Annotated in this window: 89 protein-coding genes, 1 tRNA gene and 5 pseudogenes (2 of these 95 cut by a window edge); 54 read left to right on the top strand and 41 right to left on the bottom strand. The window is 37.0% G+C overall.

Features of this window, described 5'->3' with window-relative positions; translation table 11 throughout:
- A protein-coding gene (grxC, locus tag BN202_RS06485) for a glutaredoxin 3 (RefSeq protein ID WP_019219805.1) crosses the window boundary here: on the top strand, positions 1-28 show its 3' portion. The gene continues 236 nt to the left of window position 1, outside the view; the window shows 28 of its 264 coding nt (coding positions 237-264); the start codon falls outside the window, past its left edge; its stop codon occupies positions 26-28.
- Between the two features lie 8 nt (positions 29-36).
- Here grxC and ubiG read toward each other — a convergent pair whose 3' ends face one another.
- Positions 37-783, bottom strand: a complete 747-nt coding sequence (gene ubiG, locus BN202_RS06480; protein ID WP_019219804.1) for a bifunctional 2-polyprenyl-6-hydroxyphenol methylase/3-demethylubiquinol 3-O-methyltransferase UbiG — start codon at positions 781-783, stop codon at positions 37-39.
- 194 nt (positions 784-977) lie between these two features.
- Between ubiG and BN202_RS06475 the strand changes: the two genes are divergently transcribed.
- On the top strand, positions 978-2,234 hold the full coding sequence (locus tag BN202_RS06475; RefSeq protein ID WP_019219803.1) for an aspartate kinase: 1,257 nt from the start codon (positions 978-980) through the stop codon (positions 2,232-2,234).
- Positions 2,235-2,788: 554 nt separating this feature from the next.
- Positions 2,789-3,448, top strand: a complete 660-nt coding sequence (gene tmk / locus BN202_RS09500) for a dTMP kinase (protein ID WP_019219802.1) — start codon at positions 2,789-2,791, stop codon at positions 3,446-3,448.
- A gap of 577 nt (positions 3,449-4,025) precedes the next feature.
- On the opposite strand, the gene nhaA is transcribed toward tmk, so the two are convergent.
- Both nhaA and BN202_RS06455 read right to left on the bottom strand, forming a co-directional pair.
- Positions 4,026-5,384 carry a Na+/H+ antiporter NhaA gene (nhaA, locus tag BN202_RS06460; protein WP_019219801.1) on the bottom strand — a complete coding sequence of 453 codons (1,359 nt, stop codon included), beginning with the start codon at positions 5,382-5,384 and terminating at the stop codon, positions 4,026-4,028.
- A gap of 153 nt (positions 5,385-5,537) precedes the next feature.
- Positions 5,538-7,229, bottom strand: a complete 1,692-nt coding sequence (locus tag BN202_RS06455) for a hypothetical protein (RefSeq protein ID WP_034987695.1) — start codon at positions 7,227-7,229, stop codon at positions 5,538-5,540.
- Positions 7,230-7,583: 354 nt separating this feature from the next.
- Between BN202_RS06455 and BN202_RS06450 the strand changes: the two genes are divergently transcribed.
- The 8 genes and pseudogenes from BN202_RS06450 (at position 7,584) to BN202_RS06415 (ending at position 15,395) form a co-directional block, all read left to right on the top strand.
- Positions 7,584-9,356 (top strand): SLC13 family permease, encoded by a 1,773-nt coding sequence (locus BN202_RS06450; protein WP_034987691.1) that lies wholly within the window; start codon positions 7,584-7,586, stop codon positions 9,354-9,356.
- Positions 9,357-9,837: 481 nt separating this feature from the next.
- Positions 9,838-10,509 carry a DUF2659 family protein gene (locus tag BN202_RS06445; RefSeq protein WP_019219797.1) on the top strand — a complete coding sequence of 224 codons (672 nt, stop codon included), beginning with the start codon at positions 9,838-9,840 and terminating at the stop codon, positions 10,507-10,509.
- Positions 10,510-10,520: 11 nt separating this feature from the next.
- Positions 10,521-11,949: pseudogene (gene der, locus BN202_RS06440) on the top strand (ribosome biogenesis GTPase Der).
- A gap of 760 nt (positions 11,950-12,709) precedes the next feature.
- Positions 12,710-13,138: an AtpZ/AtpI family protein gene (locus BN202_RS06435; protein WP_019219796.1), complete on the top strand. Its 429-nt coding sequence runs from the start codon at positions 12,710-12,712 to the stop codon at positions 13,136-13,138.
- A 7-nt stretch (positions 13,139-13,145) separates the two neighbouring features.
- The gene (locus tag BN202_RS06430; RefSeq protein WP_034987688.1) at positions 13,146-13,904 is read left to right on the top strand and encodes a F0F1 ATP synthase subunit A; all 759 of its coding nucleotides are present in this window, start codon (positions 13,146-13,148) and stop codon (positions 13,902-13,904) included.
- Positions 13,905-13,959: 55 nt separating this feature from the next.
- A complete protein-coding gene (locus BN202_RS06425) occupies positions 13,960-14,190 on the top strand; it encodes a F0F1 ATP synthase subunit C (RefSeq protein WP_006589457.1) in 231 nt (76 codons plus the stop codon).
- A gap of 132 nt (positions 14,191-14,322) precedes the next feature.
- Positions 14,323-14,889, top strand: coding sequence for a F0F1 ATP synthase subunit B (locus BN202_RS06420; protein ID WP_019219794.1), 567 nt, complete (start codon positions 14,323-14,325; stop codon positions 14,887-14,889).
- A gap of 11 nt (positions 14,890-14,900) precedes the next feature.
- Positions 14,901-15,395: a F0F1 ATP synthase subunit B gene (locus BN202_RS06415; RefSeq protein WP_019219793.1), complete on the top strand. Its 495-nt coding sequence runs from the start codon at positions 14,901-14,903 to the stop codon at positions 15,393-15,395.
- A 720-nt stretch (positions 15,396-16,115) separates the two neighbouring features.
- Here the strand turns inward: BN202_RS06415 and glyS are convergent.
- From glyS to BN202_RS06395, 4 genes are all read right to left on the bottom strand, one after another.
- Positions 16,116-18,338, bottom strand: a complete 2,223-nt coding sequence (glyS, locus tag BN202_RS06410) for a glycine--tRNA ligase subunit beta (RefSeq protein WP_019219792.1) — start codon at positions 18,336-18,338, stop codon at positions 16,116-16,118.
- Entirely contained in the window at positions 18,338-19,282 is a 945-nt protein-coding gene (locus BN202_RS06405; protein ID WP_019219791.1) for a glycine--tRNA ligase subunit alpha, read from the bottom strand. Before BN202_RS06405 ends, glyS begins: the two co-directional genes overlap by 1 nt.
- 105 nt (positions 19,283-19,387) lie before the next feature.
- Positions 19,388-21,079: a tetratricopeptide repeat protein gene (locus BN202_RS06400; protein WP_019219790.1), complete on the bottom strand. Its 1,692-nt coding sequence runs from the start codon at positions 21,077-21,079 to the stop codon at positions 19,388-19,390.
- 94 nt (positions 21,080-21,173) lie between these two features.
- On the bottom strand, positions 21,174-22,190 hold the full coding sequence (locus tag BN202_RS06395; protein ID WP_019219789.1) for a polyprenyl synthetase family protein: 1,017 nt from the start codon (positions 22,188-22,190) through the stop codon (positions 21,174-21,176).
- A gap of 258 nt (positions 22,191-22,448) precedes the next feature.
- Here BN202_RS06395 and BN202_RS06390 point away from each other — a divergent pair, with 258 nt between their 5' ends.
- From BN202_RS06390 to BN202_RS06355, 7 genes are all read left to right on the top strand, one after another.
- Complete coding sequence (locus BN202_RS06390; protein ID WP_019219788.1) at positions 22,449-23,240, top strand: tRNA1(Val) (adenine(37)-N6)-methyltransferase; 792 nt, start codon at positions 22,449-22,451, stop codon at positions 23,238-23,240.
- A 190-nt stretch (positions 23,241-23,430) separates the two neighbouring features.
- On the top strand, positions 23,431-24,279 hold the full coding sequence (locus BN202_RS06385; RefSeq protein WP_019219787.1) for a S49 family peptidase: 849 nt from the start codon (positions 23,431-23,433) through the stop codon (positions 24,277-24,279).
- A 255-nt stretch (positions 24,280-24,534) separates the two neighbouring features.
- The gene (locus BN202_RS06375) at positions 24,535-25,443 is read left to right on the top strand and encodes a 4-(cytidine 5'-diphospho)-2-C-methyl-D-erythritol kinase (protein WP_019219785.1); all 909 of its coding nucleotides are present in this window, start codon (positions 24,535-24,537) and stop codon (positions 25,441-25,443) included.
- A 183-nt stretch (positions 25,444-25,626) separates the two neighbouring features.
- Entirely contained in the window at positions 25,627-26,268 is a 642-nt protein-coding gene (locus BN202_RS06370; RefSeq protein WP_019219784.1) for a ribonuclease HII, read from the top strand.
- Positions 26,265-27,227, top strand: a complete 963-nt coding sequence (locus BN202_RS06365) for an L-threonylcarbamoyladenylate synthase (protein ID WP_019219783.1) — start codon at positions 26,265-26,267, stop codon at positions 27,225-27,227. The genes BN202_RS06370 and BN202_RS06365 overlap by 4 nt, the downstream gene beginning before the upstream one ends.
- A gap of 2 nt (positions 27,228-27,229) precedes the next feature.
- Positions 27,230-28,639 (top strand): FAD-binding oxidoreductase, encoded by a 1,410-nt coding sequence (locus tag BN202_RS06360; protein ID WP_034987628.1) that lies wholly within the window; start codon positions 27,230-27,232, stop codon positions 28,637-28,639.
- A 152-nt stretch (positions 28,640-28,791) separates the two neighbouring features.
- A complete protein-coding gene (locus tag BN202_RS06355) occupies positions 28,792-29,319 on the top strand; it encodes a DUF6101 family protein (protein ID WP_019219781.1) in 528 nt (175 codons plus the stop codon).
- Positions 29,320-29,601: 282 nt separating this feature from the next.
- Here BN202_RS06355 and purD read toward each other — a convergent pair whose 3' ends face one another.
- Positions 29,602-30,876: a phosphoribosylamine--glycine ligase gene (gene purD, locus BN202_RS06350; protein WP_019219780.1), complete on the bottom strand. Its 1,275-nt coding sequence runs from the start codon at positions 30,874-30,876 to the stop codon at positions 29,602-29,604.
- Between the two features lie 88 nt (positions 30,877-30,964).
- On the opposite strand from purD, the gene ubiA reads away from it, so the two are divergent.
- Positions 30,965-31,969 (top strand): 4-hydroxybenzoate octaprenyltransferase, encoded by a 1,005-nt coding sequence (gene ubiA, locus BN202_RS06345; RefSeq protein WP_019219779.1) that lies wholly within the window; start codon positions 30,965-30,967, stop codon positions 31,967-31,969.
- Between the two features lie 491 nt (positions 31,970-32,460).
- Here ubiA and pdxH read toward each other — a convergent pair whose 3' ends face one another.
- A complete protein-coding gene (pdxH, locus tag BN202_RS06340; RefSeq protein ID WP_019219778.1) occupies positions 32,461-33,084 on the bottom strand; it encodes a pyridoxamine 5'-phosphate oxidase in 624 nt (207 codons plus the stop codon).
- 320 nt (positions 33,085-33,404) lie between these two features.
- Between pdxH and BN202_RS06335 the strand changes: the two genes are divergently transcribed.
- From BN202_RS06335 to BN202_RS06300, 8 genes are all read left to right on the top strand, one after another.
- Positions 33,405-34,307: a DnaJ C-terminal domain-containing protein gene (locus BN202_RS06335; protein WP_019219777.1), complete on the top strand. Its 903-nt coding sequence runs from the start codon at positions 33,405-33,407 to the stop codon at positions 34,305-34,307.
- A 112-nt stretch (positions 34,308-34,419) separates the two neighbouring features.
- Positions 34,420-35,238 (top strand): enoyl-ACP reductase FabI, encoded by an 819-nt coding sequence (gene fabI / locus BN202_RS06330; protein ID WP_019219776.1) that lies wholly within the window; start codon positions 34,420-34,422, stop codon positions 35,236-35,238.
- A 129-nt stretch (positions 35,239-35,367) separates the two neighbouring features.
- Positions 35,368-36,468 (top strand): chorismate synthase, encoded by a 1,101-nt coding sequence (aroC, locus tag BN202_RS06325; RefSeq protein ID WP_019219775.1) that lies wholly within the window; start codon positions 35,368-35,370, stop codon positions 36,466-36,468.
- 3 nt (positions 36,469-36,471) lie between these two features.
- Positions 36,472-37,578 (top strand): 3,4-dihydroxy-2-butanone-4-phosphate synthase, encoded by a 1,107-nt coding sequence (ribB, locus tag BN202_RS06320; protein WP_019219774.1) that lies wholly within the window; start codon positions 36,472-36,474, stop codon positions 37,576-37,578.
- Positions 37,579-37,585: 7 nt separating this feature from the next.
- Complete coding sequence (locus BN202_RS06315) at positions 37,586-37,846, top strand: exodeoxyribonuclease VII small subunit (RefSeq protein ID WP_019219773.1); 261 nt, start codon at positions 37,586-37,588, stop codon at positions 37,844-37,846.
- Between the two features lie 226 nt (positions 37,847-38,072).
- Positions 38,073-39,989 (top strand): 1-deoxy-D-xylulose-5-phosphate synthase, encoded by a 1,917-nt coding sequence (gene dxs, locus BN202_RS06310; RefSeq protein WP_019219772.1) that lies wholly within the window; start codon positions 38,073-38,075, stop codon positions 39,987-39,989.
- Positions 39,990-39,996: 7 nt separating this feature from the next.
- Entirely contained in the window at positions 39,997-40,743 is a 747-nt protein-coding gene (locus tag BN202_RS06305) for a TlyA family RNA methyltransferase (protein ID WP_019219771.1), read from the top strand.
- Complete coding sequence (locus BN202_RS06300; RefSeq protein ID WP_019219770.1) at positions 40,740-41,993, top strand: class I SAM-dependent RNA methyltransferase; 1,254 nt, start codon at positions 40,740-40,742, stop codon at positions 41,991-41,993. Before BN202_RS06305 ends, BN202_RS06300 begins: the two co-directional genes overlap by 4 nt.
- A gap of 64 nt (positions 41,994-42,057) precedes the next feature.
- On the opposite strand, the gene tldD is transcribed toward BN202_RS06300, so the two are convergent.
- Together tldD and BN202_RS06290 are read right to left on the bottom strand one after the other, a co-directional pair.
- Positions 42,058-43,476 (bottom strand): metalloprotease TldD, encoded by a 1,419-nt coding sequence (gene tldD, locus BN202_RS06295; RefSeq protein WP_034987623.1) that lies wholly within the window; start codon positions 43,474-43,476, stop codon positions 42,058-42,060.
- 102 nt (positions 43,477-43,578) lie between these two features.
- The gene (locus tag BN202_RS06290) at positions 43,579-44,118 is read right to left on the bottom strand and encodes an invasion associated locus B family protein (RefSeq protein ID WP_019219768.1); all 540 of its coding nucleotides are present in this window, start codon (positions 44,116-44,118) and stop codon (positions 43,579-43,581) included.
- 404 nt (positions 44,119-44,522) lie between these two features.
- On the opposite strand from BN202_RS06290, the gene cyoE reads away from it, so the two are divergent.
- The 4 genes from cyoE to rnhA all read left to right on the top strand — a co-directional run bounded on the left by cyoE (position 44,523) and on the right by rnhA (position 48,118).
- Entirely contained in the window at positions 44,523-45,458 is a 936-nt protein-coding gene (gene cyoE / locus BN202_RS06285; protein WP_019219767.1) for a heme o synthase, read from the top strand.
- Between the two features lie 172 nt (positions 45,459-45,630).
- Complete coding sequence (gene ispH, locus BN202_RS06280; RefSeq protein ID WP_019219766.1) at positions 45,631-46,686, top strand: 4-hydroxy-3-methylbut-2-enyl diphosphate reductase; 1,056 nt, start codon at positions 45,631-45,633, stop codon at positions 46,684-46,686.
- Positions 46,686-47,645: a homoserine kinase gene (locus tag BN202_RS06275; RefSeq protein ID WP_019219765.1), complete on the top strand. Its 960-nt coding sequence runs from the start codon at positions 46,686-46,688 to the stop codon at positions 47,643-47,645. Before ispH ends, BN202_RS06275 begins: the two co-directional genes overlap by 1 nt.
- A 5-nt stretch (positions 47,646-47,650) precedes the next feature.
- Complete coding sequence (rnhA, locus tag BN202_RS06270; RefSeq protein WP_019219764.1) at positions 47,651-48,118, top strand: ribonuclease HI; 468 nt, start codon at positions 47,651-47,653, stop codon at positions 48,116-48,118.
- Positions 48,119-48,514: 396 nt separating this feature from the next.
- Here the strand turns inward: rnhA and BN202_RS06265 are convergent, their stop codons facing one another.
- Positions 48,515-49,366, bottom strand: coding sequence for a protein-disulfide reductase DsbD domain-containing protein (locus BN202_RS06265; protein ID WP_019219763.1), 852 nt, complete (start codon positions 49,364-49,366; stop codon positions 48,515-48,517).
- Between the two features lie 71 nt (positions 49,367-49,437).
- Between BN202_RS06265 and BN202_RS06260 the strand changes: the two genes are divergently transcribed.
- Positions 49,438-50,022, top strand: a complete 585-nt coding sequence (locus BN202_RS06260) for a YqgE/AlgH family protein (RefSeq protein ID WP_019219762.1) — start codon at positions 49,438-49,440, stop codon at positions 50,020-50,022.
- A 27-nt stretch (positions 50,023-50,049) separates the two neighbouring features.
- Here the strand turns inward: BN202_RS06260 and BN202_RS06255 are convergent.
- The 9 genes and pseudogenes from BN202_RS06255 to BN202_RS06215 form a co-directional block, all read right to left on the bottom strand.
- Positions 50,050-52,940, bottom strand: a pseudogene (locus tag BN202_RS06255) (EAL domain-containing protein).
- Between the two features lie 352 nt (positions 52,941-53,292).
- On the bottom strand, positions 53,293-54,573 hold the full coding sequence (locus tag BN202_RS06250; protein WP_019219761.1) for a M16 family metallopeptidase: 1,281 nt from the start codon (positions 54,571-54,573) through the stop codon (positions 53,293-53,295).
- Positions 54,574-54,658: 85 nt separating this feature from the next.
- Positions 54,659-56,056: a threonine synthase gene (gene thrC, locus BN202_RS06245; RefSeq protein WP_019219760.1), complete on the bottom strand. Its 1,398-nt coding sequence runs from the start codon at positions 56,054-56,056 to the stop codon at positions 54,659-54,661.
- A 634-nt stretch (positions 56,057-56,690) separates the two neighbouring features.
- On the bottom strand, positions 56,691-57,059 hold the full coding sequence (locus BN202_RS06240; protein ID WP_034987619.1) for a hypothetical protein: 369 nt from the start codon (positions 57,057-57,059) through the stop codon (positions 56,691-56,693).
- 115 nt (positions 57,060-57,174) lie between these two features.
- Complete coding sequence (locus BN202_RS06235; RefSeq protein WP_019219758.1) at positions 57,175-57,525, bottom strand: hypothetical protein; 351 nt, start codon at positions 57,523-57,525, stop codon at positions 57,175-57,177.
- 199 nt (positions 57,526-57,724) lie between these two features.
- Positions 57,725-58,150 (bottom strand): hypothetical protein, encoded by a 426-nt coding sequence (locus BN202_RS06230; RefSeq protein WP_019219757.1) that lies wholly within the window; start codon positions 58,148-58,150, stop codon positions 57,725-57,727.
- Between the two features lie 170 nt (positions 58,151-58,320).
- A complete protein-coding gene (locus BN202_RS06225; protein WP_019219756.1) occupies positions 58,321-58,665 on the bottom strand; it encodes a hypothetical protein in 345 nt (114 codons plus the stop codon).
- Between the two features lie 193 nt (positions 58,666-58,858).
- Entirely contained in the window at positions 58,859-59,221 is a 363-nt protein-coding gene (locus tag BN202_RS06220) for a hypothetical protein (RefSeq protein WP_019219755.1), read from the bottom strand.
- Between the two features lie 1,010 nt (positions 59,222-60,231).
- Positions 60,232-60,927 carry an HAD family hydrolase gene (locus BN202_RS06215; protein WP_019219754.1) on the bottom strand — a complete coding sequence of 232 codons (696 nt, stop codon included), beginning with the start codon at positions 60,925-60,927 and terminating at the stop codon, positions 60,232-60,234.
- Positions 60,928-61,304: 377 nt separating this feature from the next.
- On the opposite strand from BN202_RS06215, the gene BN202_RS06210 reads away from it, so the two are divergent.
- Positions 61,305-62,393 (top strand): site-specific DNA-methyltransferase, encoded by a 1,089-nt coding sequence (locus BN202_RS06210; protein WP_425277563.1) that lies wholly within the window; start codon positions 61,305-61,307, stop codon positions 62,391-62,393.
- A gap of 302 nt (positions 62,394-62,695) precedes the next feature.
- Here the strand turns inward: BN202_RS06210 and mutY are convergent, their stop codons facing one another.
- Positions 62,696-63,754 carry an A/G-specific adenine glycosylase gene (gene mutY / locus BN202_RS06205; protein ID WP_019219752.1) on the bottom strand — a complete coding sequence of 353 codons (1,059 nt, stop codon included), beginning with the start codon at positions 63,752-63,754 and terminating at the stop codon, positions 62,696-62,698.
- A gap of 206 nt (positions 63,755-63,960) precedes the next feature.
- Between mutY and BN202_RS06200 the strand changes: the two genes are divergently transcribed.
- From BN202_RS06200 to ppdK, 3 genes and pseudogenes are all read left to right on the top strand, one after another.
- Positions 63,961-64,461 (top strand): DUF721 domain-containing protein, encoded by a 501-nt coding sequence (locus tag BN202_RS06200; RefSeq protein ID WP_019219751.1) that lies wholly within the window; start codon positions 63,961-63,963, stop codon positions 64,459-64,461.
- Between the two features lie 68 nt (positions 64,462-64,529).
- Positions 64,530-65,187: pseudogene (locus tag BN202_RS06195) on the top strand (DsbA family protein).
- A 170-nt stretch (positions 65,188-65,357) separates the two neighbouring features.
- Positions 65,358-68,024 (top strand): pyruvate, phosphate dikinase, encoded by a 2,667-nt coding sequence (ppdK, locus tag BN202_RS06190; protein ID WP_019219750.1) that lies wholly within the window; start codon positions 65,358-65,360, stop codon positions 68,022-68,024.
- 766 nt (positions 68,025-68,790) lie between these two features.
- On the opposite strand, the gene BN202_RS06185 is transcribed toward ppdK, so the two are convergent.
- Positions 68,791-69,627, bottom strand: coding sequence for a peptidoglycan-binding domain-containing protein (locus BN202_RS06185; protein WP_019219749.1), 837 nt, complete (start codon positions 69,625-69,627; stop codon positions 68,791-68,793).
- A 1,182-nt stretch (positions 69,628-70,809) separates the two neighbouring features.
- Here BN202_RS06185 and BN202_RS06180 point away from each other — a divergent pair.
- A complete protein-coding gene (locus BN202_RS06180; RefSeq protein ID WP_019219748.1) occupies positions 70,810-71,181 on the top strand; it encodes a DUF5330 domain-containing protein in 372 nt (123 codons plus the stop codon).
- 108 nt (positions 71,182-71,289) lie between these two features.
- Positions 71,290-71,700, top strand: a complete 411-nt coding sequence (locus tag BN202_RS06175) for a SufE family protein (protein WP_019219747.1) — start codon at positions 71,290-71,292, stop codon at positions 71,698-71,700.
- A gap of 115 nt (positions 71,701-71,815) precedes the next feature.
- Here the strand turns inward: BN202_RS06175 and BN202_RS06170 are convergent, their stop codons facing one another.
- Positions 71,816-72,253: a Ros/MucR family transcriptional regulator gene (locus BN202_RS06170; protein WP_019219746.1), complete on the bottom strand. Its 438-nt coding sequence runs from the start codon at positions 72,251-72,253 to the stop codon at positions 71,816-71,818.
- Positions 72,254-73,085: 832 nt separating this feature from the next.
- Between BN202_RS06170 and BN202_RS06165 the strand changes: the two genes are divergently transcribed.
- Positions 73,086-75,179, top strand: a complete 2,094-nt coding sequence (locus BN202_RS06165) for a S9 family peptidase (RefSeq protein ID WP_019219745.1) — start codon at positions 73,086-73,088, stop codon at positions 75,177-75,179.
- Positions 75,180-75,257: 78 nt separating this feature from the next.
- On the opposite strand, the gene BN202_RS06160 is transcribed toward BN202_RS06165, so the two are convergent.
- Complete coding sequence (locus BN202_RS06160; RefSeq protein ID WP_019219744.1) at positions 75,258-75,860, bottom strand: superoxide dismutase; 603 nt, start codon at positions 75,858-75,860, stop codon at positions 75,258-75,260.
- Between the two features lie 962 nt (positions 75,861-76,822).
- Here BN202_RS06160 and BN202_RS06155 point away from each other — a divergent pair.
- A tRNA-Gln gene (locus tag BN202_RS06155) sits at positions 76,823-76,897 on the top strand.
- 449 nt (positions 76,898-77,346) lie between these two features.
- Here BN202_RS06155 and BN202_RS06150 read toward each other — a convergent pair.
- The 4 genes from BN202_RS06150 to BN202_RS06135 all read right to left on the bottom strand — a co-directional run bounded on the left by BN202_RS06150 (position 77,347) and on the right by BN202_RS06135 (position 81,822).
- Positions 77,347-78,132, bottom strand: coding sequence for a DUF1499 domain-containing protein (locus BN202_RS06150; protein WP_019219743.1), 786 nt, complete (start codon positions 78,130-78,132; stop codon positions 77,347-77,349).
- Positions 78,133-78,525: 393 nt separating this feature from the next.
- Positions 78,526-79,065, bottom strand: coding sequence for a DUF1254 domain-containing protein (locus BN202_RS06145; RefSeq protein ID WP_019219742.1), 540 nt, complete (start codon positions 79,063-79,065; stop codon positions 78,526-78,528).
- Positions 79,058-79,654 (bottom strand): DUF1214 domain-containing protein, encoded by a 597-nt coding sequence (locus BN202_RS06140; RefSeq protein WP_019219741.1) that lies wholly within the window; start codon positions 79,652-79,654, stop codon positions 79,058-79,060. The genes BN202_RS06145 and BN202_RS06140 overlap by 8 nt, the downstream gene beginning before the upstream one ends.
- Before the next feature lie 17 nt (positions 79,655-79,671).
- Positions 79,672-81,822 (bottom strand): transglycosylase domain-containing protein, encoded by a 2,151-nt coding sequence (locus BN202_RS06135; protein ID WP_019219740.1) that lies wholly within the window; start codon positions 81,820-81,822, stop codon positions 79,672-79,674.
- Positions 81,823-82,162: 340 nt separating this feature from the next.
- Here BN202_RS06135 and BN202_RS06130 point away from each other — a divergent pair, with 340 nt between their 5' ends.
- The 13 genes and pseudogenes from BN202_RS06130 to BN202_RS06070 all read left to right on the top strand — a co-directional run bounded on the left by BN202_RS06130 (position 82,163) and on the right by BN202_RS06070 (position 97,833).
- Positions 82,163-82,399 carry a hypothetical protein gene (locus BN202_RS06130; protein ID WP_034987677.1) on the top strand — a complete coding sequence of 79 codons (237 nt, stop codon included), beginning with the start codon at positions 82,163-82,165 and terminating at the stop codon, positions 82,397-82,399.
- An 18-nt stretch (positions 82,400-82,417) separates the two neighbouring features.
- Positions 82,418-83,086 (top strand): response regulator transcription factor, encoded by a 669-nt coding sequence (locus BN202_RS06125; RefSeq protein WP_034987615.1) that lies wholly within the window; start codon positions 82,418-82,420, stop codon positions 83,084-83,086.
- Positions 83,083-84,498, top strand: coding sequence for an ATP-binding protein (locus BN202_RS06120; RefSeq protein WP_034987612.1), 1,416 nt, complete (start codon positions 83,083-83,085; stop codon positions 84,496-84,498). The genes BN202_RS06125 and BN202_RS06120 overlap by 4 nt, the downstream gene beginning before the upstream one ends.
- A 282-nt stretch (positions 84,499-84,780) precedes the next feature.
- Positions 84,781-85,514, top strand: a pseudogene (locus tag BN202_RS06115) (tetratricopeptide repeat protein).
- A 195-nt stretch (positions 85,515-85,709) separates the two neighbouring features.
- The gene (gene ccmE, locus BN202_RS06110) at positions 85,710-86,189 is read left to right on the top strand and encodes a cytochrome c maturation protein CcmE (RefSeq protein ID WP_034987610.1); all 480 of its coding nucleotides are present in this window, start codon (positions 85,710-85,712) and stop codon (positions 86,187-86,189) included.
- Between the two features lie 7 nt (positions 86,190-86,196).
- The gene (locus BN202_RS06105) at positions 86,197-88,176 is read left to right on the top strand and encodes a heme lyase CcmF/NrfE family subunit (RefSeq protein ID WP_034987673.1); all 1,980 of its coding nucleotides are present in this window, start codon (positions 86,197-86,199) and stop codon (positions 88,174-88,176) included.
- Positions 88,173-88,595 carry a cytochrome c-type biogenesis protein gene (locus tag BN202_RS06100; RefSeq protein WP_019219733.1) on the top strand — a complete coding sequence of 141 codons (423 nt, stop codon included), beginning with the start codon at positions 88,173-88,175 and terminating at the stop codon, positions 88,593-88,595. The genes BN202_RS06105 and BN202_RS06100 overlap by 4 nt, the downstream gene beginning before the upstream one ends.
- Positions 88,596-88,800: 205 nt before the next feature.
- Positions 88,801-90,312 (top strand): Do family serine endopeptidase, encoded by a 1,512-nt coding sequence (locus BN202_RS06095; protein ID WP_019219732.1) that lies wholly within the window; start codon positions 88,801-88,803, stop codon positions 90,310-90,312.
- Between the two features lie 81 nt (positions 90,313-90,393).
- Positions 90,394-91,080, top strand: coding sequence for a response regulator transcription factor (locus tag BN202_RS06090; RefSeq protein ID WP_034987608.1), 687 nt, complete (start codon positions 90,394-90,396; stop codon positions 91,078-91,080).
- Positions 91,077-92,459 (top strand): sensor histidine kinase, encoded by a 1,383-nt coding sequence (locus BN202_RS06085; protein ID WP_019219730.1) that lies wholly within the window; start codon positions 91,077-91,079, stop codon positions 92,457-92,459. Before BN202_RS06090 ends, BN202_RS06085 begins: the two co-directional genes overlap by 4 nt.
- 95 nt (positions 92,460-92,554) lie before the next feature.
- On the top strand, positions 92,555-95,479 hold the full coding sequence (locus BN202_RS06080; protein WP_019219729.1) for a bifunctional [glutamine synthetase] adenylyltransferase/[glutamine synthetase]-adenylyl-L-tyrosine phosphorylase: 2,925 nt from the start codon (positions 92,555-92,557) through the stop codon (positions 95,477-95,479).
- A 594-nt stretch (positions 95,480-96,073) separates the two neighbouring features.
- On the top strand, positions 96,074-96,931 hold the full coding sequence (locus BN202_RS06075) for an outer membrane protein (protein ID WP_019219728.1): 858 nt from the start codon (positions 96,074-96,076) through the stop codon (positions 96,929-96,931).
- A 377-nt stretch (positions 96,932-97,308) separates the two neighbouring features.
- A complete protein-coding gene (locus tag BN202_RS06070) occupies positions 97,309-97,833 on the top strand; it encodes a methylated-DNA--[protein]-cysteine S-methyltransferase (protein WP_019219726.1) in 525 nt (174 codons plus the stop codon).
- 5 nt (positions 97,834-97,838) lie between these two features.
- Here the strand turns inward: BN202_RS06070 and BN202_RS06065 are convergent, their stop codons facing one another.
- The 9 genes and pseudogenes from BN202_RS06065 to thiC form a co-directional block, all read right to left on the bottom strand.
- Entirely contained in the window at positions 97,839-100,160 is a 2,322-nt protein-coding gene (locus BN202_RS06065; protein ID WP_019219725.1) for an ATP-binding protein, read from the bottom strand.
- Between the two features lie 288 nt (positions 100,161-100,448).
- Positions 100,449-103,076 (bottom strand): aminopeptidase N, encoded by a 2,628-nt coding sequence (gene pepN, locus BN202_RS06060; protein WP_019219724.1) that lies wholly within the window; start codon positions 103,074-103,076, stop codon positions 100,449-100,451.
- A 70-nt stretch (positions 103,077-103,146) separates the two neighbouring features.
- Positions 103,147-103,973: pseudogene (locus BN202_RS06055) on the bottom strand (uracil-DNA glycosylase).
- 380 nt (positions 103,974-104,353) lie between these two features.
- Positions 104,354-105,112, bottom strand: a complete 759-nt coding sequence (locus BN202_RS06050) for a hydroxymethylpyrimidine/phosphomethylpyrimidine kinase (RefSeq protein ID WP_019219723.1) — start codon at positions 105,110-105,112, stop codon at positions 104,354-104,356.
- Positions 105,103-105,708 carry a thiamine phosphate synthase gene (locus tag BN202_RS06045; protein ID WP_019219722.1) on the bottom strand — a complete coding sequence of 202 codons (606 nt, stop codon included), beginning with the start codon at positions 105,706-105,708 and terminating at the stop codon, positions 105,103-105,105. Before BN202_RS06045 ends, BN202_RS06050 begins: the two co-directional genes overlap by 10 nt.
- Positions 105,705-106,478 (bottom strand): thiazole synthase, encoded by a 774-nt coding sequence (locus BN202_RS06040; protein WP_019219721.1) that lies wholly within the window; start codon positions 106,476-106,478, stop codon positions 105,705-105,707. Before BN202_RS06040 ends, BN202_RS06045 begins: the two co-directional genes overlap by 4 nt.
- Before the next feature lie 4 nt (positions 106,479-106,482).
- Positions 106,483-106,680, bottom strand: a complete 198-nt coding sequence (thiS, locus tag BN202_RS06035; protein WP_019219720.1) for a sulfur carrier protein ThiS — start codon at positions 106,678-106,680, stop codon at positions 106,483-106,485.
- Between the two features lie 3 nt (positions 106,681-106,683).
- On the bottom strand, positions 106,684-107,634 hold the full coding sequence (locus BN202_RS06030) for an FAD-dependent oxidoreductase (RefSeq protein ID WP_019219719.1): 951 nt from the start codon (positions 107,632-107,634) through the stop codon (positions 106,684-106,686).
- Positions 107,631-109,463, bottom strand: coding sequence for a phosphomethylpyrimidine synthase ThiC (gene thiC / locus BN202_RS06025; protein WP_019219718.1), 1,833 nt, complete (start codon positions 109,461-109,463; stop codon positions 107,631-107,633). The genes BN202_RS06030 and thiC overlap by 4 nt, the downstream gene beginning before the upstream one ends.
- Before the next feature lie 1,854 nt (positions 109,464-111,317).
- Here thiC and BN202_RS06010 point away from each other — a divergent pair.
- Positions 111,318-112,298, top strand: a complete 981-nt coding sequence (locus tag BN202_RS06010) for a phage tail protein (protein WP_019219714.1) — start codon at positions 111,318-111,320, stop codon at positions 112,296-112,298.
- 770 nt (positions 112,299-113,068) lie between these two features.
- On the opposite strand, the gene BN202_RS06005 is transcribed toward BN202_RS06010, so the two are convergent.
- The 3 genes in view from BN202_RS06005 to BN202_RS05995 are tightly spaced (at most 5 nt apart) and all read right to left on the bottom strand, a layout consistent with a single transcriptional unit that may run on beyond the window.
- A complete protein-coding gene (locus tag BN202_RS06005) occupies positions 113,069-113,863 on the bottom strand; it encodes a heme ABC transporter ATP-binding protein (RefSeq protein WP_019219713.1) in 795 nt (264 codons plus the stop codon).
- Positions 113,860-114,957, bottom strand: coding sequence for a FecCD family ABC transporter permease (locus BN202_RS06000; protein WP_019219712.1), 1,098 nt, complete (start codon positions 114,955-114,957; stop codon positions 113,860-113,862). Before BN202_RS06000 ends, BN202_RS06005 begins: the two co-directional genes overlap by 4 nt.
- 5 nt (positions 114,958-114,962) lie before the next feature.
- Positions 114,963-115,343, bottom strand: partial view of a heme/hemin ABC transporter substrate-binding protein gene (locus tag BN202_RS05995; protein WP_019219711.1) — the final stretch only. It continues 522 nt past the right edge of the window; the window shows 381 of its 903 coding nt (coding positions 523-903); its start codon lies off the right edge, out of view; its stop codon occupies positions 114,963-114,965.

Here is a 115,343-nt window from a genome sequence, read left to right as displayed (position 1 = left end):
TTTGTTACAAGATGTACAGAAATTGTAAGAACATGCTCATTGCATGTTTTTTGCCAGAAGAAGATAGTTAACATCCATATCTTTTGAACGATTCCAGCTGTCATTTAATGGATTGTAAGTAATGCCAATCTCATCAATGACAGTGAGAGTATTTTGGAATAATAAATTTTTAAGTTCCTGAGGTTTTAGGAACTTTTTATAATCATGGGTTCCTTTTGGAAGCCAACGAAGGATGTATTCAGCACCTATAATAGCGAGACCCCATGATTTCCATGTGCGGTTGAGGGTCGAGACAAACATTAATCCTTGTGGTTTAAGCATTTTTGCCGTGGCTTCTATAAAGAGATTAACATCAGCTACATGTTCAACAACTTCCATATTAAGGATGATATCAAATTGTTCTTTGTTACTAGCAAGTTCTTCTGCAGTTGTGACGCGATAATCGATTAAAAGGTTACTTTGTACTGCATGGGTTTTTGCGACTTCAATATTTGTGTGTGCCGCATCAGCTCCCACGACCGTAGCACCAAGGCGCGCCATTGGTTCACATAACAAACCACCTCCACAGCCAATATCAAGAATTCTCAAATTGTTAAAAGGCGTAAGTGAAACAAGATCACGATTAAATTCTAAACAGATTTTTTCTCTGATATAAGTAAGACGTGTTGGATTGAATTGATGAAGTGGGCGAAATTTTCCTTGTGAGTCCCACCATTCTGCAGCGATACGTGAAAAATGATCAATTTCATTTTGATCAATAGTGGTATGTTTTTCATGTATCATATCGCTCTCCATTTTTTAAATACTCAAATCAAGAGAATTTTATCTTAAAGTCAAGAGAAATTAATATAAGCATAACTAAACTTGCACAAATGATAGATATTCTGTATGTGGAGAGATGATTTATTGATACGGTGGTATGATCTTATTTTCATTGTGATTTGAGATAAGAAACGTAAAAGTTAAGAGTATTGTTGATGGCGCGTATTGTCATGAAATTTGGTGGAACATCGGTAGCAAATATTGAATGTATTCATAATGTTGCACGGCATGTTAAAAGGGAAGTGGAGGCAGGCAATGAGGTTGCCGTTGTAGTCTCTGCGATGGCCGGTAAAACTAATGAGCTTGTTCAGTGGACCTGTGACGTTTCACCAATATATAAAGATGCTTACGAATATGATGTAATTGTTGCTTCTGGTGAGCAGGTAACGGCGGGGTTATTGGCACTTACACTTCAAGCAATGGGAGTGAATGCACGTTCATGGCTTGGTTGGCAAATTCCTATTCATACGGATAATGCACATAGTCGTGCACGTATTACAAATATTAATGGATCATTTTTAATACAACATTTTCAAGAAGGTCAGGTTGCAGTTATTGCTGGCTTTCAAGGGATAGCTCCAGATAATCGGGTTTCTACCTTAGGGCGTGGTGGGTCAGATACAACAGCTGTTGCAATTGCGGCAGCTGTACAAGCCCATCGCTGTGATATTTATACAGATGTGGATGGTGTTTATACAACTGATCCACGTATAGAGCCTAAGGCACGCCGTTTACCAAAAGTGGCTTTTGAAGAAATGCTAGAAATGGCTTCTCTTGGAGCAAAAGTTTTACAGGTTCGTTCTGTTGAATTGGCTATGGTTCATAAAGTCCGTACCTTTGTACGCTCAAGTTTTGAAGATCCTGATGCATTAGGCATGGATGATCCAATGAACTCTTCTGGAACACTTATTTGCGATGAGGATGAAATCGTGGAACAACAGAATGTTACTGGCATTGCGTTTGCTAAGGATGAAGCACAAATTTCGCTGCGTCGGCTTGCTGATCGCCCTGGGATCTCTGCAGCAATCTTTGGCCCTTTGGCTGAAGAGCGCATTAATGTTGATATGATTGTGCAAAATACTTCTGAAGATGGTTCAAAGACCGATATGACTTTTACTGTCCCATCGGCAGATGTTCATAAAGCTGTTTCGCTTCTTGAGAAAAATCGTAAAGAGATTGGATTTGATGTTATCCAATTTGAAAGCGATCTTGCCAAAATATCTGTTATTGGTATTGGAATGCGCAGCCATGCAGGTGTTGCTGCTACAGCTTTTAAGGCTTTGGCTGAAAAAGGTATTAATATTCAAGCAATCACGACCTCTGAGATTAAGATTTCTGTTTTGATTGATAGTGCTTATACTGAACTTGCGGTGAGAACATTACATGCTGTTTATGGACTTGATAAGAGTTAAATATTTTTAAACTCTCAATTTCAAGAACATAAAGTTTTCATATGTATGAATGCTTTGCTTTATAAGCATAATTTATACATTCCGTTTAAATAAGAATAATGAATACAGTGAAATTTTTTCATTTAAAATTTTCTTATAGTGAAGAAAAAAACTATTTGTTTGTGTGTTAAAAGCAAGATTGGCATAGGAATAAAAACTATTTCAGAGACAACACAAGATGCTTCTTATGAATTGTTTAGATATAAGGTAAAGGGAAAGGAGAATTGCTTACAAGAGGTGATTGGGAGGAAGAAGAATAGCACCATATGTATGTTATAAAAGGGGGATGTATAATTCAAACTCAATATGATAGAATTTACAGAATTTGCTTTTTAGTTGGCTAAAAATTAAAAATGTTATCCTAGCAATCAATAAGTTATAAAAATTTTAAGCTCTCATGCTGAAGGGGAAGATGCTGGTTGATATTATACCTCTGATACCGAGAGGTAAAATATATTCTCTCAACAAGAAAATTTTAGGTGTAAAGTGATGTAAATTATATGAATGGAGAGAAAATGTATCTTAGTAAAGATATTTATAATTCCATGTGGTCTTTGAAGCAATATTCTGGTTCTTTTGTTGCTCTATGCGGATTTGATGGGAGTGGAAAGACAACTCAAACAAAAGAAATTTCTCGCCATTACTCACAAGAAAAACATATAATACAAACTTTTCAACCCAGTCATTGGTATAGAAATAATAAAGAGGTAAGAGATTATTTAGAGAGTGGAAAACCAATTGATTCACTGTTTTTAGCGCTTTTAGCAGCAACAGATAGACGAAAGCATATGCTTGAAATTATCGAACCTTCTTTAACTTTATCGCAAAACTTATTAATCAGCGATCGGTATGTTTATTCTAGTCTTGCTTATTTCTACGCTCGAGGTCTCTCTCTTGAAAGTGTGATTAAATTAAATTCGTCTATTCCAAGACCTCATATCACATTTTACCTTCATGTATCGCCTGCTGCTCTTATAGAACGGTTGCAAAAAAGGGATGGTTTAACCTTAAAATACGAAGAAAAACGCTCGTTTATTAAAAAAGTTTATGAAGTATATCAACTTTTATCAGAAATAGACGAACGATTTATCGTTATTGATGGAACTGCTTCTGTTTCTTTAATCCATAATCAAATCCGACACCATATAGAGACGGCTTGTTTTGACGATAAATAAAATGCCTCCATTTTATGAATATCATTTAAAAAAATTATCTGTGATCTATTCTTCTTTATGACTTAATTTAGATTTTGCATCTGGAGTTTTAAAGGTCTGATCACGATAATTTAAGAGCTCTAAAAAAATATTATGTTGAATAGCGTAATATTTTAATGAAACGACTGATGATCATTAAACTGCAATGCACTTTTTTGAAAAGTTTGGAAGAGGAAAGCTATTTGAAAAGATGGTCAATTTCTGCCGTGAAATGATATTTCCTTTCTCTTAGATACTAATATAGCGATATAAAAACGAGCTGTAGACATATGCAAAGATATATTTTAGTACGGAGAATAAGCTAAGAACAGAGGCGGTAATAAAAGCAACTCTTTTTGAGGTTTAATATTCTTACTCTGATCGATGAAACAACAAAAAGGTTCTTAATGTTTTGTTGAAGATCTTCAGATTATTCATTTAACCGATGATAATATAAGATAAAAACATTCCGGCAAGAAAATACACCCATTTCAAAAATTGTAAGTAAAGCCTTGGCTATGCTAAAAGATCAGTATAGCAAGGCAGATGAGGGGTTGGTTTATTGAGCACTATGAACTTTTTTATTGCGCTTGATGTAAATGACACCATATCCAAGACCGACAAGAGCAGATAAACCAGATCCACAAAGGACACCAATTTTTGCAGAATCAAGAAGGATAATATCCTTAAAAGCAAGCATTGAAACAAAGATAGACATTGTAAAGCCAATTCCTGCTAAAAACCCAATGAGTAAGATGCCTGCCCATGTCATTTGAGGTGGCAGACGACAGAGTCCTGATTTTACTGCTAGATAACTGGCGGCAATAATACCAAAGGGTTTTCCGACAAAAAGACCAATAACAACACCGAGCACAATCAAGAATGATTCATGAGAAGAAAGATCAAAATTTGCAAAACTAACACCAGCATTTGCAAAAGCAAAAATTGGCATAACACCGTACGCAACCCATGGGTGCAACGCCTTTTGAACGCGTGTTACTGGTGCAATCATATCACGTTGCCCTTTACGCATTTTTTTCAATGCGGTTGAGATATGATGCAGATCTGTTTTGCTATTTTTTTCTTGAAGGACTTGCATTGCATTGCTGAGCATGGTGAGTGGTGCAACAAGGGTACGGGTAGGGTAAACAGGAGTCATCATACCTAAAATCACGCCAGCAAGTGATGGATGAATACCTGTTGCCATTAAGCCCCACCAGATGATTGTACTAGGTAGAATGTACAGCCATGCCGATGCGAGTCCAATCCATTGAAAAAACAACACCAAAGCAACACCTGCTGCGGCAATAATAAGACCACTAGGATCAATGTTCGTTGAGTAGAAGAAAGCAATAATGAGAACAGCGATAATATCATCAATAATTGCTAAAGACAAAAGAATGATATGAAGGTTAGAAGGGATTTTTTTCCCAAGAAGAGCCAAAATACCGAGTGCAAAGGCAATATCTGTTGCTGTTGGCACAGCCCAACCATGTGTATGTCCTCCGTTTAAGTTAAAGCTGAGATAAATAATTGCAGGAAGACATACTCCACCTATTGCAGCAACAATCGGCAAAATTGCTTGTTTAAAATCGGCAAGAGCACCTTCATGAATTTCACGTCGAATTTCCATTCCTGCTACGAGAAAAAAGACAGTCATGAGAGCATCGTTAACCCAGAAATGTAAATCCCATGAGAGGGAGAAATGACCAAAGCTAAAGCCAAAAGGTGTATGCCAAAAAGACTCATAGAGAGAGGCATATTGAGAATTGGCAAAAATGAGTGCAGCAGCAGCAGCCAATAAAAGAACGACACCACTAAGAGCTTCAATATGGAGAAAACGCTCGATAGCGGAAAGTGCTTGATTTGTGACACGAGAAGCGCGGTTAGGCAAGCGATTTGAAGATAAATCAGACATGAACAACTCCAACTATCGACAATTTTACGAATATATATTCTTTAATGTAAATGACTTTGTAGGTTGCTCTTCTTTATCATACAAAAGCAAAAAGAGGAATAAAGCCATTAAATTTATAGACAAAATCATCATATTTAGAACGGAATATATTTTTTAAGGCGATGCTTGATTTTTGACTACAAGATGCACTTTGTTCAAAACTGTGGACAAATCATTTTGTAGAGCAGACTGAAGATCAGTTATCGTAAGTCCTTTATCGTCTTTCGCTTCAATTTTAATGCTCAATGTTTGAGGATTGTTAGCAAAATCACCAAAAGATTTTGAAATTTTTTCTGCTTCATCATGGTTTTTCAGCAGCAGTTTTGGGCTTTGTGTCATCATCAGATAAAAATAGCTATAGAGTTCTTTTTTGAGATCATGTTTGTTATCATTAAGATTTTTTGCAAGATAAGAAAAAAGCTTATCAATAAAACCAGCATCTGTATAGCGGATATCAATGTCATTAATACCAATATTTTGAGAGGCAGTGATCATTACATTTTTCTGACCAGAGAAGAGTTTTTCATCAACATCAATAACTTTAGCGGATATTTTTCCAGAACCAATATCTTTTATATTGAAAGACATGGTATTAAGAAAAAGCATACGCTTTTTATCATCATAAGAAATATCCACTTTTCCTGAAATATCAAAGCGTTCAAGATTTATTTTTTTGAGCAAGTCGCGATCTTTTTCTTCTAGTTTTTTCGGTAAAATTGAAAAATTCTCGACAGAAAGAAGCAGTTTTTTCGGTATAGGCTGTTTCCACAAGCTTGGTTCAAACCGGAACGATTCAAGTGTTGCTTTAAACTGTGGTATATCAACGCTAACATGATCAACCTTAGCATCAGCAGAAGTAATAGCGAGCAGTATGTTGAGAAGAATACCATTTCGTGCTGTTTTTTCAGCGACCTGATTATTTTCTTTCCTTGCGTTGAGGTAAGTTTTGATCAATTTTTCAGGTGTTTGTTCAAGCGGTTTCATTTTTAGACCAGATGTTTTAAACTGGGCGAGAGAAAAAGAAGCATTTTTCTCTGTCTTCTCAAAAAGATCAACTCTGATATTTTTGAGAGAAATGGGGCCAGTAACGGTTTTCCCTTGATTGATAGAATTATTGTTTCCAAAAATGATAGAATATGCGTAATTGATATCAAGATCATGTGCTTTTATTGCATCACTTTTAGCAGTAAGATGCGTGTGTTTAGCACCATTTGCAGCAATTGTTGTCAGGTTCATGTTTTTGATACTCATAGAACCAATATGCCCCTTTTTAAAATTAGAAAGCTGAAAATTCTTTATCTCTAATTTTTCGACTTGTTTATCCGCATTTTTTACAGAAAGCTGTATATCCGGAGCAACAATTGAGGCAAGTTCAATACGCATAATTGATTGCAAAAGGCGTGATGTGAGTGTGCTATCTTTTTCTTTTAAAAAGACACTATTGAGAGAAATTTGCGGAATTTTCACATGGATATTTTTATACTGTAAATCGACATTGTAAAATGTAAAAGTGCCAGGAATAAAAGAAATAGGGGGGCGTGCGGAAAGAGCACCAATTTTAAGGGATACACCGGCAGGGACGGGGAGTGTAACATTTGTCAAATTAACTTTGCCTATAATGCTAACATCAGATGTTTCTGCTTTTATAGAACGGCGTGCTATTTCCCGTTTTACAAAACTGTTAAGGTATGGTTTCGCCATATAAAAACCACCGACAAAGACGATGAGCAAAATAGCAAAAAAACCAATAATGCATGTTAACCAGTATTTTAGTTTTCCCTGATGTGCACCATTAAGATTGACCATTTTTTCTTCTTCCGCTTTCACTTGATATGAGAATATAGACAAGTTCTTTTAAGCAACAATAAAGGCTCAGATATGGCATGCACCAATCAGTTATCCATCTCACCCGCTTTGTACATGTAGAATCATTCTCGTCTTTTTGGCAATACGCTTTTATTATCTGTCACCAATTTTCTTTAATTTCAGCATTTTATAAAAATCATTTCATAATAGGGAAGTCTATGTAAATTACAATTATGTTTATCATTCAATTATTTTTAAAGTGTTCTCATGTCAGCTTTTATCTTGCTGCTATTTATAGGAACAGTTAAAAATATATTTTAGTTTATTGTAATCTAATGGGGAGAAATGGGTGTCATGACAGAAGATCAAATAATGGCGTTTTCTATCATTGGTCTCATGATGATTGTTTTTATTTGGGATAGGTTCCGTTATGATCTTGTTGCTATTTGTACGTTATTGATTGCTTGTGCCGTTGGTCTTGTCAGCCCGAAGGAGGCGTTTAGCGGTTTTAGTAATGATATTGTGGTTATTGTGGGAAGTGTATTTGTTGTCAGTACGGCTGTATCACGTTCTGGTATTATGGAATTTATTATCCAACGGCTATGGCCAGATGTGAAATCAGTACGCTTTCAATTGGCTTTTTTGGTTCTTTCTGTAGTATTTCTGTCAATGTTTGTGAAAAATATTGGCGCTTTGGCTATCATGCTGCCGATTGCTTTTCAATTTGCTCGTCGTTCTCAGGTTTCACCTTCTGTTTTTTTGATGCCTATGGCATTTGGTTCTTTGTTAGGTGGTCTTATGACACAGATAGGGACTTCTCCAAACGTTGTTATTTCAGCTATGCAAGAGCGTTTAACGGGAACATCTTTTACTATGTTTGATTTTACACCGGTTGGGGCAGCTGTTGCTACTGCTGGTGTATTATATGTGGTGTTTTTTTCTTGGCTTTTACCTAAGCGGATACGTTCAGGTGTATCGTTTGATGATGCGATTGATATTCGTAACTATGTTTCGGAAGTACATATTCCAACGAATTCACCAATTATAGGAAAAACTATTATTGATTTGGTTAAGCCATCAGGGGGTGATGTTATGGTGCTTCAAATCATCAGAAACAATGTCTCTATTTCACCACTGCCAGATTTTGTTTTATCTGAAAACGATATTGTTTTGCTGGAAGGTTCGCATACAGGACTAGATAGTGTGATGAATTCTGCTCGTTTAGAGTTTTCTACTGGTCGAACGATTCCAGCGGGTGATAAGGACAGCGACATTGATATTATTGAGGCCGTTATCACACATAATTCTCCTCTTATTGGCATCAGTGCGAAAGAGTTCTCACTCTTTGATCGCTATGATGTAAATTTTCTTGCGTTAAGTCGCCAACATGAAAGGATACGGGGAAGGCTTAGTGATATTATTTTCCATCTTGGAGATGTGATTGTTTTGCAAGGGCAGGATATGCTTATTCCTAATTTATTACGGGAATTGAAATGTTTGCCCTTGGCTAAACGTAATATCGTATTTGCTAACTTACGTCATGGTTTCATTTCTTTAGCTATTCTCTTTATAGCGATCATTTTTACGGCTTTTCATATTGTTCCTGTTGCCTTTGCTTTTTTTTCTGCTGCCGCTGCAATGGTTATTTTTCGCGTTTTGCCAGCACGTGATCTATATCAAGCATTAGATGGCCAAATATTAGTCCTATTAGCAACTCTTATTCCTGTTAGTGCGGCACTAGAGAAGACAGGATGTACGGATCTCATAGGTCAATGGCTTAGCCATTTGGCGGTATTTTTCCCACCATCTGGTGCATTAGCAATTATGTTGGTGACAGCCATGTTGGTAACGCCATTTTTAAATAATGCCGCGACAGTGATGATGGTAGCCCCAATCGCATCAAGTTTTGCACATTCTCTTCATTATAAACCTGAAGCTTTTCTGATGGCTGTTGCTATTGGTGCGGGGTGTGAGTTTCTCACCCCTATTGGACATCAAAGTAATATGCTCGTGATGGCACCAGGCGGATATCGTTTTAGTGATTACCCGCGATTTGGTGCACCACTAGCGGTATTGGTGGTCATTGTTGCCGTTCCAATGCTTATGTGGATTTGGCCCTTGCAATAAAATGTTTTTAGAAACTGTCTCGGTTACAAAAGTTTTTTTATCGGATAAAGGTTTAAGTTGAAAAGAGAGAATTTATGAAAAGAGCTTTGCTTGATTTTTGGTTTTTTAATGAACTGCCTCCTTATTATCACTCAACAATTAATAATTATTGCTTTTGAGTTTTTTAAAGTACCCCCTATAGCTACGAGGAGAGAATGAAGAATAACTCTTGAATATTATATATCATTAAGCGTGACATGGTAGACATTAAAGCGATGATAATTTTTCTAAAATTTAAAGAGGTAAAAAACTGTAATGTGAACCAAAAAGCCGTGACATCGTTTGGGGTTGGTATATTTGTAAAACTCCAAGCGATTTGGGTACACATGGATTTAAGACGAAGGAGTTAGAAATTTTAAATTTTTTAGTGAATTAGGGCTACCATCTTTGTCCATTTATGCGTAAAAGCACAGATAAAGTAACTTTTTTCAAGGTATGATATATGTCGTATGATAGTTTTATTGCTGAAGTGAATGCGGAATTTCGTCAAGAAAAGGCTCTTGCTTTTTGGAGACGTTATGGTTTTTCAATTATTGGAGCAGCTGTTCTTTTTATACTCATGATAGTTGCTTATCAAATTTACCATTATCAGCAAATAAAGAAAGCTGGTTATATTGGTGATATATTTGTAAAGAGTCTTGATCTTGCGGACACACGTCATTTTGATGAGGCCGTAAAGCAATTGGAAACTGTTAAAGCCTCTCATTTTGGTGGATATCCTTTTCTTGCTCGTTTACGTGAGGCTTCTTTGTTCATGGAACAAGGTGATGCTGTAAAATCGGTGGAGATTTTTGATTCTGTTGCCGCTGATAAAGGAGCTCCGCAAATTTTACGAAAAGTTGCAAAAATTCGGGCTGCTTATATTTTGGTTGATACAGGGACCTTAGCTGATGTGGAAAAGCGCATCAAAGATATAGCAAATGATATTGATCCTATGCGTCTGTCTGCAAGGGAAGCTTTAGGTTTAGCTGCCTATAAAGCAGGGAAGATTGATGAGGCTGTTGATTATTTTCAGAAAATTTTTGCAGAAGGTGTGTTGAGATCAAAAGCTATAGATCGAGCACGAATAATGCTTGAGCTTATGCAAGCCGAAGGCAAGGCAAATAGCAAATAAGGGATAAATTTATGAGCCTTACCATTGCTATAGTTGGTCGCCCCAATGTTGGGAAATCAACACTCTTTAACCGTTTGGTTGGGCAAAAATTGGCGTTGGTTGATGATCAGCCAGGCGTTACACGTGATCGACGTATTCATGCGGGCAAACTTCAAGATTTGCGTTTTGATGTGATTGATACGGCTGGGTTGGAAGAGGCAGGTGATCATACACTGGAAGGCCGTATGCGTTCTCAGACCAAAGCGGCTATTGATGAAGCAGATCTTGTTTTATTTATGTTTGATGCAAAAAGCGGAATAACGCCGAGTGATTTAAATTTTGCTTCACTTGTGCGCAAGTCAGGCAAACCAATTATACTTGTTGCTAATAAAACTGAGTCAAAAGCAGCCAAAGGGGGAGAGTATGAAGCATGGTCATTAGGTTTAGGAGAGCCTTGTCCAATATCTGCTGAACATGGTTTGGGGCTGAGCGATCTTCGTGATGCAATTGTAGAGGCTGTTGGCAGAGATTACGCTTTTGGAAGCAACAATGAAGAAAAGTATAGTGCTGTTCAGCCTGCTTCTGTTGGTGATGATGTGGAAGATTTGCAGGAGGAAGGGCTTATTTATGATGAACATAAGCCTATTCGGATTGCAATTGCAGGGCGTCCAAATACAGGAAAATCAACGCTCATCAATAGTATGTTAAAACAAGAGCGATTATTAACAGGACCTGAAGCGGGGCTTACACGTGATTCTATTTCCGTAGATTGGGAATGGCATGGTCGTCATATTAAACTTTTTGATACTGCAGGCTTGCGTCGAAAATCAAAAAATTCAAGAAAAATTAGAAAAACTTTCTGTTGCCGATACTTTACGTGCTATTCGTTTTGCAGAAGTGGTAGTGATTGTTCTTGATGCAACTGCACCTTTTGAAAAGCAAGATTTACAAATTGCTGATCTTGTGATTCGTGAAGGGCGCGTTCCACTTATTGCTTTTAATAAGTGGGATCTTATTGAAAATAGTCAGCCAACGTTGATTGATTTGCATGAAAAGTGTAGCCGTCTTCTCCCTCAAGTTCGTGGTTTGAGAGCAGTTCCTTTATCGGGCCAATATGGTCAAGGGATTGATAAATTGATGGAAAATGTCATGACGATGCACCGTGTATGGAATCGTCGCATTTCTACGGCAAAATTAAATCAATGGCTTGAAACTGTTGTAGCACATCATCCACCACCTGCAATTTCGGGACGTCGTCTTAAGGTGAAATATATCACACAGGTTAAAACACGTCCTCCTGGATTTATGCTTTCTTGTTCGCGACCAAAGGTCATGCCTCAATCCTATTTGCGTTATCTGTCCAATGGATTACGTGATACATTTGATATGCTTGGTGTACCCATTCGCATATCGTTACGCACATCTGACAATCCTTTTACAGCACGATCCAAAAAGAAATAATTCTTCCCTCTTTCAACGATAAGAGCCCGTTAAAAAGTAAGTTTATTGCATAAATTATGATACTTGAATAGCAAAAATAAATTAATCATTTCAACAGATTTAAAGCTATGAGCTTTGAATAAAAGCAAAGACATAATTCTTTTAAGAAAGCATTCTTCATGTAGAGCCAGTGTAATAATCAAAGGCAGGAAAAACGCATTATAATGCTGATTTTTGTAAAAACTTTCTGTAGCTAGAATTGTTGAACAAAAAGACGAATTTAAAAATAACCTATTCAAATAAAAGCAAAAATATTTTTAAAAATCCATCAATCTTCACTTATAAAAAGAAGGATTTTAAATTGATTGCATTTATACAAAGTGATGAAGTGTTCGTGTTTAAAGTTTTGATGCAGTCCTGTTTTTGTGCTTTTAAATTGGAAATTTCTCATGGGAACTATTTTTATTCATGAATGATGGATAACATATAACATTCCAGTTATTTCTAAAAAATGTTCTTTCAACATGTTTGAGAGTGATGCTAGTAAGAATAGGGCATCGTTTGTTAAAGGGATGCAACAACGCATTATCTGCAAGTTTAGCGATAATTATTTGCAAGATGTAGAGTGATTGAGGTTTATCAAATTGAAGGCACATTATTTATTGCGATAAATTGTGATAGATTCCTTTTAGCGTCTTGACGAATAAATTCGCGAACAATATGATGCTCATAATTTGATAAAATACATTTTCACTCTAGCTTTTTGACTAAGGAGCTGTTGATGGCAAAGGGCAAAGAACCCATTGTGCCAGAAGATAAGGCTAAAGGAGAAGAGCAGGGAGAGTGTTTTCATTCAGAGGATTTGGAATGCCGTAGTCAGAAATTAGGTTTAGCTTTAATGCGTAAACAGGCATTAAAGAAGCGGGAGTATAATAATACGAGAGGAGAGCAACAAAGTGGAATCGCACGTGCAGTTAAGCTTTCTAGTGAGTTTCTGGCAAGTATCATTGTAGGGGTTGTATTGGGGTTGGGGTTTGACAAGATAGCAGGTTCATTACCATGGGGGTTGGTGTTTTTTCTTTTTCTTGGATTTGCTGCTGGTGTATTGAGTATTCTTCGGTCTGTGGGGTATATTGCTCCCAGTCAATTAGAGAAAAAAGGCGTATTGCGCCAAGATAAAAGGGCCAATGATAAAAGGTCCGATAAATGAGGTTGAAGTGACATCACACGCTCCAGATCCTATTCATCAGTTTGAGATTACAAGACTGATTAAGATTTCCATAGGGAATATGGATTTTTCATTTACAAATGTATCATTTTTTATAGTGGCCACAGTTGTTGTAACTTCAGTTTTTCTTTTCCTTTCATCATCGAGTCGTGGGTTGGTTCCCACACGAATGCAGTCTCTTTCGGAAATAGCGTATGAATTTGTAGCATCAACTTTGCGAGAATCGTCTGGGGTGCAGGGAATGCGATTTTTTCCTTTAGTTTTTTCTCTGTTTAGTTTTATTTTGGTTGCTAATTTTATAGGTCTTTTCCCCTATTTTTATACGGTTACTTCTCAGATTATGATCACCTTTTCACTGGCAATGTTGGTTATTTTAACGGTGATTGGTTATGGTTTCTATAAACATGGAATTGGTTTTTTAAAACTGTTTGTCCCCAGTGGTGTGCCTATTATGATTTTGCCTCTTGTGACGATGATTGAGGTCATTTCTTTTCTCTCTCGTCCCATCAGTCTCTCACTTCGTCTTTTTGCTAATATGCTTGCTGGTCATATTACCCTCAAAGTATTTTCTGGTTTTGTTGTTTCAATGATTGGGGTAGGAATCGTAGGCATTGGCGGTTCAGTTTTACCGCTTATTATGACCGTAGCGATTACTGCTCTTGAATTTTTGGTTGCATTTCTTCAAGCTTATGTCTTTACGGTTTTAACTTGTATGTATCTTAATGATGCAGTTCATCCAGGACATTAATAAAACTGGCGGTTTTCCGTCGAATGGTACAATTTCGCTTTTAAAGGAGAATAATATGGAATTAGTGCTTGCAGCAAAATATATTGGTGCTGGTCTGGCTTGCTTTGGCATGGCAGGAACAGCTTTAGGGCTTGGAAATATTTTTGGTAGCTATCTTTCTGGTGCTTTACGCAATCCATCAGCAGCTGATAGTCAATTTGGTCGCCTAGTTTTTGGTTTTGCTGTGACAGAAGCTTTGGGTATTTTTTCATTGCTCATTGCTTTGTTGCTTCTTTTTGCGGTTTAGCCACTTCTAAGCAAGGGTATGTCGATTTTCTTTGAGAGGTAGACATGCCCTTTTGGCTTTAGCAGCAGGGACGTTAGTAATTTGTCGTCAGTGTAAGGACTTTTCATTAAGTTGTTTGAAGGATAAAAGAGGATGTTTGTTTCCAACGCTTATGCACAGACCACTGAAACATCAATAGGGCATATCAAGAATGCTGCAGGACATGCAGATCGTGTATTTCCGCCGTTTGATTTTGTGCATTTTGGTTCACATCTTTTTTGGTTGATAATTTCTTTTGGGCTTTTTTATCTTTTCATTTCTCGTGTGATTGTACCACGCATTGGTGGTGTTATTGAAACACGTCGGGATCGAATCGCATCTGATTTAGATCAGGCAATGCGTATGAAGCAGGAAGCTGATACTGTGGTTGAAACTTATGAGCGCAAATTAGCAGAAGCGCGTTCTCAAGCATATGTGATAGCGCAAGCTGCTGGTGAGGAAATAAAAGAAAAAGCTGAACTTGAACGAAAGGAAATTGAAGCAAGTTTAGAGAAAAAGCTAACAGATGCTGAAAAAAAGATCGCAAAAATACGCGATAAAGCTATGCAAAATGTTGGTGTAATTGCCGAAGAAGTCGCTCTTGAAATTGTAAAAAAATTGATTGATGTTGATGTGAGTAAAGAAACTGTTCATTCTGTTGTGAAAGCTGCGGATTACTAAAGGATACAAAAATGACGGATACTTTTTGGGCTTTTGTTGGGCTAGTTCTTTTTTTGGTTCTTTTGGTCTATTTTAAAATTCCACAAATGGCGATGAGCCATCTTGATGCGCGAGCAAAACGTATCAAAGATGAACTTGATGAGGCTCTTCGTCTTCGTGAAGAGGCACAGGAGTTGTTGGCTGAATATCAGCGTAAACATGCAGAAGCAGAGAAGGATGCACAAGAAATTATCGCAGCAGCTAAGCATGAAGTTGCATCTGTGATTGCTGAGGCTCGTACAAAAGCAGAAGAATATGTAAAGAATCGCAATAGGTTGGCAGAGCAAAAAATTGCTCAAGCGGAAGCCGATGCGATACGCATGGTTTCTGCATCTGCCATTGATTTAGCAGTTTCTGTTGCTCGTGCGCTTATTGCCAAAGAATTAGATTCTAACAAAGCAAATGAACTTATTAAGGAGTCGCTTTGTGAAGAGACTCTCACAAAAATGAAAACGTATCTTAATTAATCATAGCTTGGGCTATGCTAAAGAGTTTGATTTTTTGCAGCAGATTCCTTTTTTGTGATTGGATTCTTTATTTATTCCAAATTTATCTTGCGGTTATTTAGTTTATACGCTTCATTCAGAAATAAATATTAAGAGAGAAATCTTAAGCTCTTCTGTTTGTCCATAAAGGGAATAAGATAGATTTGCTAGAATGGCTACTCTTTACCTTTATGAAGATACAAGCTTTTCTTTATCATTTTATTGATGAAGGCAAAACATTGCTAACTTTTCTTGTATTGAGTGATTTTATAAGAGACTTATTTTACTCTTTTTTCAAAGAGTTTTTGTCTATATATCAACTTCTTCTGTGAGGTATAGGAAAAGGTTTGTTTACCATGAAGAGAGTTTGAAGTGAGAGCTTCTCATTCAAATACATAAAATAATAAATTATAATTGTAAAATTAATATGTTTTATATTGATAAATTTACAAATGGTTAGATAAGCAGCAACTTCCGAAGAGAAATGGAACTGTTTACAAATTAATACTTATAGGGATCTTATCCCCTTAAGTGAGCAAGGGACCCAAACATACCATTTACATTATAATTCTACAGCAAATTAAAATTCTTTTAAACTTTATGCTGAAATTTTCCCATAATGTTTTTTATATTTAATAACGAGCTGTGCCCCAAAATAAAAGAGTTCTATTTTATTATTTTTTAGTTGAGGGGGGATAAATTTTAAATTACAAGTTTTGAGAAGTCTGCTACTGTTTGTGTCATTGTATGGATACGTCCAAGAAGAGCAAGACGATTAGTACGAATACGAGCATCCTTATCGTTGACCAACACTTTCTCGAAAAATATATCAATAACTTTTCCGAGGGGCGCAAGTGTATTGAGTGTCTGTGATAAGCCTGTTGCAGTAATGTGATTGGCAATTTTGCTTTCTGTCTCAATGATTGCTTGATAGAGTTGTTTCTCTTCTTTTTCCATAAAGAATTCAGGGTTAATACTATTTGTTATTATAGCACCTTTTTGAAATTCATTCTCAAGAATATTTCCAGTACGCTTTACAGCGGTTAAAAAGCTGTTCCCCTCACTTGTATTAATGAAAGCGATGAGTGCTTCAACGTGACGTGCGACAAGCAAAAAATCATCAGCATCTTTATTTAAGACTGCTTCAAGGGCATCATAACGGGCACCTTCCTCTTTGAGATAGATTTTTAAACGTTCATGAAAAAAAACTAACAGATCTGATAAAACATATTCTGTTTTTTCCAGAAGATGAGTTAACGATTGCGTATCTTCTTTTTGAGATATCTTGTATTTATTTGTTTGTTGTAAGAAAAGATTCGCTGCCAAATGAAACAAAGGTATAAGATTAATTTTCCAGTCACGTGAAAGCACAAGCCTAATGATTCCTAATGCTGCTCGTCTTAATGCATAGGGATCTTTTGAGCTGGTAGGTTTTTCATCAATGAGCCAAAAACAGACAATCATGTCGATTTTATCAGCCAGTGCAACTGCTATAGCAAGAGGTTCTTGCGGAATACGATCTGTTGGTCCTACGGGTTTATAGTGATCTTCTATTGCTTCAGCTATACGAGGATCTTCTCCTTGAAGAAGGGCATATTTTCGTCCCATGATTCCTTGCAGTTCAGGAAACTCCCCTACAACTTCTGATTGTAAATCAGCTTTTGCAAGAATTGCAGCACGTTTTGCTAAAAGAGGATCAGTTTGTACCAAAGGTGCAATTTCTTGTGCGAGTGCAGCGATGCGCTCTACTCTTGCACCTTGTGTACCTAATTTGGCATGAAAAGTTACATTTAAATGATCAAGTCGTGCCATTCTTTGATCGAGAGGTTTCTTTAAATCAAGATCAAATTTTCTTACAGAAGATTCCAAGTTTTTAAGATCGGGCAAATCATGCTGATCTGTATGCCAAAAATAGAGTGCATCGGAAAGACGGGCATGAACGACTTTACTATTTCCCTTAGAAATTTCCTTACCTTCATCGCTTGCAAGGATATTAGAAACAAGAACAAAATAAGGAGAAAGTTGAACTTTTTCACCTTGTTTTTTCGTTACAAAACATTTTTGATTGGTCCGAATGGTTAAACGAATAATTTCTGGAGGAATATCAAGGAAAGATTTGTCAAAACTTCCCATAAGAACAACAGGCCACTCAACAAGACCTGCAACTTCCTCTAAGAGAGCATTATCTTGCACCAGCTCTAAACCATTTGCAAAACAAAGATTTTGAGCATCTGCCAAAATAATATTCTTTCGCCTTTCCGCATCAAGGATGACTTTATGGGCTTCAAGTTTGCTGTTATAATCCTCAAAGCGGCGAATTTCGAGTGGTTCTCCGTCACTTAAGAAGCGATGGCCATAGGTCAAATTATTGCTTTTAAGGGAACCAATGGTAAAGGGAATAACGTGTGTTGCGCCAATTTCTGGCCCGAAGACGCAAAGAATATTCTGTAAAGAGCGAATCCATTTTAGCGCTCCGCTTTTTTCTGAATCTTTTCCCCAGCGCATAGATTTTGGCCATGGGAAATTGCGAATAATATTCGGTATAATATCAGCAATAATTTCTTCTGCACACCGCCCTTTTTTAATGATTTTAGCGATATAAAAATCACCCTTTTTACGATCATGTGCAATATGTGCTTCAGAAATATCACGGAGCCCAGTTGAGCGTAGAAATCCATCAATCACATGCTGTGGTGATTTTGTACTGGGTCCTCTCCGTTCTTCATGGATATCTTTTGAATTTAGAGAGAGCCCTCGTATGTCCAATGTTAGTCGACGCGGTGTCCAATATTCACGGGCAGCTTTATAGGTTAAACCTGCATCTACAAGTTGATCCGTCACACATTTCTTGAGATCAGCAGCGGCTTTTCGTTGCATGCGTGCAGGGATTTCTTCACTGAAAAGTTCAAGGAGAAGATCAGACATCAGGCTTTTCCTTTAGTATGTATTTGGCCAGCTTCGGTACGCAAAAAGGCTTCTCCACAGCGACGAGCAAGATCACGAACGCGAAGTATATAACTCTGTCGTTCAGTCACAGAAATAACGCCACGTGCCTGTAAAAGATTAAAGATGTGGCTGGCTTTAATACATTGGTCATAAGCTGGAAAAACACATAGATGTCGATCATTTTCATTATTTGGTTTGCCAGCTTCAAGAAGTGTAATACACTCATGTTCAGCGTCGATAAAATGCTGATGTAGAAGTTTGGTATCAGCAAATTCAAAATTATAGTATGAATATTCCTGTTCTGTTTGTAAAAAAATATCTCTATAACTTATTTTGTCTTCTCCGTCTAAACCATTAAAATTAAGATCATAGACGTTATCAACACCTTGGATATACATTGCCAAACGCTCAAGCCCATAGGTGATTTCTCCTGAAACTGGAGCGCATTCAATGCCACAAATCTGTTGAAAATAGGTGAATTGAGAAATTTCCATTCCATCACACCAGCACTCCCATCCCAGCCCCCAAGCACCTAGTGTTGGGCTTTCCCAATCATCTTCAACAAAACGAATATCATGAAGTTTTGTATCAAGACCAATGGCTTGTAGCGACTTGATATAAAGTTCTTGTAAATTGGGGGGAGAAGGTTTGAGGAGTACTTGAAACTGATAATAATGCTGTAAACGATTTGGATTTTTACCATATCGTCCATCTGTTGGGCGCCGAGAAGGTTGAACATAAGCGACTTTCCAAGGGCGTGGTCCCAAAGAGCGCAGTGTTGTTGCGGGGTGAAAAGTTCCAGCTCCCACTTCCATATCGTAAGGTTGCAAAATTGCACATCCATAATGGGCCCAATAATTTTGCAAAGTTAAGATAAGTCCCTGAAAAGAACGCTTGGGATTGAGATGTTCAGGTGATTTCACGCTTTATACTCTTTAGATTTTTAATTCATAGACAGCGACCAAAGGAAATTTAGTCTTTATACTTGTCTATTGTTTCATATGCTTATGGTCAAGCATCGTTGTTTATTATAAGCCAAATTTCAATTTTTTTCGGATTTTTGCGGAGTCTTTTGCTTCTCCATCAATTGCATGATTCCACTGAAAAATTGCTTCACGTTTGCGCCCAATTTGCCAATAGGCATCACCTAAATGGTCATTTAATGTTGGATCTTCGGGTTGCAATTTGACTGCATTTTCTAATATTTGAACGGCTTTGTCATACTGTTTAAGCTTATAATAGGCCCACCCTAGAGAGTCCAAGATGTAACTGTTTTTTGATTGTAACGTAGAAGCTTTCTGCAGCATGTGGAGCGATTCTTCAAGCTTTTGACTACGCTCAACAAGTGAATAGCCTAAATAATTAAGAACTTGCGGTTGATCTGGGAAAAATTCAAGTGCTTTTCGCAGATCAATCTCTGCTTTCGTCCATTGATCTAAACGTTCGAAAGCAATTCCACGTTGATAAAAAAGCTTCCAGTCATCTCGTTGAAAATTTTGTATCTGTGCAATGGCATAATTCAACGTTTGAGTAGCTTCTAAAAATTTATTATATTGTATATAAAAAGCAGCCAACGTTATCAAAATAGGGCGATCATTTGGGAATTTTTTTCTTAATAAGGTGAGTAATTTAATAGCTTCTTTGTAATTATTATTTTTTGCAAGCAGAAGTGCAAGTTGAAGCTGCCCATCTCTATAATAAGGAGATTTAGGTGATAAAGCACGATAAAGTTTAATTGCTTGATAAGGATTATCTAATTGGGCAGAAATATGTGCGAGCTGGAATAGTGTCGCGTCATTTTGAGGGTATAAGGAAAAAGATAATTGTTTGAAAATACGTGCAATTTGTCCTGAGTTTCTGTGGTTGAGAGCTGTTCCAAAGTTATACAATACTTCACCTGCTCCCTGTTGGGGGGTTTTAACCAACCTTTCTAAGGAAGCACTTTTTTCAATTTTTTCTCGGATATTTTTAAGAACTTCTCGGCCTGACAGCATTTGTTCGCCATGCTTGATAGTTTGAAGAGCTTGATTACGCATATTATGGCGCAATTGGAATGAGGCGTATGCTATCACAATACGTTCATAAGTGTTGGGAGCTATAAGATTTCCTTGTTTGTTAGTGAGCGCTTGTATAAAATATTTTTTTGCCTCTTCTGTACGCTCTGCAAGGTCATTCATAAGCGCGAGATGATAATGTATAAAAAGATTATACCAAATGGGCCCTTTGACTTTTTCGAGAGTAGCAATTGCTTGAGATTCTTGTCCAGATCCAAATGTGATCCATGCACCGATGAGTTCAGGTATTGGATTATTGAGTGCAGGAGGTTCTTTTAATTGCAAAAGAAGTTGGGCATTTTTGTAGTCTTTTTTAATGAGACTTTCTACCGACAACGTCAAGGAAACAAAGGGAGTTATAACACCTTGCTCTTTAAGTTTTTGAGCTTGCTGAACAGCTTCTTTAAAGTTTCCAAGCGAAAGCATTGCTTCAAGGAGCTCTTTTTGAGTTTCAATATTACGAGGCTTATAAACGAGAGCTTGTTTAAAATAATTGATGGCAAGATCTGTTTTATTTTCGTGATTGGCCACTCTTCCAGCTAAATAGGCACCTGTAAACGAGTTTGTATTTATAGGAGCGTTGATTTTGCTATAAGTGGCTGATGGCATCAGCATGATACCCGCAGTAAAGAACGTCAAAAAGCGGAATACTGTTGCGCTGCACATAGAGTTAATCCTTTTCAAGATGATCAATCGATTGTATAATTTATAGATCATTTTCAGTTATTTTGTTGAACAATACCATGATTCTTGCAAAGAATCAGTTTACGCGTGCTATACAAAAATCAACAGCTTCAACAAGAGCTTTGTGAGCAGGATTTTTATTCATGGGAGCAAGAGCATCGACTGCACGTATTCCATAGATGCGTGCTTGCTCTATTGTATCTGTAAGGCCATCATATTTTTCTATCAAGTGCTGTGCGTGTACGAAGGCTTCATTATCGTTATGTTCGTTTTCAAGAGCTTGTTTCCAGAATGCTTTTTCCACCGTATTACTACGTGCATATGCGAGGATAACAGGCATTGTGATTTTTCCCTCTCTAAAATCATCTCCGATGTTTTTTCCCAAGTTTTGAGTTGCACCACCATAGTCAAGCGCATCATCAATCAATTGGAAAGCTAATCCTAACGATGTGCCATATTCACGCAATGCAGAACGCTCTTTTTCTCCATAGCCAGCAATAATTGGTCCGACTTCAGCGGCAGCTGAAAAAAGCGCTGCTGTTTTTGCATTGATGACTTTAAGATAGTCTGAAGCACTAGTTTCAATGTGTTTTGCGGCAGAAAGTTGCATAACTTCCCCCTCAGCAATAATTGCAGCAGCATTTGCAAGGACAGAGAGTGCTTCTATAGAACCAACATCAACCATCATTTTAAAAGCTTGTCCCAACAAAAAATCACCAACAAGTACGCTTGCTTGATTTCCCCAAATCATTCGTGCGGTAGATTTTCCACGTCTTAAATCACTTTCATCAATTACATCATCGTGTAATAAGGTTGCCGTGTGCATAAATTCAACGGCTGTTGCAAGTCTTACATGCCCATCATGTTGATAGCCGAACATGTGAGCAGAAGCTAATGTGATCATTGGGCGTAGTCGTTTCCCACCTGATGAAATAAGATGATTGGAAATTTCAGGGATCATTTCAACTTCTGATTTTGCCATAGAGAGGATAAATTGATTTACATGCTCCATATCACTTTTTGTAAGACTAATGAGGTATTGGAGGGACATTTGATTGTTTTCTGTTTGATCTAGTTTTGTAGCTACACTCAATATGTTGACTCCTAGAGTATTGCAATGAACATTTATGAATTCTATTTTCTCAAACATTAGCATAAAGGGGGTTTTGTTTTGACTCAAGCTTTTGATGCTATTTTTGAAGTGTAAACTTTGGATGATATTTGCAAGAGTATATTTGAAAAACTTGTATAATTTTGTTTCTATGAGGTTTAAGGAAGAAATTTGCAACAGCTTTATTTAAGTGGTCATTGATAAGAAAAGTTCAGTTGATAATGAACATTAGGCTTTCAAATGGATAAAACGGCGAATCAGAGTGATGAAACAATAGACAGTTTTCATCGTGGAAAGTTTTATTTGGTTCAACCACGCGGATATGGTCACCGCTCTGGGATGGACGCTATGTTATTAGCCAGTTTGGTTCCCACTAATTTAAAAGGCAAGGTTGTTGATTTAGGGGCAGGGGCTGGAGCAGCAGGGTTAGCGGTTGCTTCACGTTGTTTGCACGTTGAGGTTACATTGGTTGAACGCTCATCTTTTATGGCATCGTATGCACAAAAAACACTTATGCTAAAACAAAATGAAAAAGTTGCTGAGCGGGTTTGTTTTTTAAAAGCAGATGTTACTTTGAAAGGAAAAAATCGCTTAAAAGCAGGATTGGTGGATAATTTTTTTGATTTTGCCATTATGAATCCACCTTTTAACAATCCCGCAGATCGCAAAACACCTGATGAACAAAAGTTTGAAGCTCATGTTATGCCTGAAGCAATGTTTGATCATTGGTTTCGAAGTGCAGCAGCAATTGTTAAGCCAGGTGGATATTTAGGGCTCATTGCACGCCCGCAATCGCTCAATGACATCTTGCTTGCTTTAGAAGGTCGCTTTGGTGGTGTCTGTATCATTCCTGTTCATGCACGTGCCTCAACGGCGGCAATTCGTATTTTATGTTATGCAAGACGAGGCAGTAGAACAGCTTTATCGATTTTACCGGCGTTGGTTATACATAAGGATGAAGGGCATGCTTTTTCATCGCGGATTGATGCAATCAATAATGGATGTATAAGTTTGTGGGAACTTTTAAAATGATATCTTGTATTTTCCAGTTTATTATTTAAGTTTATATTTAGCTTTTGACTATTTAAGGATATTTTAATTTTGGATGAATTGGGATTTGACTTTGTATTTTGGAGTTATTTAGGCACTTTTGTGTTTGGTTATGCTCTGCCTTTTTTACTACCTTGCCTTTTCCCCTAGCTTATAAGGAAGTTTTGTTTTGATGGACGTTATAAAAAATCTTATTCCATCCCGTTTTTTTTCTAATAAACTTGTCATTCCTGTGGTGCGCCTTCATGGGGCGATTATGGATTCTACAACATCAATATCGCGTACACTCTCATTGGGTAAGTGTGCCAATCTTTTAGACAAGGCTTTTGCGTACAAAAATGCACCGGCTGTTGCAATTGTTATCAATTCTCCTGGTGGTTCGCCGGTGCAATCACGTTTTATTTTCAAGCGTATCCGTGATTTGGCAGAAGAAAAAAATAAGCAGGTTCTTGTCTTTATTGAAGATATAGCCGCATCGGGTGGTTATATGATTGCTTGTGCGGGGGATGAGATTTTTGCTGATCCTTCTTCGATTGTTGGCTCTATAGGGGTTGTTTCTGCATCTTTTGGTTTTCCTGAGCTTTTGAAGAAAATTGGTGTGGAGCGGCGCGTTTACACAGCAGGAAAGAATAAGGTTACACTAGATCCATTTCAGCCTGAAAAAAAAGCTGATATTGACCATTTGAAATCTCTACAACTTGAAGTGCATCAAACTTTTATTGATTTGGTAAAGGAGCGGCGTGCAGGCAAGTTATCAAATGATTCAGATATCTTTACAGGAATGTTTTGGAGTGGAAAGAAAGGTGTTGAACTTGGCCTTGTCGATGGACTAAATGATATACGTTCTGTTATTAAGGAACGGTTTGGGGATGATACAAAGCTTCGTTTAATTACACCTCCAAAAAGCCTGTTAGGGCCTAAAATTTCTTCAGGAATTACTGCTCATGCGACTTATACAGCGGTTGACAATGCATTAACGGCATTACAAGAGCGTGCACTTTGGCAACATTATGGTTTATGATAGGAAATGCAATTTGATAGATGCTCAACAGAGCGAGTAATTTTGCCTAAAAACAGTTCTGAAAAGGAATACACTTGAAATGATACGAATGATTGCATTCAGTTTGTTGTGTATGATAATTTTTCATGCTTATTGTTTTTTTAGGAAACGATTACGGAAAATATTACAGGGAGGAGGTGTTGAAGAATCTAAACCCAGCACAAAACAACGGGGCACGTTGGTAAAGGATTCCAGCACAGGTGAATATTACGTTAGATGATATCGGATGTGCAAGCTTCATTCAAAGGTCATTCTTATGTAGTGACACCTATTAAGTTGAATTTGGCTTTACATGTGGTTGGGCAGCGCACTGATGGTTATCATTTATTAGAAAGTTTGGTCTATTTTAGTCTTAGCGGTGATCATCTAAGCTATGTGCCTTGTGAATGTGATAACTTTGCTTTAACCGGTCCGTTTGCAAAGGATCTGGTATTTGATGCAGATAATTTGGTTATTCGTGCACGTGATTTTATGCGCAAGACATTTCCTGAAATTGCTAAACCGGCTTTTTTTCAACTTGTTAAAACACTCCCTGTTGCTTCAGGTATTGGTGGTGGTTCAGGGAATGCTGCCGGTGTTATAAGCATATTGCGTCAACAGTGGAATCTTGATTGTTCTTGTGAAAAATTAGCAGAAATGAGCTTAGTGCTTGGTGCTGATGTGCCAATGTGTTTTTTTGCATTGGAATATCAAAAGCCGCTTTTTGTGAAAGGGATTGGCCAAGATATTACTCCAGTAAAGGAAGCTTGTTCTCTTGCAATGGTTTTAGTGAATCATGGACAACAGATTGCAACACAGACTGTTTTTAAGGCTTTGGAACAACGTAATAATTCTCCCTTAAAAATTGATCCGGCAGCTTTGAAGACAGTTGATACATTGGTTGAATCTTTACAAGAAACGCGTAATGATCTTTTTGCTTCTGCTTTAAAAATTGCTCCTCAATTAACACAAGTGTTATCTACATTAGATGAGTGTGGCTCTCTTTTTTCTCGTATGTCTGGGTCGGGGGCAACTTGCTTTGGTATTTTTAAAGATCAGCAAGCTGCCCAACAGGCAGCTCTTCTTATCAAATCGATACATCCAGATTGGTTTGTGAAGCCTATCATGACTTTAGGAAAAATTTAAAAGATAAATAGAGAAGATAAGAGATTTTGTTTGGTGGCAATATGTGATGGGGAGTAATGAAAAGCGTATTTTTTGTTTTTCAGATTGAATATATGCGTGCTAAAGTAATCTTTTAGAAGAGGAGTTGGGTATCAGTGCAGAAGACTCCATCATTGAGTTTTTTGTATTTGTGATTGATAAAAGATGTTTAATTTACCACTTCAGCCAAACTTTTCATGTGAATTGGATTTGCGAAGCCAAGGTTTTTTTCATATAGCCGGCGTTGATGAGGTAGGACGTGGACCTCTTGCAGGGCCTGTGGTAACGGCAGCAGTTATTTTGGATAAAGAGCATATTCCTCACGGACTGAATGATTCAAAAAAGCTTTCTCTTCTACAACGCGAAAAATTATACAATGAAATTTTACAAAATGCCTTAGCGATTTCAATTGCTAGTCTTTGTGCGCATACGATTGATCAGTCCAATATTAGACAAGCAACTTTAGAAGCAATGCGTTGCTGTATTATAGGATTAGCAGTTCCAGCTCATTATGCACTGGTTGATGGACGTGATCTTCCCTCTGAGTTACCGTGTCCAGCAACTGCTTTAATTAAGGGCGATCAGCGTTCGGTTTCAATTGCAGCAGCATCTATTATTGCCAAAGTAACGAGGGATCGAATGATGGAATATGCAGGGCAAATTTATCAAGGTTATGGTTTAGAGAAGCATGTAGGTTATGCAACGCTAGCACACCGTACGGCTCTTCATAAATATGGGCCAATTGTGGGATTACATCGTTATAGTTTTGCGCCACTCAAAGGGCGCTATAGGAATGATATTTTATGACTATTCTTCCTCTCAAGAGCACTTCAATAAAGGAGGCCGTTGCATTTCTTGAACAGGGAAAATTAGTAGCTTTGCCAACAGAAACGGTCTACGGATTGGCGGGTGATGCAACCAATGGGAGAGCCGTATCGTCTATTTTTTCTACAAAGAGGCGTCCACAATTCAATCCTCTTATTGCGCATGTTAGCAGTATCGATATGGCGGAGCACTATGTTGAAATTGATTTTTTTTCGCGTCGATTAATGGAGGCATTTTGGCCAGGACCTTTGACATTGGTTCTCCCTTTAAAAGCACAGCATAATATCCATCCTTTAACGACTGCCGGTTTGAATACGTTGGCTGTTCGTTTTCCAAATGGTCCTTTTGCAGAAGTTGTAGAATGTTTTGGTCGACCTCTTGCTGCTCCTAGTGCAAATCAATCAGGGCGTCTTAGTCCTACGTCTGCTGAAGCTGTTTTGGCATCTTTAGGGAGATCTGTCCCTTTGATACTTGACGGAGGATTTTGTGAAATAGGAATTGAATCGACAATTATTAAGGTTTGTGGTGAAAATATTTATCTTTTGCGTCCTGGGGGGCTTGCGGCGCAAAAGATTGAAGAAGTCGCTGGAAAATTGTTAAAACGGATAGATCAGCGAACTGCGATTGAGGCACCAGGTATGTTAAAGTCGCATTATGCACCAAATGCTATGATGCGTTTGAATGTGAACAAGGTAGAAAGTGGTGAAGCACTTTTAGCATTTGGTAGGAAGCGCATTATGGGGGTTGAAAATGCTGTTTCTGTTTTAAATCTTAGCGAGAGTGGACAATTAGAAGAGGCAGCCTCCCATCTATTTCAATATATGAGGGAATTGGATTCATTAAAGGTGAAATCTATAGCAGTAGAACCGATTCCATCATACGGATTAGGGGAGGCTATTAATGATCGTCTCATACGTGCTGCGGCTCCAAAGGAGGAATGAAAATGGAGCAGGAGTTAATTGAGAAATTTACAAAAATTGTTGGTGTTGGGCATGCTATAACAGATCAGGCGTTAATTATGCCCTATTTACTTGAAGAACGTGGACTTTTTCATGGAAAAACTCCCTTACTTTTACGCCCTTCTTCTACCGCAGAAGTGTCGTCGATTATGCAGTTAGCGAGTCAAACGCGCACACCGATAGTACCTCAGGGGGGAAATACAGGCCTTGTAGGTGGTCAACAACCAGATGAGAGTGGAAACAGCGTTCTTTTATCCATGGAACGAATAAATAAGGTGAGATTTATAAATCTTGAGGGTAATTTTGCTGTGGTGGAAGCTGGAGTTATTTTACAAGATTTACAGAAAAAAGCAGATGAGTTAGATCGTTTTTTTCCTCTTTCTTTGGCCTCAGAAGGTTCTTGCCAGATAGGTGGAAATCTTTCATCTAATGCTGGAGGAACGGCTGTTTTAGCTTATGGCAATATGCGTGAGCTTTGTCTTGGTTTGGAGGTTGTTTTACCTGATGGTCGCCTTCTGGATGATTTGCGTTTTGTCAAAAAAGACAATAGCGGATATGACCTAAAAAACCTTTTTATTGGCGCAGAAGGTACTCTAGGTGTTATAACAGCAGCAGCTTTAAAGCTTTTTCCAAGACCTAAAGGACAGGCAGTTGCTTTGGTGGGGTTATGTAGCCCCACGAAGGCTCTTGAGTTTTTATCTCTTGCACAATGTCATGGAGGGGGAATGTTGACTGGTTTTGAGCTGATGGGAAAACTCAGCTTGAAGATGGCTTTGGATTATAAGATGTGTGAGAGGTCCCCTCTTGAGCATGAGCATGAATGGTATGTATTGATTCATCTTTCTTCACTACAGGGTGAGGATGAGGTATTATCAGTGCTTAGTATTATTTTGGAAGAGTCCTTAAAAAATGCTGTGATAGAGGATGCAGTTGTTGCGCAATCATTAAAGCAGCAAGATTTTTTTTGGCAATTGCGTGAAACCATATCACCAGCACAGAAGTTAGCGGGAGGATCCATTAAGCATGATATTGCTGTGCCCCTTGCCTCTATACCTGATTTTATCTCTGAGGCAGCACATATTGTTGAAGAGATTGCTCCAGGCGCGCGGATAGTTTGTTTTGGCCATATGGGCGATGGAAATTTGCATTATAACATTACGCAGCCTATTGGCGCTGATCCTAAAGCCTTTTTGCAGTTATGGTCACGAATGAACCAGAGCATTCATAGTTTAGTGATGCACTATCAAGGTGCATTTTCTGCTGAGCATGGAATTGGTCAACTTAAGCGTGAGGAACTTCGTACTTTCAAATCACCTGTTGCACTAGAGATTATGCAAGGGATTAAGAAAGTACTCGATCCTTTAGGGATTATGAACCCTAGAAAAGTCTTATAATTCAAGAGATATAAAGAGAGTTATGTATTTTTGTTTAGATTTCAATAACCAAAAAAAGAAACCAGTTGTTTTTTATTCAATCTTTTAATAATCCAATGAGAAAAAGCTGCTAAAGGGTGTGTATATTGTTAAGATAAATTGGGACACTGTATATGGCTAATCAATGCTTTAATCAGGCAAAAGCGGTGCTTGAATTTCGGTTAGATCCGTGCCATTTGCCACAAACAACGACATATTTTTCATCAAAAACGGGCAACAAAATAATTTGTTCGTTAAGTGATCGCGGTGTTTTTTTTAAAATGGATACGCCCTCAAGCTTATCGCGTTTAATGCCGTCTTATCATTTCGAAGGCATTGCGGCACGCACTGTAAAAACACATTCGGGGGAGAGAGCCGTTGCATTAGAGTTGCTGCATAAGGATGAGGAAGCGTGCATTCCACTTTTAGTATCGAGAGATTTGAATAATGTTCTTCTAGATTGGCGATTATGGGCAGATACTTATGATCTTCCTATGCTTATGATCAATGAAGATAATCGCGTTATGGTTGTCAAAGATCGTTCTGATTTACGTCGTTTTTTTTGTACGACGTCACATTCTAAACAAAAGCGCTTTTTACTTCGTTTTAGAAAACCTTTGGGTTTACGTTTGGTGATCGCGAATCGGATTGCTCTACGGTAGTATTGCTGTGTATTCGTTTTTTGCTATTGTACTACCAGATGCATGTATTTTTCATTTTTGAGAGTTTTGGTTGAAAAGTATATTTTCAGCAGGCATCTGTATGAGATGTTTCTTCTATTTTGGTAACTTAATGCCTTTTTTCTAAGGTAGTTAAGCTCTTGGTTTTGGTGATATAGAAATATCTTCCTTGATGCAAAGGCAATAGTAGAACATGATTCTTATTTATGCTGCATATTATCTTAAGTAAAACTATGAGATCATAAAAAGAAATGCTCAAAGGATTTAACTTTTTTGTGCTATGGCTCTCCATCCAATATCACGGCGGACAAAGCCTTCTGGCCAATCAATACAATCGACAGCTTCATAGGCGCGTTTTTGTGCATGCATAACGGTTTCTCCCGTTGCTGTTATATTTAAAACGCGTCCACCATTGGCAATAAGTTCTCCATTGCACAATAGAGTGCCGGCTTGAAAAACTTTCACATCAGGCAGAGCATTTACCTTATCAAGATTGCGGATAACAGTACCTTTTTGGGGAGAACCTGGGTAACCTTTGGCAGCCATAACAACAGTCAAAGCAGTTTTTTCAGACCATTGAAGGTTTTTTTGTTCAAGATTTCCTTGAGCTGCCGCAAGAAGTATGGGGAGAATATCATCTTTAAGACGCATCATTAAAACCTGACATTCAGGATCACCGAATCGCACGTTAAATTCAATGAGTTCAGGTCCTTTTTGTGTTATCATCAATCCAACGAAAAGAACGCCTTTAAAGGGAGCTCCCAGTGCATTCATGCTGCAGAGAGCTGGTTCAACAATTTCTTTGAGGGCACGATTAACCATTTCTTCAGTCATGATGGGAGCAGGTGAATAAGCGCCCATGCCACCGGTATTTGCTCCAGTATCACCATCACCTACACGTTTGTGATCTTGTGCAGAGCCAAAGGGCAGAGCAACTTTACCATCACAAAGACAGAAGAAGCTTGCTTCCTCACCTTCAAGAAAAGATTCGACAACAATTTTTGTTTCTGCATCGCAGGAGGCACTTTTGAAGCAGGCATCAACGGCATTAAATGCTTCTTCTATAGTCGTTGCCACAACAACACCTTTACCAGCAGCTAAGCCATCGGCTTTAATAACAATAGGAACACCTTGTTGATGAATGTAAGCTTTGGCTTTTGCAGAATCATCAAAGCATTGGTAAGATGCTGTAGGGATGTTATTTTTACGGCATAGGTCTTTTGTAAAAGCTTTTGAACCTTCTAGCTGAGCAGCCTTTTGAGTCGGTCCAAATACACAGATATTAGCCTTATTGAGAGAGTCTGTTATACCAGCAACAAGTGGTGCTTCTGGCCCAACAACTACAAGGTCAATAGAATGCGTTTTACAAAAGTCAATAACAAGAGAATGGTCATCAATGTTTAAATCAATATTTTCACCATGTTCTATTGTTGCAGGATTTCCAGGAGCACAATATAATTTTGTTAGCAGTGGTGAAGTTGCTATTTTCCATGCTAAAGCATGTTCTCGTCCGCCTGAGCCAATAAGAAGGATGTTCATGGCTTGCTCCTATCATAGAAGATGATTAAATGATTCCTGTCATAAGAATGAAATGCCTCTATCGCAAGACTAAAGGTAAAATTATTTGATGAAAAAAAGTAAAAATATTGCACATATTCAATCCTGCGAAAATCAAGGACGCGTGATGGATGCATCTTCCAAACAGTGGGTCTATCGTTTTCTGCCCCCTTCTGTATGGTTTTATGCGCAATTAGCACGTTGGGATCGGCCTATCGGGTGGCAGTTATTGATGTGGCCCTGTTTTTGGTCCACAACGATGGCTTTTCTCTCTTATGAAGTATACCCATTGCCTCCTTTATCAGTATTATTGCATTGGCTTTGGTATCTCTTGCTTTTTCTTTTAGGTTCCATAGCCATGCGCGGTGCAGGCTGTACTTGGAATGATCTTATCGATCACCAAATTGATTCTCAGGTAGAGAGAACACGTTCTCGTCCATTGCCAACAGGTCATGTAAGTCGGTTTCAGGCAAAGCTTTTTATATTGGTGCAATGTTTGGTGGGTTTAGCTGTCCTATCACAGTTTAATAGATATAGTTTTTTTTTAGGGATTTCGTCATTGGCAGCAGTTGCACTTTATCCTTTTATGAAACGCGTAACATATTGGCCACAGTTCTTTTTAGGTATTGCATTTAATTGGGGCGCATTAATGGGATGGGCAGTTGTGTGTGGAAGTCTGAGTTGGTCACCAATTTTACTTTATATGGGATCCATCTTATGGACGATAGGCTATGATACAATTTATGCACATCAAGATAAAGAGGATGACGCAACCGTTGGCGTACGCTCGACAGCACTTCTTTTTGGGCAAGGCACCAAACGTGCTTTGGTATTTTTGTATAGTGGTTTTGTGGTGCTCATCAGTCTAGCATTTTATTTAGCAAAAGTCCCTCTTATTAGCTTTTTGGGGATTTTTGTAGCAAGCATTCATATGTTCATTCAAATAAAAGTCATTAATATAAATGACAGTTCACAATGTCTAAGGCTTTTCAAATCGAATTCATTTATTGGTTTTATAATTTTTGCTGGTTTAATATGCGGTGGTATATGGATGATGTTTTCCTCTGCGGTTTAATAACAAGTTAAAAAAAATTACGTCATGTTGAAACGGATATCTTTTATAGGATATTAAAAATGAAAGCCTGAGTTTATTGGTTTTTAAATTTATTATTCTTCGCTCTTTTTAAGAGTCTATCTACATTTGACAGATAAATTTTATTTTTTTGATCTTAAAGTCTCTTTCCGGTATAAAATTATAATCTTATCAGATTGGATCTTCCTTTGGGGTAAATGAAAAAAGCGAGGAGGCAGGAAGATATCAGTATCAAGTACTTTTACTTTTCTCTTATTTAAACACTGTTGAAAAGGCCAACTAATTTTAGTTGAAGTCCTTAAACTTTAATCATTTTTCAAGCGATACAGTAAGAAAAAGATTGTTATCAACCAAGTTTCACATAGAAAGAAAAGAGGTTTTCCTTCAAGTCAATGATCTAATTGTTCGTTTTGCAAAGGATTGTTTTATCGTTATCAGGATAAGGTTTTCAATAACAATGAAATTTTGGAGAATTAGGGATAAAGTTTTTGCCTTTGCCAATCATTTTGTTCAACACAATCGCGTGTAAAGAGGAGGCGGTCATGTAAACGAAATGAGCGATCACGCCAGAATTCGATAGAAAGGGGCTTAACGCGAAATCCAGACCAATAGGGAGGACGTGGGATATTTCCTATTGCATAACGTGCCGTATATTGAGCAATTGCTTTTTCAAGGACAAAACGGCTTTCTAATGGTCGAGATTGTTTTGATGCCCAAGCACCAATTCGGCTGCCACGTGGGCGCGATTGAAAATATGCATCTGCTTCTTGAACACTGACTTTTTCAACAATACCCCGAATTCTGATCTGACGGCGCAGTGATTTCCAGTGAAAACCTAAGGATGCTTTCATCGATTGTAAAATTTCTTTTCCCTTTTGGCTTTCATAATTGGTATAGAAAACGAAACCTTGGGGACTATAATCTTTGAGGAGCACCATACGGACATTAGGCAAACCCGTTTCGTCGACGGTTGCTAATGCCATAGCATTAGGATCATTTATCTCACGCATTTTTGCTTCTTCAAACCATTTTGCAAAAAGGGTGAAAGGTTTTTGCATTTGCATAAAATCGTCATCTGTTTGTACTTTATTGCTCATAATATCTCCAAATATCTACGAGTATGAGTGAGGAGCTCGTTAATTTATTTTGTCATCAAGAAATAAAGCGCTATTTTTTCTTACTGTAAAAAACAATGCCGTCATATACTATTATGGTATCTTTATCATTTTTATCTTAAGTATAGGATATAGTGAGTTAAATGAAATAAAATATCTATTTTATCTGGTATTTTAGTTTCTTGATAGACATATAAAGAGGAGAAAAATCATTCTTGAAAAGGGAGTGATGAAATGATGAGAAATATTGAACAACATACCAATTGATATTTTAAAAACGGAAAAATTGAAAAGAGGACAATATGCGTGATCCCTACACGATTTTGGGTGTGGCACGTACCGCAAAACCGCAAGAGATTAAATCAGCGTTCAGAAAATTAGCAAAGAAATATCATCCAGATCACAATGTGAATGATGCAAAAGCTAAAGAAAAGTTTTCTGAAATTAATCAAGCTTATGAAATTATTGGCGATAAAGACAAGAGGGCACAGTTTGACCGTGGTGAAATTGATGTAGAAGGAAAGCCACTCTATCAAACTTATGGTGCTGGTGAAAATTTTAGCAATAGCCACAATCCCTTTTCAGGAGGGAGAAAAGGTTTTGATTTTTCTTCTTCAGGTGGTGCAGGTTTTGATGCAAGTGATATTTTTCGTGATCTATTTGGTAGGGGAGACAGTTTTTCGAATTCAGCACGATATAATCGGCCTCAACAAGGGGCGCATGTTCGCGCTAATCTTGCAATAACATTGGAGCAGATGGTTGGTGCAGAAAAGGTAGAAGCCGTCTTTCCTAATGGAAAAAGGTTAAAAATTAAACTTCCAGACTATGTTGAAGATGGACAAACTATTCGTTTAAAGGGCCAAGGAGAAGAGGTGGCTTATGGGCAAGCAGGAGATGCGCTGATAAAGATTCAGATTCAAAAACATTCTCGTTTACGCGTTGAAGGAAGAGCTCTCCATCTTGATTTACCAATTTCCCTTAAACACGCTGTTTTGGGAGCAAAAGAGGAAGTTGAGACTTTAGAAGGCCGTGTGGTTTTAACGATTCCTGCTTGGTCAAGCTCCGATCGTGTTTTACGGTTGAAAGGAAAAGGGCTTCGTTTAAAAAATGGCACGAGAGATGATCTTTATGTGCATGTTCGTATTATGTTGCCAGAAGGTGGGGATGCTGGTTTAGAACAATTTTTGCAAATGCAAGAAGGTTAACGTTTGAGTGATATAAAAGCATAGTTTTTTAACCAATTACTTGAAGAAAAAGTTGACCTATGCCATAGGCAGAGGAGTAATATTAATTTTAAGTAACAATGGGGCAGTGCTAATGGCTAAGGGTAATGGTTTATTGTACGGCAAACGTGGTTTAATTTTGGGATTAGCCAATAATCGCTCTATCGCTTGGGGGATAGCTAAAGCGGCAAGTGCTGCAGGAGCAGAGCTTGCTTTTACCTATCAAGGTGATGCGATGAAAAAGCGTGTTGAGCCTTTGGCTTCAGAAGTACAGGGGTTAGTTTGCGGTCATTGTGATGTTTCTGATAATCTATCTATTGATGCGGTTTTTAAAGAAATAGAGAAGAAGTGGGGTAGGCTTGATTTTTTAGTTCATGCTATTGGTTTTTCTGATAAAGATGAATTAAGTGGTCGTTATATTGATATTAGCGAGTCGAATTTTATGATGACCATGAATATTTCTGTTTATTCCTTAACAGCTTTAGCAAAGCGTGCAGAGAAATTGATGCCGGATGGCGGTTCAATTTTAACACTGAGTTATTATGGTGCAGAAAAAGTTGTTCCCAATTATAATGTGATGGGAGTTGCTAAAGCGGCTCTTGAAGCGAGTGTGAAATATTTAGCAGTGGATTTAGGTCCCCAAAATATCCGTGTTAATGCTTTATCTGCTGGACCAATCAAGACCTTAGCTGCTTCTGGCATTGGTGATTTTCGTTATATTTTAAAATGGAATGAATACAATGCTCCCTTACGTCGAACAGTAACAATTGAAGACGTTGGTGATTCTGCTCTTTACTTTCTTTCAGATTTGTCTCGTTCTGTTACAGGTGAAGTGCATCATGTGGATTCAGGTTATAATATCATAGGTATGAAAGCTGTGGATGCGCCAGATATTTCTGTCATTAAAGAGTAAGCTTGATTCGATAAAAGTGAGTTGATCGAATTTAAAACGACCAATGACATTTGGGGATAGAAACTGTTTTATACAGCACAACATAGACTGTAGTTACGTATATTTTGACGAAGAAACGGGTCATTTTTCATGTCGCATAATACATTTGGTCATTTGTTTCGTGTCACAACATGGGGGGAAAGCCATGGAGCTGCTCTTGGTTGTGTCATTGATGGTTGCCCTCCCGGCATTATTTTTACGCTTTCAGAAATTCAAGCTTATCTTGATAAACGCAGACCAGGACAATCCAAATATACAACGCAGCGTCGAGAACTGGATCGCGTAGAGGTTCTTTCAGGTGTTGTTTCTGAAGATGAGGAGACAACCTTGGTGACAACGGGTGCCCCAATTTCTCTCTTGATTCGAAATACAGATCAGCGCTCTCAAGACTATGGTGCCATTGCTCATCAGTATCGCCCTAGTCATGCAGATTATACATATGATGTTAAATATGGCATTCGTGATTTTCGAGGTGGTGGACGAGCTTCAGCGCGTGAGACGGCAGCACGTGTTGCTGCTGGTGCTCTTGCACGTAAAATTGTTCCTGACTTGATTGTACGGGGGGCAGTGATAGCGATTGGTCCCCATACAATTAATCGTGATCGTTGGAATTGGTCAGAGGTTGATAACAATTCTTTTTTTACGCCTGATTCCGAGATAGTACAGATTTTTAGTGATTATATAGATAAAGTACGCAAAGATGGTTCATCTGTTGGTGCTGTTGTTGAAATTGTTGCAGAAAATGTTCCAGCAGGTTTAGGAGCCCCGATTTACGCAAAACTTGATCAAGACATCGCCTCATACCTTATGTCGATTAATGCAGTGAAGGGAGTTGAAATAGGTGATGGTTTTGCAGCAGCGCGTCTGAGAGGAGAAGAAAATGCAGATGAAATGCGCATGGGAAGTGATGGAAAACCACACTTTTTATCCAATCACGCCGGTGGTATTTTAGGCGGAATATCAAGTGGGCAGCCAATAATCGCGCGTTTTGCTGTAAAACCTACTTCATCAATTTTAACACCACGTCGTTCAATTGATGTTGATGGTAATGAAGTAAACATTGTAACGAAAGGGCGTCATGACCCCTGCGTTGGGATTCGTGCTGTTCCTGTTGGTGAAGCAATGGTTGCCTGTGCTATTGCTGACCATTATTTAAGACATCGCGGTCAGGTTGGACAATTTGAAAGGTAAATAATGGTGTATGACGAAGAAAAAATTGTCTCAGCACTTCAAGCTTTTGAACGCGGTGAAATTGTTGTGGTTACCGATGATAATGATCGTGAAAATGAAGGCGATTTGACTGTTGCTGCTGTCCATTGTACAGAAGAAAAGATGGCATTTATTATTCGCCATACAACGGGTATTGTTTGTGCACCTATGCCAAGAGAAGAAGCACAACGGTTTCATCTTACTCCTATGGTACCAGATAATAATTCAGCGCATCGTACCCAATTTACTGTGACGGTTGATTTTAAACATGGAACAACGACAGGGATTTCAGCACGCGACCGTACATTAGCAGTGCGTAATCTTGCGAATTCAAATGCTGGCGCGAGCGATTTTGTTCGTCCAGGACATATTTTTCCGTTGATTGCGCATGAAGGGGGGGTTCTTATGCGCTCAGGCCATACGGAAGCAGCCGTTGATTTATGTAAATTAGTTGGTTTGCCCCCCGTTGGTGTTATTGGTGAATTGGTCAATGATAATGGCAGCGTTAAACATGGAGATGAGATTACAGAATTTGCGCGAGAGAATCGGTTGCATATTATAACGGTTGCAGATTTGATTGCTTATCGCCAGTGTAAAGAAATTTTGATCAAGCATGTTGGAGAATTGCCGATTGAAACATCAATAGGGCCAGCAATTGTCAAAACTTATCAACTTCCTTGGGAAGCCATACAACATATTGCAATTGTTTTTGGCGATATCAGTGAGGGTAAAGATATTCCTGTGTGTCTGCATCGTGAAAATATTTTGCACAATGTTTTGGGGCAATCTCCAGATATTATCACTCTTATGCAGCATATAATGAAAAAAGAAAAATGTGGTGTGTTTGTTTGTTTGCGTGAAGAATCTGTTGATATACAATCAACAGTTGGCATTGAGGGGATAACGAGGAAAAGTTTGGAAGACCATGTGCAGGCAATTGAACGTGAAAAAGAATGGTGTCAAGTTGGTTTAGCATCACAAATTTTGAAATATTTGGGAATTCATTCTGTTATTGTTTATGCTTCTCAAGAGCATCATTATCTAGGTTTAGAAGGTTTTGGAGTTCATATATCCAGAACAGAGATTTTGTGAGGATTACATGAAACAAGAGACAAATAAGGGGGATATTACGGCGTTAAGTTTTGAAGAAGCACTTAAGCAGCTTGAAGCAATTGTAGAGAATTTAGAACGTGGGGATGTTCCTTTAGAACAGTCAATTGATATTTATGAGCGAGGCGAATCTCTTAAAAAACATTGCGAAAAACTCTTGAAAGTAGCTGAAGCTAAAGTTGAAAAAATTCAGCTTTCAAAGGAAGGTTATCCAGAAGGTGTAGAGCCTCTTGATTCTGAAGAACAGTGAACCTTTAGGGATATTTATTGCAAGATAGGAGATCTAATAATTGAGTTTTAGGAAAGGCATTTTATTGTTTTTTTATGAAATAAATGCGTAAAAAAAAGAACATACCATGCTACCAATAAAAAATATTTTCCAATGAAGATATGCAAAACTATCAACAAAAGAGGGGGGAGAGAAACATGTTCTTACCATTTCACTTATCTGATAAGATAATATTAAGGAGCCTTTTTTGTCTCAAAGATTGACACCATTACTTGATCGTATTTGTTTCCCCCATGATTTGCGGGCATTGCCTGAGTCTGATTTAGTAAGGTTAGCTGATGAGTTACGGACGGAAACAATTGATGCGGTTTCTGTAACCGGAGGTCATCTTGGTGCGGGCCTTGGTGTTGTTGAGCTTACTGTTGCATTGCATTATGTTTTTAATACACCAGAGGATAGAATTATTTGGGATGTTGGTCATCAAGCTTATCCGCATAAAATTTTAACGGGGCGTAGAGAGAGAATACGTACATTGCGTCAAGAGGGTGGATTATCAGGTTTTACGAAGCGTTCTGAAAGTGTGTACGACCCATTTGGTGCCGGCCATTCTTCTACTTCTATTTCGGCTGGCCTTGGCATGGCAGTAGCAAGTGCTTTGAAAGCAGAGATAAAACGCAACGTCATTGCTGTTATTGGTGATGGTGCTATGTCTGCTGGTATGGCTTATGAAGCGATGAATAATGCAGGTGCTTTAAATGCACGTTTGATTGTTATTCTTAACGACAACGATATGTCTATTGCACCACCAACAGGTGCTATGAGTGCACATCTTGCACGATTGGTTTCCCGTCCTGCTTACCGTAGTTTGCGTGAACGGGTAAAGCTACTGGGAGAAAAATTGCCTAAGTTCTTTTTAGATAAGGCGCGTCTTTCAGAGGAGTTTGCACGTGGCCTTTTGGTTGGGGGAACCTTATTTGAAGAGCTTGGTTTTTACTATGTTGGGCCAATAGATGGCCATAACTTAAAGCATTTATTACCTGTTTTGAAAAATGTTCGTGAATGTCCTCATGGTCCTGTTTTGGTACATATTGTGACACATAAGGGCAAGGGATATGCACCTGCTGAAGCATCATCGGATAAATATCATGGTGTTAACCGTTTTGATATTACAACAGGGAAACAGGTTAAAGCACCAAGCCATGCCCTACCCTATACAAAGGTATTTTCTAAGGCTTTAATAGAAGAAGCCACACATGATGATAAAATTGTAAGTATAACTGCAGCGATGCCAACGGGGACGGGCCTTGATGCTTTTGGGGAAAAATTTCCTGAAAGAATGTTTGATGTTGGTATTGCTGAGCAACATGCGGTAACTTTTGCAGCAGGCATTGCTTGTGAAGGCTATAAGCCTTTTGTCGCGATTTATTCTACTTTTTTACAACGTGCTTATGATCAGATTATCCATGATGTATCGATTCAAAAATTGCCTGTGCGTTTTGCAATTGATCGCGCAGGCTTTGTAGGAGCAGATGGTGCGACGCATGCTGGCAGTTTTGATATTGTTTTTTTAGCCACTCTGCCTGAATTTGTTGTGATGGCGCCTTCTGATGAAGTTGAACTGATGCATATGGTGCGTACTGCTGCAGCTTATGATCAAGGGCCAATTTCTTTTCGTTATCCGCGTGGTGAAGGTGTTGGCATGGATTTACCACAGCGTGGTGAGTTATTAGAGATTGGAAAAGGGCGTGTTCTGCGTGAGGGAAACAGGGTCGCTTTGGTTTGTTTTGGAACGCGAATGTCAGAAGTGTTGAGGGCTGCTGATGCGCTGACAGCGGAAGGATTATCGACAACCGTAGCAGATGCACGGTTTGCAAAGCCTTTAGATAAGGATTTGATGCGTCGTTTGGCTCGTGAGCATGAAGTGTTGGTGACAATTGAAGAAGGTGCTGTAGGCGGATTTGGAGCCCATTTATTACAATTTTTGGCGCAAGAAGGACTCTTAGAACAGGGTTTGAAAGTTCGCACCTTAAAACTTCCTGATGAATATTTGAATCATGGTTCACCAGAGAAAGTTCTTTCGCGTATAGGGCTTGATGCTGTTGGTATTGTCAACACAGTTTTTACGGCTTTGGGGCGCAAGATTCAGACAAAACAGAAAATTTGAGTGTAAGATGATTGCCGGAAAAAGGCTGGATATTTTTTTAGTTGAAAAAAACTTTTTTAAAACACGCTCTCGAGCACGTGATGCGATTATACGTAAAACCGTTAAAGTTAATGGTGAAATCATTTTAAAAGCTGGGCAAATCATTTCTGATGATGCAGAGATTATCGTTTGCGATCCGGCACAAAATTATGTTTCACGTGCGGCATTAAAATTGATCAGTGCACTTGATACATTTCCAATTATAACGGATAAAGTGACTGCTATTGATATTGGTGCATCAACAGGTGGTTTTACACAAGTTCTCTTAGAACGTGGAGTAGCGCATGTTATTGCTGTTGATGTCGGTCATCATCAATTAGATGCACGTTTATCGAACAATGGTGCGATAACCTTATTAGAAGGCTTAAATGTGAGGGATTTAAAACCAGAACATTTAAGCGGACGGGAAATAGATCTTATTGTTTCAGATGTCAGCTTTATTTCCCTCAAACTTGCATTACCTCCTGTTTTGTCTTTAGCCAAAAGGGGTGCTCAAGCTGTTTTATTGGTAAAGCCTCAATTTGAGGTTGGTCGTCAATATCTTGGTAAGGGTGGAGTATTAAAAGATCCGTCAATGGCTAGAGAAACTGCTGAAAAGCTTTTTGATTGGCTCAGTACGCAAAGAGGATGGAGTGCAAAAGCTTTGCTTCCCTCACCGATTGTAGGTGGTGATGGCAATTTGGAATATTTGTTATTTGGAGAAAAACAACAGTGAATGACAATGTCATAATCGACCATATTGGGGTAAATGGTTATGGTGTTATCAAAACATTGCATGACTTTGTTTATGTTCCTTTTACTTTACCAGGGGAATGCGCTGAGATCGCCGTTCATGGAAAATATGCCAAACTTGTAGCATTAAAGAAAAAATCACCAGAACGCATTGATGCTCTCTGCCAACATTTTGGAGAATGTGGCGGATGTACACTGCAACATTGGCATATCGATTCTTATCACAAATGGAAGAGACAACTGGTTGTTGATGCCCTGAAAGAATATAAACTTGATCTTGCTGTTTCACCTTTAATAGGTTCCACTCCCTATAGTCGTCGACGAATCACTCTCACGGCATCTATGACACCACAAGGTCAGAAAGTCGGATTTAATCGTCATCTCTCTCATGAAATTGTTTCTCTTAAAGAGTGTCCAGTAAGTTGTTCACAAATACTATCTAAACTTGGTGATATCAGGAAGCTCTGTGCTCATTTAAGCAATCATGCCAAACGATTTCACATAACGATAACATATGTTGCAAATGGTTTAGATGTTGCTTTAAGTGGTTATATTATACGCCATGAATCACTTCGTCAGAAAATGGTTCATACAGCTCTTGCATGTGGAATTACACGTTTATCTGTTGAAGATGAAGTTTTGGTTGAACGAGAAAAACCATTAATTTACTTCGGAGATGTCTGTGTTGAATTTCCTGCAGGCGGATTTCTCCAAGCAACATCTGAAGCAGAAAATATGATGGGCAATATTATTTTGACTCATTTAAAAAAAGCAAAGAATGTTCTTGATTTGTTTTCAGGGGTGGGTACATTTGCTTTACGTATGGCTAAAAAGATGAATGTTCATGCGGTAGAGAATGATGAGAAAGCATTAAAAAACTTAAGTTCAGCCGCACGTTTTGCAAGGGATTTAAAAACCGTAACTTGTGAAAAACGCGATCTTTTTCGCCGTCCACTCTCTGTGAGGGAACTTGAACGTTTTGAATCTGTTGTTTTTGATCCTCCGCGTGCTGGTGCGGAAGAGCAAGTACGTGAACTGGCTAAGGCAACAATACCCCGTATAGTGGCAATTTCGTGTAATCCTCTTACATTTGCGCGTGATTTATCTCTGCTTATCGCCGGTGGCTATACAGTAGAAAAAGTTATACCGATAGATCAATTTTTATGGACACCACATGTTGAAGTTGTTGCCCTTTTAAGTAAGCGAAAAGCAAAATCAGGCTGGAAGCTTTAGCCACAATGAAGAGGCTTTTTAAAATTCCATTAAGAATCCTTTAACAAGATTAAAGGGGTATATTTCATGACAGTGCTGTTCCACCAATTGTCATATTATTAATTCGCAAATGAGGTTGTCCAACGCCCACAGGAACATTTTGTCCAGCTTTTCCACACATACCGATACCATTATCAAGTTTGCTATCATTACCAATCATTGTGATACGTTTCATAGCATCGGGTCCATTTCCGATAAGGGTTGCACCTTTTATGGGGGCTACAATTTTGCCTTGCTCCACTCGATATGCTTCAGTGCATTCAAAGACGAATTTTCCAGAAGTGATATCAACTTGTCCTCCGCCGAATGAAACAGCATAAATACCATTTTTGAGTGAGGACAAAATTTCTTCAGGCGTTTTGTCTCCTCCTAGCATCATGGTATTGGTCATCCTTGGCATTGGCGCATGTGCATAGGATTCACGACGTCCATTTCCTGTTGGCTTCATCCCCATAAGCCGAGCATTGAGCCTGTCTTGCATAAAGCCAATAAGCTTTCCATCTTCAATAAGAACGTTATATCCTGATGGAGTACCTTCATCATCAATGGTGAGTGAACCACGACACTGGGGAATTGTTCCATCATCAACAACTGTAACACCTTTTGCGGCAACCTGTTGGCCTAAAAGTTCAGAAAAAGCAGAAGTTTTTTTACGATTAAAATCACCTTCCAAGCCATGACCTACAGCTTCATGAAGCATAACGCCTGGCCATCCATTCGCTAAGACAACATCAAATGTCCCTGCTGGAGCTGCTTCTGCTTGTAAGTTTATAAGAGCCATACGCAAAGCTTCATCAGCAGCATGTTTCCAATTTTCTTCATCAATGAATCGGCTAAATGCTTGTCGCCCGCCACATCCATAAAAGCCATTTTCACGCCGATTACCTTCAGCCGCAACCACAGATATAGAAAGACGTACAAGAGGACGCACATCACGAACCAGATGCCCGTCTGCCCGTAAAATTTCAACATGTTGTAATGAGCCGGAAAGAGCAACAGTAACTTGATGCAATTTATCATTTTTAGCCCGTAAATAAGCATCAATTTTTTGTAAAAGTGTACTTTTTTCTTCAAAGGATGGACTACCAAGTGGATTATGTGGTTGGTAAAGTCTTTTGTTTGTTTTTTGTGGTGCTATGCTATAAGGCCCAGCATGATTATGATAGGTAACAGCTTTTGCTGCTTCACTAGCACGTTTGAGTGCAGCTATTGATAATTCACTAGAGTGCGCATATCCGGTAGCTTCTCCAGCAACAACGCGCAGACCAAATCCCATATCTTGATGAAATGAGCCATTTTTGAGTTGTCCATTGTCAAATAAAAGAGCTTCGCTTTCTGTATATTCTAGATAAAGCTCTCCATCATCAGCATGACGAAGCGTTTCTTGTACAAGTGATTGCACTTGAGATGAAGCAATATCAAAATGATCAATAAGCGATTTCATAATCATTATCCTATTTCATGAGGTGCTGAGAAAGATTTTTTGTGCTTAAGAAGCTGTGAAGCGCGCTATAAAGTTTAAATCATTGAGTATACAAAAATTTTATTATGTTGGCAGAGTTGCATAAGCATCACTAAGGCCGTTGAGATCAACGAGTCCTCCAATTGCTTGCTCAGGTGTTGTGAAAATAAAGTAAGTCGCCATCTTCCCTTTAAAAAAGAGCTGCAATATGTCGTCTTTAAGAACAGCTTCAGCAACACAATTATCACCAAGACAGCGACGATATTCTAGCCTTCCCATATTTTTATCATCAATTTTAAGTCCAACACCAGGGCGCAATTCCACGCGAATAGGAACAAAAACACGCATCAAAGCTCCTTGATTTTTAGGAAGTTTATAAAATGTAACGCGCAGAGTAATATCATGGCGATTTTGTGTGTGTACATTTTGTACAATTTCACATTGTATATTAGGTGTTCCTGGTGGCAGAGAACAAACTTTTGTCCATGCACCATATGTTTGTGGGGCAGGCACATTTTGCACATGAGAGGTTTGTGCAGTAGCATGGTTGAAGGAAATACTACAGAGTGTGCAAATAATAACAGCAAAAGAAAAAAAATTTTTAAATAATTTATAAAGTACCACAGAAAACCCTAACTAGCTTACCATACACTCTTAATGTATAGCTTTACATAAAAATAAATACTCGAAGCGAAATGACAACACTGTAACACAAAACCATTTTTTACCCAAACATATTAATCTCTACGCACGCAATAAAAAGGAAAGAAAAACAAGGCTATCGTATCAGATAAGGTTTTTAGCGTTACTCTATAATGTTTGGTGGAATATTTTTTTATGGTACATTTGCACTATAAGAAATAATGTACTGAGAAAACATATTTTTGTTGCAAATGTTTCTTTTTGTTTTTAGGGGATATGTAGAGGTGTTCTAGTTCTCAAAAGAGCTATAATATTAATTGGTCATTCCCATATGCCAAACAGTATTTGTTTGTGGATGACAAAAATGAAAAAGGTCTTTGAGTGGGATGTCTGTTTCAGGAGAATTATCGGTTGCAAGTGGTAAATCAATTCCACCAAAGTCCACTATCGGTGATTATATCACGTTATTAAAACCACGGGTTATGTCGCTTGTTGTCTTTACAGCTCTGGTTGGTTTGGTGGTCTCGCCTGTTTCCATTCATCCGTTTTATGGTTTTTTAGCAATCTTTTGTATTGCTGTGGGTGGAGGTGCAGCGGGGGCACTTAATATGTGGTACGATGCTGACATTGATGCCGTGATGGAGCGTACCAAAAATCGTCCCATCCCAATGGGTAAAATCAGTCTCAAGAGGGCGTTTATTTTTGGTATGGTTTTATCGATGTTTTCGGTATTGACTATGGGGATCTTTATTAATTGGTTTGCAGCATTTTTTCTTGCATTCACAATTTTCTTTTATGTTGTTATCTATACAATTTTGCTAAAGCGTATAACGCCGCAAAACATTGTTATTGGTGGTGCGTCTGGAGCTTTTCCACCAATGATTGGATGGGCTGCGACAACGGGCACAGTGAGTATTGAGAGCTTTTTATTATTTTTAATCATTTTTATGTGGACTCCACCACATTTTTGGTCTCTTTCTCTTTTTTCATCTCTTGATTATGAAGCAGCGGGTATCCCTATGATGCCTAATGTACGAGGTGAATATTCAACAAAAAAACAGATTTTATTTTATACCATTCTTATGGCAATATGTGCTGCCGGCCCCTGTGTTACCGGTTTTGCAGGAGTTTTTTATAGTATTTTTTCAACAATTTTGAGCATTGTGTTTGTTTATTTTGCCTATCGCTTATGGAAAGCAGACACGCATGATGGAACCATTTTGATGGCAAAAAAATTGTTTTTCTTTTCGTTATTTTATTTAGCTGCTCTCTTTGGAGTTCTCTTGATTGAATCCCTTGTTTGGTCTTTTATCACTATCTAAGAGTGCGAGATGAAAGAAAAAACTTGAAAGAGCTTTTCCTGAAGAAAATACCCTAGAGATACATTATGAGACGCATATGGTATTGCCAATCGTTTCTTTTCACTGTTTATGTAGTAGATAGAAATAATTTTTTTGAACATATGCTTAAAGTTAGAGATATTAAGGATGGTTTATGTCTATACTTCCTCCTTTAACAATCCGTCTTTGTGGTCCGCGTGGATTTTGTGCAGGGGTTGATCGTGCTATTCAGATTGTTCTTCTTGCCTTAAAAAAATATGGCGCTCCAGTGTATGTTCGTCATGAAATTGTACACAACCGCTATGTGGTTGAAGGATTACAGCAACGTGGCGCTGTTTTTGTTGAAGAACTTGATGAGATTCCAGAAAAACACCGTGGTCAACCTGTAGTATTTTCTGCTCACGGTGTGCCGAAATCTGTACTAGAAGAGGCACGCCATTATAATTTGTTTTATCTCGATGCAACATGTCCATTGGTTTCTAAAGTTCATAAACAAGCGATACGGCATCAACGTCATGGCCGTCATGTTATATTGATTGGCCATTCTGGTCATCCTGAGGTAATAGGAACAATGGGACAGCTTGAAAAGGGGAGTGTGACATTAATCGAAACGATGGAAGATGCTTTACATTATCAACCAGATGATCCAGATAAATTAGGATTTGTAACGCAAACAACACTTTCTGTTGAAGATACGGCAGAAGTTCTTGATGTACTATATCGACGTTTTCCTACATTGGAGGCTCCAGCTGCCGAATCAATTTGTTACGCTACCACAAATCGACAAGATGCAGTTAAATTAGCAGCAAGGGGAAGCGATTTATTTTTGATTGTTGGAGCACCAAATTCTTCTAATTCGCGACGTTTGGTAGAGGTTGCTGAAAGGTTTGGTGCACAGCGGGCGGTTTTAGTTCAGCGTGCCGATGAAATAGATTTTGATCATCTAGGTGCTCTTTCCATTATAAGTCTTTCAGCGGGAGCTTCTGCTCCTGAGATTATTATTGATGAAATTATTTCAGCTTTTCGTAAACGTTATGATGTTACAATAGAATTGGCAGAAACAGCAGTAGAAACAGAAACATTTTTGGTGAGTCGCGAATTACGTGATATCGCTTTAACACCTCAAGATATGGCTTTTGTGAATGGTGGAGCTGAGACACTAAAAAATGAAAATCAGGGTACAATCATGCCTGTAACGAAAGCGAAGTAATGGCAGTTTATACAGATATTCAACCAAATGATTTGAAGATATTTTTGACACGTTATTCGATAGGTTCACTTGTGTCTTATCAAGGCATAGAGGAAGGGATAGAGAATTCTAATTTTATGCTTTATACAACAGAAGGGAGATTTGTTCTAACACTTTATGAAAAACGTATTGCAAAAGATGATTTGCCTTTTTTTTGCAGTCTTATGCAACATTTAAACCAGCGTGGAATTCCTTGTCCTCAACCAGTTGCACAAAATGATGGAACAATAATCGGTGAATTAGCAGGACGTCCTGCTGCTATTATTACTTTTCTAGAAGGAATGTGGGTTCGCCAGGCTAATATACATCATTGTGGTGAAGTGGGAACGCATTTAGCACAATTGCACTTAGCAGGACAGGATTTTACGCTTAGTCGTAAAAATACCCTTTCTGTGATGGATTGGAGGTTATTGTGGAAACATTGCCAAACGAGCAAAGATGCATTGTTAAGAGAGTTTGGGCAAAAAATTGATATGGAATTGGCTTTTTTACAGGAAAATTGGCCGTCAAGTTTACCCACAGGCATTATTCATGCTGATTTATTTAATGATAATGTGTTTTTTTTGAACCATCATCTTTGTGGTATTATAGATTTCTATTTTGCTTGTAATGATTTTTTGGCTTATGATTTAGCGATCTGCTTGAATGCTTGGTGTTTTGAACCGGACCATTCCTATAGTCTTACCAAAGCACGTCGACTATTGGAAAATTATCAAAAAATAAGACCATTGCTTCTCGTAGAATTGAATGCAATGATTTTGTTGGCACGTGGTGCATCTTTACGTTTTTTGCTCACGCGCCTTTATGATTGGTTTAATACACCGCCAGAGAGCTTTGTTATTAAGAAAGATCCATGGGAATATTGGCACAAGCTTTGTTTTTTCAGTAAGATAGGTTCACTGAGTGAATTGGGTTTTTGAATTGTATGTTAAATCAACAAAAAGTCGTTGAAATTTATACAGATGGTGCTTGTTCGGGTAATCCTGGAATTGGTGGATGGGGAGCAATTTTACGCTGGAAAGGTCATGAACGTGAGCTTTATGGTGGAAAAGTGCACACCACCAACAATCAAATGGAACTGATGGCAGCAATTTGTGCATTGGAAGCGCTAAAGGAATCCTGTTCTGTCGATCTTTATACGGACTCTGTTTATGTACGCAACGGTATTTCTATGTGGCTTGAAGGTTGGAAAAAAAATAATTGGCGTACTGTCTCTAAGAAACCTGTAAAAAATATGGAGTTGTGGCAAGCTCTTGAAGAGGCGTGTTCTCGTCATATGGTCAGATGGCATTGGGTGAAAGGACACGCAGGACACCCAGATAATGAGCGTGCAGACGTTTTGGCGCGCAAAGCAATTACCGAATATCGTGAAAATGGATATTTTTCAAAATAGATTTTTTACAAGCTTTGCTACTTTTATCATGGGTAGAAAGAAAAGTTTGTTGCAGATAAGAAATATTTCTCAATTCTTCTGAACTTATTCATAATGCTCTTGCTGAATGGTATAATGTAAAATTTATTGTGTAGCACCATCTTTACGTTGATGAAAACACAAACTATCATCATACTATTTGCTAGTTTAAAATGCCGCGATAGTCTTTGACACTTGAGGTGGTTCATAAAAGACATTTTTTCTTCAATCGTTTTTGTTTATACGCAAATCTTGTGTGGGATATGCAAGCAAATGATTTTGATTGCTTCAATATAAGAAAGGTTAAAATGAAGAAAATCTTAGCATATTTGGGGCAAGTTCAAGATGACAAATTCTCATTGTAAGTCAATATGTTGTCTATAAAAGTATAAATTTTCCACTGAAAGCATGATCTTTAAAAGAAATTGTATAAAAAATTGTGTGGTTTCCTTCATGTGGTATGAAATGAAGTGGAGCGCTAAAGAGTGTGTATTCTGTGTTTTCACTGACTTTTTTGGCTGGCCCAATTTGCATTTCTCCTCCATCTAAAAAAAGAGCAGAAGGTATACCCTTGTTGTTATTTTGTATTTTGATGAAGAGGGTATCTTTTTCTTTTTCAGCGCTTATTTTAAATTCATGATGCGTTGTACGGGGTAAGGCATCTTGAGCTTTTTTTAACAAGGAGAGAGGGAGATGTGTGTTTTTTTGACCGGATGGAGGAAAATCAAAGTTAACAGTGAATGGAAGACAGATTTTATGGCATAATCCAAGAGTGAAAGTACCACTTACATTTTTGTTTAAAGCAGAAATACTGAAGGGCAAAACCACTTTATCTTTATAGCCTAATGACCAGTCATTTTCTGTTTCATAGAGTTGTGGCGTGGGATAGAAGATTTCATAAGAAACTTTTTGATTGAAGTTAAAAAATGGTACTATGCCTGAATTTCCTGGATTACGCCAATATGTTTTCCATCCTGGTTTTAAAACAATTTCAATAATGCCCTCTCTTATACCAGAGATGGAAGGGTTGGTAATAGCTAATCTGACACGGCCACCCTCTGATTCATACCAAGATGTTGCAAAAAGATCTGCTTCTTTTTTTATTTGGGCACTGACAGGGGCATTAGATAATTTTAAAATTATAAATGTTAAGATTAAAGTAACGGAATTTTTTTTATAAAGGCAAATTACGATATTTTTTAAATTTGTAAATATTTGAATTTTTCTCATTAGAGCTTTATTTCCCTGTCGTACTAACTAAAGTGAATTTTATCATGTAAATTATGGAGAATAACAGATTGATGAAGCAATGTAATAGCTTTTTAGGTGGTCAATTACTCATAGCAATGCCAGGGATGAATGACAAACGCTTTATTCGTTCTGTTATTTATGTTTGTTCGCATTCTGATGCCGGCGCTATGGGAATTATTCTTAACCAATTGCACCATATTGATTTTCCAGAACTCTTACTTCATCTTGGAGTCATAAACAGTGGTCAAAAAAAATGTCTTACTGAACCAATAAAAAAGTTTCCCGTACGTTATGGTGGACCAGTTGATCCTTCACGCGGTTTTGTGCTGCATTCTGATGATTATACTTGTGAAGAAACAGTTTCTATTGCGGATAAAATCTGTTTCACTGCAACGATTGATATATTAAAAGCAATCAGTTGTGATCAAGGCCCTCAACATGCCCTCATAGCCTTGGGTTATGCAGGCTGGAAAGCTGGGCAGCTTGAGGCAGAAATCTCTACAAATGGTTGGCTCATTAGCCCTACCTCTCCCAGTTTTCTTTTTGAAAGTGATTTAAGCCGCAAATACGATGAAAGCTTGGTTCGTATGGGGATAAATCCAGCCTATCTCGCTTCTGAAATGGGACATGCGTGAAACGTCTTATTTATTTAGTATAATGCTCTATCCATTATGTTGAATTGTATAAGGAAAATGCGTTTGAACGAGGGAGATTAATTCTTCAATGGCGATTGGCTTTGTAACGAGTGTACTTTGAACATATTTACAGCCTTCTTGACGGAGGAAAAGAGCTTCTTTTTCATTTTCGACGCCTTCTGCGATGATTTGTAAATTAAGATCTGTTGCCATGTTAATAATAGATTTGAGCACGAGCTTTTTCTTAGGAGAGTCGATTGAGATAAGTGAACGATCTAATTTAACCATGTCGAATGGATAACGCACGAGATAAGTAAGTGATGAATAACCTGTTCCAAAGTTGTCGAGTGCAAGATTCATTCCAAGAGCTTTAATTTGTTCAAAAAAATGTGCTGATTGTTCAGGATTTTTTCTTAAGACAAACTCGGATATTTCTATCATCAAGCTTCCTTTTTTAAGTGGGTAGCGAAGCAAAGCAGAACGCAATTGACTAATAAAGCGAGGATGCACCATTTCGGTGCTTGGTAAATTGATGGAAATAAAGAAAGATTTTTGAGAAAATTTTTCTTGCACATTTGTAAGATCGATAACAACATTATCAATGATAAATTGCGCTAAATCCATAACGATTTGTTCATTTTCTATGATCTTGATAAAATCAGAGACATTGAGATTCCCATAATTTGGATGATGCCATTCTACAATTGTTTCAAAACCAATAATGTGTCCATCTGACAAATTCAGAATGGGATGATAGAGGATTTTAATTTCATTGCGTTTTATGGCGTAATGAATATCTTTCGCCATTGTATTATGTTCAATACCTAAGGTCCGAAAATTAGGACGAAAAGGTTCAATGTGGTTGCCACCCATTTGTTTTGCACGGATCATTGCTAGTTCGCTATCATTTAGAATATCTTTAGCTGTCGATCTATTTCCGCTCCATGTAACCAATCCGATTGATGTTGAAAGTGTTATTTGTTGTTCTATAAGTGAAATAGGTGCTGAGATTGTTTTATGCAGATGATCTGCAAATGCAGCAATTTTCTGTGGTTCTGTTTCACTGAGTAAAATGATTGCAAAGCGGTCTGCAGAAAGACGTGATAATGTATCTTGAAAATTAATAAGACGGCTTAAACGACGTGCTATGATGAGCAGTACAGTATCGCCAACAGCTATGCCTAATTTGCGGTTAATTTGACGGAAATTATCGAAGTCAATCATAAAAACAGTTGGTCTAATTTTAATATTTGCTTTAGCCAAAGAGGTATAGTTTTGGAGTCTATCGAAGAAAATTTGTTGGTTAGGCAGACCTGTTAAACTGTCGTGGATGGCATCATCTAATAAGCGTTCTTCGGATTTTTTATGATTAGTAATATTGACAATAGTGCCAATGACGCGTGTAATTTTTCCATCTTTTTGCATAGCAGGGCGTGCACGAAGAGAAAACCAATGATAATATCCACCACCAGAAGACAGTCGAAAAATTTGATCAATACGTCCTTTTTATTTTTAAGAATGATATCTAATATGGCTTGAAAGCGTTCACGATCATCATGGTGCAAGGCTGAAATCCAGTTGCGCATAGAACCATTGAGTTTATGGGATTCCGTGCCAAAAAGGGTTGCCATGTTGGGATGTACAACAATGCGATCACGCTCAACATTCCAATCCCAAATAATATTTCCAGCTCCCTTTGCGGCAAGTACTTGTTGTTCAAGGTCAGAAAATATTCCTTCATGAAAAGCATCGTGAGAAAAAGTTTGTTGCATAACAGTAAAACTTATAAGAAGAACAATAAGCACTAATCCCCCTGCTAATGCTGGCTGGATAATGTCATTGTTTAAATAACCCGCTATGCAGGCATAAGCCCCAACGCACCAAAAACTAATGAGCAACCATGTTGGGATAAGCATGATGGCGCGGTCATAGCTTCGGAGTGAAAAGTAGCTGATTAAAATGATACCAAGCATGGCAGTGAGGCCAAATGAGAGGCGGGCGATGCCAGCAGCTCTGGTTGGATCATAAATAGCAAATGCTCCAAGACCACAAAAAGCAATGATCCATACAATAGCACCATAACTAAAATGATAATGCCAGCGGTTAAGGCATAGATAGGTAAAAAGAAAAATGAAGAGTGTAGCAGTAAGTGCAACTTCTGTACCAGCACGCCAGATTGGTTGTGTTGTGAGCGTTACTGCAAAGAATTTATTTAAAAAGTTAAAATCGATGCCAATATAAAAGAGTACTGCCCACGCGACAGCAGCTGTTGCAGGGAAGAGCCCTGTTCCACGAACAACAAAAAGAACAGTTAATAAGAGTGCTAAAAGACCTGATATACCAAGAAGAATCCCATGATACAGCGTATAAGAATTAATTGCATCCTTATAGGCGTCAGGCTGCCATAAATAGATTTGTGGCAGATTTGCAGAGTTAAGTTCGGCAACAAACGTAACAACAGCGCCAGGATTCAGTGTAATACGAAAGATATCAGAGTTTGCACTAGGCTGACGATCGAGAGAAAAACCTTCACTTGGAGTGATGGATTGAATTCGCGCTGATCCAAGATCTGGCCAAAGAAAGCTTGAATAGGCCATGCGATAATGTGGAGCAACAATAAGACGGTCAATTTGTTCATCTGTTGGGTTTGCAAGAGAAAATACAGCCCAGTTTCCGGAAAAATTTTCACTTTTTGCCTGCACTTCAATACGCCATACAATACCATCTTGTCCTGGAGCTGTACTTGTTTGAAAGATAGAGCTGTTTGTATGGTAAATTTTGATTGCTTTTGAAAGATCAAGAGCTGCATCTTGAGAAGAAATTTTAACGGGCTCAATTGCTTGTGCTGACGTAAGTTGAACAAAAGAACTGATGATTACAATGAAGATAATTTCAATGATTTTACGCAAACTTTTCACAATGTCCCACTCTCAGCATTTTAGAATGTTTAATTTTAATTTAGATTTTTGAGAAAAAACGTCCACCTTTTATAATTTCCGCTACATAATAAGCGGTTATTATTTTTTTTGAAAAGTTATACTATTTTATACAAAAATGAATTCTTCTAAAATTGCTTCAATGAAGTTTAAAGCTAATAGAAAATTACATTTTTGTAAGGCAAAATCAAACTATGAGTTTGCAGATTTCATAGATAGATCTTTGCTCATTAGATACTCTATCATATGAAGTTGGAGTTGGGTAGTTTTCTCGAGCTATTTGATAAATATTCCCCAAACTTATTTAGTAATAAGAACTTTTTTGGTAATTTTTTTAAGCTTGCTTCATTTTGTATGCAAGAATTGATGTTAAATCATCAAAATTCATGAGGCAGCCAACAGGGCCAACAGCAGCTAATGTTGGAGTAGAATTGATAAAAAGGCGACGTGCTAAATCCGTTAATCTCGCAGGAGTAATGAGTTCTAAACGTTCAATTGTTTCTGATATGGGAATTGGTCGACCGTAAAGGAGCATCTGGCGGGCAATGAGATGTGCTTGACTACATGGATTTTCCCGCGATATTGTAAGGTTAGCACGATATTGCGTTTTTGCTCGTTGAAGTTCATTGGCATGAATGTTTTTGCTTATCTTAGAGAGCTCATCAAGAATCACAGGGAGTAGTTCTTTTTGTCCTTTTTGTCCAGTAGCGGCATGAATGCCAAAGAGTCCGATATCTGACAAACCCCAATGAAAAGCATAAATAGAATAGCATAATCCACGTTTTTCTCGCACCTCTTGAAAGAGGCGTGATGACATGCCCCCGCCAAGAATAATGGAAAGAATTTGGGCAGCATAAAAGTCACGTGCATGATAAGCACGTCCTTCAAAACCTAGAACAATTTGTGTATCCATTAAATCGCGATATTCACGAAAATCACCTCCAACATAATTTGCAAGGTTGGTGAGGGGTGCAGTTGAATGGGGGCGAAAAATGCTAAGACGGCTTTCAACTTCTCGCAAGAAGCTTTTGTGCTGTACTGCTCCTGCTGCCACGATGATCATACGGTCTGCACTGTATTGTTTATTCATAAAATTATGAAGGTCAGCAGATGTAAAGGATTGAACTGTTTTAGGTGTTCCTAAAATTGAGCGGCCAAGCGATTGATGACGAAAAGCTGTTTCAGTAAAGTGATCAAAAACAATATCATCAGGAACATCATGAGCGGCACCGATTTCTTGAAGAATGACTTGCTTTTCTCGTTCTAATTCCTCTTCGTCAAATTTTGAGTACATCAAAATATCGGCCAAAATATCAATGGCAAGCGGAATATCATCTTTGAGCACACGAGCAAAATAGGCTGTTGTTTCAGTACTGGTGGTAGCATTGATTTCACCACCAACATCTTCAATATCTGTTGCAATTTGAAAGGCTGTACGATTTTCTGTTCCTTTAAAAGCCATATGTTCAAGAAGATGGGCGATACCATGTTGCGTGAAGTTTTCATTGCGTGAGCCAACTTTAATCCATATCCCGAGTGCTACACTGTCAATATGTTGCATTGTATGTGTGGCGATAGTCAAACCATTACTAAGGCGACTGATATCTACACCCATGTTGTTTACGACTCCATTAAACAGGCCAAATACCCCATTTCTAAGGGTATTGGAATATTGCTGATTTAAATTAATGCAACTAAATTCAATAATATGCACGTGATTTTAAAGAAATGTAATCTTTGACTATTTTTTCATCATTAGCAAGACCTATGAAATGCTCTTTGCGTTCCATTAAATCGTTGAGACGAGAAGGCCATTGGGGATTAATTCCACAGGCACTTTTGATGGCATCAGGGAATTTAGCAGGATGAGCAGTAGCAAGAACAATCATTGGAATGTGTGGTTGTTTGTTTTCGCGCGCTACTTTAAGCGCAACAGCGGTATGTGGATCAGCGAGGTAGCCGCTTTCTTTATAAACGCTGTCAATTGTTTGTGCTGTCTCGGCTATACTACTTTTCCCAGCAGAAAAGAGAGAGGATATATTTTTGAGCTGTTTTTCGTTAAGATTAAAATATCCTGTTTTTTTCAAGTTTTCCATTGCGTTGCAAATCCACAATGGATCGCGATTACCACTTTCAAACAGCAAGCGTTCAAAGTTAGAAGAGATTTGAATATCCATAGAAGGTGATGTTGTGTGGGTTATAGGTTGTGTTTCATAAGTACCGTTTTTCAATGTGCGTACGAGGATGTCATTATCGTTTGTTGCAATGACCAGTTTAGCGATGGGTAATCCCATACGCGCTGCAACATAACCTGCAAAAATATCACCGAAGTTTCCAGTAGGAACAGTAAATGAAACAGCCCGATCGGGGGCCCCTAGAGAAAGTGCAGATGAAAAATAATAAACGATTTGCGCCATAATACGCGCCCAATTTATCGAATTAACTCCTGAAAGCGCTTTTTTTTGACGAAAATTATGATCATTAAACATTGCTTTAACAAGTGCTTGGCAATCATCAAAATTTCCGTCAATGGCGATAGCATGAACATTTGCATTTTTATGGGTTGTCATTTGTTTTTGTTGAACGGGTGATACGCGTCCTTTAGGAAATAAAATAAAAACGTCGGAATATTCTCTTCCAGCAAAAGCTTGTATTGCAGCACCACCTGTATCACCTGATGTGGCAGCAATAATTGTTGCGCGTTTGTTTTTTTTAGTCAGAATATAATCCATCAGTCGAGAAAGAAACTGCATTGCAACATCTTTAAATGCTAAAGTAGGACCGTGAAAAAGTTCAAGAATAAATTCATTTGTTCCAGTTTGCAGTAACGGACAGATTGCTGGATGATGGAAGGTTGCGTAAGATTCAGCAATCATATTTTCAAAAGCGGTGTATTCAATTTCATTATTCACAAAGGGCCAAAGAAGTGTTTTAGCAATTGTTATATAGGATTGACCACGGAGTGCTCGTAATGCATCGAATGATAATTGAGGAAATTTTTCTGGAAGATAAAGTCCACCATCATTAGCCAGTCCTGTCATGATAGTTTCTGTAAAGCCTAAAGCAGGAGCCTCACCTCTCGTGCTAATATATTTCATACATTTTTTCCTTCGTTTATTTTTGGTAAGTCGGTGAGGTTATTTATTTCATGTTTTTAATAATATTTAAATTATTAAATTGAAGGAAACTTTGTTTACCTCTTCCTACTCCATAATAAAAAGAAATAGTCTTAACTATTCCTTTTTGAAATATAAACATTAAAAACTCACAGAAATTTCGATCACATTGGCTGGATCTTCTCTGTTATTCATGGAGTTAAGTTTACAATCTGTATTCATTTATACAATTTCACAAATAATAAGATTAATACATAGGACGATCTTTCATGAAGAGCTTTCGCAAAACCTTTCAATTTCTTGTGCTCTTATTCTTTAATAACAATCAAATTCTCTAAAATAAATACTCAGATGCTCTAATCTGAATGTAGATTAAAAGATTTATAAGGTAATTTCATGGTATTTTGTTTGTAAGTGTATATTTAGAGTAATATTTTTTCTCAGTTATCGATTTTTATCTTAATTAGGGACTATATTTACGTTCTGCAGTATTATTGGTAATGAGTAAAGTTCATCATAGAAAACACAAAAAACAGCCTGCCTCTCAATTATAGGAGGCAGACTGTAAAATAGTACTTTTAAAATAGAAAAAAGTAATGAAGAACTTTTGAATAATCTACTTTTTAATTTTAGCTATTGCCCATCCTAGTATTCCACTAAATAAGGACATAAGGACTCCGGTCAAAGATCCAAAACCTAAAGCTCCCATTGTAGAAAAAAGTCCCAGTGAAATAGGCTCGAATACCTTTTCAATTTTTCCCTCAGCAGTAGCTTCACTTTTTGCATGATGAGTGAAACTGGGTATAGAGAAGAGAGAAGCTACATTGACAGCTTTCTTCTCACTTTTTTCCATTACAGAAGCAACAATATTTTCTCTTTGAGAGTCATTTTTAAAATGACTTGCCTGAACATTTATAATTTGTGAAAAAAAGAAAAATGTCGTTATTAAAACATTTAGTATATTATTTTTAAATAATTTCATCATAATTTCACCTAATAATTTTATTATTTAGAATAAATCAAATATATTATAAATATATTTATGTTTTAATGTTTATTTTAATTTTTATGATATTTATAAATATATAAATTATTTATTATTATTTGAAAGTCTTTACTATTTTACTTATTATCCACCCTAATAGCATAGCTGCCGCACTTGTTGCATATCCAATTGCCATTCCAATCCCAAAAGTTCCTATTGTAATGGGTTCAAGTACTTTCTCGATTTTTCTTTCAGCAAAAGCTTTATTTTCTGTTGCATAATTGAAATCTGGAATATGGAAAGAAACTGTACCGATTGTTTTATTTTTTTCTATTACACAATCAGCAATCTCGATTTTTTTTGAGGTGTTTTTTAAGTAATTTGCATGAACATTTGTTACTTGTGAAAAAATTAAAATTGCTACTATTAAATTATTCAATGCTTTATTTTTAAATAATTTTGTCATATTATTCTCCCTAAATAATTATTGTTTGATTAAAAAATATATATTATAAATATAGTTGTTTAAATTACATGATAATATAAATAAACTAACATATGTTTCTATTTTTATAGAGTAATTTAAACTTTTAAAGTATATTTAATAATCTATTTTTTACTATAAAGATCATTAATTTACATGAGCAGAATTGTAAAAATGAGCTTCATGAGAAATGAGAACTTTCCACAAAATGTGGATATACATTAGGATAATTGTAATAATTATGATCTGTATGAGAAGAAGTGGCAGGTGTTCTTATTTTCATTATTATCCATCCTAATAGCATAGCTGCCGCACTTATTGCATATCCAATTGCCACCCCAATCCCAAAAGTCCCTATTGTAATGGGTTCAATTACTTTTTCGATTTTTCCTTCAGCAATAGCATTGTTTCCTTTTGCATGATTTAAATATGGGACATGGAAAGAAACTGTACTGATTTCTTCATTTCTTTCCATTACAAAATTGACAAACTCCTTTTTTTGAGAGTCACTTCTCAAATCGTTTGCATGAATATTCGCGATTTGTGAAAGAGAAAACACAGTCGTAATAAAAGTACTTAATACGTAATTTTTAAATAATTTAATCATAATTTACCTCAAATACTTTATAATATTCAATATATATATGCGGACATTTATAATTTGGATATAATCTACAGCATTTATATTTTAGTAAGAGGAGCTTCATTATGCAATGAATTGCAATAAATTAATATACATAATGAAGCTATTATTCCAGTGTTATACACTGCATTGAATTATTTGAACATCAATACGATATCTTTTATCCAACTTATTATAAAAGTTATTGCATATCCAGCAACCAATACTCCCGCTCCTATGGTCAAAGGTTCAACGACCTTTTCAACTCTTCCTTCAGAGGTTGTCCCATTTTCTGTTTGGTAACTTACAGAAGGAGCATAGAAAGCAGTTGTAGAAACTGCATCAGATTTTGCATTCTTTACTTGTTCCATTAGAGAAACAGAAAATTCCTCTTTTGGGGTAGTGTTTTCCAAATAGTTTGCATGAACATTTACAGTCTGTGAAAGAAAAAAAGTGCTCGCTATAAAAACACTTAAGTAATTTTTAAATATTTTTACCATAAATTTACCTCAAATACACTCTACTCTCAACAACTGATAGAGCGACCTACCAATTCTAATAAACACAGAGAGTAGGATCTGTTTACTATATTTGTTGTTTAAAATAACTCCACTATATATTTTTAAAATAAATGATTAAAAACATAAAGAGGTTATCTCTTGGATTTTTGGAGAAAAGGTTTCTATCTAAATATCATGAGTATAGAGACCTAAATGCCATGATGTCTAGTACCATCCCTGTGATTGTGGCCACTATATTTATTCCATAACTAGCGGCTACGATTCCGGCCATTGCCATTATTGGTTCAACAACTTTTTCAACTTTTCCTTCAGTGGCAATTTCATTTGTTGTTCCATAGCTTATTGCTGGGAGATGCGAAGCCATTGCATCAGATACTTTGAATGCCGTAGCTTTCACCTGTTCCATTACGCAATCAGTAACGCCTTTTTGAGGAATGTTTGTTGAGTCATTTGCGTGAACATTTACAATTTGTGAAAGAAAAAAAGCAGCTACTATAAAACTACTGAATGTATATTTTCTAAATATTTTAACCATAACTTTACCTCAAATATTTTTTTACTTTAATAGATAAGTGCATCTGAGAATGCCTGTTTATTATAACGCAATAAAACACAAAACGCATCTACAGATTTTACTATCTGTATTTATATACTACATTATAGAATTATAGTCAATAATAAAATATATTTATTACGTGTCTTTGTTTACAAAAATATAAAAAATTATAAGTTTAACTTTATTTTTTATAAGTATTTTATAAATTTTATTAAAGACATGATATGTATTAAACATTATATAATTTATTAAAAATACTAATTTAAAATCCAATAGATTTATGAGTTTGTAAAAGAAAATAAAGACATTAAATTTTTATTGTAATTCATATTTTAAAAATATTTCTTTTGATTAAAATGAATTAAAAAGCTAAATATTATCAACATATTTTTTATTAAAATCACCATAGCATTATATGATAAATAAATTTTAATTATCATTATTCAAAGATATTTTGTAATTTTTATTTCAAAATATTTCAGATAAAATTTATAGGTCATTTTTATATTATCTAATACATTGCTAAGAGACAGATATAAGAACTGTGAAATTCTGATTTTAAAATGGGAAGTTTAAATCCAAATAGCTTCTTTAAATAAAAGACTAGCTTTGTTAGTAGAGCTTTATTCATAACTATGGTTGTTGTAGGTTATCTACTCTCAAAGATTACATTTAGATGTTATCTGATTTTTTTGTTTATCTATGTCATTATTACTAAAAAAGAGTATGCTTCATTCTTAATTCTATCAATTTCGTATTTTTTATAGAGAATAAGCAAGATGTATAGTTATCATTTACAATAAGCAGAGTGCAAATTGGCTAGAAATAATTTTTCATAAATTATGATAATGATATACAGGAGTTATTTATAATACTTAGTCAATGCGGCTATATCTTAACTCTTCTAGAAATGTTTTAATCAAGGTAAAATCATATTGATAAAAATCTACTGAGACAGTCTATTAATTAAGCGGCATTCAAGGGCGCTTTTATGATAAGTCTTGCCATACTGCCATTGCTTTTAGAACTTCTCCTAAATGAGCATGTTTGGCGATAACTGTTTCAGCACCAGCCTCTGCAAGTACATGAGAGTGACCGAGATAACTGTGTGATCCTCCAGTAAAGCCGATGACACGCATACCTGCTGCTGTTGCAGCATGTACACCATGAAGTGAATCTTCTATAACAATAGTGTTTGCTGGTTTTGCATGTAATTGTTGTGCGGCAAAAAGAAAAACATCAGGGGCTGGTTTCGCTTTTTTCGTTCCAACTTCAGGAGCAGAAAATATCTTATCATGAAAAAGATTGTAGAGATCAACAGCAGTGAGCATCTCTTTTATATCTATACTCTTTGCATTAGAGCAGATACAATAAGGATAGCACGTTTGAATGATTTCTACCGCTTCTCTTATACCATCAATAGCACGTAGTTCAGTTTTTATTTGTGCGCGAAAAAGATCTGACATTTGCTTTATGAGTTGAGCAGAAATTGGTTTTTCTGTTTCCTTTTCAATTTGTTTAAGAATATCGCGAAAGACAAGCCCCGCATAACGCTTACTCAATTCTTCAGGAGATATTTCATATCCTGTTTGTTTCAGTAATTGAGATCCAATTTTTGCTGCAAGATATTCAGAATCTACCAGAACTCCATCACAATCAAAAATAATGAGATCTATTTGAGGCATGAGATATTCCTTTATATATTATCTTAAAATTTGAAAATTTTTATAAAATGCCATCGAGAGACTTTATTTCATAAAAAGATGCTTGGAAAGTGCTTCTTATTCATTCGATAAAATAAAAGATATGAGAACAGTGCAGCGAAGGGAAGGAAAATAGGGATTTGTCAGCATGAAATTCCATTACTTTTCTTGAAAGAGTAAAAATAAATATCAATTTTGCAGGAGTTTAACGATACGTTTACTCTATTTTGTAAATATGGACGAGTAATGCGGGCCTATAAACCATTTTGGTTGATTATAGGGCAAATTCAGTTCATTTTGTTGGGTTTTTCATGACAGTTATTCATCTTCAAAAAGATTTCCTTCGTACTTCCTCACAGATGCCATGGCGCAATAAAATTTTCAAAGGAGATTGTGTTGCAGTACTAGAAAAACTTCCAAAACATTCCGTTGATGTGATTTTTGCGGATCCTCCTTATAATTTGCAATTAGATGGTGCACTATATCGTCCAGATCATTCGCTTGTTGATGCCGTTGATGATGCATGGGATCAATTTGAGAGTTTTGCTTCTTATGATGCTTTTACACGTGCATGGTTGCTTGCGTGCCGTCGTGTATTAAAACCCAATGGGACGATTTGGGTTATAGGATCTTACCATAATATTTTTCGGGTTGGTACGGCATTACAAGATTTAGGTTTTTGGATGCTTAATGATATTATTTGGCGTAAAAACAATCCCATGCCTAATTTTCGAGGGCGTCGCTTTCAAAATGCTCATGAAACACTTATTTGGGCCGTGCGAGATCAAAAGGATAAAAAATATACTTTTAATTATGATGCTTTAAAAGCTGCCAATGAAGATTTGCAAATGCGTTCAGATTGGCTTTTTCCTCTCTGTACTGGCGCTGAACGTTTAAAAGATGAAGCAGGGCGTAAATTGCATCCAACACAAAAGCCACAAGCTTTATTAGCGCGCATTATTATGGCGTCTAGTAAGCCTGGTGATGTCATCCTTGACCCATTTTTTGGTTCGGGAACAACAGGTGCTGTTGCCAAACTTTTGGGCCGTGATTTTGTAGGCATTGAACGCGAACAAGATTATATTGATGCGGCATGTGAGAGGATTGCAGCTGTTAAACCTTTAGACAAACCAGAATTGGCAATTTTGGATAGAAAAAAAGCAGAGCCACGTGTGGCATTTAACAGTTTGTTGGAAGCGGGTTTACTCTATCCTGGAGAAGTTCTTTATGATCGCAAAAAGCAAGTATCTGCTATTGTAAGGGCTGATGGTACGATCATGCATGGTGGTGAAGCTGGTTCTATTCATGCAATGGGGCGAAAAGCTCAAGATTCACAAAGCTGTAACGGTTGGACCTTCTGGTATTATCAAGAAAATGGAAGGTTGAAGCCTATAGATAATTTAAGAATGATCATACGTTCACAGATGTTAAAAACAGGTGTTGTATAAACCGATCTGACAGCATCATTATATTTATTAGCTTTTAAATGTTACGTTTTTATATTGAGGTGATTTATAAAGAGGCATATTTACTTTTTTGTAAAGCATTTTTATATACAGCTCAATTCTGCTTATGCTCTACAAGCGGAGGATTTTTTCTGATATATTATGAAATAGCTTAAAAGAGAGAAAAGCTCACCGTGCAGCTTTTCTTAAAATTGCATAACGATAGATTATTATAAATTAACGCTTCTTAATAAAGTAAAGCATAACATATTGAACTAAAAATTTCATTTTTTAAGTGGTAAGAATTATTTTAGTCTAAAGGAAACGGGAACCACTATAGAAATGGCTTTTTTTATAACAGTAGGAAGTGCTTCTTCGGCAAGATGCTGAATGTCACACCACCAGCCATTTTCCTGATCCATGGTGTGAACAGTTGTGGTATAGTAAACATCGAGTTTCAGAGAAAAATGGGTAAAAACATGGGTAATTTGTCCTTTAAATTGCCAGTCGGCAGAGAAAGGGGCATTTGGGGGCCCATTTTCATTATTTATTCCGATATTGTTAGGAATTTGGGTCATTCCACCGAGAAGCTTTTTGCCTTGTCGTTTTTCCAGATATATTTGTCGATTTTCATTCAGTATAACAAAAGCAACACCAGTTTTTGCAGGGCGTTCTTTTTTAGGTGCTTTAACTGGAAAAGATTCAGTTTTTTGCATCTTTTCTGCCTGGCACAAAGTTTGAAGAGGACAAATGTAACAAGATGGTTTACGTGGTGTACAAATAGTTGCTCCTAGATCCATCATTGCTTGAGCAAAGTCGCCAGGGCGATTTAAAGCGGTAATTTCTTGTGTTTTTTCTTTGATTTCAGCTTTTGCTTTTGGCAATATTGAAGTGATAGCAAACAGGCGGGAGACTACACGTTCGACATTACTATCAACAACTGCTACAGGGTGATTAAAAGCAATTGCAGCAATGGCTGCGGCACTGTAATCTCCAATACCAGATAGGGTGCGCAATGCTTTTACAGATTTCGGAAATTGTCCTGCGTAGTTTTCAACAAGCTGCCTAGCACAATTTTTAAGATTGCGTGCACGTGAATAATAACCAAGACCAGCCCATGCTTTCATGATATCATCTTGTGAGGCTTTTGCTAAAGATGAAAGATCGGGCCACAGTTTCACAAATTTCTGAAAATAAGGTTTTACGGCCTCGACAGTTGTTTGCTGAAGCATGATTTCAGAAAGCCAAACGAGATAGGGATCAGGACGGATCCCCTGAGCTTGTTCTTCAGGGGTAATACGCCATGGTAAATGTCGGTGCTTTTGATCGTACCAAGAGAGGAGGCGTGAAGAAATTTCATGCATGATTGTTTTCAATCATAGGGAGATATAAAATGCAAAAGAAAAAGCATTTATGTTACAATTCATGGTTTATTTTTGCCACCTTATTATAGAGACTTTGGTCAGGCGATAATTGAGCTTTGTTGATATAATAAGGTGTTTTGGAAAGTAGATTTTAGATAAAAAATGCTATTATAATTAAGGATATGGCTGAATAATGATTTAGGAAAATGAGCAAACAGTTTACAAAACGTCATTTTAATTCTCTTTCCGAGATGGTTTCCACAATGCTTGATCCGGTTTTACGTAAACGGACAGGGCTTAACGTTGCACTTATAGAGCATTGGCCACAAATTGCGGGTTATGATATCAGTGAACATACAATGCCGCTTAAAATTATTTGGAAATATTGTACCATTCAAGATGAAGTTTTCCAGCCTGCAACACTTGTTGTGGCATGTGAAGCATTTGCTGCCTTAAAATTAATGCATGAAACAGAGGAATTGATCCACAGAATTAATGTCTTTTTTGGCTATATTGCAATTGATCGTATCAAGATTGAGCAAAGACCTATATCTATTCCAGCAAATCATTTGCTGATAAAGCAAGATCCGAATGAAAAAGACAAAAAACACATAGAAAAAATGCTTAAGGAAGTTGAAAATGAAAGTTTGCGCCAATCACTTTATAAACTTGGCTGTTGCATTTTTGCAGAAAAAAATAATAAATAAGAAGATATTTTATATATAAGAGAGAGTTGGATTTTTATTCGTTTAATAACAACAGAAAAGTATTATTTATGTTCATGTATCGTTCTTTTTTATCTTTTGGGATAATTTTTCTCTTAATGGCAACCGTACAAATCAGTGCAACTGCTTCTGTAGCAGGTGGTACTAAACCAGTTTCAACTGTTGATATGGCTGAGGTTCTTCAGTCGGCAAAAGTGGTGGATCGATTTGAAGGAGAGGCGGATGCGCCTGTAACAATTGTTGAATATGCTTCATTGAGCTGTATCCATTGTGCGAGTTTTTATAATGATGTGCTTCCTCAAATTCGTAAAAAATATATTAAAACGGGAAAGGTGAGACTTATTTTTCGAGAATATGCTTTTGATCCTCGAGCAACAGCAGGTTTTATGTTGGCACGATGTGCACCAGAAGATCGCTATTTTCCTTTAATAGAGGTTTTATTTCAAAAACAGTCTGAGTGGGTTTGGGGGAGAGATGCTCTAACACCGTTGAAAAAAATTAGCTTAATGGCAGGTTTTACCGAGGAGAGCTTTACTTCTTGTCTAAAAAAATCAAACCATTTTGAACGAAGTGAATGCTTCTTTTGAGCGTGGTAAAGAGCTTGGTGTTAAAGCAACACCTACATTCTTTATCAATGGTAATAAGTATGAAGGTATCATGTCAGTAGAAGGTTTCTCTTCGGTGATTGATAGTTTTCTTAAAAATTAAGTTTTCTTTCCATGAAAATGGATATTGAGAGTTGTGGTCATTGCGCTTTTGAAAGGGGGGGATATTTGTAAAGCAATATTTTTGTTTGGCTACTGTTGATCGAATCCTTATTTTTGGTGGTGAAGTGGGATCACATGATATTTTGATGCTCATATAAGAGGAATTGTACGATGGCAAAATGGGTTTATAGTTTTGGGGATGGCAGTGCGGAAGGAAGTGCAAGCAAACGCAATCTTCTCGGTGGCAAAGGGGCTAATTTAGCGGAAATGAGTAATCTTGGTTTGCCCGTACCTCCCGGTTTCACTCTTACAACAGAAGTTTGTAATTTTTATTATGCACATAACAAGTCATATCCAGAAGAATTACAAGAAGTTGTTAAGCAGGCACTAAAACGTATTGGTGAACGAACAGGACGTGAATTTGGGAATGAAAAAAGGCCTCTTTTACTTTCTGTTCGCTCAGGAGCTAGGGCTTCTATGCCAGGAATGATGGATACAGTGCTCAATCTTGGTATGAATGATGAAACTGTAAAAGCAATCGCTTTACAAACCAGTAATGAACGTTTTGCTTATGATAGTTATCGTCGTTTTATTCAAATGTATTCTAATGTTGTTTTAGGATTAGACCATTCGTATTTTGAAGAGGTTCTCGATGAGTCAAAAGCGCGCAATGGTTATGATGTTGATACAGAAATGACAGGAGATGATTGGAAAGCTATTATTGTTTCTTATAAGACATATGTAGAAGAAAAGTTAGGGAAGCCTTTTCCGCAAGATCCTGAACAACAATTGTGGGGGGCAATTGGAGCCGTTTTTTCCAGTTGGATGACGGCACGTGCCGTGACTTATCGCCGTTTACATAATATACCTGAAAGTTGGGGAACAGCAGTTAATGTACAAGCGATGGTTTTTGGCAATATGGGGGATGATTCAGCAACCGGTGTTGCTTTTACACGCAATCCATCAACAGGACAAAAAGAGCTTTACGGTGAATTTCTAGCAGATGCACAGGGTGAAGATGTTGTAGCTGGTATTCGTACTCCTCAAAATATCACAGAAAATGCGCGTATTGTTGCTGGTTCAAATAAGCCATCTTTGGAAAAGATTATGCCAGAAGCTTTTTTGAAACTGTGTCAGATCGCACAGAAGCTTGAACAGCATTATAAGGATATGCAAGATCTCGAATTTACCATTGAAAAAGGTAAATTATGGATGTTGCAGACGCGTTCAGGAAAACGAACGGCTCGTGCGGCACTAAAGATGGCGACGGAAATGGTTGAAGAGGGTTTGATAAGCCGTGAAGAGGCTGTAATGCGCATTGATGCAAAATCGCTTGACCAGCTTCTTCATCCCACCCTTGATCCTAAAGCAGAACGTTTTATTGTTGCGCGTGGTTTGCCTGCTTCTCCGGGAGCGGCAACGGGAGAAATTGTTTTTACTTCGGAAGAGGCAGAAAATGTGTCAGCAGAAGGCCGCAAAGTTATTTTGGTACGCGTAGAAACAAGCCCAGAAGATATTCACGGGATGCATGCTGCAGAAGGAATTTTAACCACGCGTGGCGGTATGACAAGCCATGCTGCTGTTGTGGCACGTGGTATGGGAAAGCCGTGTATTTCCGGTGCTGGTAGTATACGGATTGATTATAATACAAACACCATGTTTGCGTCAGGTCACAGTTTTAAAAAGGGTGATATCATCACAATTGATGGTGGAAGCGGAGAAGTTTTAAAAGGAAAGGTTGCCATGTTGCAACCGGAGCTTTGTGGGGATTTTGCAAAGTTAATGGAATGGGCTGATGGAATGCGGCGGATAAGGGTTCGCGCCAATGCTGAAACACCCTCTGATGCACGTATGGGGCGTTCCTTTGGAGCTGAAGGTATTGGTCTCTGCCGTACGGAGCATATGTTTTTTTCTGGTGAACGTATCGTGGCCATGCGTGAAATGATTTTAAGCAATGATGAAAGCGGTCGTCGTAAAGCATTGGATAAACTTTTGCCGATGCAGCGCTCAGATTTTAGTGAATTGTTTGAAATTATGTCTGGTCTGCCTGTTACTATTCGTTTGCTAGATCCACCACTACATGAATTTTTACCAAAAACCGATGCAGAAATTCTTGAAGTTGCAACGGCTATGGGAGTTTCTACTGAAGTACTTTCTGAACGCGCGCAACAATTGCATGAATTTAACCCTATGCTTGGATTACGAGGATGCCGTTTAGCTATTACTTATCCAGAAATTGCAGAAATGCAAGCACGAGCGATTTTTGAAGCAGCAGCAGAAGCTGCTCAAAAATCTTGCTCTCCTGTTATGCTTGAAATTATGGTGCCACTTGTGGCGCTTAAATCTGAACTTGATTTTGTAAAAGCGCGTATTGATCAGGTTGCTGATGAGGTGATGAAGGAAAAAGGAAGAAAGATCCAGTATATGGTTGGAACGATGATTGAACTTCCAAGAGCAGCTCTTCGAGCAGATGAAATAGCGGAAACCGCTGAATTTTTTTCATTTGGAACCAACGATTTGACGCAAACCACTTTTGGTATTTCTCGTGATGATGCGGCACCTTTTTTGACAACCTATTTTCAAAAAGGACTTTTGGAACAAGACCCTTTCGTATCCATTGACCGTGATGGGGTAGGGGAGCTTATTTCTATTGCTGCACAACGTGGTCGTTCACGGCGCGCAAAAATAAAATTAGGAATTTGCGGTGAACATGGAGGCGACCCTGCTTCTATTGCTTTATGTGAAGAAAATGCTCTAGATTATGTTTCGTGTTCTCCTTTTCGGGTGCCAATTGCGCGTTTAGCGGCAGCACAGGCTGCGATAGCTACAAAAATATAAATTGGGTTAATATCTTTTATTGTGTGGTGACTGTTATAGACTAAAATAAATTATTATAGGCTTTTTATTTCTTATGGAAGAAAAGCCTATTTCTAGGATACGCTGAGAGTTGTAGATAGTGAGAGGAAAAAATATTTTTGATAAGTCTATAAAAATAGAAGGTGAATAATCATGATTGACACACTTTTAGTGTGTACTTTGTTTAATCATATTTTAAAAAAAGGCATATTTTTACGAAGAACAGCATGCCCATTGTGCAGTTAGATCATGGGCTTTTAGCAATCAGCTATATCCAATACTCTTCTTATTGTATTGTCTATGAGTGGTGTAATATAAGATTCATTGCGTATAGCCATATTTACACTTCCGAAGGTACAAGTCTAAACTGTGATTCTCTTTATAAGCTTTCAATATTGCGATCGCTTTTGTATTGATTGGGATAATCCATGTGAAGCATTTTATGTTTTGTATGATTTTGAACTGGAGGTTTAAAATAAAAGAATGTTTCTGTATGCGAGGTTTTTATTCAAATTACAAAACGACTAATTATTTTTATAAATCAATATATTAATATAAATATACAGAATAAATACTACGTATTCTTCATTTTCTTTTTTAAAAAGCAAAAAAATTCTAGGATGTGTTATGAGTTGTATGCATGGAAAAAAGGAGAGTGCTTTTGATATATTTATGGGAAAACTATACGGTAGAACAGTACATTATCACCCTGTTGTGAGTGGTTGCTTTATAAAATGGATGTTTACTTTCAATTCAACAAACCAACTTCACGCATTTTGACCAAAACTGTATGATCAATCTTGCCTGTTATAGGAAGATCAAACATTTTTTGAAATTGTTTTAAAGCTTCTTTTGTCTTTTTATCTTCTACACCTGTAACGATAACTTCTTGATTACCAAAAATGCGTAAAGCTTTTTGCACTTGTATAATATCTGCCAAAGGAGGGTTTAAAACAGTTTTTGTTGAGTGCGGCTTCTCTTTTTTTTCATTTGCGATTTCTATTTCACTTTGTTGAATTAATACTGCAATTTCATCTGTTGTAGTGCTGGGTGAAGCACTATTTTGCATCTCTTGTGAAATTTGTTGTCTCCATAATGCTATGGCACGACGTGTTTTAGGCCCCTCTATCCCATCTAAAGGACCATCATAAAGTCCTAGTTTTGCCAACTTATTTTGCATTTTTAGTGTGTTTTCTGACAGAAAACGCGAAGATGAATTTTTATGGAGTTGATTTGAAGAAGGCATAGAAGGAACATAAGAAATTGCGTTAAGTTTTGCTTTTTTTTCGGATAAAGTCGATTTTTTTTCTATTTCTGGAGCAAATGTAAATTTCATTTTAGTAAAGTTACCCTGATGCATTATCATTTGCGAGAATAAAGCATTAAATGAAACAAATCCAAAACTAATGGCAAAGAGAAAAGCTCCAACGAAAAAAAGAGTGTTTTTACGTGTATAAAAATAAAATGTTTTTGCTATCCAAAAAAGAAAACGAATATTTATAAGAAAAAAGCTTATAACAATACTGCTATAGTATTTATGCTTTTTCACGTTTTTTTTTCTGCCTAGCTTTCGTTTTTTTGTCATTATTTTTATTTTTTATTCCAATTATGATTGTTTCCTACATAGAAACGAATATGAATTATTTTTACGTTAAACGAGAATGAGATAACATCTCTATCCTTACTCTTTCCTTATAAATTAAAAAAAAATGAATAATGGCGTCATATAAATGTATAAGCTGATAAATGAACAATAATCCTCATCCAATTTTTTAGTTTTATATTTTATGGCATTATTAATAGGTGTAAAAAGAGTTTCAAACTTTGCGATAGCATTTTTTACACTTAATAATTCGCCTCGTCATATATCGTCATCAAATTAATAAAGAGCTATGTTATTTCCTCATTTTTTATGCAATATATTTGGCAGTATTTGAGATTAAGTTAAAATAACTTGCCTATCACACTACGGAGTTGATAGAAGTATATATCTTTTTCAAATATCTCATATGTACAGAGGTTATACCTTTATACAATGGTGTTATGGACATAATTGTCTCCTATGTCACACATATTTTAGCATAAATACCCTTTACTAATATTCGATAAATTTTATAAATATTAACGTACGTAATTTTAAAAATATCTATAGGTTTCTTCTTCACTTTTGATAATTTTTAATGATACTTGTTTATAAAACAGAAAGTTGTAATGCGTGTTATAGGAGGGTAGCGTCATCATATTTTTTGCCAGCTCTCAGTGTTTTGATAACCTTGACATTTAAGAGCATTCATAAAAGGCATTTTATTCCTTAAGTACTATGCTCATAGGCTCATCACCTTTGCGCATCACAAGAGTGGTGCTTGCTGAGGGTTTTAAATGAGAGGACATGACCATATTAGGAGCTTACACTCAATATATAAAACAATACATTATTATTGTGAATCAAAATGTTATACTATACTACTCATATATTTCATGGTTATGAGGTATCGTTTTTCTGTCGTAGTACATTTGGCTATATTACATAATGAGAGTATAAGCTTACTGATTTTAAAAGCTCTTTTTTGTCTATACAATTTTAACGTTTATTGCTAAATAAAAAGATAATGCCACTCATTTTGCACCAGCTTCATCATCAATGATATAAGTTTTCTAAACAAATGCTTAATTTTATAGAATGGTAATTTTATAAATTTTTTATAAAGAAGAAGGGTATAAAATTTCTGCTCTTGTCTCATTTATAACTGCGGTACATTGGTTGCCTATGATACGTTTTTCAATCAAATTATTATTATTTTTGTTTGTTGTTTTTGTCATCATTTCATTTTTTGTAGCAAAACCAAGCAGTAATAATTCCTCTTCTCAAACAAATAGTGAAGCAACAACGGGTGAAGTGGTTATGGCTTTTAGGCAAGCTTTAAATGATTTAAGAAAATTCTGTGATCGTAATATAGAAGCCTGCAAAGTTGGCAAGTCATTTTTAAGCTCCCTTGGCGAGCGTGCACATGATGGTGCAAGAGCAGCTTATGAATATTTTGGGCGTATATTGGATGAAAAGAAGATGGAAGCTCCCTTGAATACTACTCCCAAGATAGGCACAGAAGAATCCACACAGAAACATAAAGCATTACCTTGAAATTAAAATCTTTAGCATTCATCATTGCCACTACGCTAAGAAGAATAATTCTTATCTGTAAAATAATTGCATTTAATATGATGAGCAAAATAGGACAGGATTGATATTATGGCAGAAACGATCGATGAGATTATAGAGAATTTTTCTCTTTTGGATAATTGGGAAGATCGTTATCGTTATGTAATAGAACTTGGGAACGAATTGCCACCTTTTCCTGAAAGTGCTCGAAATGAAACGCATAAAGTGCCAGGTTGTGTTAGCCAAGTATGGCTTTTATCTTCACGTAATAATGCAGACAATCCAATAATAACATTTCAAGGCGATTCCGATGCACATATTGTGCGTGGGCTTATCTACATTCTTCTTGCCTTCTATTCTGGCAAAAAAGCCTCTGAAATCCGCAACGCTGATGCTGAAGGGCTCTTTAAAACACTCGGTTTAAACGACAATCTCACACCACAACGCTCAAATGGTCTTAAATCGATGATTGAACGAATTCGTAAAGAAAGTTATGTATAGAACTAACGTTTCATGGTAAAAGATACGCAAAACCTCCACGGAAAACACATCGAAAACACATCTACGAAAAAGCATTTTTACAATCCAGAAATATCCACTTGCTTAAAAAATGCAATTACTTATTTTTTTTCCGTTTGCTTTTACGTCCAAGTCCCATTTCTTTTGCTAAAGCGGAACGTGCTTTTGCATAATTCGGTGCAACCATAGGATAAGAACTGTCTAACTGCCACTTTTCACGATATTCTTCTGGCAACATCCCATAATGCGTCATGAGATGACGTTTTAAAGATTTAAACTTTTTCCCATCTTCAAGGCAAATGAGATAATCAGGAAAAATTGAACGTTTTGGGTTAACAGCAGGTCTTTGCTTTTCAGCTTCGCTTTCTGTTAATTCTACATTCCCCGCTTTACGAAAAGCGGCATGGACATCAGCAATCAAACTTGGCACTTCAGTCGGTCGGATAGAATTATTACTTACGTAGGCAGCAACAATATCAGCAACCAATGTAATAACTAAATTGCTTTCAGTCTCTAAGACTGGACGATGTTCCATTCTTGTTTCCTTTAATTTAGAATCGAGTAGTTTAAAATCGAGATACAGCACATATACTCACGATACAGAGATCTCATGCACATAGGTTTCATATTGTACAAAAATCTTTTTTGTCAATTCAATTATTCTATAAAATTGCTAAAACACAAAAAAATCAAATAAATACCTTTTTTTAGTCATAATATACAATAAGAAGAACCAAATACTTAGATATTAAAATATAGTTTTTTCTATAAAATTTAACGTATAAAGCAAATTTATTATATATTTGTAAAATAATATAGCGAAAAATTATGTATTTTATAGAGAATATATAAATATAAATTTTAATTTATACTTTTATAAATTAAAATTTTATTAATAAAGTTAATCTTTTTATAAAATTTATTTTTTAAAAATAAAAAGTAATTTAAATAATTTTTAAAATTAAAAAATATGATAAATAGAATAAAAAAATAAAAAATATCACAGAATAATAAATCACTTTTCATCTAGAATAGAAAGGTACTTTCATCTTCTAACATCTGTATGCAATTCAAAAACAGATCTTAATTTATATATATCCGAAAGTCAGTTTTACTGTTTAAAGAAAAATTCAATTTTGCTATCAAATAGCCTCATTTTTTTAGCGTATCACTTCTATAAAAGCGTTCTTCTCTTCAGAAGATGAGTTCTATCATATATGATATCGGGAATATAAAAGTATAATTGTGAAAACTATTACAGACTTCTCTTTGTTATTAAGTAGAAATTACGCAAATACATACTTGTATATGTTCTATGATTCTAACATATAAACAAAACTTTCAATATCTTTTACATAGGATTGTGTATGACTGGTTCTTTTGTACTTCCTCCCAAAGCATCAAAAATTGTTTATCAAGAAATGCATCACGGTATTTGTCGTGATGATTCTTATCATTGGTTACGTGCATCTAATTGGCAAGATGTTTTTAAAAAACCTAGCTGTCTTGATGCAAAGATTAGACGTCACCTCGAAAAGGAAAATGCTTATCAAGCGGCTCAGATGGCTGATACAAAGGCATTACAAGATTTACTTTTTACTGAAATGAAAGGCCGTATTCAAGAGAACGATAGTTCTATTCCTATAAAACATGGGCCTTTTGCTTATGGGATTTCTTATATTACAGGAGGTCAACAACCACATTATTTTCGCACACCAAGGAATGGTGGAGAGAGAAACGTCTATCTTAATGGTGATGCTTTGGCTGAAGGTAAAGAATATTTTAATTTTGGTTCAGTCCAAGAATCTCCTGACCATACGTATGTTGTCTGGACCTATGATGATAAAGGATCAGAATTTTATACAGCTAAAATTCGTAATTTAGAAACATTGTCTGACCATATGGACACAATTACTGATACATCTGGACAGATTGTCTGGGATGCTAAATCTGAAGGTTTTTTTTATACGAAGATGGATGAAAACCACCGACCTTCAGAGCTCTATTATCACCAATTAAACACAAACCAATCGCAAGATAAGCTTATTTTCCGTGAAGAAAATCCAGGATTTTTCTTACATGTAAGTGGTTCTAAGCTTAATGATGTTATTTATATTAATATTCATGATCATGAAACTTCAGAGATTTGGTTGATTTCAGCTAAAGAACCTCTTTCTGCTCCTCAATGTATACGGAAAAGGCAAAAAGGTATTGAATATTACCTTACAGAAGGTGGTGATGTTTTTTATATTTTGACCAATCTAGATAACGCAAAAGATTTCAAGATTATGGTAGCACCAACTACAGCTCTCCAATCAGAGAATTGGTCTGAACTTGTACCTCATCAAGCTGGATGTCTGATATTGTCTCATGATGCTTATCAAGATTTTCTTATTTGGCTTGAACGTTTTGAAGGACTTCCTCGTATAAAAATTATGGAACGCACCACAAAACAAATTCACTCCATTGCTTTTACTGAAGAGGCTTATTCGTTAGGTCTACAAGGAGCTGCAGAATATAATAGTCAAACCATTCGCTTTTCCTACTCGTCTATGACAACACCTGATCAAGTGTTTGATTATGAGATGAAAAGTCGCAAAAGAATGCTTTTGAAAACGCAAATCATTCCCTCTGGGCATAATCAAGATGAGTATGTAACACGACGTATTACGGCGATAGCAGACGATGGTGAGAAAATTCCTATTTCACTCGTTTATCATAAAACAACGACTCTTAATGGTAGTGCACCCTGTTTGCTTTATGGTTATGGTGCTTATGGAATTTCCATCCCAGCCAGTTTTAATAGCAATATACTTTCTTTGGTAAATAGAGGTTTTATTTACGCCATTGCCCATATTCGTGGAGGAAAAGAAAAGGGAGTTGAATGGTATGAGAAAGGAAAACATTCTTTTAAGTACAATACATTTACAGATTTTATTGCTTGTGGGCGTTATCTTGTAAACAATAAATTCACTTCTCACGATAGACTTATTGCTCATGGTGGCTCAGCAGGTGGAATGTTGATGGGGGCTATTGCTAATATAGCGCCACAGGACTTTGCTGGAATCGTAGCGAATGTGCCTTTTGTTGACGTTTTAGCTACCATGTTAGATGCTTCATTGCCACTAACTCCCCCTGAATGGCCAGAATGGGGAAATCCTCTTGAATCAGAAGAGGATTATAAGCTTATTGCTTCCTATTCACCCTATGATAATGTTAAAGCGCAAAAATATCCCTCTATACTTGCAATTGCAGGATTAACAGATCCTCGTGTAACCTACTGGGAGCCTGCGAAATGGGTGGCAAAATTAAGGGATTTAAAAACAGACGATAATGCGATTTTATTACGTATTAATATGGATTCAGGTCATGCAGGAGCTGCTGGACGTTTTTCAAAGCTAGAAGAAGTCGCATATATTTATGCATATATCCTAAAAATAACAGGAAAAAACAGTTGTTAATTCAGGCATCTTTATCTTTTTGAAAGGCTTTATAATTTTTGGCTTATGAAGCCTTTCATAAAACATGAAACACTAAGTTTAAAATTCACAATCTTCATAAAGTTTTAAAACATAGTCCCAATTAATAAGATGATCTACAAAAGCCTCGAGATATTTTGGACGTGCATTACGGTAATCAATATAATAAGAATGCTCCCATACATCGACACCCAGAATAGGTTGAGCACCATGAACTAAAGGATTTTCACCATTAGGCGTTTTCATAATTTCAAGCTTACCATCTTTAAAAGCGATCCATGCCCATCCAGAAGCAAATTGGGAAACGCCAGCTGCAATAAAATCAGCGCGGAATTTGTCATATCCACCAAGATCTGCATCAATAACTTTTGCTAATTTTTCAGGAAGTTTCTGACCACCACCATCTTTTTTCATCCAAAGCCAAAAATGGTTATGGTTGTAATATTGCGCTGCATTATTAAACAACCCAACATTTTTTCCAAAACTTTTTTTCACAATATCCTCAAGACTTTCATTTTCTAAGCCTAAATCTCTCACAAAATTATTCGTATTGGTAAGATAAGTGAGGTGATGTTTATCATGATGATATTCAAGCGTTTCGCGTGACATATAAGGCGAAAGGGCATCATAGTCATAAGGCAATGGGGCCAATTCAAAAGCCATTTAAAAATCTCCTTGATTCTAATTGGTTAAGCTCACTCCACAGGTTCAATCTGCCATTTACAGCATCTAAAAGCAAATATTGAATAGCTATTTATGTTAAAATTTTGATGACGTTCTCTTCATAAGGTGCTTCTTAGTATACACGCTTGAATAAGAAAAAATACCATTTATTTATAAAAATTGCTTTTGAAAATTTTTTCATTTGTGGACTAATAAAAATCAATAATCACTTTAAAATCATAGTATGGCACGCTTATTAAATGAGCCGCAAAGATGATTGAAATGATTGTAACGCATTGTTTTTGCTTTAAAAGTGTCTAAACGCCACACAAAATATTTTTTATCCTCTTCAGATGCTTATAAAATTGCTTTTATTACGGTGTTTTGCGAACGAAGTATTGGCGCTTATTTTGGGACAAGTACTATAAAATTTAGAAATTTTTAGAAGCTCAATGTCATTTTATTTGACGAAAGATATTGATCTCAAATGCGTTTGTTCATGATCAACCAGTTATTTGTCATGCGTTACAAGCCTAATGTTTAAGTGGAAAAAGATGAATTATTGTACGTTACACGACAAGGATCGAGACTGTAATGAAAAAGACAAAAAGTCATTAACAGACAAAGCCTCTCTGTTTTCTTACTTCACTTCAAAGGGCTTGGGTTTGAGTATATTAGGATAAAGATTCTAGGGGGATTCATAAATACAGCAGTAAAGTATAAAATTTGCATTTTTGCTGTCATAAAATTATAAAATGCAAAATAATGGATAGATTATAGCTATTCCTTGTATTAAAATGAAAAACTAAAATAGGTTTCTGTGACGAATTTTGCATCAACGCAGCAGGGGTAAGATTTCAAAATTTTATGATAAAAAATGAAAAGCTTTGATTTTCAGATATTGCGCACATTCACAGGAATCGCTATAAGGTGCAAAAATAGCTGTGAGCGTGTTTTTCTTTTGGGGTATAGCCAAGCGGTAAGGCACCGGTTTTTGGTACCGGCATTCCCTGGTTCGAATCCAGGTACCCCAGCCATACTTTAATGAAATCAATGAGTTATCAGAAAGTACGGGGATTTTATTTCCATTGATTTTTTAGCTTATTTTCTGTTTTCGCCAATTCTTTTAGTTTTTTTGGGGCATTCGTGCCAATGTTCTTTCTATCAGATCAACGAAACAGTGTAATAGCAGCCATAAGAGCAACAAAAGCATAGAGACTTTTTATGCGCTAGAAGGATAAGATTCGGTAAATAACGACTAAACGTCGGTCCATTGAGTGCATGTGCACAAAAAAAATGTCCGCAAAACTCAATTCGATAACAATATAAATATATTTTTTATCATGTATTGTATCTCGAGAAAAGAATATAAGTTATTCAGTTAAATAACCCATGTAATTTCATTATTTTTTGTTTTTGCACATCACAAAATTTATTTTAGGAATAAGCGGCGTTATTCAATAGAGCATATAGGATTTTTAAATTTTTATTTATCATTTTGAGAAAGAGGGAGTGAGGCTATTTCTGTATCAAGTGCATCCATAAAATCGATAATAAAAGTGGCGTTAGATCCCAAATCTCTTGGCAAATAACGCGAGGCAGAGCGCATATCAACAAAAGTTGTATCGCCTTCATCGGTTAAACGTATGACAATGTCTGAAATAAAACCAAGATAAAAAGTTTTTGCCATTGTTTCGATATAAATTTCATGCTCTTCACTTTTGAATTCTTGTTGAGCGATAATAGGCCAATCATAAGCAGCTAATACATTAAGAACGGAATCGCGAATACGATCAGGAGAGCCATCATAACGACGCCCAGACATTTCTGGCCAGTGTGACATTTGTAATGTTGTTTGTTCGATCAAAACACTCTTAAGTGGCAAAGCATCACTGGGGCGTATTGTCCTAAAAAAAGCTGGTGGTCTTTGTGTATCCGTAGAAATATCATGAAGAGCTGGTAAAGCAAACCAAAATCCAAAAAACAATACCAATGGTGTGCCTGTGATCAATGAATAAATGATCCCTTTTAAAGCTTTCATTCCCCCAAGAGCACCATACATCCACAAACTATACAGCGCTTTGAATGCAAGAAAAAGAGAAACAACAACACAGCAAGCAGAGATGATGATCAAAATGATAAAATCAATGACATTAATTACAGAAAAACGCTGTAAAAGAATTGAAAACAATAAAATGAAGCATGCTAATCCACCAAAACGAGGAGACCATACAGCTGCCCTTGAGACTAACCGAACATATCTCTTCTTCATGAATTTTTCCCCCTCAACCATGGATTAGAAGCATAATTTTTTAGATTTATATCTTAAAAAACACCTTTAATCATACAACAAAAGTAAAGCATTTCCCTTTAAGGTCAAGGATGTGTGATACTTCATTCATTTGTGGTCTTTATTCTCGTTAACGCCTTGAAGGTAATGGCCACTGCCTTTATAGTTTACCATGGTGTGCTCTAATTTTATGAGAAGAGTTGTTATCATGTAAAAACAATTTAGCTAATACACTTTGATTGTTTTTCTATAAGTCTGTTTATTCAGGATTTTTAGTTATTTTTATGATCCTTTTTGGCAAAGGGATTTTTTTACATATTTGTGTGGCAGATTTTATAGCAAGAAGCATTTGTACAATAAGAGGTTGCTGTATTTTTATTCATTTAGCATATGACAGGTTGCAGAGGCAAAAAAAGCTTCGCTTTCTTTTTTGGCAAGGTCAGAAGGAGCAAAGATGCGTAAGAGTGCAAAACCTTTCTGCAAATTTTTAGCAACCAAAACTGCATCTCCATTATTTTGAGATTTTGACTGTTTTAGTTCTATGATTTGTATCGGTTTTCCAATGATGAGATCGAGTGCTGCATCAGGGGCTGTTCGGTCATTAAGGCTGTAAAAAATAATTCCGGCCTGTGTATAAGCTGCGAGTGACCAAAATTGTGTTGTTTTCGAAGCCTTTAAATGAACGGGGCCATTTTCGAGATCAAATCTGCAGACTTTAAGAAGAAAGAATGGATCGGTAGTCTGTTGAAGAGGATTTCGCGCATCCAAGTTGACAAATTGATAAGGATTGCCTGTTTTTTTAAGTTCTTCCCATATGTTATCTTGTGTCCAATAAGGTATCAGAAAGAGAACAGCAATATGGACAATGAGAGCGCCAATAATGGCAAGAAGTAGGGCGTGAATGAATCTAATCACAGTTTATTTGTCCTGATGGAATTTGTTCTACAGATGGCATGGTGAGCTTTTGCAATGGTGTTGCAGAGATAATAGAGGTATCGTACAAGGTGAGAATAAGTCCGAATTCTTTTTGGCTAACCGTTGCAAGCCAATTGCCGGTTTGTGGTGTTGGTGAGATGTTGATGCGTAATGAGCTATCACTTTCATAAATAATATTATCGCTGTAGAGTTCGAAAGGTAGAGTTTCGGATGAAGTATACGGTTTGAGTGATTTGTCTGCTGTATAAAGAGTAAAGAGGCGGTTTTTAGGGATGTATCCTTTAAGTAAGTAATGGCAATAGGGCTGTAGTGGTCGCCCGTGATTATCTTGCCAAATTTGAAAAATAAGCCCTTCTGTGCGCCCAATTGAAATATCACCTCGTTTGGCAGCGCGTGCACGCGTATAGGGATCTGTGTTGGATGTTCCCACTTGAGGGTAAGCATTCCATGCTCCAATTGTGAAGCGTCCAAAATAATGAAAGGAATTGAGGATATAATTTACACTCAATATTCCACATAAAATGGAAAAAGCAAAAATGAAAAAGGGAATAATGATTTTAACAAACATTATAGAATATTTTGAATTCAAAGTTTTGAAGCTCCGATAGTTTTCCTTTTTAAAGAGATTACAGATGACTTTTTTAGATCATTGTTAATCATACGAACAATATTCAATGTTTCAGGTGAGAGCATATAGGGTATTTGGGGTGCAAGTTCAGAATCATGGTGAGAAGGAGGTGTTTGTGGCTGATAAGGAAGAAGATAATCTTTTACACCATAAAGCTGTTTAAGCATGATATTTTGGTGTGCAGAAAGCATAATACGATGCCATATCATGGCAGGAACACCACCACCAAAAGCACGATTCATTGATGAAAAATCATCATTGCCCATCCATACAGCTCCCGTATAATTGCCAGTAAAGCCGACAAACCAAGCATCGCGATAGGATTGTGATGTTCCGGTTTTCCCAGCAACAAGGGTCATAGGGAGAGCTGCCCGTTTACCTGATCCTCGTGTTGTAACACCAACCATCATTTGATTCATATAAGCTGTTGATTGTTCACTGAGTACTCGATGGAGTTTATTACCATTATACTCAAAGTCCCATATCACATGTCCATCTATTGTCCTGATTTGGGTGAAACCATGGCGATTTCCAGCCATTCCTCCATTCGCAAAGACATTAAAACCAGTTGCTTGATCCATGGGGGTCATGTTGGAAGTACCCAAAACCATAGTTTTATGTGATAAAATATGTGCATCAATTCCCATATTTTTGATCAAATCTATGATGGGTTTTGTATCGCGGTTAAGATATTGATATGTAAGATAGACAGGCACGGTATTGATGGAAAAAGCGAGAGCCGTTGCCAAATCGACTTTACCAAGATAACGCCCAGAGTTATTTTTTGGTGACCAACCTCCCCAATTGATGGGGGCATCTGAGACGATTGTTGAAGGAGACAGACCATGTTCCATTGCAGATGCATACACATAAGGTTTGAATGAAGAACCAGGCTGTCTACCACCTTGTGTTGCTCTGTTAAATTGGCTTTTGTTATAATCCACTCCTCCAACGATTGCACATACAGCGCCGTTATTTTCAAGTATAACAGTGGCAGCTTGTGTGACGCGGTATTGTTGTCCGTATTGCTGTAAATGGTATGCGATGGATTCTTCTGCTACTTTTTGAATATTTGGATCAAGAGTGGTTTGAACAATTAAATTATGGCTTGGAAGTTGATCACGCATTTTTTTAATTTCATTAAATACCCAATCAAGAAAATAATCAGCTTGAGTATTTGTTATTTTTGGAAGTGCCTGAGCAGGATGACGATGAGCGTTGATAATTTGGCTCTGTGTCATAAAGCCGCTATTAACAAGATTAGCAAGGACCACATTGGCACGTGTTTGGGCCGCAAACAGATGACTGTGAGGAGCATATTTGGTTGGGGCTTTGAAAAGTCCCGCTAGCATAGCGGATTCGCTAAGGGATATACTCCCTATATTTCTTCCAAAATAAAATTTTGCAGCTGCTGCAATACCAAAATTATTTCCTCCCATATATGCACGGTCAAGATAAAGTTGCAAAATCTGTTTTTTGCTGAAGTTTGCTTCTAGCCAAAGAGCAAGATAGGCTTCTTTGATTTTTCGTGTGATGGTCCTCTCATTTGTTAAGAACAAATTTTTAGCCAGTTGTTGTGTCAGGGTTGAACCACCTTGAACCACACTCTTGGCTTGCATATTTTGTGAGATTGCGCGTGTGAGACCTTGTAAATCAATACCCCAGTGATTAAAAAAATGACGATCCTCTGTTGCGAGCACAGCTTTAATAACATAATCGGGCATTTCTTCAACAGGGACAAATATAGTTGGTAATGCACCACGGTGGCCGATGGGATTTCCGTAACGATCTAGAAAAAGAATGGAAAATTCTTTAGGCAAATACCAATCTTTTTTTGTTAATTCAAAAACAGAAATGCCAAGAATGGTGAAAAGAGTAAAACCAATTAATCCTAATGTCAGTGTTTCATCAAGAAACTCTACGATAAAACGTTTCCATCCACGAATATGAAAATACTGTGAAATAATTTTTGCCCTATTCCAGAAGGAATTGTGCGCACAGCGAATGCGATAGATTACTGTATCAAACAGTGCGTCTAATTCAATAAAGGCAGGGCTGTGGAATGGCTTGTGATGTTTTTCTTTCTTTTTTCTAAAAAAATCAAACATTAAAAAAGAGCCTATGGCAAAGCAATGCAATCAAATAAATCTGTAATAGTTATATGGAGCCAAAGTAATTTTTTGCTATAGTGCTCACAAAGAAAGAGTCTATTTTAAAATGATGACCATTTATTTTCGTTGACTATGTATTAAGCTTTTATAATTTGTTGAAAAATTTTTTCTTTTCGTTATTTTATCAAGGAAAAAGATTTTTTTCTTTTAAAAATTGGGAGCACTATGACGCTATTATTCTGTTATAGGGAGGTTAAAGCTTTATTCTAGTATGATTTTGAGAAAACAAAAAACATTGTTCATCCTATATTCATTTGGAATAGATTATGAAGTTTCTATGATGCAAAAATTTTTTTTATTCATGATGATAGCGCTTTTTTTAGGAGCAGATTCTGTTTCAGCTGCTGGTTGTGCTGAGATAGGCAGAAAGGCTGCTTCCCAAGAAAATGGGGTATTAGTACGTTCAAAATCGGTTGTTCAGGATGGAAAAGAGATGTGTACAGTTGTGGTTATTGTACCTGCCCATAATGGTGAAAAACTGCGCCGTGTTGAGGTTGTGGTTCCCGCCGATTAGCATTTGGTAGATATTGTCATGCGTATTTTAATTGCCGAAGATGATCGAAATCTCAATCATCAATTAGCAGAAGCTGTAAAAAATGCGGGATATGTTTCAGATAGTGCTTTCGATGGTGAAGAGGCTTATTTTTTAGGAAGCACAGAGTCTTATGATGCTGTGATAATTGATATAGGTTTGCCACATATAGATGGAATTTGTATTGTTGAAAAATGGCGCCAAGAAGGACGCTCTATGCCTATTTTAATCCTAACGGCGCGAGATCGCTGGTCTGATAAGGTACGTGGAATTGATGCAGGTGCTGATGATTATGTTGTGAAGCCATTTCATTTGGAAGAAGTGATGGCGCGGTTGCGGGCGTTAATTCGTCGTGCAACAGGGCATGCAACAAGCATGTTATTTTGTGGGAATGTTTCCTTGGATACCAAGACTTCTCGTGTTTTTGTTGATAGTCAGTTGATTAAATTAACATCCTATGAATTCAGGCTTCTTTCATACCTCATGCATCATCGTGATAGGGTGATTTCAAGAACGGAACTTACTGAACATCTTTATGATCAGGATTTTGATAAAGATTCCAATACGGTAGAAGTTTTTGTCGGACGCTTACGTAAAAAGCTTGGAGTGGATTTAATTGAAACTATTCGAGGAATGGGTTATCGCGTGAGAACGCTAGGTGATCAATGAATGTTTTAAAGATAAATAACTGTCTTCAGAGGTTATTTTTTTTCGTTAGTAGATCTCTGAGTTTACGGGTTATGATCTTATCAACATTATGGGTTGTTATTTCACTTTCATCAATTTCTGCAGTCAGTATTTTATTTTATAGGCGCTCAAGTGAACAAAGCTTAGAACGTATTCTCTCTGCTCATCTGTATAGTCTCATTGCTACAGTAACGGTTTCACCAGAGGGAAATTTAGAAGGGAGTGTTGGAATTGATGATATTCGTTATTCCGATCCAACAACGGGATGGTATTGGGAAGTTGTTGCAATATCACATAATCTAAAGGGAAGATTAACATCACCTTCCATGGAAACGGGGAGCATATTTTCACCCAGCGATATTGATGTGCCTTTTGATAACAAATTCTTTCGCTCTTATCGAATAAAGGGGGACAGTGGTCAGAAACTACAGGTCATTGAGAGTGATGTTGTTCTTGATAATCAAAATCATATTGCACGTTTTCGCCTTGTTGGGAATATTGATGAAGCCCATGCACAAGTGCAGGAATTTAAGCAAACTTTACAAATTTTTCTTTGGAGTTTTGGTATAGGCAGTGTTCTTATCAATATTGCTCTTATTTTCTTTAGTTTTCAACCGTTGAAGCTTATTCGACGAGGATTGAATGATATCCGTGAAGGCAGAGTTCATTATGTGAATACGGATTTAGTAAGCGAAGTCATGCCGCTCGCACAAGAGATGAATGCTCTCATTAATAATAATCAGCGTATTATTGAACGTTTTCGCACACAGGTTGGAAATCTTGCGCATTCATTGAAAACTCCCCTATCAGTAATGATGAATGAAGTTGATAAGATGTGTGGAGAACAGGCTTTTTTATTGAGAGAGCAGACGCAAATAATGCAGGCCCAAATAAATCATTATCTTCAGCGTGCGCGGATCGCAGCACAATGTGACAGTATCATTTATCATACATCTGTCCGTAGAGTGGTTGATCGTTTGATGAGGGTTATGGAAAAGCTTAATCCGGAAAAACAGTTTCAATTTATTATGGCTGTCGATGATATTATTTTTTCTGGTGAAAGGGAGGATTTAGAGGAAATTGTAGGGAATTTAGTTGAGAATGCGGCTCAATGGTCTCACACAAAAGTTCTCATCTCCTGTTTTTTAGAAGAAAATATTGAAGAAACAGAATATTTTAGTATCTTTGTAGAAGATGATGGCTCTGGTTTAACAGAAGATAAAATTGCTGAAGCTTTAAAAAGGGGGCAGCGATTTGATGAAAGTAAACCGGGAACAGGTTTAGGGCTGGCGATAGTTTCAGATATGGTCAAGGAATATGGAGGGAGTCTTTTTTTATCACGTTCTACCCTAGGAGGGTTGTGTGCAAAAGTTATTTTACCAAGAAGGAGATAAATTATTTTTTTGCTGAAGACATATATATGAAAATCCATTAGCATACAGCATTGTTTTTACATGATATAAAAAGTGATTTTAAAATTCTAAGGGTATTTTTATAATCAAAATAGAAAAGTAAAATTTTGTTTTGCTCTCCCTAGTCGTTATGAGAAAAATAAACGATAAACATTTACAATATTCGTCATAAGAAAAGAGAGATCATCATGAGTCTCTTTGTTAAGTGGGAGGAGGAGATAACTTGGCTAGTTTTTTTAATTTTCATATTGGTAGCAGAATGATATGCTCTTATTTGTTTTAGCCGTAGCTTTTCTCATTTTTTTAGCGAGTATTCTTTTTTTTCCCTCCATTATTATGGGATAAAAAAAGAATTGAGAATTCAAACCATTGATAATGATAGAATTCATATGTATTCGGTTAAACTTGGGAAGACTTATTCGCATGATAAAAAGAGATATGCTCTTAAAGCTTTGAGTATTTTTTTTGTTCTTCTTATAACATGGAGCATTTACGGCTTTACAGGCAATCCAAGAGTTAAAAGTTATTTTTTTAGTAAACTCATGCATAAGGACCCTAAAACGCTCAATAAGCATGAACAGCTTGTTCGTTTACAAGCACTTTTTTTACGTCTACCTCGTGATGGCAAATTAGCAGATGCGTTAGCAGTAGGGTACCTCGAACAAGGTTATTTTCAGGACGCCGTGAATATTTATTTAGATGCGCTGCGCTTGAATGGAGAAACGGCTCCAAGACTTGTTGGATATGGGTTAGCATTGGTTGGTTATGAAGGTGGCATAATTAAACAAGAAGCACAAAATGCTTTTCAAAAAGCAGCAGATTTAGCGCCCAAAGATTTTTATCCTCGTTTGTTGATTGCTGAAGCGCTGCATCAGGCAGGCCAATCTGTGCAAGCAGTACATTCTTTACAAAATTTTCTTGATAAAATGCCTGAAGATTTTACAGGACGATCACGTATTGAAGCCATGATTATTCAGTTACGTGATGCATCCAATTAGAAGCTCAAGAAAAGGAATTGTAGTCAGTTTAAAGGATTAAAATCAAAGGGCATATATCGGTAGTGATAAAGACATTGGATACAATGTTGCATCCCTATGCAAGATATGCCAAGCTTCTTTGCAAGATAAGGTATGTGAATACTCAATGTTTATACACCGCATTTACATTTATAAAAGAATTTCCGTAGAAAATTTATGAACAGTCACCCGTTTCATAGCACTCCTTCATTGAGAGTTATTTTAAAGCAGCGGAAAAAAAATCGATTGCTGATCGTTTTATCATGTTGTTTAGTGATAGCTATTGCAATAAGCCTTATTATTTATGCAATGCGTAATACGGTCAGTTTTTTTCGAACGCCATCTGAAATTACAAGAGAAGATATTTTAACAGGGCACCCTTTGCGTTTAGGTGGTTTTGTTGGCAAGGGGACAGTTGAATATATTGGAGAGAAAGGCGTAGTTTTTTTTATAACGGATAATACAAAATATCAAAAAGTGATTTTTAATGGTATTTTACCGGATCTTTTTCGTGAAGGCCAAGGAGTTATCGTAGAGGGGTATTTTGATCAACAGGGCTTTTTTATAGGCAAGCGTATTTTAGCAAAACATGATGAGACTTATATGTCTAAAGAAACAGCTGATCGTTTAAAAAAACATCATAGTGGGGAGAAATAATTCGATTGTGCTTATCGAACTGGGTCATATTTTTTTAGCTGCAGCCTTTGGTGTGAGCTTGTTAGAGGCTTTTTTACCTGCTTTAGGCGTTTTGTGGAGAGAGCGTTCGCTAATGCAAACAGCTGTTCCTCTGACATATATCACTTTTAGCTTATTATTCTTATCTTTTTTAATTATTGTTCATGCCCATATTGTCTCTGATTTTTCTGTTTTGAATGTGGTTGAGAATTCCCATTCGGAAAAACCAATGCTCTATAAAATCACAGGTGTTTGGGGAAATCACGAAGGCTCCATGTTGTTATGGGTTTTAAGTCTCGCTTTTTTTAGTACATTGCTAGCGTTCTTTAGCCAGCATTTGCCAGAACAGTTGAAGACGCTCATTTTAATATGCCAAAGTTGGATAACAAGCGCTTTTCTTTTATTTATTCTTTTTATGTCCAACCCATTTTTACGTGTTGATCCACCGGCATTGCAAGGAAAAGATCTCAATCCTCTTTTACAGGATATTGCATTAGCAATTCATCCACCATTTCTTTATTTAGGCTATGTTGGTTTTTCACTTTGTTTTTCTTTTGCAATTGCTACATTGATTATAGGCTATGTCGATAGGCTTTGGGCGCATTGGCTTCGTCCTTGGATTTTGCTTTCTTGGTGTTTTTTGACATTGGGTATTATGGTCGGCTCCTATTGGGCTTATTATGAGCTAGGATGGGGTGGTTATTGGTTTTGGGATCCCGTTGAAAATGTTTCGTTTATGCCTTGGCTTTCAGGAACAGCTCTTTTGCATTCCACTCTTGTTCTTGAGAAGCGAGAAGCATTAAAAAGTTGGACTTTGTTTTTGGCCATTCTTACTTTTTCTCTTTCTCTTATGGGAACTTTTCTTGTTCGTTCTGGTCTTTTAATATCTGTTCATAGTTTTGCTGTTGATCCAACACGAGGGCGAGCAATTCTTGCACTTTTATTCTTCTTCACGGGGGGAGCTTTGCTTCTTTTTGCAGCACGCGTACCTGTTTTAACAAAAGGAAGAATCTTTCAACCAATTTCGCGTGAAGGTTTTATTGTTTTAAATAATTTGTTACTCACAACAATAACAGCAACAGTATTGATTGGTACGCTCTACCCTTATTTTATTGAAGCATTAATTGGGCAAAAAATTTCTGTAGGGGCCACTTTTTTTAACCTTACTTGTGGGCCTTTAATGATGTTATTGTTATTATTAACTCCATTTGGATCAATGATGACGTGGAAACGCGGTAATTTTCTTGCAGTCTTTGAACGGCTTGGGTTTATTTTTGCGTTGGTTTTTATAGCTTGTTTTATCGCATTTTATGCAATTTCTTTGCGTGATATTTTTGCCCTTTTCGGAATTGGACTTTCAGCTTTTGTTTTCTTAGGCAGTTTAGTTGATCTTTGGGAGAAGAGTGGGCATCACAAAGTAACTTTTGGGATGCGGGTTAAGAGATTTATAAGATTACCATGGTCGGTTTATGGTGCGGCAATAGCGCATATGGGATTAGGTGTTACATTATTTGGGATTGTTTGTGTGGCATCTTTTGCGCAAGAGCGTATTCTAAATATGCATGTAGGTGATATGGTAATGATAGCAGGGAAAACTCTTCATTTGGATGGCGTCCGCGATGGCATTGGCCCGAATTATTCGGCAATGGAGTTTCATTTTACAATATATGAAAATAAAAACACTGTGGGGAATGTAACAGCATCAAAGCGGTTTTATTCAAGTCAAAATACCTCAACAACGGAAGTTGGTATCCAAAATCATGGTTTATCGCAACTCTATATTGTCCCAGGACGTATAGACGATCGAGGACTTGTTTTGCATATATGGTGGAAGCCTTACGTAATGTGTGTATGGTTAGGGGCATTGATGATGGCTATGGGTGGATCTTTTTCTCTGTTAGGTTATTTTTTTCGTGCCGGACGGCGGGATGCTTTTCGCATTAAATTTTTGAGAAAGGCGTGCAAATGAAAAAAATATTGCTTTATATTTTATTTTATTTAATCATGATTTTTCCTTTGCAGTCAGTAAGAGCCGTAGAGCCCGATGAAATTTTAAAAGATACAGTGCTTGAATCACGCGCACGAGATATTTCATCACATTTACGTTGCCCAATTTGCCAAAATCAATCAATTGATGATTCAGAGACTCTCCTAGCACGTGATTTACGCCTTTTAATTCGGGAACGATTAAAAATGGGGCATACTAATCAACAAGTTATTGATTTTCTTGTTGAACGATATGGTGCGTTTATTCTCTTGAAACCGCCATTTAATAAAACAACTTGGTTTTTATGGCTATCTCCTTTGATAATAATTCTCATGAGTACAGGTGTGCTATTTTTTCGGATAAGACAATATAAATCAAAAAATACTAATCTTAAATGTTGATGCAGCAAAATAACTAAAAAAGACGTTATATGAGAGAGAATTAAGATCGTGGAAATTGATCATTCAGTTTTATAGGCTGTGATGTGTTGTTGTGTATTTAAACCTTACAAAACTTTAACAATTTAGACAGAAAACGGTAAGGTCTGTTGTTCTATAAAGGGTCGACATTGGGATAGAGATATCATTGAATAGGAGCGTATACCAAATGGTTAAAAAAACTTTCTTTAAAACATTAGTAGCAGTGAGTTTTTCTGCTGCGTTGGAAAGTACACTGTTTTTTAGTGGATGTGGAGCAAGTTTATTCACGACGTCGGCTCATGCGAGTTCTGTATTTACTTCATTAGTGCAACAGCAGGGATTTGCAGATATTGTTTCTCAAGTAAAATCTGCGGTTGTTGCCGTGCAAGTAAAGAGCAATAAAAAAAGAGAAGAAACATTCTTTAGCAGTTTTTTTAATAGTCCAGGTATTGATCAACTCCCAGATCAGCATCCTTTAAAAAAGTTTTTTAAAGAATTTTATGATTTTGATAAGCCTAAAAATAAATTTGCACCACATTCGAACAGATTGCGTCCTATAGCTTTTGGTTCGGGTTTTTTGGTCTCATCTGATGGTTATATTGTGACCAATGATCATGTGGTTTCTGAAGGGACAAGTTATTCTGTTGTTTTTGATGATGGTACAGAATTGAATGCAAAGCTCATTGGGAAAGATCCAAAAACTGACCTTGCTGTTCTAAAAGTAGATGACAAAAGAAAATTTTCCTATGTTGATTTTGGTGATGATTCAAAGCTTCGCGTTGGTGATTGGGTTGTTGCTATTGGCAATCCATTTGGTCTTGGTGGAACTGTGACAGCAGGTATTGTTTCAGCACGTGGACGTGATATTGGCAGCAGTAGTTATGATGATTTTATTCAGATTGACGCTGCTGTTAATAGAGGAAATTCTGGAGGTCCAACTTTTGATTTGAATGGTAAGGTTGTTGGAGTCAATACAGCGATTTTTTCTCCTTCTGGGGGAAATGTTGGTATTGCTTTTGCTATTCCAGCAGCGACAGCGAAACAAGTTGTACAACAACTTATTGAAAAAGGTTCAGTTCAGCGTGGTTGGCTGGGGGTTCAAATTCAGCCGGTAACGAAGGAAATTTCTGATTCGATAGGTTTGAAAGAAGCAAAAGGTGCTTTGGTTACTGATTCATTAAAAGGACCAGCAGCAAAGGCTGGTATTAAGGCCGGTGATGTCATTATTTTACTGAATAATGAAACAATTAATGATTCTCGTGATCTGGCGAAGCGTATCGCAAATATTAAACCAGGAGAAACCATAACCTTAGGGGTTTGGAGATCTGGTAAAGAAGAGAATATCAAGGTTAAACTTGCTCCAATGCCTGAAAATGAAGGAAAAAAAGAAGGTTCAAAATATTCAAACGAACGCGGTGATTCAGATGAGATATTGGAAGATTATGGGTTAATTGTTGCACCTTCTGATGATGGCTTAGGATTGGTTGTAACGGATGTCGACTCAGATTCAGATGCGGCAGATAAGGGAATACGTCCTGGTGATGTTATTGTGACAGTGAATAATAAAGCTGTTAAAAAGGCCTCTGATATTACGGATACAATCAAGAATGCTCAAAAGTTGGGGCGAAAAGCTATACTCCTACAAGTCCGAACAAATGAGCAAAATCGTTTTGTTGCTCTTCCAATTTTCAAAAAATAGCAGTTTATTATGAGTAGGGCAGAGATTTTTTAGATTTCTGTCCTACAATGCAATTTTATAAAAATAACGGAGATGCGTTTTATGAAAATACTCGTTATCGAAGATGATCGTGAGACGGGGCGTTATCTCGAAAAAGCTTTTTTAGAGGCAGGGCATTCTGTTGATGTTGCCTATGATGGGGATACTGGATATGCTTTAGCTGAGATGGAAAATTACGATGTAATGGTTGTTGATCGAATGCTTTTGCATCGTGATGGTCTTTCTATTATTTCTGAATTGCGTGCTAAAGGCAATGAAACACCAATTCTCATCCTTTCGGCTTTAGGGCAAGTGAATGATCGTGTGACGGGTTTGCGTGCAGGGGGAGATGATTATTTGACAAAGCCTTATGCTTTTTCTGAACTTCTTGCTCGTGTTGAAGTTTTACAGCGGCGTAAAAATCCTAAAGAGGCTGAAACGGTTTATCGTGTAGGCAATCTTGAGCTTGATCGATTGGCACATACAGTGAAAAGGGGTAAGAGAAATATTCCATTACAACCACGAGAATTTCGTTTACTGGAATATTTGATGCGATATGCTGGTCAAGTGGTAACACGCACCATGCTTTTGGAAAAAGTTTGGGATTATCATTTTGATCCGCAAACAAATGTCATTGATGTTCATATCTCTCGTTTGAGAGCAAAAATTGAAAAAGATTTTGATGTACCACTTCTCCATACTGTACGTGGAGCTGGTTATATGCTGAAAGCACCAGATAACAAAACATGAATCGTCTCATCAATATAATGCGCACAACAGCGTTAAGGCTCTCAGCACTTTATCTTTTGTTGTTTGGGTTGGTTGCAACAGGGTTATCTATTTATATGACGGATTTTTCTGCCTCGTTGTTAACAGAGCAAACGCAGCAAGCTTTACATGAAGAAGTGAGATATATCGAAGATGCTTATAATTATGGTGGGCTTGCTTTATTAATACGCACTATTGATTATCGTTCACGACAACCAGGGGCTTTTCTTTATCTTGTAACGGATCCTATGGGACGCATTTTAGCAGGCAATGTTGCGCGTATTGAATTAGGTCTTTTGAATCATAATGGCTTTATTGCAAATTCTTTTTTGTATTCACGTTTTGGCGAACATGGCCAAACAAGTGAGCATCGCGCTTTGGCAATTGTTGTTGATTTGCCTAATGCGATGAAGGTTCTTATAGGACGGGATTTAGATGAACCAGAACGTTTTGCAGTCGTTATTCGTAAAGCCGTCATGATTGCTCTTGCAGCAATGGTTGGAGGAGCTTTACTCATATGGTTTTTCGTTGGTAGGCGAGCATTACAAAGAATTGATCATGTTACAGCTGCCTCAAAACGTTTGATGGAAGGTGATTTCAGTGGGCGTTTGCCTGTATCTGGAGTAGGGGATGAGTTTGATCGATTGTCCGCGAACCTTAATGTTATGTTAGATCGCATTGAAGAATTAAATATGGGTTTGCATCAAGTATCGGATAATATTGCGCATGATCTGAAAACACCACTGACACGCCTTAGAAATCGTGCTGAAGAAGCGCTTTCTGGGCAAAAGACAAAGCTTGAATATCGTCAAGCACTTGATGGTGTTATTACTGAATCCGATCAACTTATTTGTACTTTTAATGCAATTTTGATGATTTCACGTATTGAAGCCAGTAGCGCAATTGAGCATCTTGAGATGATGAATATGAAACTGATCCTTGAAGATGCCGTTGAACTTTATGAACCTTTTGCTGAAGAATCGGGTGTTTTGCTTCGGTTAGGGAACACATTTGATAAAGAGCTGAAATTAAATCGTGAGCTTATTGCGCAATCGATTTTTAATCTTATTGATAATGCGATTAAATATGCCTCTAAAGATGGCAGGAAAGCAAAAGTTTGCTTATCGATGGAATATCGTGATAAACATTTGTTGGTTGTTGTGAGTGATAATGGTCCAGGAATTGCAGAGGATAAACGTGAAAAAGTAACAGAACGCTTTGTTCGTCTTGAAGAAAGTCGCTCACAACCTGGTTTTGGTATTGGCCTTAGTATAGCAAAAGCTGTAATGAAGCTTCATGGGGGTGAATTATTATTTGAAAATGCAAATCCAGGTCTTAGAGCTATTTTATTATTCCCTTAAAAATTTTATTTCATTGTTTGCTACACCTATGATTATTTTTCTTTAAAGTATAAGGCCATAGAAAGAAAGCGAAAATGTTTTTCACGGGAGTGTAAATGAAGAAAGCTTTTTTAAAAACACAGCTTCTCCCTTTATCTCCCCTTGATAACAGTGGCCCTCAATGGTTGAAAGACCTTGCAGAACAAGCGAGAAAAGAAAATTTAGAATCCCTTATTTCCTTTATTTCCAATAAGGGAAAGCAGGTTGAATTTATCAGCGCGGTTATGACTTTGTCTCCCTTTTTGCGTGAGGCTTTAATTACCAACCCATCCTATCTTAATTCCTTATTGCATGTTGATATAGAAACGAGGTTAAGAGAAATCATAGATGATATTGCGCACCTTGATAAAAGTGAGGTTATACATGAAATTTCATTGAAGGCGGCTTTAAGACACAAAAAACGAGAAGCCCATCTTCTCATTGCTTTAGCTGACTTAAGTGGTGTTTTTACGTACGAAGTCTCATGTGTTTGGTTAACACGCTTGGGAGAAGCCGCATTAGGTGTGGCTTTGCGTTTTCTCTTAAGAGAAGCACATGATCATGGCAAAATAAATTTGTCGAGTCGTGAGAATCCGGAAAAAGATTGTGGCCTAATCGTTTTAGGGATGGGAAAATTAGGAGCAGAAGAACTTAATTATTCTTCTGATATTGATCTTATTGTTTTTATTGATGAAATGTCACCTCATATTGGTAACCTTTCTGAGAGTGTTGATCTATTCTCTAAAATGGTACGTCGATTGATCCGTATCATTCAAGAACGTACTGCGGAGGGATATGTTTTTCGTCTCGATTTTAGGCTCCGGCCAGACCCAAGTTCAACCCCTTTAGCTTTACCAGTAAGGACTGCATTGCGTTATTACGAGGGGCGTGGACAAAATTGGGAACGCGCAGCTATGATTAAGGCACGTCCAGTCGCTGGTGATAAAAAGGCAGGCTTTAGCTTTCTCAAAGAGCTATTTCCTTATGTGTGGCGGAAATATTTAGATTACGCTGCTATTGCTGATATCCATTCGATTAAACGTCAAATCCATGCTTATAAAAATTATGGTCAAATTGCGGCTTATGGACATAATGTAAAATTAGGGCGTGGGGGCATTCGTGAGATTGAGTTTTTTGTCCAGACACAACAACTCATTGCAGGTGGGCGTTTTCCTCAATTGCGTGGTCGACAGACAGTCGCAATGTTAGCAGAACTTCATACACTTGGTTGGATTAGTGAGGAAACAAAAGATAGTCTTATAAAAAGTTACGCTTTTTTACGAAATGTAGAGCATCGTATTCAGATGCTTGCAGATGAACAAACGCATCTTCTCCCAAATGATGTTTCTCAATTTGCCAGTGTTGCATATTTAATGGGGTACCAAGAGAGTAACAGCTTTATCTGTGATTTATTAAAAACGCTTCAGGTTGTTGAAAAACATTATGCTGCATTGTTTGAGAATGAACAGGAACTTGGTTTAGAAATTGGCAATTTAGTTTTTACAGGTGAAGAAGATGATCCTGAAACATTAATAACATTAGGCTGTCTAGGTTTTAAAAGAGCAAGTGATATTTGTCGTATTATGCGTACACTTCATTGTGGGCGTTATAAAGCAACGCAATCTGCAGAAGCGCGTGAAAGATTAACAGAATTAACTCCTGCACTTTTGAAAGCTTTTGGTGCAACAAAACGGGCTGATGAAGTGATGTTGTGTTTTGATCGTTTTTTACAAGGATTACCTTCAGGAATTCAACTTTTTAGTCTTTTGCAGTCTAATCCCGCTCTTTTAGATATGTTAGTGCTTATCATGGGAGCAGCTCCGCGTCTTGCGGAAATTATTACACGTAAGCCTCATGTTTTTGATGGAATGTTAGATCCAAGTATTTTTTCAGAATTGCCTACAAAATCTTATTTAGAGCATCGCCTTGAATGTTTTCTTGAAGGCATTTTTTCTTACGAAGAAATTCTCAACCACTTAAGGGTTTTTGCTGATGAGCAACGTTTTTTAATTGGTATTCGAATTTTGAACGGTGCAATTACTGGGAAGAGAGCAGGTTTTGCGTTTACTGCACTTGCTGATCTTATGATTGCAAAAACATTTGCTGCAGTTCAAGAGGAATTTTCTCGTCTTCATGGTAGTATTAAAGGAGGGCGTGTTGGCATATTGGGGATGGGTAAGCTTGGAAGTCGTGAATTAACAGCGGGTTCGGATATTGATCTCATTTTGCTTTACGAGTATGATGAAGATGCTGAAATATCTGATGGAGAAAAACCTCTCTATATTTCGCAATATTATACGCGTTTGACACAGCGTTTGGTTGCAGCTTTATCCACTCTTACAAGCCAAGGAGTTCTTTATGCTGTTGACTTAAGATTGCGTCCATTAGGCAATGAGGGGCCTGTTGCTGTTTCTTTTCAATTTTTTAAAAATTATTATCGCGGGCAAGCATGGATATGGGAACACCTTGCTTTAACAAGAGCACGAGGGATTGCTGGAGATTATGACTTTTTACAAAAGTTAGAAAATGAAGTTTGTACAATTATTGCTTTTCCGCGTGATAGGAAGAGTGTTGCAAAAGCAGTATGTGAAATGCGTGCCTTGATTGCAAAAGAAAAACCACCAAAAAACCAATGGGATTTAAAAACGATGCTTGGTGGTATCGTGGATTTAGAATTTATTGCTCAATTTGCTCTTATTACGCATGTCATGGAATTTCAGATTGGAGCGACGACAGAAGATATTTTGTCTCAGTTGCCGAACAGTTTCCTTAATCAGCTTTTTATTTCAGATTTACATTATGCTTATGGTCTCTATACCAATCTAAGCCAAATTATACGACTTTGCTTAAATGATTCTCTTGATCCTCATGAAATGCCACCTGGTTTAAGCGACCTTTTGTTAAGTAGTGTTGGGGAGCCTGATTTGCTTCGTGTTGAAAAATTGATTGAAGAAACTGGGCAATCAGTATGTTCAGCTTTTACACATGTAATGAAACATTGAATGCATTTTATAATAGTTGATAGAAAAACTGTGTAGAATTTTTAGCCAAATTATAAAAAGTAGAATAAATAATTTATTTTAAAATGTATTTTGTAAATTGAAGCAATTTTATTGTTATAATAATTTTTTGATATTTTTTTACAATTTATGCGTTTGAGGCAACCATATAGTAAAAATTGTGCTTGGTTAATTTCTCAGGCGGGTTGAAAAATTTCTATTTTAAATGAATGAATACAAGATTTTATATTTACTTGGAAATTTACAAAGCATCTTTTCTAACTATTGGTGAATGAGACTATTTGCCATTTTTATTGAATGTACACAATGGCATAACACAACCATTCATATAGAAGAGAATATTATTTAAGATATATTCGTGAACTTAGAGATAATAAAAAGTTATTTAAAAATAAAAATTGATATTAAATATTTAAAAAATACTTCGTAGTAAATCTTTGGATAATTTAAAAGATTTTTACAGCATAGATTTTTAAATTTTATTTTTTATTAAGCTGTGTTATTTTTGCTACAGATTTTTTGAAAAAAATATGAAATTATTTATATATTTGTCACTTAGCTTTTAGGGGAGCGATTATGACTAAACAATACTTAATCAAAACATCTATTTTTTCTTTAATTTTGGTTTCTACAGTACAGGCAGCGGATGTTACTATACCAGAACAGCCGAGACCTGTTGGACCTATTATTGCAGCTCCACATTTTTCTTGGACAGGGTTTTACCTTGGAGGCCAAATTGGTTATTTTTCAAGTAAAACCAGTGCAAATTATTTAGCAGATGGAGATACAGGAAGGTGGGATCCGATTAAAAAAGAATTTTTACCTAAACTTTCTGGTTTTGTTGGTGGCATTTATGCTGGTTCCAATATTGATATCGACAATAGTTTTGTTATAGGTTTTGATACGGATATAATGTGGTCTGACAAAAAGGATACAAAATATATCAGTGCGTCAGATACGACCTCATCGCATGTTAAAACAAGAGCAGTATTCTCAGAAGATTCAGAAGGCAGGAGATCCGAGGAAATTTTACGAAAGGATGATTCCACTGAAACTATTACAAAAGTTCGTCATACTATAAAACAAAAATGGTTTGGTGCTACGCGTGTACGAGTTGGTTTTCCTGTTGATCGTGTGATGCCTTATATTGCGGGAGGGGTTGCTTATACGCAGCTTCGAAATATTGTTGCGGCAGCGGAAGATACGAATGCAACAAGTAAAGCCGCTGATTTTTCTGATTGGGTGCATGATGAAAAAACGACGATGATTGGTTATACCCTTGGGGGTGGTGTTGATTATGCCGTGACTGATAATGTTATTCTGCGTGCAGAATATAGGTACTCAGACTTTGGTAAGAAAAAGTTCGTACATGACAAAGTTGAAATGAGCTATAAAACAAATGACTTCCGCGTTGGTGTAGCATATAAATTTTAAAATATTGTAGGATTAAGTAATCAAGGAGTCCCATTTTCAAATGGGGCTTTTATTTTTTGGATATGTGCTGGAAAATATTTTTCAAAAAAGAGATACCATCTTATTTGGAGTGTCTCTAAGAGTGGCCCTTTTTATTTTTTGATGTTATAAAATATTTAATTTAAACAACAAAAAGAGCGCAAATATAGAGAATGTTAAGCTAATAAGATTACGTCTAAAATATAACTTAATAAAGAGAATAGCTAAATCTGATTTTCAGAGATAAATAAGCAATAAGAATTATCAATGTATTTCATCATAGAATATCTGATATTTAAATATTTTATGCTTTATTTCATTTATGATGTTTAAATCTTGAGAAAAAATAAAAAGTCAAAATGCTGAACATTTCCCAACAGAGAATATTTTGTTTGAAAAAAGTCTCAATAGGAGGGCTTTTGGTAGCAAAGTCCCACAAAGGGATTTCGAATATAGCATTAGGAGATAGTAGAGAAAACTTATTACAAGAATTCACGGCGCGTTTTGGTGATCTACAACAAGTGGATGATGACCCCATATTTAAGAGAGAAGTCGCACATATTATAACAATGATAGAAACACCTAAGTTGGTAAGGAAATATGATTTCCCCTTAGATATAAGTGGTACAGTCTTTCAGCAGAAAGTATGGAGCGTATTATGTAAAGTACCGTGTGGTGAAACAGTTTCATATAAAATATTAGCACAACATATCGGTATGCCAAATGCTTTTCGTGCAGTTGCAAATGCATGTGCACGTAATGAATTGGCATTAATTATTCCTTGCCATCGTGTGGTGTGCAAAAATGGTTTTATTTCAGGATATCGTTGGGGCGTTGAACGGAAAAAGATTTTGCTCCAACGGGAAAGAAATGAGGAAAGTTAAGATCTTTAACTTTGTTGGATTGGCATTATAATGGTTACAGTTGTCCCTTTCATTTCTTTAGAGGTAATTTCAAGCTTTCCTTTGTGAAGTTCTAGCAAGGAGCGTGAAATGGCTAAGCCAAGACCTGAACCCGTATGGGTTTTCGTGAGTTGATTTTCAACTTGTTCAAAAGGTTGCCCAAGTTTTTTGATTGCAGATGAGGGGATGCCAACACCTGTATCTTTAATTTTAAAAACAAGGTTATGTTTTTTCTTAAAAGCGCAAACATTAATACTTCCGCCAGAAGGCGTGAATTTAACGGCATTCGAGATAAGGTTAAGAAAGATCTGTTTAATGGCGCGTCCGTCAACTTCTGCATGCAGTTCTGGGGCAATATTTGTTGTAAATGCAATATTTTTTTCTTGAGCTTGTGGTGTAAGTGTTCGCACTGCTTCACTAATGATGGGCTCTAGATCAGTATTTTTACAATCAAGGTTAAATCTGCCAGCTTCGATTTTGGACATATCAAGAATATCATTGATAAGGGTTAGAAGATGAGTTCCTGAATTGTAAATATCGTGCATATATTCTTTGTAACGTTGCGAGCCAAGAGGACCGAAGGTAGATTGCAACATGATATCTGAAAAGCCAAGAATGGCGTTAAGAGGGGTACGCAATTCATGGGACATATTGGCTAAAAATTCTGATTTAGCTTTATTAGCACTTTCAGCCCGTTCTTTTTCTGCTTTTAAACTTTTATTGAGTTTTTCAACTTCTGTTGCACGTTGTTGTGCACTTCCTCGAGCACGTTTAAGTTCTTGAATGAAAGAAAAAAGCCGTCTTTCACTGTCTTCAAATTTTTCTTGTTGTTGTTTAAGTTCAGAAATATCTGTCCCAATGCACACAAGCCCTCCATCTTGGGTGCGTCGCTCATTAATTTTGAGCCAATAACCGTCTGCAGTTTGTCGGATACTGGTTAAATTACCAGTACCATCATCTTTAAGAGGATATTCATTGATTGCAGGGCGAGCCATGGCTTCAACGGTTGCACGTTGGATTCCTGATTGTAACACCTGTTTAGGGATAGCGGCATATTCGCAAAATTTGCTGTTGGACATGACTAAACGTCCTTCAGAATCCCATAATACAAAAGATTCTGAAATATTTTCAATGGCATCACGGATACGAAGATCGGCTTGCGCTGTTTCTTCTGCAAATTGACGTTGTTCACTAATATCAAAAGCAATACCGACCAAATGGGGCTCTTTTTCATCGGTAACTTCAGCCCGAATACGCATCCATACATAATGGCCATCAGCGTGTCGCATGGGAACATTAATATCAATATGCTTTTTTTGCCCTCCCATTAATTCTTGAGCAAGATCAAAAAAATTAGCATCATTTGGGTTGATAATGGCGGTAATTTGCGAAATTGACAGCAGTGCATCTTGAGGGACATAACCGAGCATTTCATACATTGCCCGTGACCAGTAAACACGTCCACTTGCCATATTCCAATCCCATAAGCCACAGCGCCCACGTATCATTGCCATATCAATACGGTTTTGTGTTTTTTCTGAAATTAAATCTGTATTGCGTGCTCGCACAATTTGATTACAATAAGCATAGAGGAGAACCAAAATAATGCCGCCTGTTCCTATGAACAAGGTCATATTTAATGAGAAAATTTTGCGCCATTCCATGTAGACATATTGCTTCTTTTGGCTGATGAAGACACCATATTGTCCATTTCTTGTTTGGCTAAATGTAGCAAGGGCAGGAGCATCTTTGCCCATTGTAATTTCCATAATGCCAGCATGTTGTCCCAGAGCTTGTAAAGCAACACCCTCGGAGGTAAAGTCCTGTAAGGGTTTTCCTAAAATAATCTCTGAACTGGATGAGGCTACGACAATACCTTTCTGATCGATTACAGCAATAACAGTATGAGGACTGATAATGTCTTTATTAGGAAAATTGTTCAGGATATTTTGTAAATGATGATGAGAAAGAGCAGCAAATTTCCCTTTTTCAGTGACAGTAAGTAAGTCACGATCAATTGTATTACTAATATGAGAAGCGACAAGAGTAAGGGTAGAGCGTGTGTTTTTATCAATAACATGACGCCAATCATAGATTGATACAAAACGAATTGTTGCCAGCACAACAAGAAATGCAAGAATGACAAATGGAAGTAAACGTCGCAGCCAAGGTTCAATAAAGAGAAGTTTTTGAGAGGCTGAGCCAAAAAACAGATGAATACGCTCTGTCTTTATTTTATGATTTTGAGTGCTTGACTTTGAGTCAGCATACACCTCCGTTGGCGCATTATATGCGTCCAATTTAGCCATTTCTTGTTCCTTTAATTATGGAATAATGTGTTATAAAAACTGTTTCAATATTCATAATAAAACCCCATAGGGTGCAATGAATCAAAACAGGAGTCTTCTGTCCAGTCTTTTTTTCAAAAAAAGTATTTTACTTTTATTGAATGTGGATGAAGGAAATAAAAAGGAACTTTAAAATGACCTCTAAACGGGTTTAAATCTCCTGTTTAGAGGTTTATGATAGTTAAGTTATTCGTTGACATTATTTTATAAATGATATCATAACATACTGATTATAAATATTTTTCTACTTTAAGCGAGGAGACGCTGAATGATTTCAGCCACATCGCTTGACAATTGGGGGGCTTCCGCAATTGTTTTTAATGCGGTTTCAAATTTTTGTTGCCGAATGGGCTCTAATTGTCTCCAAGAGCGCATCATGGTGAATAATCGTGAAGCAAGCTGTGGATTTTTTTTATCAATTTCCAAAATGATTTGGCAAAGAAAGCGATAGGATGCCCCATCAATTCTATGAAAACCTGTTAAATTATGAGCGGCAAAGACACCAATCAAAGCGCGTACACGGTTAGGATTATCTTGTGAGAACAGCGGGTGTTGCATGAGCTTTTGAACATGCTCGAGTGTTGATGCTCCCGGAACCATTGCTTGAATGGAGAACCATTTATCCATAACCAAAGGGTCATGCTGATATCGATTTTCAAAATCATTTAAGGCATTTTGCGCTTGCTCACTTTTATTAAAGCGCCGTACCAAAACAGTGATACTGGCCATACGGTCAGTCATATTATCAGCTGTTGCATATTGTAAAGCAGCACGATTTGGATTGGCTTCGGTGATGGAAAGATAGTCGAGTATTATATTGCGTAATGCTCGTTTTCCAGTTTGTGCAGGAGTTGATGAATAGGGCTCATTGCTCTCCATTTGTATATAAACTTTTGTGAAAAGCTCTTGATATGTCCGTGCGAGTGAAGCTAAAAACTGGTTACGCACATGGTGAATACGCTCTGGATCAACATTTTTCCCAATTATATAGGCAAGCTCAACTTCACTGGGTAAACTTAAGCAAAATGCACGAAATTCTGGCTCAAGGCTTTCATCTGTAAGGGTATTTTCCATCAGTTTTAGCAAAGCAGAAGGCATATTCTGCTTTTCTGATGTTTTGTCCTGAATAGCCTGAATAAGAGCCTGTGTGATCAAATGATGAAGAGACTGCCAACGATTGAGCTGATTGTCATCTTTTTGTGCAAGAAAGAAAAATTCGCTTTCATTGAGGGAAGTTTGTAGATTGATAGGTGCAGAAAAATCTCTAAGCAGTGATAAAACAGGTTTTTCGCGCAGGTTTTTGAATGTAAAGCTTTGTTTTTCTTTAGAAAGCAGCATAACATTTGATTGAACATCCTCATCAGCTTCATAAGTAAGAGATTCTCCATTCTGTCCTAAAAGAGCAAATGCAATAGGGATAAGCATTGGTTTTTTTGTATTTTGTTGTGGTGTTTCTGGAATATATTGTTTTGCATGAATCGTGAGAACACCATCGCGATAATGGCTATCAATTTCCACATTGGGCGTGCCTGCTTGTTCATACCACAACATGAATTGTGAAAAATCTTGATGAGAGATTTCAGCAAAACAGGCAATAAAATCTTCAATTGTACAAGCTTGTCCGTCATGGCGTTGAAAATAAAGATCCATCCCTTTACGAAAAAGAGCAGGGCCTAAAATCGTATGTATCATGCGAACGGCTTCTGCACCTTTTTCATAAACGGTTGTGGTATAAAAGTTGTTGATTTGGCTATATTGACGAGGACGTACTGGATGGGCAAGAGGACCAGAATCTTCAGTAAATTGTGTGATTTTCAATGTTTTTACATCTTCAATTCTCTGTAGGCTACGGACATTTTGATCTGAGGAAAATTCTTGATCTCGGTAAACAGTTAAGCCTTCTTTTAAACAGAGTTGGAACCAATCACGACAAGTAATACGATTACCGGTCCAGTTATGGAAATATTCATGTGCAATGACGCGTTCAACATTTCTATAATCCTGATCGGTTGCTGTTTCAGGATCTGCAAGAACATATTTATCATTAAAGATGTTAAGCCCTTTGTTTTCCATTGCTCCCATGTTAAAGTCGGAAACAGCAACAATATTAAAAACATCGAGATCATATTCGCGTCCAAAACATTGTTCATCCCAACGCATAGAACGTTTGAGAGCATCCATTGCATAGGCCGCGCGTTTTGTTTTTCCTTTTTCTACATAAATACCAAGTTTAATATGCCGACCAGATACGGTGGTAAAGTGGTCTTCTAACTTATCAAGATTACCGCCAACCAGAGCAAAGAGATAAGACGGTTTTGGATAAGGATCTTCCCAAATAGCAAAATGATAATTATCCTCAAGAGTCCCTGTTTCTACGAGATTGCCATTGGAAAGCAAGATAGGAATTGTTTGAGAATCTGCTTCAATTTTTACCCTATAGGTAGAAAGGACATCTGGGCGATCGTAAAAATAAGTAATCCGACGAAATCCTTCTGCTTCGCATTGTGTGCAATAAACGCCATTTGAAAGATAAAGCCCCATAAGCTGGCGGTTGCTTTCAGGATTCACTTCCGTGATCAATTGTAAGGTAAAAGGAGTTACGGGTGGCTTTAGAATTTCTAAATGTGAAGGAGTGGCTTTATAAGCATTTTCAGATAATATCTTTCCATTAATAGAAACAGAAATTAATGTAAGATCATCACCAGAAAGCACAAGAGGTGTTAATTCTTTTGCGTTTTGACGTGCTTCGATCAACAATGTTGCTGTAACAGAGGTTTTTGTTGGTGCCAAACGGAAATGCAGTTCTATCTTTGGGATAGCATAAGGGGTTGGTTGGTATTCTTCTAAACGATAAATGGGAACGGCTGTTTGTTGCATAATTTTTCCTGACTGTATTTGTAAGAGTGGGAGATCGAAAGAACGTTCTATTTTGTGATGAGACAAAAAGTTACGGGAGATTATCTAAACGGTTTTTTACTTCTAGAAAATCCATCCATGTAAGCTTTTTTTGACTAGGAGTTCGAAGGAGGTAAGCCGGATGAAAAGTTGGCATAACAGGTATTTTGATATTGTCTTCGCTTTCATAGGTGAGCCATTTCCCTCGGGTACGGATAATCCCATTTTGTGCTCCCGTAAGAAATTGGGTAGCAACCCCACCAAGTGCGACAAGAATACGAGGTTTAGCTAAATAAATTTGCCTTTCAATAAAAGGGCGGCATAATGCAACTTCCCTTGGTGTTGGTGTACGATTTCCTGGTGGGCGCCAAGGAATAGTATTTGCTATGTAAACATGATTTCTTGTTAAACCAATTGATGCGAGAATTTTATTGAGCAATATTCCTGCTTTTCCGACAAAAGGGATACCTTGCATATCTTCCTCTCGCCCTGGTGCCTCTCCTATAAGCATGAGCGGACTTCCTGCTGTTCCATCTGAAAAACAAGTATTTTTTGCTGTTAATTTTAATGAGCAGCCATTAAACGCAAGGAGAGCAGATTTTAATTCATCAAGTGTTTTTGCACTTTTTGCGCTTTCTATAGCAGAAGATTCACCTTGTAGAGTGTTCAAGTTAGGCAAGGGATGTTTATCTAACTTTATGAGCGGTGATGTTTGTTGATGATGGGAAACCTTTACTTCTTGGATTGTTTTTTTTCTAAGCAAGCCGCTTGATTGAAGCGATCAATAGGTGAATCCGTCAAGACAGCATCCGCACCACTTTCTTTATAAAAGTTCAAGAGTTCCTCATAGGAGATTGAGTACGGTATTTGATTTAACATTTTATCATTTTCTAATGATCTATTGACTATGGATAGACCAGATAACATCATTCTTCAAGCACTATGATGTGAGGTTTATATCTGAAAAAATTCTATTTTCTTTAATCCAAGCAAAAACTATAAAATGAAATGATATTTTTTTCAATGTGTTATCTTATTTATTAGATTATACTCAATTGCTCTGTAATAAAAAAGGTATCAAATGTAGGAGATGCAACTTAAGATACTCGGATAGTGAGATGCTATAATTATAAAAGGTAGCTGTATAGCAGTATGTTAATATAAAAACTCTTTGAACGATATCTACCTTAATTTTAGAGAAAAACCATTATATGATCATGCAAAATGTAACAAGAAGAGTTCAATATATGATTAAGATTTTAAGAATCTTTTTGATTGTGATTGAGCAGTAATGTGTGAATATACGCTTTTGCATTTTTTATAGCTTGGGGCAGAGATTCATTTAATGCCAACTGTGCCGCAATAGCGCTTGAAAGGATACAGCCTGTTCCACGCATTGTTTCCGTTAAGCGCGCCGTAGCAATATTAATCATTTTAGTTTTATTAACAAAGATATCGGTTGCAAGAGGGCCCTCTGCATGTCCACCTTTTATCAAGAGAGAGTGTAGGCCGAATGACAAAAGTTTTCTTGCTTGTTCTATTGCTTGCTTATGATAAGATGCTAATGGACTTTCACTAAGAAAAGCGAGTTCTTCTCTATTGGGTGTTAGAAGAGTAACATGAGGAAAAAGTTTGTTGACCACTACTTCTCTAATTGTTTCTGTTGTCAGTTTTCCTCCTGAGGAAGCAACAAGTACAGGGTCAAAAATAACAGGAATATGGGGATAGTCTTCAAGTACACTGCAGATTGCTGTTATAATTGCTTTTGTTCCTGTCATTCCAATTTTTATTGCGCCTATAGGTTTAGCCTCCAAAGCACAGCGCATTTGTGCGACAATCAGTTCTTCACGCATTGGAACAATCTCAGTAACGTGGTTATCATCTTGTACATTAACGCAAGTGATAGCTAAATTTGCTTTTATTTGAAAATGGGCAGTTGTTTCTATATCACGAACAATACCAGCACCTCCCGTTGGATCGGTGCCTGCAACAATGAGAATAGAAGGCATCAACGCCATGTTTTTGTGACTTTTATCCACTGTTTTACACGTTCTTCAGGTTTTTTATGGAGAATAATATCGGTCACAACAGCAGCACTATTGGCTCCTGCAGATAAAACACCAACTGCGCGTTCTGGTGTTAAGCCACCAATGCCCACTAAAGGTAAAGCACCAATCCGCATTTTCCATTGTTTGATTTTTTCTAATCCTTGAGGTTTCCATTTCATTTCTTTTAAGATTGTAGGATAAATAGGTCCCAGAGCAATATAGTCGGGATGAACAGAAAGTGCGATATCCAATTCTCGTTCATCATGTGTGCTAAGACCAAATTTGATATCATTTTTACGAATTGCAGAAAGGTCAGCATTACTTAAGTCTTCTTGCCCAAGATGAATAAAATGGCATTTTTCATCAATTGCTATTGTCCAATGATCATTAATGATTAATTGTGCTCCCCATTTATCGCAGATGTTTTTTGCTTGCTTAATATGTTGACGGATTATTTTAAGATTTTCATTTTTCATACGCAATTGTATGAGTTTAACACCAAGAGGAACCAAACGTTCAACCCATTGTGCATTGTCAACAATGAGATAAAATGGATCTAGTTTCATGAAAACACTGCTTTTCCAATGACTGGTGTTGAAGGGACCGCCACATTGCGTGCTTCAAGCATACCTGCTTTATATCCCATACGCCCTGCTTGAACAGCTTGAGAAAACGCTTCAGCCATTAAGACAGGATCGCCTGCTTTAGCAACCGCTGTATTAAGAAGTACTGCATCATAACCGAGTTCCATAGCAATAGCGGCATGGGATGGACGCCCAATGCCAGCATCAATAACGAGAGTAACATCAGGAAGATAAGCGCGAATAGAACGCAGCCCATCGGTATTATGAGGCCCCTTAGCAGAGCCAATAGGCGCACACCAAGGCATAATAACTTGGCATCCAACATCGAGAAGTTTTTCAGCAACAATGAGATCATCTGTTGTATAGGCAAAAATATGGAAACCCTCACTATTTAAAATTTGTGCTGCTTCGATGAGGGAAAAAACATTTGGCTGTAAGGTATCCGCATTTCCGATAATTTCCAGCTTAATCCAAGAGGTTTTAAAAAGTTCTCGTGCAAGCTTTGCCGTTGTAACAGCTTCTTTAACAGTGTAACAACCAGCGGTATTAGGAAGTATTGTTATATCCAGCTCTGTCAGAAATTGCCAAAATTGTCCCCCTTGTTTGCCACCCGCCGTTTCACGACGCAATGAAACCGTTACAATTTCTGTACCAGATTTACCAATAGCATCGCGCAGAATTGCAGGTGAGGGGTACTGTGCTGTACCTAACATAAGACGAGAAGAGAATTCACATCCATACAGATTCAGCATAGTCTTATCCTCCTTGCATTGGACTTAAAACTTCAATTTTATCTCCCTCATGTAAGACGAATTGTTCTCGCGCGTTGATAGGAACAACTTCAGCATTAACAGCAATAGCAAGCCAATTACCTTTATAACCCAATTCATCAAGCAAAAGTTTAAGGGTGCTAACTTTTGTTTGAATTATTTCGCCATTGACAAATATTTTCATACTCTACTCCAATGCCAATTCTATTGCTCGTTTTGCCATTTCTGGAGACAAAAGAAAACCATGTCTATAAAATCCATTAATAAAAATATGCTTACCATTTTTGCATACGGAAGGGAAGTTATCAGGATAAGATGGGCGAACACCAACACTGGATTCAAGAATTTCTGCTTCAGCAAAAGCAGGATGCAACGTGTAGGCGGCATTGAGCAGTTCCATCATTGATCTGACAGAGATTGCACCATCAAAGTCACTTTCAATCATTGTTGCACCAATCATAAAAATATTATCTTCTCGAGGCACAATGTAGAGTGGAATGCGTGGATGAAGAAGGCGAATTGGGCGAGAAATTTTAATCTCCCTACTGCGTAAGAGAAGCATTTCACCACGAACACCGCGGATATTTTTGTCTTTTCCCAAACGTGCTATACCTGTCGCATCAATGATAAGATCAAATTTTTTTTCAGATGTTTGGGTATCAACAAAACAGGCTCCATTTTTTATAAGATTTTCTTTTAAAGCAATAAGCGCTTTACGAGGATCAAGATGTGCTTCATTTTCATAAAAAAGTGCATGGTTAAAATGTTCTGCAAGATCGGGCTCAAGACGCGCTATTTCTTCACCATTGATAATTCTGTGATGATGTGTCCGCTTTGAAAATCGTTCAAGTTCTACCTTATCTCGTGCAGGTGCGATAACTAAAGTTCCTTTTCGTATGACCAAATGGGGGAGTGTTTTATGCCACCATTCGATGGCTTGTATGCCAAGATCTTCAACAATTTGTTCAGCATTTTCTCTTTCACAGTAAGGTGCTAGCATCCCTCCTGCATACCAACTTGCCGTTCCTATAGGAGAAGAAGGTGGGGCTGATACAGTAATAGAAAAACCTTTTTGTTGTAACATAAAAGCGGCTGTTAGCCCCCCTACACCTGCACCTTTGATAAGAATGTTTTTCAACTGTTTACTCTCTTTTTTTGAAGAGGCACGGCTTCCGTATAAAGCTCACCTTCCTTTTGATACTTCTCTGCCATCGCAATCATCCCTTCATCTTTTGTTTTTTTCACGACTGTCTCACGAATATCGTGGGAAATACGCATAGAACAGAATTTTGGTCCACACATGGAACAGAAATGCACCAATTTATGAGCTTCTTTAGGCATTGTTTCATCATGAAAGGCGCAAGCTGTATGTGGATCAAGAGAAAGGTTAAATTGATCATGCCATCTAAAGTCAAATCGTGCCCGTGAAAGAGCATTATCGCGCAATTGCGCTCTGGGCAAACCTTTAGCAAGATCAGCGGCATGGGCAGAAATTTTATAAGTGATCACCCCAGTTTTCACATCATTTTTATCAGGGAGACCTAAGTGTTCTTTAGGCGTTACATAACAGAGCATAGCTGTTCCAAACCATCCAATCATAGCAGCGCCAATTGCTGATGTAATATGATCATAACCAGGAGCAATGTCCGTGGTAAGAGGACCCAAAGTATAAAAAGGTGCTTCATGACAGAGCTCTAATTGTTGTTCCATATTTTCTTTAATTTTATGCATTGGCACATGTCCAGGACCTTCAATCATAACCTGTACGTCTTTTGCCCAAGCAATTTTTGCCAATTCTCCTAAAGTCTTAAGTTCAGCAAATTGAGCTTCATCATTAGCATCGGCAATAGAGCCAGGGCGCAATCCATCTCCCAACGAAAGAGAGATATCATAGGTACGTGCAATATCACAAATTTCATCAAAATGTTCATAGAGAAAACTTTCTTTGTGATGATGGAGGCACCATTTTGCCATAATAGAACCACCCCGTGAAACGATACCTGTTACGCGGTCAATGGTGAGAGGAATAAATGGCAATCTTAAGCCCGCATGAATGGTAAAATAATCCACTCCCTGTTCTGCTTGTTCAATAAGGGTATCACGGAAAATATCCCATGTTAAATTTTCAGCAATACCCTGTACTTTTTCGAGTGCTTGATAAAGAGGAACAGTTCCAATCGGAACAGGCGAATTTCGAATAATCCACTCACGAATATTGTGAATATTCCGTCCTGTTGAGAGATCCATAACTGTATCTGCTCCCCATCGAATGGCCCAAACCATTTTATCAACTTCTTCTGCCATAGAGGATGTTACGGCTGAATTGCCAATATTAGCGTTAATTTTAATACGAAAATTGCGTCCAATAATCATTGGTTCGCATTCTGGATGATTGATATTTTGAGGAATAATAGCACGCCCGCAGGCAATTTCATTGCGAACAAATTCTGCATTATAAAATTCTGGTATTGATCCGTTTGATGTTTTATTTGATTGTACTCTCTTTTGATTTTTTATTGTGAGGCCTTCATTTTCCCGTATAGCGACATATTCCATCTCTTCTGTAATAATATCCGCACGTGCATATGCCATCTGTGTAATTGCTTTGCCATTTTTTGCGCGCAAAATAAGGCGTTTTTGTTTAAAGGAAGGTATAGGTTTTGCATCATAGCTTAACCCATTATCTTCCGGTTTCACTGATCGTTCAGAATAACATTCAGTATCAGCGCGCTTAGAGAGCCAAGGTGAGCGAATTTTGGGCAAGCCTTTTGTAATATCAATGACCATATCTTTATCTGTATAGGGGCCAGAAGTATCATAAATATTTAAAGGTTCCTCACCACTGCTATCGGTCAATGAAATCTCACGCAATGGAACACGTACATCAGGAAAAAGAGGGCTTTGTTGATAAACTTTACGTGAGGCAGGAAAGGGGCTGCAACTGATTGATGGAATCTTTTTCTGCATAAACTTTTTCCTTATAAACACAGAGTTCAAAAACAGATTGTGGGGTGAGGGGGAATATGTTCAAATCATCAATGATAGCTTCTTGAATGAAGAGGGTATAAGAATGCTTTTAATACCAAGACACTTCAAATAAATATTAAGAAGTTTTATTGAAAAGATTGGTGCAACAACTCTCATATTATTTGTCTTCCCCCTTCAAAGAGCTTTTATTTGCAAAGACATGGTTGGCTTAAATATTTATATTGTCAATCGCAAAGATATGTTTTTAACGATTTTTCTAAGTTTGTTAGGAACAAAAGCAGATAGTGTGACGTAGTGAGCAAGAATAAGAAAGTTTTCTATAAAGAAACGGTAAGAGCAAAATTCATTACTAAAACAATGGGATTTATGTTTGGCTCTTCCATGAATTGTTATTCTCCATATAGCTCTTTTACTGATCTAGAGGTGTATCTTCAGAAATCAGTATTTTTTTATAAAAAGATGTTATACTATTTTCTATTGAGCGAAAAATTTTTAAATGGTGATAGTTTTGTTTCTGAAATCATGAGGCATATTATCTTGAACTTATTATTATCTAACAAATTGCAAGCCCTATAATATGTTCTCAATGCTTTTTATGTAAAGCTCTTGTTGCTTTGAATGTACATGACTATTTCATTTTCAATAGAGTTTGAAATATTATTGCTTGCTCAGATCAAATAGAAAAACATTTTTTGGAACTTATGATGTTGTCATAACAGTCTGGAGAATCTTTATTTTTTTCTTGCCATGCAGAAAGAGAAAGTCAATAACTGTACAGGTTCTGTTCAGAAGAGTTTATTAATCTTGCAAAAAAAATCTATATATAATAAAATGCTATACATAAGTGATCGTACTAAGTGTGAAACAACAATGGGCGATTCCGATTCTTCAAAGATCAATAGTGTGTATTTTGCAGAGGGTGGGGTGCAGGTTTGCCGTTTTTCAATTCACCTAAAGGAATTTATATCCTTCAAATTTAATGAAGGTATATAAGGCATCGCTAGTATAGTGAAGTTATATTATTCTTAAATTGAAACATAGGGAATTTATTCTCTTGAATGCTATGCTCTATGAGGTGCTAGACTGTGAACAGCAGGCGTTCAAAAAGGTTTTGATGTTTATCTGGCAAACATTTTCAGAAACAACTTTCATAAAATAAGATGTCTTTTAAGAGCTCTCTATAGACACATAAAAACATGATGGACTGTGTAAAGAATTTAGGGCAAATTTTTCAAAATTTGTTTGATACAGATAACAGAAAAAAATTATAACCTCTTTAAAAACTAGAGATGAAGTAAAACAAATAAGAAAAGTTTTGCAAGAATAGGTCAAAAGACAAAAGTTATTTGTTCAAAATATAGCGAAGAAAGATAAGGGCAAATCCTATAAAATCTTTCTGGTGAAAAATCACTAACTTATTGTAATAGCTATAAATTTAATATAGCTGATAAAAATTTCAAATATATGAGCAGTTTTTATAAATCTAACAAATTGTTGCCTTCAAGAAAGGCCATATGAAATTTTCAAAAGGGATTTTATGAACAATATTTGTAAAATTTACAAAAGACGCAAAATTGCTAAATAAAGTCGCAGAATTACAACAGCACAACAAAGCTAATGTCTGATGAGATCCTTACACCGCAAATGGATACTTTGATGTTTGCATTATAAAAAACTGGGGCGAAATTAGTTTACTTCATTGGAGGGAGCAAAAAGAAATAAAATTGAGTAAATACAGATAACATAGAAGGACATGATGTATCAACGAAAGGTGACAAAGGGGAATTATTCTTTGGTGCATAGAAAAGTTATTAAGAATAACGGAGGAGTATAATGTCTAATATTTATGATTGGTCGCTAAAGGCAGATGAAAATGCGCATTCAGATAATATCATTAATTGGGCAGAAGGCCAGCCTCCCAGTTCGGTCAATGATAGCGCACGGGCGATGATGCAGCGTGTGCGTGAATATCTTACCGATAATGGCGGTTCTATTAATTCAAATTTTATGGTCAATGCGGAAGAGAAAACAACATTAATCACGTTGAAAACAGTTTCACCTATAGAGAAGTACAAAAATGATATCATCATACGTTTTAAAGCGCGTGGTGTGAATATTGGTACAACGACAATAACAGTGAATAGTATAGGAGAGAAGCATATTTATAAAGCCACTCATACGGGTGTTATACCGTTAGAAGGGGGAGAGCTACAAACAGATGGTATTTATGAAATGGTATATAATGGCGATGTTTCAATGGAAGGTCGAGATGGTTGGTATCTCTTAAATCCGACACCTCTTCCACCACCAAAGGTAGAGACTTTTCCATGCGGATTTATTGCTACATTTGCTATGCAAGAAGTGCCAAATGGTTGGCTTTTATGCGATGGTACGACCTATAAGCGTAAAGATTATCCGCGACTATTCAGGGCAATAGGCGATAAATGGGGAAAAGACAGCGATACGACTTTTAAAGTTCCAGACTTTAGAGGCATGTTTTTACGCGGTTTTGATAATGGTCGTGGTTTAGACGCGGATAGACAGTTTGCCGATGAGCAGCAAGATAGCATGAAATCGCATAAGCATATTTGCACCATGGAAGAGGCTGGTGAACATACGCATAGGTTTCAATATAGTGGAATTGGATGGGGTGCCAATGACATTGGGAGAAGGAATCCTTTTTATCACTATGAAATCATTACGGGGAACACTCAATCAGCTGGTGCGCATACGCACAAAGTAACTATTTCTGCGACGGGTGAAACAGAAACGCGGCCTGTTAATGCAACGGTTGTTTATGCTATAAAGTCATAAGATTTTTGAATAATGAATAATCTCTCCCCTATTGAAGGTATTATTAACGCGGACTAACTCCGCGTTATTTTTATGTAAATAATAAAAAAGGGGCAGAGGTAGTTAAAAAAGACATTTGGAACGGATGAAAACTCTTAAAGCAATTAAGACATCATCTCAAAGACTATGCAGAGTAAGGATATCAACTATTGACCAAGAAGTGGACTATAAATTATTTTACTTTATAAGTGTGTGATTTGATAAAAAAATACGTAAAAAGGTCATTAAAAATTTGATTTCTCACTGATATGACAAGAGATCTTTTTGTGAAGCATTTTGGAGAGTATATAAAATTATAGCATTGTTTAATATGAGCTAAAAAGAGGAAGATAATACCACAAAGTTATGAATAAGGATGAGAGAGAGCTACGAGACTTTTAGCGAATCCGAAGTAAAATAATGATGAGAATACACTTCGCTTTATACCTTATTCTCATGACAGAGGCATTTTCATGTATTTCTTACATTATTTTATAAAGACCAGAGTGGTAAGAATAGAGAAATAATTCCTAAAATTCTCATATGTTTTTATCAAATAAAGCTTTAAAAGCTCTGAAACACATAGTTTTCCCGCAAATGTTCTTAAACCTATCGCTTCCTTTTCAAAAATAAGACAGCTCTCATAGAGAAAAGAGTTGATGATAATTCCTCAATCTCTCTCCTCATTTCATTTTTCTGTGTATTTTAACTCTTGGATTTAAGCAAATAAATCTCTGAAAGATTATACACCATCATAAGCAGGATGCTGTTTGAGGGAGTATAAATGGAACATCTGTTTTAGGCAATTCAGAAACAACTAAGGAACAATGATAAACATCGCGCAGATTTTGTGTTGTCAAAACAGTAGAAGCATTTCCTTCAGAATAAATTTCTCCCTGCTTTAGCAATATCACTTTATCTGCATAATGTGCCGCAAGATTAAGATCATGAAGAACGGCAAGAACACCACCACCACAACGGGCAAAATCTCTAGCAATATCCATAACGACAATTTGATGTTGGATATCGAGGCTTGCAATAGGTTCATCTAGTATCATCCAACGAGGAATGCCATGACAAACAGGTTCCCAGATCTGACAAAGTACGCGGGCAAGCTGCACTCTAGCCTGTTCTCCTCCTGAAAGTTGATGATAATATCGATCAGCATAATCAACAAGTCCCACGCGTTCCAAAGCTTTTTGAGTAAGGCTTCGCATTTTAGTTTTTGTAATGGTGTATTGGTTTATAGAAGACCCAAGCTCGACCACTTCATGAACTAAGAATGGGAAGACGAGCACTGTTGATTGTGGTAGTACTGCACGCATTTTCGCCATTTCAGAAGCTTTTGTTTGGCTAACATCATGACCATTTAATGTTATTTTCCCACGATAAGGAATTTCACCACTCAACGCTTTGATAAAAGTACTTTTTCCAGATCCATTGGGACCGATAATGATAGTAAAAGCACCGCTTTTAGCTTGAAGATTAATATGATTAAGAATTTGTTTTTTACTGCGTTGAACGCAAATATGGGTTGCTTCAATCATGAAAAATTTGTTCCCCGTTTTTTTATCAGGATCCAAAGGAAAAAAGGTGCTCCAACAAGTGCCGTAACAATTCCAATTGGTAATTCTGCAGGGGCAACAATTAAGCGTGCAAATGTATCAGCAAAAATAAGCAGTGCCGCGCCCAAAAGAGCAGAGCAAGGAATAAGATAGCGGTGATCTGGACCAATTAACTGGCGTAAAATATGTGGAACAACAATACCAATAAAACCAATACCACCGCTGACAGCAACTGCGCTACCACACATGAGGGCAACAAGGAAAATAGCACTGTTTTTAATTCGTTGAATATGAAAACCAATATGGCCAGCAACAGCTTCTCCAAGAGCAAGAGCATTAAGTGCTCGTGATAAAAAGGGTGAAAAAAGGAGAGCAATACAGATAAAAGGGAAAATAAGCCAAACTTTCAGCCATGTAGCACCCGCTAGAGAGCCAAGATTCCAAAAAGTAATGTCACGCAATTGTTGATCATTTGCGATAAAAATGAGAGTTCCCACAACAGCACTGCTCAAAGCACCAAGAGCAATACCTGCGAGAAGCATTGTTGCAATAGAAGTAAAACTATGATGCGTTGCTATTGTGTAAAGAACAATTGTTGAGAGCAGACCACCAAAAAAAGCTCCTATGATAACTTTGTAAGGTTCTAAAAAAGAGGCAAATGAGATGGGAAAGGCAATACCAACAACAATTGCCAAAACGGCACCAAGACCTGCACCTGCTGATACGCCTACAATTCCAGGATCTGCAAGAGGATTTCGGAATAATCCTTGCATGAGAACACCAGAGACAGCTAAAGATGATCCAACCAATAATCCTAAAATAACACGAGGAAGCCTAATATCGATAAGTATGAGGTACTCGCGGGTCTTACTACTTACTGAAAAATCTTGTGTAAGCATTATATGAAGAAAATCAAAAAAAGAAACCTTTGAGGGACCATTCAAAAGTCCACCAAAAACGCTGCAAATGAGAAATGCGATAAGAATCAATAATATAATTTTCTTTAAATATGCACGATCTATTTTTTTATTCGCTTTTATTTTAGATGCATATATTACGGATGTCTCATCTACCATTTGTATTAATTCTTACCATTTTCGTTTGCACCATAAAAGATGTTAATAAGTTCTCTTGATGCTTCCGCAGTGCGTGGACCAAATCCTAACAGATACATGATATCCATCTGTTTAATGGCATGATTTTTTGCAGCAGTTGTTGCTTGAACTGCTGGTATAGCTAAAATTTTCTCAAGGTTCGTGGATTTTTTACTATGTTTTACAAGTAAAATAACATCAGGATTTGATTTTAATAATGCCTCACCATTTAATAGCTTGTATCCTTCATAATCGCTGATGGCATTGATACCACCTGAAAGCTTTATCATCGCATCGGCAGCAGTACCTGTTCCAGAGGCCATAATGCGATCATTTTGCACAGAGAGTACAAAAAGAACACGCTTTGG

The organism is Bartonella florencae (assembly GCF_000312525.1).
In the GTDB taxonomy this organism is placed as follows: Bacteria; Pseudomonadota; Alphaproteobacteria; order Rhizobiales; family Rhizobiaceae; genus Bartonella; species Bartonella florencae.
Note: the sequence above shows the minus strand (reverse complement) of the source record. Positions and strands in the feature narration are given on the sequence as shown.

Coding starts and splice junctions, on each gene's coding strand:
- BN202_RS06230 (WP_019219757.1), bottom strand. CDS start 58,150: ATGATTAAATTATTTAAAAATTACGTATTAAGTACTTTTATTACGACT.
- BN202_RS06445 (WP_019219797.1), top strand. CDS start 9,838: ATGTCGTATGATAGTTTTATTGCTGAAGTGAATGCGGAATTTCGTCAA.
- BN202_RS06235 (WP_019219758.1), bottom strand. CDS start 57,525: ATGACAAAATTATTTAAAAATAAAGCATTGAATAATTTAATAGTAGCA.
- purD (WP_019219780.1), bottom strand. CDS start 30,876: ATGAACATCCTTCTTATTGGCTCAGGCGGACGAGAACATGCTTTAGCA.
- BN202_RS06360 (WP_034987628.1), top strand. CDS start 27,230: ATGGAGCAGGAGTTAATTGAGAAATTTACAAAAATTGTTGGTGTTGGG.
- BN202_RS06315 (WP_019219773.1), top strand. CDS start 37,586: ATGAAACAAGAGACAAATAAGGGGGATATTACGGCGTTAAGTTTTGAA.
- thiS (WP_019219720.1), bottom strand. CDS start 106,680: ATGAAAATATTTGTCAATGGCGAAATAATTCAAACAAAAGTTAGCACC.
- nhaA (WP_019219801.1), bottom strand. CDS start 5,384: ATGTCTGATTTATCTTCAAATCGCTTGCCTAACCGCGCTTCTCGTGTC.
- BN202_RS06040 (WP_019219721.1), bottom strand. CDS start 106,478: ATGCTGAATCTGTATGGATGTGAATTCTCTTCTCGTCTTATGTTAGGT.
- BN202_RS06240 (WP_034987619.1), bottom strand. CDS start 57,059: ATGATGAAATTATTTAAAAATAATATACTAAATGTTTTAATAACGACA.
- BN202_RS06375 (WP_019219785.1), top strand. CDS start 24,535: ATGATATCGGATGTGCAAGCTTCATTCAAAGGTCATTCTTATGTAGTG.
- BN202_RS06475 (WP_019219803.1), top strand. CDS start 978: ATGGCGCGTATTGTCATGAAATTTGGTGGAACATCGGTAGCAAATATT.
- BN202_RS06200 (WP_019219751.1), top strand. CDS start 63,961: ATGAGCAAACAGTTTACAAAACGTCATTTTAATTCTCTTTCCGAGATG.
- BN202_RS06305 (WP_019219771.1), top strand. CDS start 39,997: ATGATTGCCGGAAAAAGGCTGGATATTTTTTTAGTTGAAAAAAACTTT.
- BN202_RS06355 (WP_019219781.1), top strand. CDS start 28,792: ATGGCTAATCAATGCTTTAATCAGGCAAAAGCGGTGCTTGAATTTCGG.
- ubiG (WP_019219804.1), bottom strand. CDS start 783: ATGATACATGAAAAACATACCACTATTGATCAAAATGAAATTGATCAT.
- mutY (WP_019219752.1), bottom strand. CDS start 63,754: ATGCATGAAATTTCTTCACGCCTCCTCTCTTGGTACGATCAAAAGCAC.
- BN202_RS06125 (WP_034987615.1), top strand. CDS start 82,418: ATGCGTATTTTAATTGCCGAAGATGATCGAAATCTCAATCATCAATTA.
- BN202_RS06425 (WP_006589457.1), top strand. CDS start 13,960: ATGGAATTAGTGCTTGCAGCAAAATATATTGGTGCTGGTCTGGCTTGC.
- BN202_RS06170 (WP_019219746.1), bottom strand. CDS start 72,253: ATGGAACATCGTCCAGTCTTAGAGACTGAAAGCAATTTAGTTATTACA.
- BN202_RS06400 (WP_019219790.1), bottom strand. CDS start 21,079: ATGTGCAGCGCAACAGTATTCCGCTTTTTGACGTTCTTTACTGCGGGT.
- BN202_RS06435 (WP_019219796.1), top strand. CDS start 12,710: ATGGCAAAGGGCAAAGAACCCATTGTGCCAGAAGATAAGGCTAAAGGA.
- BN202_RS06090 (WP_034987608.1), top strand. CDS start 90,394: ATGAAAATACTCGTTATCGAAGATGATCGTGAGACGGGGCGTTATCTC.
- BN202_RS06390 (WP_019219788.1), top strand. CDS start 22,449: ATGGATAAAACGGCGAATCAGAGTGATGAAACAATAGACAGTTTTCAT.
- BN202_RS06420 (WP_019219794.1), top strand. CDS start 14,323: ATGTTTGTTTCCAACGCTTATGCACAGACCACTGAAACATCAATAGGG.
- BN202_RS06260 (WP_019219762.1), top strand. CDS start 49,438: ATGAAGCAATGTAATAGCTTTTTAGGTGGTCAATTACTCATAGCAATG.
- BN202_RS06085 (WP_019219730.1), top strand. CDS start 91,077: ATGAATCGTCTCATCAATATAATGCGCACAACAGCGTTAAGGCTCTCA.
- BN202_RS06225 (WP_019219756.1), bottom strand. CDS start 58,665: ATGGTAAAAATATTTAAAAATTACTTAAGTGTTTTTATAGCGAGCACT.
- BN202_RS06370 (WP_019219784.1), top strand. CDS start 25,627: ATGTTTAATTTACCACTTCAGCCAAACTTTTCATGTGAATTGGATTTG.
- BN202_RS06160 (WP_019219744.1), bottom strand. CDS start 75,860: ATGGCTTTTGAATTGGCCCCATTGCCTTATGACTATGATGCCCTTTCG.
- BN202_RS06080 (WP_019219729.1), top strand. CDS start 92,555: ATGAAGAAAGCTTTTTTAAAAACACAGCTTCTCCCTTTATCTCCCCTT.
- BN202_RS06180 (WP_019219748.1), top strand. CDS start 70,810: ATGATACGTTTTTCAATCAAATTATTATTATTTTTGTTTGTTGTTTTT.
- BN202_RS06385 (WP_019219787.1), top strand. CDS start 23,431: ATGGACGTTATAAAAAATCTTATTCCATCCCGTTTTTTTTCTAATAAA.
- BN202_RS06005 (WP_019219713.1), bottom strand. CDS start 113,863: ATGATTGAAGCAACCCATATTTGCGTTCAACGCAGTAAAAAACAAATT.
- tmk (WP_019219802.1), top strand. CDS start 2,789: ATGTATCTTAGTAAAGATATTTATAATTCCATGTGGTCTTTGAAGCAA.
- BN202_RS06075 (WP_019219728.1), top strand. CDS start 96,074: ATGACTAAACAATACTTAATCAAAACATCTATTTTTTCTTTAATTTTG.
- BN202_RS06095 (WP_019219732.1), top strand. CDS start 88,801: ATGGTTAAAAAAACTTTCTTTAAAACATTAGTAGCAGTGAGTTTTTCT.
- BN202_RS06065 (WP_019219725.1), bottom strand. CDS start 100,160: ATGGCTAAATTGGACGCATATAATGCGCCAACGGAGGTGTATGCTGAC.
- BN202_RS06050 (WP_019219723.1), bottom strand. CDS start 105,112: ATGGCGTTGATGCCTTCTATTCTCATTGTTGCAGGCACCGATCCAACG.
- BN202_RS06000 (WP_019219712.1), bottom strand. CDS start 114,957: ATGGTAGATGAGACATCCGTAATATATGCATCTAAAATAAAAGCGAAT.
- ispH (WP_019219766.1), top strand. CDS start 45,631: ATGTCTATACTTCCTCCTTTAACAATCCGTCTTTGTGGTCCGCGTGGA.
- BN202_RS06365 (WP_019219783.1), top strand. CDS start 26,265: ATGACTATTCTTCCTCTCAAGAGCACTTCAATAAAGGAGGCCGTTGCA.
- ccmE (WP_034987610.1), top strand. CDS start 85,710: ATGAACAGTCACCCGTTTCATAGCACTCCTTCATTGAGAGTTATTTTA.
- BN202_RS06455 (WP_034987695.1), bottom strand. CDS start 7,229: ATGGTCAATCTTAATGGTGCACATCAGGGAAAACTAAAATACTGGTTA.
- BN202_RS06185 (WP_019219749.1), bottom strand. CDS start 69,627: ATGACAAAAAAACGAAAGCTAGGCAGAAAAAAAAACGTGAAAAAGCAT.
- BN202_RS06265 (WP_019219763.1), bottom strand. CDS start 49,366: ATGAGAAAAATTCAAATATTTACAAATTTAAAAAATATCGTAATTTGC.
- cyoE (WP_019219767.1), top strand. CDS start 44,523: ATGTCTGTTTCAGGAGAATTATCGGTTGCAAGTGGTAAATCAATTCCA.
- BN202_RS06010 (WP_019219714.1), top strand. CDS start 111,318: ATGTCTAATATTTATGATTGGTCGCTAAAGGCAGATGAAAATGCGCAT.
- BN202_RS06275 (WP_019219765.1), top strand. CDS start 46,686: ATGGCAGTTTATACAGATATTCAACCAAATGATTTGAAGATATTTTTG.
- BN202_RS06130 (WP_034987677.1), top strand. CDS start 82,163: ATGATGCAAAAATTTTTTTTATTCATGATGATAGCGCTTTTTTTAGGA.
- rnhA (WP_019219764.1), top strand. CDS start 47,651: ATGTTAAATCAACAAAAAGTCGTTGAAATTTATACAGATGGTGCTTGT.
- BN202_RS06045 (WP_019219722.1), bottom strand. CDS start 105,708: ATGAAACTAGATCCATTTTATCTCATTGTTGACAATGCACAATGGGTT.
- BN202_RS06415 (WP_019219793.1), top strand. CDS start 14,901: ATGACGGATACTTTTTGGGCTTTTGTTGGGCTAGTTCTTTTTTTGGTT.
- thiC (WP_019219718.1), bottom strand. CDS start 109,463: ATGCAGAAAAAGATTCCATCAATCAGTTGCAGCCCCTTTCCTGCCTCA.
- thrC (WP_019219760.1), bottom strand. CDS start 56,056: ATGAAATATATTAGCACGAGAGGTGAGGCTCCTGCTTTAGGCTTTACA.
- fabI (WP_019219776.1), top strand. CDS start 34,420: ATGGCTAAGGGTAATGGTTTATTGTACGGCAAACGTGGTTTAATTTTG.
- BN202_RS06135 (WP_019219740.1), bottom strand. CDS start 81,822: ATGTTTGATTTTTTTAGAAAAAAGAAAGAAAAACATCACAAGCCATTC.
- ubiA (WP_019219779.1), top strand. CDS start 30,965: ATGAAAAAAAGTAAAAATATTGCACATATTCAATCCTGCGAAAATCAA.
- pepN (WP_019219724.1), bottom strand. CDS start 103,076: ATGCAACAAACAGCCGTTCCCATTTATCGTTTAGAAGAATACCAACCA.
- BN202_RS06335 (WP_019219777.1), top strand. CDS start 33,405: ATGCGTGATCCCTACACGATTTTGGGTGTGGCACGTACCGCAAAACCG.
- BN202_RS06210 (WP_425277563.1), top strand. CDS start 61,305: ATGCCATGGCGCAATAAAATTTTCAAAGGAGATTGTGTTGCAGTACTA.
- BN202_RS06175 (WP_019219747.1), top strand. CDS start 71,290: ATGGCAGAAACGATCGATGAGATTATAGAGAATTTTTCTCTTTTGGAT.
- ribB (WP_019219774.1), top strand. CDS start 36,472: ATGGTGTATGACGAAGAAAAAATTGTCTCAGCACTTCAAGCTTTTGAA.
- pdxH (WP_019219778.1), bottom strand. CDS start 33,084: ATGAGCAATAAAGTACAAACAGATGACGATTTTATGCAAATGCAAAAA.
- BN202_RS06450 (WP_034987691.1), top strand. CDS start 7,584: ATGACAGAAGATCAAATAATGGCGTTTTCTATCATTGGTCTCATGATG.
- glyS (WP_019219792.1), bottom strand. CDS start 18,338: ATGTCTGATCTTCTCCTTGAACTTTTCAGTGAAGAAATCCCTGCACGC.
- BN202_RS06100 (WP_019219733.1), top strand. CDS start 88,173: ATGAAAAAAATATTGCTTTATATTTTATTTTATTTAATCATGATTTTT.
- BN202_RS06140 (WP_019219741.1), bottom strand. CDS start 79,654: ATGTTTGTTAAAATCATTATTCCCTTTTTCATTTTTGCTTTTTCCATT.
- BN202_RS06120 (WP_034987612.1), top strand. CDS start 83,083: ATGAATGTTTTAAAGATAAATAACTGTCTTCAGAGGTTATTTTTTTTC.
- BN202_RS06250 (WP_019219761.1), bottom strand. CDS start 54,573: ATGGGTGTAGATATCAGTCGCCTTAGTAATGGTTTGACTATCGCCACA.
- BN202_RS06070 (WP_019219726.1), top strand. CDS start 97,309: ATGCTGAACATTTCCCAACAGAGAATATTTTGTTTGAAAAAAGTCTCA.
- tldD (WP_034987623.1), bottom strand. CDS start 43,476: ATGAAATCGCTTATTGATCATTTTGATATTGCTTCATCTCAAGTGCAA.
- BN202_RS06165 (WP_019219745.1), top strand. CDS start 73,086: ATGACTGGTTCTTTTGTACTTCCTCCCAAAGCATCAAAAATTGTTTAT.
- BN202_RS06220 (WP_019219755.1), bottom strand. CDS start 59,221: ATGGTTAAAATATTTAGAAAATATACATTCAGTAGTTTTATAGTAGCT.
- aroC (WP_019219775.1), top strand. CDS start 35,368: ATGTCGCATAATACATTTGGTCATTTGTTTCGTGTCACAACATGGGGG.
- BN202_RS06150 (WP_019219743.1), bottom strand. CDS start 78,132: ATGAAGAAGAGATATGTTCGGTTAGTCTCAAGGGCAGCTGTATGGTCT.
- BN202_RS06215 (WP_019219754.1), bottom strand. CDS start 60,927: ATGCCTCAAATAGATCTCATTATTTTTGATTGTGATGGAGTTCTGGTA.
- ppdK (WP_019219750.1), top strand. CDS start 65,358: ATGGCAAAATGGGTTTATAGTTTTGGGGATGGCAGTGCGGAAGGAAGT.